General features: G+C 36.0%; 113 protein-coding genes, 23 tRNA genes, 2 rRNA genes, 9 pseudogenes and 2 riboswitches (1 of these 149 running past the window's edge). Of the genes and pseudogenes, 96 read left to right on the forward strand and 51 right to left on the reverse strand.

The genetic code is table 11. The annotated features are described in order from the left end of the window. From RCJ96_RS00005 to RCJ96_RS00130, 26 genes are all read left to right on the forward strand, one after another. Positions 1–119 (forward strand): 23S ribosomal RNA (locus tag RCJ96_RS00005); the annotation flags it as partial. A 102-nt stretch (positions 120–221) separates the two neighbouring features. Further along, positions 222–337 (forward strand): 5S ribosomal RNA (rrf, locus tag RCJ96_RS00010). Positions 338–342: 5 nt separating this feature from the next. Next, positions 343–418, forward strand: a tRNA-Val gene (locus tag RCJ96_RS00015). An 8-nt stretch (positions 419–426) separates the two neighbouring features. Further along, positions 427–510, forward strand: a tRNA-Tyr gene (locus RCJ96_RS00020). Between the two features lie 11 nt (positions 511–521). Further along, positions 522–596, forward strand: a tRNA-Gln gene (locus RCJ96_RS00025). A 4-nt stretch (positions 597–600) separates the two neighbouring features. After that, a tRNA-Lys gene (locus RCJ96_RS00030) sits at positions 601–676 on the forward strand. A 14-nt stretch (positions 677–690) separates the two neighbouring features. After that, a tRNA-Leu gene (locus RCJ96_RS00035) sits at positions 691–771 on the forward strand. A 29-nt stretch (positions 772–800) separates the two neighbouring features. Next, positions 801–875 (forward strand) — tRNA-Gly (locus tag RCJ96_RS00040). 16 nt (positions 876–891) lie between these two features. After that, positions 892–980, forward strand: a tRNA-Leu gene (locus tag RCJ96_RS00045). A gap of 3 nt (positions 981–983) precedes the next feature. After that, positions 984–1,057, forward strand: a tRNA-Arg gene (locus RCJ96_RS00050). 10 nt (positions 1,058–1,067) lie between these two features. Then, positions 1,068–1,141, forward strand: a tRNA-Pro gene (locus RCJ96_RS00055). Positions 1,142–1,157: 16 nt separating this feature from the next. After that, positions 1,158–1,230 (forward strand) — tRNA-Ala (locus tag RCJ96_RS00060). A 20-nt stretch (positions 1,231–1,250) separates the two neighbouring features. After that, positions 1,251–1,327, forward strand: a tRNA-Met gene (locus tag RCJ96_RS00065). A 4-nt stretch (positions 1,328–1,331) separates the two neighbouring features. Beyond that, positions 1,332–1,408 (forward strand) — tRNA-Ile (locus tag RCJ96_RS00070). 17 nt (positions 1,409–1,425) lie between these two features. Beyond that, positions 1,426–1,518, forward strand: a tRNA-Ser gene (locus RCJ96_RS00075). 27 nt (positions 1,519–1,545) lie between these two features. Further along, positions 1,546–1,622 (forward strand) — tRNA-Met (locus RCJ96_RS00080). 1 nt (position 1,623) lies between these two features. Continuing rightward, positions 1,624–1,699, forward strand: a tRNA-Asp gene (locus RCJ96_RS00085). 12 nt (positions 1,700–1,711) lie between these two features. Next, positions 1,712–1,787 (forward strand) — tRNA-Phe (locus RCJ96_RS00090). 14 nt (positions 1,788–1,801) lie between these two features. After that, positions 1,802–1,877: transfer RNA gene (locus RCJ96_RS00095), tRNA-Thr, on the forward strand. 10 nt (positions 1,878–1,887) lie between these two features. Beyond that, positions 1,888–1,963, forward strand: a tRNA-Lys gene (locus RCJ96_RS00100). A gap of 13 nt (positions 1,964–1,976) precedes the next feature. Next, positions 1,977–2,047 (forward strand) — tRNA-Gly (locus RCJ96_RS00105). Positions 2,048–2,057: 10 nt separating this feature from the next. Then, a tRNA-Ile gene (locus RCJ96_RS00110) sits at positions 2,058–2,134 on the forward strand. Positions 2,135–2,141: 7 nt separating this feature from the next. Next, positions 2,142–2,216: transfer RNA gene (locus RCJ96_RS00115), tRNA-Asn, on the forward strand. A 7-nt stretch (positions 2,217–2,223) separates the two neighbouring features. Further along, a tRNA-Ser gene (locus RCJ96_RS00120) sits at positions 2,224–2,314 on the forward strand. Between the two features lie 6 nt (positions 2,315–2,320). Further along, positions 2,321–2,392, forward strand: a tRNA-Glu gene (locus tag RCJ96_RS00125). A 462-nt stretch (positions 2,393–2,854) separates the two neighbouring features. Next, the gene (locus RCJ96_RS00130; protein WP_071736687.1) at positions 2,855–3,799 is read left to right on the forward strand and encodes an L-lactate dehydrogenase; all 945 of its coding nucleotides are present in this window, start codon (positions 2,855–2,857) and stop codon (positions 3,797–3,799) included. A 171-nt stretch (positions 3,800–3,970) separates the two neighbouring features. On the opposite strand, the gene RCJ96_RS00135 is transcribed toward RCJ96_RS00130, so the two are convergent. Together RCJ96_RS00135 and RCJ96_RS00140 are read right to left on the reverse strand one after the other, a co-directional pair. Further along, entirely contained in the window at positions 3,971–8,194 is a 4,224-nt protein-coding gene (locus RCJ96_RS00135) for a S8 family serine peptidase (RefSeq protein ID WP_416504499.1), read from the reverse strand. A gap of 32 nt (positions 8,195–8,226) precedes the next feature. Next, positions 8,227–8,832, reverse strand: coding sequence for a CalY family protein (locus RCJ96_RS00140; RefSeq protein WP_071736684.1), 606 nt, complete (start codon positions 8,830–8,832; stop codon positions 8,227–8,229). Between the two features lie 468 nt (positions 8,833–9,300). Between RCJ96_RS00140 and glgB the strand changes: the two genes are divergently transcribed. The 5 genes from glgB (at position 9,301) to glgP (ending at position 17,339) form a co-directional block, all read left to right on the forward strand. After that, entirely contained in the window at positions 9,301–11,238 is a 1,938-nt protein-coding gene (gene glgB / locus RCJ96_RS00145) for a 1,4-alpha-glucan branching protein GlgB (RefSeq protein WP_270796461.1), read from the forward strand. Next, positions 11,186–12,316 carry a glucose-1-phosphate adenylyltransferase gene (glgC, locus tag RCJ96_RS00150; RefSeq protein ID WP_416504498.1) on the forward strand — a complete coding sequence of 377 codons (1,131 nt, stop codon included), beginning with the start codon at positions 11,186–11,188 and terminating at the stop codon, positions 12,314–12,316. The genes glgB and glgC overlap by 53 nt, the downstream gene beginning before the upstream one ends. A gap of 18 nt (positions 12,317–12,334) precedes the next feature. After that, on the forward strand, positions 12,335–13,369 hold the full coding sequence (gene glgD / locus RCJ96_RS00155) for a glucose-1-phosphate adenylyltransferase subunit GlgD (RefSeq protein ID WP_074606154.1): 1,035 nt from the start codon (positions 12,335–12,337) through the stop codon (positions 13,367–13,369). Positions 13,370–13,481: 112 nt separating this feature from the next. Continuing rightward, on the forward strand, positions 13,482–14,912 hold the full coding sequence (glgA, locus tag RCJ96_RS00160) for a glycogen synthase GlgA (protein WP_074606163.1): 1,431 nt from the start codon (positions 13,482–13,484) through the stop codon (positions 14,910–14,912). An 18-nt stretch (positions 14,913–14,930) separates the two neighbouring features. Then, positions 14,931–17,339 (forward strand): glycogen phosphorylase, encoded by a 2,409-nt coding sequence (gene glgP / locus RCJ96_RS00165; protein WP_416504496.1) that lies wholly within the window; start codon positions 14,931–14,933, stop codon positions 17,337–17,339. 134 nt (positions 17,340–17,473) lie between these two features. Here glgP and RCJ96_RS00170 read toward each other — a convergent pair whose 3' ends face one another. From RCJ96_RS00170 to RCJ96_RS00180, 3 genes are all read right to left on the reverse strand, one after another. Further along, complete coding sequence (locus tag RCJ96_RS00170; protein ID WP_033694819.1) at positions 17,474–17,608, reverse strand: hypothetical protein; 135 nt, start codon at positions 17,606–17,608, stop codon at positions 17,474–17,476. Positions 17,609–17,684: 76 nt separating this feature from the next. Then, positions 17,685–18,407, reverse strand: coding sequence for a lipase family protein (locus RCJ96_RS00175; protein WP_001260123.1), 723 nt, complete (start codon positions 18,405–18,407; stop codon positions 17,685–17,687). A gap of 164 nt (positions 18,408–18,571) precedes the next feature. After that, entirely contained in the window at positions 18,572–19,354 is a 783-nt protein-coding gene (locus RCJ96_RS00180; protein WP_001147838.1) for a TIGR00266 family protein, read from the reverse strand. 326 nt (positions 19,355–19,680) lie between these two features. On the opposite strand from RCJ96_RS00180, the gene cspD reads away from it, so the two are divergent. After that, the gene (gene cspD / locus RCJ96_RS00185; protein ID WP_001193054.1) at positions 19,681–19,881 is read left to right on the forward strand and encodes a cold-shock protein CspD; all 201 of its coding nucleotides are present in this window, start codon (positions 19,681–19,683) and stop codon (positions 19,879–19,881) included. 44 nt (positions 19,882–19,925) lie between these two features. Here cspD and RCJ96_RS00190 read toward each other — a convergent pair whose 3' ends face one another. Beyond that, a complete protein-coding gene (locus RCJ96_RS00190) occupies positions 19,926–20,657 on the reverse strand; it encodes a yteA family sporulation protein (protein WP_000957376.1) in 732 nt (243 codons plus the stop codon). A gap of 109 nt (positions 20,658–20,766) precedes the next feature. After that, positions 20,767–21,720, reverse strand: coding sequence for a 1,4-dihydroxy-2-naphthoate polyprenyltransferase (locus RCJ96_RS00195; RefSeq protein ID WP_270796465.1), 954 nt, complete (start codon positions 21,718–21,720; stop codon positions 20,767–20,769). Between the two features lie 194 nt (positions 21,721–21,914). Here RCJ96_RS00195 and RCJ96_RS00200 point away from each other — a divergent pair, with 194 nt between their 5' ends. The 16 genes from RCJ96_RS00200 (at position 21,915) to RCJ96_RS00275 (ending at position 39,185) form a co-directional block, all read left to right on the forward strand. Beyond that, positions 21,915–23,309, forward strand: coding sequence for an isochorismate synthase (locus RCJ96_RS00200; RefSeq protein ID WP_416504495.1), 1,395 nt, complete (start codon positions 21,915–21,917; stop codon positions 23,307–23,309). Then, complete coding sequence (gene menD / locus RCJ96_RS00205) at positions 23,306–25,060, forward strand: 2-succinyl-5-enolpyruvyl-6-hydroxy-3-cyclohexene-1-carboxylic-acid synthase (protein WP_416504494.1); 1,755 nt, start codon at positions 23,306–23,308, stop codon at positions 25,058–25,060. Before RCJ96_RS00200 ends, menD begins: the two co-directional genes overlap by 4 nt. Next, positions 25,057–25,869: a 2-succinyl-6-hydroxy-2,4-cyclohexadiene-1-carboxylate synthase gene (gene menH, locus RCJ96_RS00210; RefSeq protein WP_074606150.1), complete on the forward strand. Its 813-nt coding sequence runs from the start codon at positions 25,057–25,059 to the stop codon at positions 25,867–25,869. Before menD ends, menH begins: the two co-directional genes overlap by 4 nt. 69 nt (positions 25,870–25,938) lie before the next feature. Continuing rightward, positions 25,939–26,757 carry a 1,4-dihydroxy-2-naphthoyl-CoA synthase gene (gene menB, locus RCJ96_RS00215; protein WP_074541422.1) on the forward strand — a complete coding sequence of 273 codons (819 nt, stop codon included), beginning with the start codon at positions 25,939–25,941 and terminating at the stop codon, positions 26,755–26,757. A 202-nt stretch (positions 26,758–26,959) separates the two neighbouring features. Continuing rightward, the gene (locus RCJ96_RS00220; protein ID WP_139302687.1) at positions 26,960–28,405 is read left to right on the forward strand and encodes an o-succinylbenzoate--CoA ligase; all 1,446 of its coding nucleotides are present in this window, start codon (positions 26,960–26,962) and stop codon (positions 28,403–28,405) included. Then, entirely contained in the window at positions 28,406–29,512 is a 1,107-nt protein-coding gene (gene menC, locus RCJ96_RS00225; protein ID WP_270796476.1) for an o-succinylbenzoate synthase, read from the forward strand. It begins immediately after the preceding gene. Positions 29,513–29,746: 234 nt separating this feature from the next. Continuing rightward, positions 29,747–30,445 carry a response regulator transcription factor gene (locus RCJ96_RS00230; RefSeq protein WP_416504493.1) on the forward strand — a complete coding sequence of 233 codons (699 nt, stop codon included), beginning with the start codon at positions 29,747–29,749 and terminating at the stop codon, positions 30,443–30,445. After that, complete coding sequence (locus RCJ96_RS00235; RefSeq protein WP_242304800.1) at positions 30,438–31,544, forward strand: HAMP domain-containing sensor histidine kinase; 1,107 nt, start codon at positions 30,438–30,440, stop codon at positions 31,542–31,544. Before RCJ96_RS00230 ends, RCJ96_RS00235 begins: the two co-directional genes overlap by 8 nt. 82 nt (positions 31,545–31,626) lie before the next feature. Next, the gene (locus tag RCJ96_RS00240; RefSeq protein ID WP_416504492.1) at positions 31,627–32,487 is read left to right on the forward strand and encodes a M15 family metallopeptidase; all 861 of its coding nucleotides are present in this window, start codon (positions 31,627–31,629) and stop codon (positions 32,485–32,487) included. A 291-nt stretch (positions 32,488–32,778) separates the two neighbouring features. Then, the gene (locus RCJ96_RS00245; protein WP_074606141.1) at positions 32,779–33,879 is read left to right on the forward strand and encodes an amidohydrolase/deacetylase family metallohydrolase; all 1,101 of its coding nucleotides are present in this window, start codon (positions 32,779–32,781) and stop codon (positions 33,877–33,879) included. Beyond that, a complete protein-coding gene (locus RCJ96_RS00250; protein WP_074606139.1) occupies positions 33,857–34,960 on the forward strand; it encodes a DgaE family pyridoxal phosphate-dependent ammonia lyase in 1,104 nt (367 codons plus the stop codon). Before RCJ96_RS00245 ends, RCJ96_RS00250 begins: the two co-directional genes overlap by 23 nt. Before the next feature lies 1 nt (position 34,961). Beyond that, on the forward strand, positions 34,962–35,717 hold the full coding sequence (dagF, locus tag RCJ96_RS00255) for a 2-dehydro-3-deoxy-phosphogluconate aldolase (RefSeq protein ID WP_000181920.1): 756 nt from the start codon (positions 34,962–34,964) through the stop codon (positions 35,715–35,717). Then, a complete protein-coding gene (locus tag RCJ96_RS00260) occupies positions 35,710–36,726 on the forward strand; it encodes a sugar kinase (protein ID WP_074606137.1) in 1,017 nt (338 codons plus the stop codon). Before dagF ends, RCJ96_RS00260 begins: the two co-directional genes overlap by 8 nt. Then, positions 36,726–37,451, forward strand: a complete 726-nt coding sequence (locus tag RCJ96_RS00265) for a GntR family transcriptional regulator (RefSeq protein WP_074606135.1) — start codon at positions 36,726–36,728, stop codon at positions 37,449–37,451. Before RCJ96_RS00260 ends, RCJ96_RS00265 begins: the two co-directional genes overlap by 1 nt. Positions 37,452–37,498: 47 nt before the next feature. Further along, positions 37,499–38,824, forward strand: coding sequence for a gluconate permease GntP (gntP, locus tag RCJ96_RS00270; RefSeq protein WP_074606133.1), 1,326 nt, complete (start codon positions 37,499–37,501; stop codon positions 38,822–38,824). A gap of 169 nt (positions 38,825–38,993) precedes the next feature. Then, positions 38,994–39,185 carry a YjcZ family sporulation protein gene (locus RCJ96_RS00275; RefSeq protein WP_001290393.1) on the forward strand — a complete coding sequence of 64 codons (192 nt, stop codon included), beginning with the start codon at positions 38,994–38,996 and terminating at the stop codon, positions 39,183–39,185. 50 nt (positions 39,186–39,235) lie between these two features. Here the strand turns inward: RCJ96_RS00275 and RCJ96_RS00280 are convergent, their stop codons facing one another. The 6 genes and pseudogenes from RCJ96_RS00280 to RCJ96_RS00305 form a co-directional block, all read right to left on the reverse strand. Further along, positions 39,236–41,215, reverse strand: a complete 1,980-nt coding sequence (locus tag RCJ96_RS00280; protein WP_242304803.1) for an FtsX-like permease family protein — start codon at positions 41,213–41,215, stop codon at positions 39,236–39,238. Next, entirely contained in the window at positions 41,212–41,964 is a 753-nt protein-coding gene (locus RCJ96_RS00285; RefSeq protein ID WP_000393244.1) for an ABC transporter ATP-binding protein, read from the reverse strand. The genes RCJ96_RS00280 and RCJ96_RS00285 overlap by 4 nt, the downstream gene beginning before the upstream one ends. 20 nt (positions 41,965–41,984) lie before the next feature. Then, positions 41,985–43,940, reverse strand: a complete 1,956-nt coding sequence (locus tag RCJ96_RS00290) for an FtsX-like permease family protein (protein WP_074606129.1) — start codon at positions 43,938–43,940, stop codon at positions 41,985–41,987. Between the two features lie 74 nt (positions 43,941–44,014). After that, positions 44,015–45,990: pseudogene (locus RCJ96_RS00295) on the reverse strand (FtsX-like permease family protein). 94 nt (positions 45,991–46,084) lie between these two features. Continuing rightward, positions 46,085–47,107 (reverse strand): sensor histidine kinase, encoded by a 1,023-nt coding sequence (locus RCJ96_RS00300; protein ID WP_074606125.1) that lies wholly within the window; start codon positions 47,105–47,107, stop codon positions 46,085–46,087. 2 nt (positions 47,108–47,109) lie between these two features. Continuing rightward, positions 47,110–47,805: a response regulator transcription factor gene (locus tag RCJ96_RS00305; RefSeq protein WP_000276737.1), complete on the reverse strand. Its 696-nt coding sequence runs from the start codon at positions 47,803–47,805 to the stop codon at positions 47,110–47,112. Between the two features lie 207 nt (positions 47,806–48,012). Between RCJ96_RS00305 and RCJ96_RS00310 the strand changes: the two genes are divergently transcribed. The 3 genes from RCJ96_RS00310 to RCJ96_RS00320 are packed head-to-tail and all read left to right on the forward strand — an operon-like array spanning position 48,013 to position 49,572. Continuing rightward, complete coding sequence (locus RCJ96_RS00310; RefSeq protein WP_074606124.1) at positions 48,013–48,285, forward strand: autorepressor SdpR family transcription factor; 273 nt, start codon at positions 48,013–48,015, stop codon at positions 48,283–48,285. Further along, positions 48,282–48,920 carry an SdpI family protein gene (locus tag RCJ96_RS00315; protein WP_074606121.1) on the forward strand — a complete coding sequence of 213 codons (639 nt, stop codon included), beginning with the start codon at positions 48,282–48,284 and terminating at the stop codon, positions 48,918–48,920. The genes RCJ96_RS00310 and RCJ96_RS00315 overlap by 4 nt, the downstream gene beginning before the upstream one ends. A gap of 22 nt (positions 48,921–48,942) precedes the next feature. After that, entirely contained in the window at positions 48,943–49,572 is a 630-nt protein-coding gene (locus RCJ96_RS00320) for an SdpI family protein (RefSeq protein WP_074606120.1), read from the forward strand. A gap of 44 nt (positions 49,573–49,616) precedes the next feature. Here RCJ96_RS00320 and RCJ96_RS00325 read toward each other — a convergent pair whose 3' ends face one another. Then, positions 49,617–50,489: an AraC family transcriptional regulator gene (locus tag RCJ96_RS00325; protein WP_242304806.1), complete on the reverse strand. Its 873-nt coding sequence runs from the start codon at positions 50,487–50,489 to the stop codon at positions 49,617–49,619. A 306-nt stretch (positions 50,490–50,795) separates the two neighbouring features. Between RCJ96_RS00325 and RCJ96_RS00330 the strand changes: the two genes are divergently transcribed. Next, positions 50,796–51,566, forward strand: coding sequence for an ABC transporter ATP-binding protein (locus RCJ96_RS00330; RefSeq protein ID WP_000859653.1), 771 nt, complete (start codon positions 50,796–50,798; stop codon positions 51,564–51,566). Next, a complete protein-coding gene (locus tag RCJ96_RS00335) occupies positions 51,553–53,502 on the forward strand; it encodes an ABC transporter permease (RefSeq protein WP_270796488.1) in 1,950 nt (649 codons plus the stop codon). Before RCJ96_RS00330 ends, RCJ96_RS00335 begins: the two co-directional genes overlap by 14 nt. A 76-nt stretch (positions 53,503–53,578) precedes the next feature. Here RCJ96_RS00335 and RCJ96_RS00340 read toward each other — a convergent pair whose 3' ends face one another. Continuing rightward, positions 53,579–53,878 carry a YolD-like family protein gene (locus RCJ96_RS00340; protein WP_416504491.1) on the reverse strand — a complete coding sequence of 100 codons (300 nt, stop codon included), beginning with the start codon at positions 53,876–53,878 and terminating at the stop codon, positions 53,579–53,581. 296 nt (positions 53,879–54,174) lie between these two features. Continuing rightward, entirely contained in the window at positions 54,175–55,404 is a 1,230-nt protein-coding gene (locus RCJ96_RS00345) for a helix-turn-helix domain-containing protein (RefSeq protein WP_416504490.1), read from the reverse strand. A 351-nt stretch (positions 55,405–55,755) separates the two neighbouring features. Here RCJ96_RS00345 and RCJ96_RS00350 point away from each other — a divergent pair, with 351 nt between their 5' ends. The 3 genes from RCJ96_RS00350 to RCJ96_RS00360 all read left to right on the forward strand — a co-directional run bounded on the left by RCJ96_RS00350 (position 55,756) and on the right by RCJ96_RS00360 (position 57,527). Beyond that, positions 55,756–56,334 carry a class I SAM-dependent methyltransferase gene (locus RCJ96_RS00350; protein WP_001176082.1) on the forward strand — a complete coding sequence of 193 codons (579 nt, stop codon included), beginning with the start codon at positions 55,756–55,758 and terminating at the stop codon, positions 56,332–56,334. Further along, positions 56,334–56,924 carry a DedA family protein gene (locus tag RCJ96_RS00355; protein WP_416504489.1) on the forward strand — a complete coding sequence of 197 codons (591 nt, stop codon included), beginning with the start codon at positions 56,334–56,336 and terminating at the stop codon, positions 56,922–56,924. Before RCJ96_RS00350 ends, RCJ96_RS00355 begins: the two co-directional genes overlap by 1 nt. A 255-nt stretch (positions 56,925–57,179) precedes the next feature. Continuing rightward, a complete protein-coding gene (locus RCJ96_RS00360) occupies positions 57,180–57,527 on the forward strand; it encodes a YxeA family protein (RefSeq protein WP_074606109.1) in 348 nt (115 codons plus the stop codon). A 117-nt stretch (positions 57,528–57,644) separates the two neighbouring features. Here RCJ96_RS00360 and RCJ96_RS00365 read toward each other — a convergent pair. Beyond that, positions 57,645–58,055 (reverse strand): annotated as a pseudogene (locus RCJ96_RS00365) (Rpn family recombination-promoting nuclease/putative transposase); the annotation flags it as partial. A gap of 181 nt (positions 58,056–58,236) precedes the next feature. Here RCJ96_RS00365 and RCJ96_RS00370 point away from each other — a divergent pair. Continuing rightward, on the forward strand, positions 58,237–58,917 hold the full coding sequence (locus RCJ96_RS00370; protein WP_270796494.1) for a DUF7003 family protein: 681 nt from the start codon (positions 58,237–58,239) through the stop codon (positions 58,915–58,917). A gap of 60 nt (positions 58,918–58,977) precedes the next feature. Here RCJ96_RS00370 and RCJ96_RS00375 read toward each other — a convergent pair whose 3' ends face one another. After that, entirely contained in the window at positions 58,978–59,880 is a 903-nt protein-coding gene (locus RCJ96_RS00375; RefSeq protein WP_071728724.1) for a diacylglycerol/lipid kinase family protein, read from the reverse strand. Positions 59,881–60,055: 175 nt separating this feature from the next. Continuing rightward, positions 60,056–60,583: a hypoxanthine phosphoribosyltransferase gene (gene hpt, locus RCJ96_RS00380; protein WP_001019299.1), complete on the reverse strand. Its 528-nt coding sequence runs from the start codon at positions 60,581–60,583 to the stop codon at positions 60,056–60,058. A gap of 161 nt (positions 60,584–60,744) precedes the next feature. On the opposite strand from hpt, the gene RCJ96_RS00385 reads away from it, so the two are divergent. The 6 genes from RCJ96_RS00385 to RCJ96_RS00410 all read left to right on the forward strand — a co-directional run bounded on the left by RCJ96_RS00385 (position 60,745) and on the right by RCJ96_RS00410 (position 65,392). Next, positions 60,745–60,960 carry a hypothetical protein gene (locus tag RCJ96_RS00385; RefSeq protein ID WP_002156638.1) on the forward strand — a complete coding sequence of 72 codons (216 nt, stop codon included), beginning with the start codon at positions 60,745–60,747 and terminating at the stop codon, positions 60,958–60,960. A gap of 185 nt (positions 60,961–61,145) precedes the next feature. Beyond that, a complete protein-coding gene (locus RCJ96_RS00390; protein ID WP_000415605.1) occupies positions 61,146–61,478 on the forward strand; it encodes a hypothetical protein in 333 nt (110 codons plus the stop codon). A 178-nt stretch (positions 61,479–61,656) separates the two neighbouring features. Further along, a complete protein-coding gene (locus tag RCJ96_RS00395; RefSeq protein WP_000728006.1) occupies positions 61,657–62,103 on the forward strand; it encodes an LPXTG cell wall anchor domain-containing protein in 447 nt (148 codons plus the stop codon). 89 nt (positions 62,104–62,192) lie between these two features. Then, entirely contained in the window at positions 62,193–62,813 is a 621-nt protein-coding gene (locus RCJ96_RS00400) for a class D sortase (protein ID WP_074606105.1), read from the forward strand. Between the two features lie 39 nt (positions 62,814–62,852). Then, complete coding sequence (locus RCJ96_RS00405; RefSeq protein WP_074606103.1) at positions 62,853–63,542, forward strand: response regulator transcription factor; 690 nt, start codon at positions 62,853–62,855, stop codon at positions 63,540–63,542. Continuing rightward, on the forward strand, positions 63,539–65,392 hold the full coding sequence (locus RCJ96_RS00410) for a sensor histidine kinase (RefSeq protein WP_074606101.1): 1,854 nt from the start codon (positions 63,539–63,541) through the stop codon (positions 65,390–65,392). The genes RCJ96_RS00405 and RCJ96_RS00410 overlap by 4 nt, the downstream gene beginning before the upstream one ends. A 209-nt stretch (positions 65,393–65,601) precedes the next feature. On the opposite strand, the gene thiT is transcribed toward RCJ96_RS00410, so the two are convergent. Next, on the reverse strand, positions 65,602–66,270 hold the full coding sequence (gene thiT / locus RCJ96_RS00415) for an energy-coupled thiamine transporter ThiT (protein WP_074606100.1): 669 nt from the start codon (positions 66,268–66,270) through the stop codon (positions 65,602–65,604). Positions 66,271–66,354: 84 nt separating this feature from the next. Further along, a riboswitch (TPP riboswitch) is annotated at positions 66,355–66,456 on the reverse strand. Between the two features lie 194 nt (positions 66,457–66,650). On the opposite strand from thiT, the gene RCJ96_RS00420 reads away from it, so the two are divergent. The 3 genes from RCJ96_RS00420 to RCJ96_RS00430 are packed head-to-tail and all read left to right on the forward strand — an operon-like array spanning position 66,651 to position 69,047. After that, positions 66,651–66,878, forward strand: a complete 228-nt coding sequence (locus RCJ96_RS00420) for a FeoA family protein (RefSeq protein WP_000060519.1) — start codon at positions 66,651–66,653, stop codon at positions 66,876–66,878. Next, positions 66,875–68,863, forward strand: coding sequence for a ferrous iron transport protein B (gene feoB, locus RCJ96_RS00425; protein WP_446699711.1), 1,989 nt, complete (start codon positions 66,875–66,877; stop codon positions 68,861–68,863). The genes RCJ96_RS00420 and feoB overlap by 4 nt, the downstream gene beginning before the upstream one ends. 16 nt (positions 68,864–68,879) lie before the next feature. Beyond that, entirely contained in the window at positions 68,880–69,047 is a 168-nt protein-coding gene (locus RCJ96_RS00430) for a FeoB-associated Cys-rich membrane protein (protein WP_000989595.1), read from the forward strand. Positions 69,048–69,126: 79 nt separating this feature from the next. On the opposite strand, the pseudogene RCJ96_RS00435 reads toward RCJ96_RS00430, so the two are convergent. The 7 genes and pseudogenes from RCJ96_RS00435 to RCJ96_RS00465 form a co-directional block, all read right to left on the reverse strand. After that, positions 69,127–69,219: pseudogene (locus RCJ96_RS00435) on the reverse strand (IS3 family transposase); the annotation flags it as partial. Positions 69,220–69,328: 109 nt separating this feature from the next. Next, positions 69,329–69,717, reverse strand: a pseudogene (locus RCJ96_RS00440) (EndoU domain-containing protein). Then, entirely contained in the window at positions 69,714–69,923 is a 210-nt protein-coding gene (locus tag RCJ96_RS00445) for a hypothetical protein (protein WP_370648076.1), read from the reverse strand. Before RCJ96_RS00445 ends, RCJ96_RS00440 begins: the two are co-directional and overlap by 4 nt. Further along, a pseudogene (locus tag RCJ96_RS00450) lies at positions 69,897–70,218 on the reverse strand (WXG100 family type VII secretion target); the annotation flags it as partial. The pseudogene RCJ96_RS00450 and the gene RCJ96_RS00445, both read right to left, overlap by 27 nt. A 144-nt stretch (positions 70,219–70,362) precedes the next feature. Continuing rightward, complete coding sequence (locus tag RCJ96_RS00455) at positions 70,363–71,505, reverse strand: S8 family peptidase (protein ID WP_416504486.1); 1,143 nt, start codon at positions 71,503–71,505, stop codon at positions 70,363–70,365. 46 nt (positions 71,506–71,551) lie between these two features. Next, the gene (locus RCJ96_RS00460) at positions 71,552–71,983 is read right to left on the reverse strand and encodes a hypothetical protein (RefSeq protein WP_001095277.1); all 432 of its coding nucleotides are present in this window, start codon (positions 71,981–71,983) and stop codon (positions 71,552–71,554) included. 48 nt (positions 71,984–72,031) lie between these two features. Continuing rightward, positions 72,032–72,505, reverse strand: a complete 474-nt coding sequence (locus RCJ96_RS00465) for a hypothetical protein (protein WP_000933426.1) — start codon at positions 72,503–72,505, stop codon at positions 72,032–72,034. A gap of 296 nt (positions 72,506–72,801) precedes the next feature. Here RCJ96_RS00465 and RCJ96_RS00470 point away from each other — a divergent pair. After that, a pseudogene (locus RCJ96_RS00470) lies at positions 72,802–72,921 on the forward strand (DUF3967 domain-containing protein); the annotation flags it as partial. 118 nt (positions 72,922–73,039) lie between these two features. Here RCJ96_RS00470 and RCJ96_RS00475 read toward each other — a convergent pair. From RCJ96_RS00475 to RCJ96_RS00485, 3 genes and pseudogenes are all read right to left on the reverse strand, one after another. Continuing rightward, a protein-coding gene (locus RCJ96_RS00475) for an IS3 family transposase (RefSeq protein WP_416504485.1) occupies positions 73,040–74,385 on the reverse strand; the annotation gives its coding sequence in 2 pieces (ribosomal slippage) (positions 73,040–73,944 and positions 73,944–74,385; 1,347 coding nt in all). 56 nt (positions 74,386–74,441) lie between these two features. Further along, positions 74,442–74,534, reverse strand: a pseudogene (locus tag RCJ96_RS00480) (YolD-like family protein); the annotation flags it as partial. Between the two features lie 144 nt (positions 74,535–74,678). Further along, positions 74,679–75,257, reverse strand: a complete 579-nt coding sequence (locus tag RCJ96_RS00485) for a lipoprotein BA_5634 family protein (protein WP_074606857.1) — start codon at positions 75,255–75,257, stop codon at positions 74,679–74,681. 402 nt (positions 75,258–75,659) lie between these two features. On the opposite strand from RCJ96_RS00485, the gene RCJ96_RS00490 reads away from it, so the two are divergent. The 5 genes from RCJ96_RS00490 (at position 75,660) to RCJ96_RS00510 (ending at position 78,631) form a co-directional block, all read left to right on the forward strand. After that, complete coding sequence (locus RCJ96_RS00490; RefSeq protein WP_000110284.1) at positions 75,660–76,325, forward strand: PspA/IM30 family protein; 666 nt, start codon at positions 75,660–75,662, stop codon at positions 76,323–76,325. Between the two features lie 228 nt (positions 76,326–76,553). Continuing rightward, positions 76,554–76,958, forward strand: coding sequence for a DUF350 domain-containing protein (locus tag RCJ96_RS00495; RefSeq protein WP_000220322.1), 405 nt, complete (start codon positions 76,554–76,556; stop codon positions 76,956–76,958). A gap of 22 nt (positions 76,959–76,980) precedes the next feature. Then, complete coding sequence (locus RCJ96_RS00500) at positions 76,981–77,487, forward strand: DUF4178 domain-containing protein (protein WP_416504484.1); 507 nt, start codon at positions 76,981–76,983, stop codon at positions 77,485–77,487. Between the two features lie 12 nt (positions 77,488–77,499). Then, a complete protein-coding gene (locus RCJ96_RS00505) occupies positions 77,500–78,315 on the forward strand; it encodes a DUF4247 domain-containing protein (RefSeq protein ID WP_074606855.1) in 816 nt (271 codons plus the stop codon). A 97-nt stretch (positions 78,316–78,412) separates the two neighbouring features. Continuing rightward, complete coding sequence (locus RCJ96_RS00510; RefSeq protein WP_074606853.1) at positions 78,413–78,631, forward strand: hypothetical protein; 219 nt, start codon at positions 78,413–78,415, stop codon at positions 78,629–78,631. A gap of 96 nt (positions 78,632–78,727) precedes the next feature. On the opposite strand, the gene RCJ96_RS00515 is transcribed toward RCJ96_RS00510, so the two are convergent. Together RCJ96_RS00515 and RCJ96_RS00520 are read right to left on the reverse strand one after the other, a co-directional pair. Next, a complete protein-coding gene (locus RCJ96_RS00515) occupies positions 78,728–79,600 on the reverse strand; it encodes a YitT family protein (protein WP_000411239.1) in 873 nt (290 codons plus the stop codon). Between the two features lie 186 nt (positions 79,601–79,786). After that, complete coding sequence (locus RCJ96_RS00520) at positions 79,787–80,821, reverse strand: YdcF family protein (RefSeq protein WP_074606851.1); 1,035 nt, start codon at positions 80,819–80,821, stop codon at positions 79,787–79,789. A 706-nt stretch (positions 80,822–81,527) separates the two neighbouring features. On the opposite strand from RCJ96_RS00520, the pseudogene RCJ96_RS00525 reads away from it, so the two are divergent. The 3 genes and pseudogenes from RCJ96_RS00525 to RCJ96_RS00535 all read left to right on the forward strand — a co-directional run. Next, a pseudogene (locus RCJ96_RS00525) lies at positions 81,528–81,728 on the forward strand (S-layer homology domain-containing protein); the annotation flags it as partial. A gap of 43 nt (positions 81,729–81,771) precedes the next feature. Beyond that, positions 81,772–81,858 (forward strand): excalibur calcium-binding domain-containing protein, encoded by an 87-nt coding sequence (locus tag RCJ96_RS00530; protein WP_446699740.1) that lies wholly within the window; start codon positions 81,772–81,774, stop codon positions 81,856–81,858. Positions 81,859–81,942: 84 nt separating this feature from the next. Next, a complete protein-coding gene (locus RCJ96_RS00535; RefSeq protein ID WP_139302725.1) occupies positions 81,943–82,176 on the forward strand; it encodes a spore germination protein in 234 nt (77 codons plus the stop codon). 164 nt (positions 82,177–82,340) lie between these two features. Here RCJ96_RS00535 and cydB read toward each other — a convergent pair whose 3' ends face one another. Together cydB and cydA are read right to left on the reverse strand one after the other, a co-directional pair. Continuing rightward, positions 82,341–83,369: a cytochrome d ubiquinol oxidase subunit II gene (cydB, locus tag RCJ96_RS00540; protein ID WP_074606847.1), complete on the reverse strand. Its 1,029-nt coding sequence runs from the start codon at positions 83,367–83,369 to the stop codon at positions 82,341–82,343. Continuing rightward, positions 83,359–84,708 (reverse strand): cytochrome ubiquinol oxidase subunit I, encoded by a 1,350-nt coding sequence (gene cydA / locus RCJ96_RS00545; protein WP_001286162.1) that lies wholly within the window; start codon positions 84,706–84,708, stop codon positions 83,359–83,361. The genes cydB and cydA overlap by 11 nt, the downstream gene beginning before the upstream one ends. A 224-nt stretch (positions 84,709–84,932) precedes the next feature. On the opposite strand from cydA, the gene RCJ96_RS00550 reads away from it, so the two are divergent. Then, a complete protein-coding gene (locus tag RCJ96_RS00550; protein WP_000838159.1) occupies positions 84,933–85,496 on the forward strand; it encodes a beta-class carbonic anhydrase in 564 nt (187 codons plus the stop codon). Here RCJ96_RS00550 and yidD read toward each other — a convergent pair. Continuing rightward, positions 85,493–85,729 (reverse strand): membrane protein insertion efficiency factor YidD, encoded by a 237-nt coding sequence (yidD, locus tag RCJ96_RS00555; RefSeq protein ID WP_000809329.1) that lies wholly within the window; start codon positions 85,727–85,729, stop codon positions 85,493–85,495. The two genes, RCJ96_RS00550 and yidD, sit on opposite strands and share 4 nt — an antisense overlap. Positions 85,730–85,857: 128 nt before the next feature. On the opposite strand from yidD, the gene luxS reads away from it, so the two are divergent. Further along, a complete protein-coding gene (luxS, locus tag RCJ96_RS00560) occupies positions 85,858–86,331 on the forward strand; it encodes an S-ribosylhomocysteine lyase LuxS (RefSeq protein WP_416504482.1) in 474 nt (157 codons plus the stop codon). Positions 86,332–86,805: 474 nt separating this feature from the next. Here the strand turns inward: luxS and RCJ96_RS00565 are convergent, their stop codons facing one another. After that, on the reverse strand, positions 86,806–87,036 hold the full coding sequence (locus RCJ96_RS00565; protein WP_000911967.1) for a YczI family protein: 231 nt from the start codon (positions 87,034–87,036) through the stop codon (positions 86,806–86,808). Between the two features lie 202 nt (positions 87,037–87,238). Continuing rightward, positions 87,239–87,388 (reverse strand): YtzI protein, encoded by a 150-nt coding sequence (gene ytzI / locus RCJ96_RS00570; protein WP_139302724.1) that lies wholly within the window; start codon positions 87,386–87,388, stop codon positions 87,239–87,241. An 83-nt stretch (positions 87,389–87,471) separates the two neighbouring features. Between ytzI and RCJ96_RS00575 the strand changes: the two genes are divergently transcribed. From RCJ96_RS00575 to RCJ96_RS00585, 3 genes are all read left to right on the forward strand, one after another. Beyond that, positions 87,472–87,789, forward strand: coding sequence for a hydrolase (locus tag RCJ96_RS00575; protein ID WP_074606838.1), 318 nt, complete (start codon positions 87,472–87,474; stop codon positions 87,787–87,789). 84 nt (positions 87,790–87,873) lie between these two features. Next, positions 87,874–88,353, forward strand: coding sequence for an antimutator 8-oxo-(dGTP/GTP)ase (mutTA, locus tag RCJ96_RS00580; RefSeq protein WP_000276389.1), 480 nt, complete (start codon positions 87,874–87,876; stop codon positions 88,351–88,353). Between the two features lie 108 nt (positions 88,354–88,461). Further along, on the forward strand, positions 88,462–89,001 hold the full coding sequence (locus RCJ96_RS00585; protein ID WP_416504481.1) for a DUF3267 domain-containing protein: 540 nt from the start codon (positions 88,462–88,464) through the stop codon (positions 88,999–89,001). A 38-nt stretch (positions 89,002–89,039) separates the two neighbouring features. Here RCJ96_RS00585 and RCJ96_RS00590 read toward each other — a convergent pair whose 3' ends face one another. Further along, positions 89,040–89,714, reverse strand: coding sequence for an HAD family hydrolase (locus tag RCJ96_RS00590; RefSeq protein WP_074610618.1), 675 nt, complete (start codon positions 89,712–89,714; stop codon positions 89,040–89,042). Positions 89,715–89,807: 93 nt separating this feature from the next. Here RCJ96_RS00590 and RCJ96_RS00595 point away from each other — a divergent pair, with 93 nt between their 5' ends. Both RCJ96_RS00595 and RCJ96_RS00600 read left to right on the forward strand, forming a co-directional pair. Beyond that, positions 89,808–90,929, forward strand: coding sequence for a recombinase family protein (locus RCJ96_RS00595; RefSeq protein WP_416504480.1), 1,122 nt, complete (start codon positions 89,808–89,810; stop codon positions 90,927–90,929). A 215-nt stretch (positions 90,930–91,144) separates the two neighbouring features. Then, positions 91,145–91,372, forward strand: a complete 228-nt coding sequence (locus tag RCJ96_RS00600; protein ID WP_000849109.1) for a hypothetical protein — start codon at positions 91,145–91,147, stop codon at positions 91,370–91,372. A 34-nt stretch (positions 91,373–91,406) separates the two neighbouring features. Here RCJ96_RS00600 and RCJ96_RS00605 read toward each other — a convergent pair whose 3' ends face one another. From RCJ96_RS00605 to RCJ96_RS00615, 3 genes are read right to left on the reverse strand one after another with little or no spacing between them, the layout of a single operon-like run. Next, positions 91,407–92,213, reverse strand: coding sequence for an ABC transporter permease (locus tag RCJ96_RS00605; RefSeq protein WP_074610622.1), 807 nt, complete (start codon positions 92,211–92,213; stop codon positions 91,407–91,409). Beyond that, positions 92,206–92,970, reverse strand: coding sequence for an ABC transporter ATP-binding protein (locus RCJ96_RS00610; RefSeq protein WP_000009044.1), 765 nt, complete (start codon positions 92,968–92,970; stop codon positions 92,206–92,208). Before RCJ96_RS00610 ends, RCJ96_RS00605 begins: the two co-directional genes overlap by 8 nt. Positions 92,971–92,981: 11 nt before the next feature. Next, the gene (locus RCJ96_RS00615) at positions 92,982–93,989 is read right to left on the reverse strand and encodes an ABC transporter substrate-binding protein (protein WP_139302914.1); all 1,008 of its coding nucleotides are present in this window, start codon (positions 93,987–93,989) and stop codon (positions 92,982–92,984) included. 120 nt (positions 93,990–94,109) lie between these two features. Between RCJ96_RS00615 and RCJ96_RS00620 the strand changes: the two genes are divergently transcribed. The 3 genes and pseudogenes from RCJ96_RS00620 to RCJ96_RS00630 all read left to right on the forward strand — a co-directional run. Further along, positions 94,110–94,406: a DUF3986 family protein gene (locus tag RCJ96_RS00620; protein ID WP_074610625.1), complete on the forward strand. Its 297-nt coding sequence runs from the start codon at positions 94,110–94,112 to the stop codon at positions 94,404–94,406. A gap of 11 nt (positions 94,407–94,417) precedes the next feature. Beyond that, a complete protein-coding gene (locus RCJ96_RS00625) occupies positions 94,418–94,648 on the forward strand; it encodes a hypothetical protein (protein ID WP_416504479.1) in 231 nt (76 codons plus the stop codon). A gap of 106 nt (positions 94,649–94,754) precedes the next feature. Further along, a pseudogene (locus tag RCJ96_RS00630) lies at positions 94,755–94,829 on the forward strand (DUF2196 domain-containing protein); the annotation flags it as partial. A gap of 82 nt (positions 94,830–94,911) precedes the next feature. Here RCJ96_RS00630 and RCJ96_RS00635 read toward each other — a convergent pair. After that, positions 94,912–96,165 (reverse strand): glycosyltransferase family 39 protein, encoded by a 1,254-nt coding sequence (locus tag RCJ96_RS00635; RefSeq protein WP_000956217.1) that lies wholly within the window; start codon positions 96,163–96,165, stop codon positions 94,912–94,914. 290 nt (positions 96,166–96,455) lie between these two features. Between RCJ96_RS00635 and RCJ96_RS00640 the strand changes: the two genes are divergently transcribed. From RCJ96_RS00640 to RCJ96_RS00660, 5 genes are all read left to right on the forward strand, one after another. Further along, positions 96,456–98,525, forward strand: a complete 2,070-nt coding sequence (locus RCJ96_RS00640) for an LTA synthase family protein (RefSeq protein WP_242304770.1) — start codon at positions 96,456–96,458, stop codon at positions 98,523–98,525. A 722-nt stretch (positions 98,526–99,247) separates the two neighbouring features. After that, on the forward strand, positions 99,248–100,501 hold the full coding sequence (locus RCJ96_RS00645; protein WP_270796666.1) for an ATP-binding protein: 1,254 nt from the start codon (positions 99,248–99,250) through the stop codon (positions 100,499–100,501). After that, entirely contained in the window at positions 100,498–101,718 is a 1,221-nt protein-coding gene (locus RCJ96_RS00650) for an ATP-binding protein (protein ID WP_446699712.1), read from the forward strand. The genes RCJ96_RS00645 and RCJ96_RS00650 overlap by 4 nt, the downstream gene beginning before the upstream one ends. Before the next feature lie 327 nt (positions 101,719–102,045). After that, positions 102,046–102,369, forward strand: a complete 324-nt coding sequence (locus RCJ96_RS00655) for an iron-sulfur cluster biosynthesis family protein (RefSeq protein ID WP_074610503.1) — start codon at positions 102,046–102,048, stop codon at positions 102,367–102,369. Between the two features lie 218 nt (positions 102,370–102,587). Next, positions 102,588–103,493 carry a DMT family transporter gene (locus RCJ96_RS00660; protein WP_416504478.1) on the forward strand — a complete coding sequence of 302 codons (906 nt, stop codon included), beginning with the start codon at positions 102,588–102,590 and terminating at the stop codon, positions 103,491–103,493. A gap of 28 nt (positions 103,494–103,521) precedes the next feature. Here the strand turns inward: RCJ96_RS00660 and RCJ96_RS00665 are convergent, their stop codons facing one another. Then, positions 103,522–103,743 (reverse strand): hypothetical protein, encoded by a 222-nt coding sequence (locus RCJ96_RS00665; RefSeq protein WP_000639043.1) that lies wholly within the window; start codon positions 103,741–103,743, stop codon positions 103,522–103,524. Positions 103,744–104,022: 279 nt separating this feature from the next. Between RCJ96_RS00665 and RCJ96_RS00670 the strand changes: the two genes are divergently transcribed. Continuing rightward, positions 104,023–104,406: an ATP synthase subunit I gene (locus RCJ96_RS00670; protein ID WP_000624931.1), complete on the forward strand. Its 384-nt coding sequence runs from the start codon at positions 104,023–104,025 to the stop codon at positions 104,404–104,406. A gap of 256 nt (positions 104,407–104,662) precedes the next feature. Here the strand turns inward: RCJ96_RS00670 and RCJ96_RS00675 are convergent, their stop codons facing one another. Continuing rightward, positions 104,663–104,860, reverse strand: coding sequence for a hypothetical protein (locus RCJ96_RS00675; protein WP_270796651.1), 198 nt, complete (start codon positions 104,858–104,860; stop codon positions 104,663–104,665). 291 nt (positions 104,861–105,151) lie between these two features. Next, positions 105,152–106,738, reverse strand: a complete 1,587-nt coding sequence (gene pckA / locus RCJ96_RS00680; protein ID WP_000108804.1) for a phosphoenolpyruvate carboxykinase (ATP) — start codon at positions 106,736–106,738, stop codon at positions 105,152–105,154. 228 nt (positions 106,739–106,966) lie between these two features. Continuing rightward, a riboswitch (SAM riboswitch) is annotated at positions 106,967–107,088 on the forward strand. 169 nt (positions 107,089–107,257) lie between these two features. Here pckA and metK point away from each other — a divergent pair. Continuing rightward, positions 107,258–108,457 carry a methionine adenosyltransferase gene (metK, locus tag RCJ96_RS00685; protein ID WP_000163125.1) on the forward strand — a complete coding sequence of 400 codons (1,200 nt, stop codon included), beginning with the start codon at positions 107,258–107,260 and terminating at the stop codon, positions 108,455–108,457. A 41-nt stretch (positions 108,458–108,498) separates the two neighbouring features. Here the strand turns inward: metK and RCJ96_RS00690 are convergent, their stop codons facing one another. From RCJ96_RS00690 to RCJ96_RS00700, 3 genes are read right to left on the reverse strand one after another with little or no spacing between them, the layout of a single operon-like run. Then, the gene (locus tag RCJ96_RS00690; protein ID WP_000464124.1) at positions 108,499–109,023 is read right to left on the reverse strand and encodes a GNAT family N-acetyltransferase; all 525 of its coding nucleotides are present in this window, start codon (positions 109,021–109,023) and stop codon (positions 108,499–108,501) included. Positions 109,024–109,046: 23 nt separating this feature from the next. Further along, positions 109,047–109,223, reverse strand: a complete 177-nt coding sequence (locus RCJ96_RS00695; protein ID WP_000486783.1) for a hypothetical protein — start codon at positions 109,221–109,223, stop codon at positions 109,047–109,049. Between the two features lie 6 nt (positions 109,224–109,229). Next, complete coding sequence (locus tag RCJ96_RS00700) at positions 109,230–109,409, reverse strand: hypothetical protein (RefSeq protein ID WP_000424797.1); 180 nt, start codon at positions 109,407–109,409, stop codon at positions 109,230–109,232. 238 nt (positions 109,410–109,647) lie between these two features. Here RCJ96_RS00700 and RCJ96_RS00705 point away from each other — a divergent pair, with 238 nt between their 5' ends. Together RCJ96_RS00705 and RCJ96_RS00710 are read left to right on the forward strand one after the other, a co-directional pair. Continuing rightward, complete coding sequence (locus RCJ96_RS00705; protein ID WP_000117134.1) at positions 109,648–110,157, forward strand: MogA/MoaB family molybdenum cofactor biosynthesis protein; 510 nt, start codon at positions 109,648–109,650, stop codon at positions 110,155–110,157. Further along, positions 110,154–110,756, forward strand: a complete 603-nt coding sequence (locus tag RCJ96_RS00710; RefSeq protein WP_074610499.1) for a molybdenum cofactor guanylyltransferase — start codon at positions 110,154–110,156, stop codon at positions 110,754–110,756. The genes RCJ96_RS00705 and RCJ96_RS00710 overlap by 4 nt, the downstream gene beginning before the upstream one ends. A 281-nt stretch (positions 110,757–111,037) precedes the next feature. On the opposite strand, the gene RCJ96_RS00715 is transcribed toward RCJ96_RS00710, so the two are convergent. The 3 genes from RCJ96_RS00715 to RCJ96_RS00725 all read right to left on the reverse strand — a co-directional run bounded on the left by RCJ96_RS00715 (position 111,038) and on the right by RCJ96_RS00725 (position 113,382). Further along, entirely contained in the window at positions 111,038–112,180 is a 1,143-nt protein-coding gene (locus RCJ96_RS00715) for a glycosyltransferase family 4 protein (protein ID WP_074610497.1), read from the reverse strand. Between the two features lie 12 nt (positions 112,181–112,192). Then, a complete protein-coding gene (locus RCJ96_RS00720) occupies positions 112,193–112,726 on the reverse strand; it encodes a phosphatase PAP2 family protein (protein ID WP_074610495.1) in 534 nt (177 codons plus the stop codon). Positions 112,727–112,869: 143 nt separating this feature from the next. Then, positions 112,870–113,382: a gamma carbonic anhydrase gene (locus tag RCJ96_RS00725; RefSeq protein WP_270796647.1), complete on the reverse strand. Its 513-nt coding sequence runs from the start codon at positions 113,380–113,382 to the stop codon at positions 112,870–112,872. Positions 113,383–113,456: 74 nt separating this feature from the next. Between RCJ96_RS00725 and RCJ96_RS00730 the strand changes: the two genes are divergently transcribed. Beyond that, positions 113,457–114,260, forward strand: coding sequence for an alpha/beta hydrolase (locus tag RCJ96_RS00730; protein WP_000267412.1), 804 nt, complete (start codon positions 113,457–113,459; stop codon positions 114,258–114,260). 37 nt (positions 114,261–114,297) lie between these two features. Then, positions 114,298–115,343 carry the 5' portion of a tetraprenyl-beta-curcumene synthase family protein gene (locus RCJ96_RS00735; protein WP_001102453.1) on the forward strand. The gene runs 19 nt beyond the window's last position, so only the first 1,046 of its 1,065 coding nucleotides appear in the window; it begins with the start codon at positions 114,298–114,300; its stop codon lies off the right edge, out of view.

The following is a 115,343-nucleotide window of genomic DNA, read 5'->3' on the forward strand; positions in this document are numbered from 1 at the left end:
AGATTTCCCATAGCGTAAGCTAGTAAGATCCCTGAAAGATGATCAGGTTGATAGGTTCGAGGTGGAAGCATGGTGACATGTGGAGCTGACGAATACTAATAGATCGAGGACTTAACCATATAATATGTAGCAATGTTATCTAGTTTTGAAAGAATATAAAAAAACTTGTTGACTTTTAAAGTTAAATAAGTTATAATGATTCTTGTCTTAAATGAATACAGTCTGGTAATGATGGCAGAGAGGTCACACCCGTTCCCATACCGAACACGGAAGTTAAGCTCTCTAGCGCCGATGGTAGTTGGGACCTTGTCCCTGTGAGAGTAGGACGTTGCCAGGCAAAATGGAGGATTAGCTCAGCTGGGAGAGCACCTGCCTTACAAGCAGGGGGTCGGCGGTTCGATCCCGTCATCCTCCACCATATATGTCGGAGGGGTAGCGAAGTGGCTAAACGCGGCGGACTGTAAATCCGCTCCTTCGGGTTCGGCAGTTCGAATCTGCCCCCCTCCACCATTCTTAATTAATGGGCTATAGCCAAGCGGTAAGGCAACGGACTTTGACTCCGTCATGCGCTGGTTCGAATCCAGCTAGCCCAGCCATTAAGAGCCATTAGCTCAGTTGGTAGAGCATCTGACTTTTAATCAGAGGGTCGAAGGTTCGAGTCCTTCATGGCTCACCATTTCAACAAAATATGCGGGTGTGGCGGAATTGGCAGACGCACTAGACTTAGGATCTAGCGCCTTTGGCGTGGGGGTTCGACTCCCTTCACCCGCACTTTTAATAAAATAACTCATACATGTCTTGCGGAAGTAGTTCAGTGGTAGAATACAACCTTGCCAAGGTTGGGGTCGCGGGTTCGAATCCCGTCTTCCGCTCCAATTTTCAATATGACATGCCGGGGTGGCGGAACAGGCAGACGCACAGGACTTAAAATCCTGCGGTGGGTGACCACCGTGCGGGTTCGACCCCCGCCCTCGGCACCATATGCGCCCGTAGCTCAATTGGATAGAGCGTTTGACTACGGATCAAGAGGTTAGGGGTTCGACTCCTCTCGGGCGCGCTTTTATTAACGGGAAGTGGCTCAGCTTGGTAGAGCACCTGGTTTGGGACCAGGGGGTCGCAGGTTCAAATCCTGTCTTCCCGATATTCCCAAAAAACATGGGGCCTTAGCTCAGCTGGGAGAGCGCCTGCCTTGCACGCAGGAGGTCAGCGGTTCGATCCCGCTAGGCTCCACTTATCTTAATATCATTTATGGCGGTGTAGCTCAGCTGGCTAGAGCGTACGGTTCATACCCGTGAGGTCGGGGGTTCGATCCCCTCCGCCGCTACCATAAAGGACCTTTAGCTCAGCTGGTTAGAGCAGACGGCTCATAACCGTCCGGTCGTAGGTTCGAGTCCTACAAGGTCCACCATTAGAAGTTTATATCTCGGAGGTATACCCAAGTTCGGCTGAAGGGATCGGTCTTGAAAACCGACAGGCGGCGAGAGTCGCGCGGGGGTTCGAATCCCTCTACCTCCTCCATTTTTTCTTAATTAAATATTTTATCGTCGCGGGGTGGAGCAGTCTGGTAGCTCGTCGGGCTCATAACCCGAAGGTCGCAGGTTCAAATCCTGTCCCCGCAACCAAGGTCCCGTGGTGTAGTGGTTAACATGCCTGCCTGTCACGCAGGAGATCGCCGGTTCGACCCCGGTCGGGACCGCCATTTTTACATAAAGGCTCGGTAGCTCAGTCGGTAGAGCAGAGGACTGAAAATCCTCGTGTCGGCGGTTCGATTCCGTCCCGAGCCACCATTTTGAAGTCGCAAGCCGGCTTAGCTCAATTGGTAGAGCAACTGACTTGTAATCAGTAGGTTGGGGGTTCAAGTCCTCTAGCCGGCACCACTTTCAAAATGAGCCATTAGCTCAGTTGGTAGAGCATCTGACTTTTAATCAGAGGGTCGAAGGTTCGAGTCCTTCATGGCTCACCATTTACAATTTAATGCGGGTGTAGTTTAGTGGTAAAACAAGAGCCTTCCAAGCTCTGGTCGAGAGTTCGATTCTCTTCACCCGCTTTTCAATTATGGGCCTATAGCTCAGCTGGTTAGAGCGCACGCCTGATAAGCGTGAGGTCGATGGTTCGAGTCCATTTAGGCCCACCATAATTGTTCCGCAGTAGCTCAGTGGTAGAGCTATCGGCTGTTAACCGATCGGTCGTAGGTTCGAGTCCTACCTGCGGAGCCATATTTATAGAGAAGTACCCAAGTGGCTCAAGGGGCTCCCCTGCTAAGGGAGTAGATCGCGAACGCGGTGCGAGGGTTCGAATCCCTTCTTCTCTGCCAGTAATTGGCCCGTTGGTCAAGTGGTTAAGACACCGCCCTTTCACGGCGGTAACACGGGTTCGAATCCCGTACGGGTCATACTAAAAGAGATAGCATAATCTGCTATCTCTTTTTTGTTGTGTAAAAGTGGACTTTGGATAGTCTGCTTTTTTATGTTGTCATTATTGTCGAGTCTTGTCGATAAGTCGATATTCCTTGTCGAATCGCCGATATAATTTGATTTACGGTCGATATATTATAAAAATCGTTGATATATTTAAATAATCGTCGATATAATTTCACTTACCAATAAAAATGGAACTATTTCACGTTCACAATCTAAAGAAAACGCCTCCATTGAAATGGATTCCATACCTGATCCAATAACTTTACACTCTATGTGAAAAAGTTCACAAATAGGTCATAATTTGTGAATTAATTCACAATAATACGTGCTACAATATGAGTGTAAAGAAGTTAAACAACATTAAATTAGTATTTTAATTAATTACTTAAACAATCATAAAAAATATATGTGAACAATAGAGAGGGGAAATTACCATGAAAAAAGGTATCAATCGTGTAGTATTAGTAGGAACAGGAGCTGTAGGTTGTAGTTATGCTTACTCAATGATCAACCAAGGTGTAGCTGAAGAATTCGTATTAGTAGATGTTAATGAAGCAAAAGCAGAAGGGGAAGCAATGGACTTAAGCCATGCGGTACCATTCTCTCCATCACCAACAAAAGTTTGGAGCGGTAGCTATGCAGATTGTAAAGATGCAGATTTAGTAGTTATCACTGCTGGATTACCACAAAAGCCAGGTGAGACTCGCTTAGACTTAGTTGAGAAAAATACAAAGATCTTTAAACAAATCGTTCGCGGTATTATGGATAGCGGATTTGATGGAATCTTCTTAATTGCAACTAACCCAGTTGATATTTTAACTTACGTAACTTGGAAAGAATCTGGTCTACCAAAAGAGCGTGTAATCGGTTCTGGTACTACTTTAGACTCTGCTCGTTTCCGTTACATGTTAGGTGACTACTTAAATGTAGATCCACGTAACGTTCATGCTTACATCGTTGGTGAACACGGTGACACTGAACTTCCAGTATGGAGCCACGCTACTATCGGTGTACAAAAACTAGAAACAATCTTAGCTAACAACGAACAGTACAAACAAGAAGACTTAGACAAAATCTTCGAAAACGTACGTGATGCAGCTTACCATATTATCGAGCGTAAAGGTGCAACTTACTACGGAATCGGTATGTCACTACTTCGTGTAACTAAAGCAATCTTAAGCAATGAGAACAGCGTATTAACTGTATCTGCATACCTTGAAGGACAATACGGTGAGAAAGATGCTTTCGTAGGTGTTCCAGCTGTTATTAACCGCGATGGTGTACGTGAAATCGTAGAACTTGAGCTAAATGAAGATGAAAAAGCGAAATTCGCTCATTCTGTAAAAGTATTAAAAGAAACAATGGCACCAGTACTATAATAATTGCTAAATAGTTCAGAGGCGGGAAACTGCTTCCTACCTCTGAATTTATATAATTTCATATAAATTCCTTTTCCGGTTTCCCTTGTATATCCCCAATATACCCCTTTTGCTGGATCAGGGTCGTTTATAGAAAAGAGCACTCTACTTTATATAGAGTGCTCTTTATTATTATTTTTTAGGCGTTAATCCCAATTTCTTTAAAATATCTGCCAGTGTACCGCTTTTTGATTTTTCAGCAGCTGTTTGTGATTTAGATGCATCGGGACCTTTTTTCAAGAAGTTCTTTTCAACGAAGCGAATATCTTTTTCGTCAACAATACCATCTTTGTTTAGGTCACCGTCTTTCACAGATACTCCTTTTTTACCATAGTTGCTAGCGATAATTTCAGCATCTTTTATATCAATTACTTTATCTCCATTTACATCACCGGCAAGGTTTTCATCAAGGCGTGCATAATAATATTGGCCAAGCAGCTTACCATCTTTTTCAGTACCTAATTTTGTTGTTAGGCGACTTGTTAAATGCCCTGGTACTTCTACAAATAAGTTATAGTCACGTTTATTAACAGGAAGTCCATTTAGTTTGAAGTATCCGTATTTGTCTAGTGAGCCTTCAAACTTATGACGGTAAGAATCAGTTGCATATACTTTTACGCCAAGCTTTGTATAATCGAATTTCTCATCTAAATAGCCACGTTCATTTAAGAATGCACCAGGTTTAATATTTCCTTCTACTAGTGAGTTTAAAGACATAACTGAGAATGTTTGGTCTTGAAGGACACGCATTCTATTTGGCTCTGTTTCTCCTGGTTTCCAGTATACAAACACTGGTGACTCTAATTGAGCATTTGCCTCATAAAACTCATCATTTTCTACTTTGAACGTTACATCAATGAACGGGAAGTCACCATCTAATCCAGCGAAGTTTTTATCATCAATAGCCCCGCCTACTGTAACAGAACCTTCTTCTAGTTTCAGTTCATTTACTTTTGCTGTTACCCCTTTTTCAGAAAGGAGTTTTTCAAAAGCAGGATTCAATTTCGCATTTGCAAATTTGAAGTTCTTCTCTAGGAATTTTACGTTAAATTCCCCAGCAACGAATTGTTTTACGTGTTTCGCGTTTAGGGTTACTGTGAACTCGTCCCCTTTATATAATTCTTTTTTATCATAATTAGCCTTTGCATATTGAGCTCCTTGCTGGATAAACCAATAATTATTTACACCGCTTGGATAGTCAGGACCTGCAGTTGCATAATCGAAAATATACACGCCTGTGTTCATTGGACCTTCCACTTTAAAGGATTCAGGAGTAATGCCAACTTTAAAGTCCCCATTTGCATCAATAGGTAAAAACTTATGCAAGTATGGAGAATAGTCATAATACATAACTCCGTTTGCTTCTTGCGTAATGTTTAACCCTTTTCCTTTTAAGTAGTCAATGTTTGAATCATACACATTTCCTTTAATCCAGAGTGCTTTTTTACCATCTTCTACTGTATAATTTTCTTCATTTAACTCGTAAATACCAGGTTTTAATCCAGTTAATTTCACTTCTGGCGGTGTGTTATCGATGATGACATAATCACCTTTCACACGTGCTTTCCCATCTTTATCATAGCCAACAAATTCAATTGTGTAATCGCCTTCTGGTAAATCAATTTTCTCATCACCGATTGGTTTTGCAGGATCATTTGTAAAAGGATATACTTTTCCGCTAAAGAATGCATCTAAGTAGTAATAAACATCCGTTTGCAGTCCACTCGTGTTTAACGTCCCAAGGAAGCCAAGCGCTTTATTTGTTTTTGAATCTTTCACGATAAGGTCTAACGTTTCCAGATTGCTGTTTAATTGGAATGCCCCGTGCACGTATGATTCGCGGTAAGGATTAAATTTAGTTGTATCCGTTGAAATAGATTTTCTAGATAGAACAGCGTCTTCAATACCAGGTTCTGATACACGAATAGAGAACGGAATTTGGTACGTTTCTTCTTTATTTTTCGTATTTGTAATATGAATATATCCTTCATATCGGCCTTGTTTTACACCGGCTGGAACATTAATTTTTGCTTCAATTTCACCTGATTTGCCAGCATCAAGTGTAATTGTTTCTGGAACAGAAACTTTTACACCGTTTGCGGTAGCGTCGTTAATAGAAGAAGATGCTGGTGTATAAGAAATTTCTGTTTTAAATTCTTTTTTCTCTTGTTTATTATGGTTTTCCACTTTTATATTTCGTTTTTGTTCAAGAGCTTCACCGTCTTTTTGATAGAACTTCCCGAATGCAATGGATCCAGTTTCTTCAGGGACTTCAATTACTTCATCATTTACAACTGTTTTTGTTGTATCTAGCACTTTAAAACTAGTTTCCGTATGAACGGCGTTGTACGCATCTACTCGTCCAGCTCCAACTTCATATACGGAATACTTTTCTTTTAAATCATCAGCTGTGTTCATAAGAGACGCCTTTACAGCGAATGGAGAGTATTCGGGGTGTTCTTGTAAAATAAGAGCAGCAACGCCCGCGATATGAGGAGAAGCCATAGATGTTCCTTGCATACGCTCGTAGGAAACGTCATAGTTTTCGCCCTCTTGTGGGTCGTTAATATATTCAGGTACTGTTGAAAGTACAGCAACACCAGGAGCTGTAATATCAGGTTTAATATCATCATTTGATGTAACAGGGCCGCGTGAGCTAAAGTCTGCAAGATGATCGCCTTCTGTTTGAATATAAGTAAGTTCGTCAAAAGTAAAGGATGTATTACCTTGTTCGATTTGAGCTTTTAGTTTTTCACCGTCTTCTTTCGTTAGGCGGAATGCTAGAATGTATTTTGTACTTTCGCCAACATAGAAAGGAATCTCTCCATCCACATTGTTATAAATAATAACGGCTTTTGCACCAGCTTGTTTTGCATTTGCGATTTTTTCATCAAATGAGAGTGTACCGCGTGCAACGAGAGCGATTTTTCCTTTTACATCTTTTTTACTAAATTCATCAGGCGTACCGATTCCTACCGATTCGATAGATAACGTTTGTCCCTTGAAATCTTCTATTTTATCAGTGAAGTTTTTGCCAAATAAAATCAAGTTAGGGAATTGTACTTGTCCAGCATGACTTGATAGTTTCGGTAAGGAAATAGAGCTATCACTAGCTCCAACCGTAATCGCAAAGGGAGAAGCACCTGGTGATCCGAGTGTCGCTGGATTTGGTCCAGAGTTACCAGCGGCAACGACTGTAACGACACCAGAAAGCATTGCGTTGTTAACAGCGATAGACGTTGGATCAAGCGGATTGTTGCTCTCATCACCTAACGATAAGTTAATGACGTTCATACCGTCAGAAATAGATTTATCGATTGCAGCAATAATACCTGAACTAGCTCCACTTCCGTATGGACCGAGTACACGATAGTTATATAGTTCAATGTCAGGTGCAACACCTTTTACTGCGGAATCTGATGTGTTTTTCTTTTGCGCAGAAACGATACCTGCTACGTGAGTACCATGCGCGGTGTAGAAGGAAGAGCCACGATCATCAAATTCAGGAGCGCCAGATTGTTGCCATTCTGTATAAGTTGTTTCCATCGGATCTGCGTCGTTACTAATAAAGTCCCAACCTTTTACGGAGTTTGGATCTATCTTGCTAGAATCTTCGCCAGGTTTTGCGCGATAGCCTTTATACACGTCTTTTAAGTCAGGATGATTGTAATCAATACCTGTATCTAATACACCAACTTTAATTCCTTTTCCGGTAATACCTTCGCTATGTAACTTATCGACCCCAATTTGCGGAATGCTATCTGTTAGTTTTTGAGGTGCTTTTTGCTCAGATTGTTTTGGTAAATTTAATTTCACTTCGTAATCTTTCCAAATACGTTTTACAACACCAATCCGCAACAATTCTTCTACTGTATTTGCAGGTAATGTCAGCGCAACCCCATTTATCGCATGTTTATAAGAACGTTTAATTTGTACAGACTGGAAATTCCCTGACTTTACTGATGGGCTGAAATGATAAAGACGTTTTAGTCCTTTTTGAAATTCCTCATGTTCTTGATCAATACGTGCTTTTATATTTTCAGGAGCAGCTTGTAACCCTTTTTCTTTTTGTTTTAATTCATTAATCTTTACTGGAGCTGTTTGAAATTCTACAATGATATTTACAGGCTCAGAACTACTCGTATTAATATCAGGCGAGATAGTAAAACCAGGGTTGGCATCTAACGTTTGTAATGCCTGACGCTGTTCTTTAGAAAGTTTTGATAGTAAAGACTGGGCGTTTGAAGAGTCAATTTGGTTAATAGGATTTTCAGCAAGTACATTGAACGGAAGGGCAGTTGAAAATAGAACGCCAGCCGTTACAATTCCGGTAACAAAACGATTTTTCTTTTTCATGTATAAGCCTCCGATAATTTATATTTTAAAATTTATTTCTCCGTGCCTGGTGTTTGCTTTGCATGGAATGTCCAGTTTAGCTGTAAGGAATCACCCTGGAATTTATTTTGATCTTGTTCGTTGTCTTCAAAGGAGAAGAGCACGTGTAAATAATCTGTTTCACCAGATTTAATACCGTCTATTAAGTTATGACGTTCTAGAGAAGTAGCCACATCCTCAGGTTTCATAGTTTTTAATTGTGATAGTTTTGTTTCCCACAAAATTTCATGATCATCGTTTGGATTAGATGGTTTTCCATCATTCACTAAAAATTTGACGATGATGTGATCGCCTAAATCTTCACCATCATTATTTTTCTTTGCATCTGTAACTTCATAGGATGTTTCAAGTGCTACTTTTGCAATATCCAATGTTCCTTTATTTTCAAGCGTGAAATTTTTTTCAATAAAGTCACCTGGTTTTAAATCTTTCACATCAACGATTACACTTGGATTAATAGAAAGATCTAGTGTTCCAGCTTGAAATGAGTTACTAGATGTTTCAGAATCACTGAAGTAGGCGAATACACCGCCGAATGTAAGGGATAAGCCAAGCGTTGCTGTGACAACTCCCATTCCAACCTTTTGTTTTAATGACATAAGAAAGCCCCCTAATTAAATTTTTATAGCGACTGTTCGTAACAAGGATAAATAAGTAAACATAGTAGTCCGCTATGAATTATAGTTACGAAAAGTTGCTGTTCTTTATTGAGAACAAGTATATGCTTATCAATTTTCCATTTCAATACAATTGTGACGAAAAATGTTGAGAAACATTTTTTATGGTAGATTATTTTGTTACGATTTTAAGTGGAAAATAGCGTGAAAAAGGGGATAAAGCGAATAAAATAGAGGTTGAGAAATAAATAGTAAGATGAAAGTCTAGTAAAAAATGAAGCGTTTTCAATGAATATTCGTCAAAATTCGATATTTTATATAGAAATGTGAAAAAAATTAAACATTTTTAAGAAAAAAACGTATATTTTTTATAAATTAACAAGGATATTTCAGTTTTTCGCAGAATTGGTAAAGTATAAAAAATTCTGTCATCTTAGTGAGGTGAGCATATTGAGTGTAATAAATTGTGAAGAAGTGAAACGAGATGAGTTTCATACCGAAAAGTACTATGAAAGTTATAACATCTTTGGCGCACATATTGTGACGGAAGATGAGATGCGAGGTGTACGATTTACAGTATGGGCTCCTCATGCGAAAGCAATGAGTGTTGTTGGAGATTTTAATGAATGGAATTATGAGCAACATAAGATGCTGCAAGTGACAGAAGAGGGAATTTGGTCCCTATTTATACCGCATATAGAAGAAAGAGAAATATATAAATATGCGATTGAAACGATGGCTGGTGATGTCATTCTCAAGGCAGATCCTTATGCTGTGTATGCAGAAGTAAGACCGAATACGGCATCTGTAGTTTTTGATATAAAGGGATACGAATGGAATGATAAAAACTGGAGCCGTAAGAAAAAGAAAAAATCGGTTTATAAAGAAGCGATGACAGTTTATGAATTACATTTCGGTTCTTGGAAAAAGAAAGAAGATGGAACACTGTATTCTTACAAAGAAATGGCAGAAGAACTCATTCCTTATGTGGTGGAACATCAATTTACACATATTGAAATTATGCCGCTTGTTGAGCATCCATATGATCGTTCTTGGGGATATCAAGGGACGGGATATTATGCAGCAACGAGTAGATTCGGCACGCCACATGATTTGATGCATTTTGTCGATGAATGTCATAAATATGGAATCGGTGTCATTTTAGATTGGGTGCCGGGGCATTTTTGTAAAGATGCTCACGGTTTATATTTGTTTGATGGGACACCGACTTATGAATATAAAGATAAAGATGTGCAAGAAAATCCAGTATGGGGAACTGTCAACTTTGATTTAGGAAAGAGGGAAGTACGTAATTTCTTAATTTCAAATGCGTTATTTTGGATGAGATATTTCCATATTGATGGTTTCAGGGTGGATGCAGTTGCGAACATGCTGTACTGGAATAAAGAAGGACAAGAGCAAAGTAATGAGCACGCTGTTTCATTTTTACGGGAGTTAAATGAAGCGGTATTTGCAGAGGATGAAGATTTTCTTATGACAGCAGAGGATTCAACAGCTTGGCCACTTGTAACAGCTCCAACATATGAAGGTGGGCTTGGATTCAATTACAAATGGAATATGGGCTGGATGAATGACGTGCTGAAATATATGGAATGTGCGCCAGAGTACAGAAAATATATTCATGATAAAATGACGTTCTCTTTACTATATGCTTACTCTGAAAATTTCATATTACCGCTTTCTCATGATGAAGTCGTTCATGGGAAAAAGTCGTTATTAAATAAAATGCCAGGAGACTACTGGGATAAGTTTGCTCAACTTCGTTTATTATATGGATATTTCTTTACTCACCCAGGAAAGAAATTACTTTTCATGGGTGGAGAATTCGGGCAGTTTGATGAGTGGAAAGACCTTGAAGATTTAGATTGGAATTTACATGATTTTGAAATGCATCGTTATATGCATGATTACTTTAAAGAGCTCATAGCATTGTATAAGCGCTCCAAACCACTTTGGCAGCTTGATCATTCGCCTGAAGGTTTTCAGTGGATTGATGCTAATAATAATGAGCAAAGTATTTTCTCTTTTATCCGCCAAGGGGATAAACAAGAAGATGCGTTAGTTGTCGTATGTAATTTTACGAAAGCTACATATGAAAACTATAAAGTAGGTGTACCAGATTTCGAGTATTATAACGAGATTTTAAACAGTGATGCTGAGCAATATGGCGGATCAGGGCAAGTAAATAAGAAACGTCTGAAGGCGATTCAAGAACCGTATCATAATCAAGCAGCACATGTAGAAATTACAATTCCACCATTTGGCGTATCCATATTACGACCAGTGAAGACGAGAAAGGGGAGCAAAAAACAAGATGGCTCAAAAACAAAAGTGCGTAGCAATGTTACTAGCAGGGGGAAAAGGTAGTCGATTAAGTGCATTAACAAAAAATTTAGCCAAGCCAGCTGTTCCATTTGGTGGTAAATATCGCATTATTGATTTTACGCTAAGTAACTGCGCGAATTCTGGTATTGAAACGGTTGGGATTTTAACGCAATATCAACCACTAGAACTTCATAATTATATCGGAATTGGCAATGCCTGGGATTTAGACCGAGTAAGCGGTGGAGTCACAGTATTACCTCCTTATGCGGAGTCTTCAGGTGTAAAGTGGTACACAGGTACGGCAAGTGCCATTTATCAAAACTTAAACTATTTAAGTCAATATGAGCCAGAGTATGTTCTCATTTTATCAGGTGACCATATTTATAAAATGGATTACAGTAAAATGCTAGATTACCATATTGAGAAAGAAGCGGACGTTTCGATTTCTGTTATTGAAGTGCCTTGGGATGAAGCGAGTCGCTTTGGCATTATGAATACGAACGAAGAGATGGAGATTGTTGAATTTGAGGAGAAACCGCAATTTCCAAGAAGTAATCTTGCATCAATGGGAATTTATATTTTTAACTGGGCAATTTTAAAAGAGTATTTAGAAATGGATGCAAGAAACCCTGAATCTAGTAATGATTTCGGAAAAGATGTACTTCCGCTTTTATTAGATGAAGGGAAGAAGCTAATGGCGTATCCGTTTGAAGGATATTGGAAAGATGTTGGTACAGTGAAGAGCTTATGGGAAGCCAATATGGATTTACTGCGCGATGAAACATCACTGAATTTAAACGACCGTGACTGGCGTATTTATTCTGTTAATCCAAACGAACCGCCTCAATATATTGCTGAAAAGGCAAAAGTAGAAGAATCACTTATTAACGAAGGATGCGTCATCGAAGGGGACGTGAAGCATTCTGTATTATTCCAAGGGGTGACGGTGGAAGAAGGTAGTATGGTTATTGATTCTGTCGTTATGCCAGGAGCGAAGATTGGCAAAAATGTTGTGATTGAAAGGGCAATTGTTGGATCGGAAATGGTTATTGAAGATGGAACAATTATTCGTCCGGAAAAAAGTGTTGACGATGTAGTACTCATTGCTGAAGGGAAATAGAAAAGGGGGATGAAATGAATGGGAGAAAAAATGTTAGGAATTATTAATGCAACGGGAAGTTTTCCTTCCTTAAAGAAAGTAACAGGGCATCGTTCACTAGCGGCGTTACCGTTTGGGGGCCGTTATCGACTCATTGATTTCATGCTTTCAAATATGGTGAATTCTAATATTCATAGTGTGGCAGTTTTTACAAGCCATAAAAACCGTTCACTAATGGATCACGTTGGTTCAGGCAAACAGTGGGATTTAGATAGAAAACGAGACGGACTGTTTTTATTCCCGCCAAATTGCCAATGTGATCAAGATGAATTTGGATCTTTTGCACATTTTAGAAGACATATTGATTATTTTCTAAGAAGCAGAGAAGAGTACGTCGTGATTACGAATAGCCATCTCGTAACAGCATTAAATTTTCAAGCAGTGTTAGAGCGACATATACATACGGCAGCTGATATTACGGAAGTTTGCCATGAAGGGGTTTCGCTTCAAACATACGTGTTAAAGAAACAATTATTGTTAGACTTATTTGAGGCATATAAAGATATGGAGCAATATAGCTTATTCGATGTAGTGAGAGAAAAGCGCGGGAAATCACTGCATATTGCTACGTATGAGCATACAGGATATGTAGCTATTATTGATTCGATTGAAAGTTACTATAAACATAGCTTAGAAATTTTACAGCCTGCTATTTGGAAGCAACTATTTAAGAAAGAAGCACCGATCTTTACGAAAGTAAAAGATGAACCACCAACTCGTTATGTAAAAGGTGCAGCTGTGAAAAATACAATGATTGCAAACGGCAGTATTATCGAAGGTGAAGTAGAAAATAGTGTTGTCTCCCGTTCTGTTAAAATTGGGAAAGGTTCAATTGTTCGTAATAGCATTATTATGCAAAAGAGCCAAATTGGAGATAATTGTATAATAGACGGTGTTATTATTGATAAAGACGTGAAAATTGGTGACGGTGTTGTCTTAAAAGGAAACGCCGATGAGCCATACGTTGTAGAAAAAGGAAGCGTTCAAAACAGTACGATTAATAGTTATTCTTAAGAAATCAGTGGGGGTCTTTCCTCCACTGATTAAAGTTTTAATTTAAATGAAAACTCGAAGGGAGGAAGCTGCAAGGGAAGTAGTATAAGCTTTTCGTGCAGTGGGACAACAAGTGAATATTTTATTTGCAGTATCAGAATGTGTACCATTTGTGAAATCGGGAGGATTAGCTGATGTAGCAGGTGCGCTCCCAAAAGAGCTAAAAAAATTAGGTGTGGAAGTTCGCATTATACTCCCGAATTATAGTCTTATTCCGCAAAAATTAAGGGATGGATGTACGCTACATAAAGTAATTAACGTCCCGCTTGGCTGGAGAAATCAATATTGTGGAATTTTAAAAGGTGAGCAAGACGGGATTACGTATTACTTAATAGATAATGAATATTATTTTAAGAGGGATTCTCTGTATGGTCATTATGATGATGGAGAGCGTTTTTCTTATTTCTCGAAAGCAGTATTAGAGTGTATTCCGCATCTTGATTTCGAAGTGGATGTTCTTCATAGCCACGATTGGCATACAGCCATGGTGAATTTTTTACTGCGTGAAAAGTATCAAGATAACCCGTTATATGAGCATATTAAAACGGTATATACGATTCATAACTTGCAGTTCCAAGGTGTATTTCCTCCTGAAGTGATGTACGACTTGTTAGAACTTGGTGATGAATATTTTCATAGTGAGCAGTTAGAGTTTTATGGAAATGTGAACTTTATGAAGGGCGGTATTATCGCTTCTGATCAAATTACAGCGGTTAGCCCGACATATAAAGAAGAAATTCAATATGAATTTTTCGGTGAGAAGTTAGATGGATTGTTGCGAAAATATAATGGTAAGCTTAGTGGCATTGTAAATGGAATTGATACGAGCGTGTATAATCCAGAAACGGATTCGTATATTACTGCTCAGTACGATGCAGAGTCACTATATGAAAAAAGTGAAAATAAACGCGCATTGCAGCGTTATTTTGGTTTGCCAGAAAAAGAAGATACACCAATTATTTCAATGGTAACGAGATTAACGAAGCAAAAAGGTCTTGATTTAGTACGTACTGTATTCCGAGAAATAATGGAAGAAGATGTACAATGTATTATTTTAGGATCAGGTGATTCTGAATATGAACAATTCTTCGAGTGGATGGCATATGAGTATCCTGAGAAGGTAAAAGTGTATATCGGCTTTAATGAGGAGTTAGCGCACCAAGTGTATGCGGGAAGTGATTTATTTTTAATGCCATCACTGTTTGAGCCGTGTGGCCTTGGACAACTTATCGCATTAGCGTATGGTACGATTCCAATTGTAAGGGAAACAGGCGGATTAAATGATACGGTACAATCTTATGATGAAGAAACTGGAGAAGGAAATGGTTTCAGTTTCACGAACTTTAATGCACATGATATGTTGCACACGGTTCTTCGTGCAATTGAATTTTATCATGATAAACCGGTATGGGATCAGCTTGTAAAACAAGCGATGACTGAAGATTATAGCTGGGAGAAATCAGCTCTTGCTTATAAGAAATTGTATAAAAGTCTCATGGAATAACATGTAGGTGGTGAAGAAATGTTTACTCATGTTGAAAGTTTCAAATCAGCTTTTCTAGAAAAGTTAGAGACGATGTATGGTAAAAGTTTCAAAGACTCTACAACTCGTGATCAATACAATACGCTTGGGTACATGGTACGTGAGTATATGAATAGTCAATGGATTGCAACGAACGAAAGTTATCGATCTGGAGAGCGAAAGCAAATGTATTACTTATCCATTGAGTTTTTACTTGGACGTTTGCTTGGAAGTAACATATTAAATTTAGGTATCAGGGATGTATGTGAGCAGGGACTTTCTGAGCTTGGCATTTCTTTGCAACAGTTAGAAGAGGTGGAAGCAGATGCGGGTCTTGGAAATGGTGGACTTGGACGATTAGCAGCCTGTTTCCTTGATTCACTTGCATCTTTAAACTTACCAGGTCATGGCTGTGGAATTCGTTACAAACACGGCTTATTCGATCAAAAAATTGTGGATGGTTATCAAGTTGAGTTTCCAGAACAGTGGCTTCTTCATGAAAACGTATGGGAAGTAAGAAGGCATGATCAAGCTGTAGAGGTAAGTTATTTCGGCAATGTTGAACCACTCTATATTGATGGACGTTTAGAATTCAGGCATACGAATGCAGAAGTAATTATGGCAGTACCATATGACGTTCCAGTAGTAGGTTATGAGACGAGTACTGTAAATACACTTAGACTTTGGAATGCGGAACCAGTTCCTTTCCCGCAAAATTGCAAAGATATTTTGAAATATAAGCGTGAAACAGAGGCGGTATCGGAGTTTTTATATCCAGATGATACGCATGATGAGGGGAAAATACTTCGTTTGAAACAACAGTATTTCCTCGTATCAGCAAGCTTGCAAAATATCGTTCGTATGCATAGAGAAAGATATGGTGACCTTCGTCAATTACATGAGAAAATTGCGATTCATATTAACGATACACATCCAGTTTTGGCGATTCCAGAACTAATGCGTATTTTATTAGATGAGGAAAAACTAGCATGGGAAGAAGCTTGGCACATAACGACGCAAACGATTTCTTATACGAATCATACGACGTTATCAGAAGCGCTTGAGAAGTGGCCAATTCACATTTTTAAACCGTTATTACCGAGAATTTATATGATTATTGAAGAGATTAATGAACGTTTCTGTCGTGAACTTTGGGAACGTTATCCGTATGAATGGCATCGTATTGAAGAGATGGCGATTATTGCGCATGATCTTGTGAAAATGGCTCATTTAGCAATTGTCGGCAGTCATAGCGTAAACGGTGTAGCAAAAATTCATACGGAAATTTTAAAACAACGTGAAATGCGATTGTTTTATGAGTTTTATCCAGATAAGTTTAATAATAAAACGAATGGAATCGCTCATAGACGCTGGTTAATGAAGGCGAATCCGCAGCTGACAAACCTTATTTCAGAGGCGATTGGAACAGAGTGGAAGAAAGAACCGATTAAGCTTCAAGAGTTACAATTAGTTCAATACGATGCGAGTTTCCAAGAGAAATTTGCAGAGGTAAAACAAGAGCGTAAAGAGATTTTAGCGGAGCGTATTCATAATACAATGGGGATTACAATTGATCCTAATTCTATTTTTGATGTGCAAGTAAAAAGACTACATGCTTACAAACGACAATTGTTAAACGTTCTTCATATTTTATATTTGTATAACCGTTTGAAAGAGGATGCTAGTTTTACATTTTATCCGCGTACTTTTATCTTTGGAGCGAAAGCATCACCTGGCTATTACTATGCGAAAAAGATTATTAAATTAATTAATGAACTCGCAAGAAAAGTGAATAATGATCCGTATGTAAGCCAGTATATGAAAGTTATCTTTCTAGAAAACTATCGAGTGTCTTTAGCGGAAGATATATTCCCAGCGGCCGATGTCAGTGAACAAATTTCAACAGCGAGTAAAGAAGCATCCGGAACAGGGAATATGAAATTTATGATGAATGGTGCGATTACGCTTGGCACGTTAGACGGAGCGAATATTGAAATAAAAGATAGAGTCGGTGATGATAACTGTTTCATTTTCGGTTTAACGGCCGAAGAAGTTCTTCATTACTATCAAAATGGTGGATATCGTGCAAGTGATTATTATCACCACAATGGGCACATTAAAAAGGTAGTAGATCAGTTAACGAATGGTTTCTTTGCACAGTCGGGAGCTGAATTTGAAGCAATTTACGATTCTCTCGTTATTCAAAATGATGAGTATTTCGTTCTACGAGATTTTGGTCCATATGCAGAAAGGCAAGAAGCTGTTGGTAGAGCTTATGAAAACCGAACGAAGTGGCTAGAAATGTCGATTTTAAACATTGCACAATCTGGTCATTTTGCGAGCGATCGAACGATTTTACAGTATAGTAATGAGATTTGGGGTATTGGTAATACAGTTACGCAAATTTAAAGAGATTGCTAGGCCGGAAAAGGCTATATGAAATTTATATCGGCGATTTTTAAGATATACCGATTTACCGAAAAAAATTGAAATTAATAAATAAACCGAGCTTAATCTCATTAAGCTCGGTTTTCTTTTTTTGCTTAAGAAAGAAATGGGATAGCAGTATATATGATACCTGTTCCATCATATTCTCCTGTCGCAAAGTATGAAAATGTAAAGAAACCCGTCAACGAAAAAATTACAATGAGAAAAAGTGCAAAGATAAATTTTAGCATGTAAGGTCCCCTCATCCAAAAATAACTTCATATATTATTATAGTATAAGGATATTTAATTTCCAATTGTTTACTGGTTAAAAATGAGAGGTCAGACATGTTTTGTATGTTGTCATAGCATGATTATTTGTAATAGATTTTGTGTTTTTTGTAAAAGTCATGTTGTGATGAACGTGTGCATATTCCCAGTCTTGGTCATTAAAATTTATGTTTCGAGGAGGAAGAAGTGGAACGACATCAAATAAATTGACGAAACGAAAGCTACTAGCTACTTGCAGTTTATAATAATTCCGAAAGGCGATATCTCCCACTTTTGGGGAGGCAAATGTATACAGACCGTACTGTGCAAAGGCGGTGTTGATACGCGCATCTAGTATGTGTAGGGTAGCGAGCGCGCCGCCTAAACTATGACCTGTTGCAAGAAGTTTCTTATGGGCTGGTAATGATACGAGCATATCCATAATAGAATCTCGGCAAGATTCATAAATGGAAAGAAAGCCGTTATGGACATTTCCGCTATTTAAAGCATATGGGTATGGTTTTTGGTTAACGAGTGAATCGATAATCCAGTCTGTATCTGTTTGTGTCCCGCGAAAAGCTACAATAACGGTATCCTCAGATTCTAGTATGAATCCGAACCATTCTGTCGTTTGAATGGTTTTTCCTTGAAAGCCTTGTACATATTGAAAACCATCTGGTATTTCGAAAATCCCATTTTGTTTATATTGTTCATATGTTAACTCACAACAAGAAGCTAACAGTATGGCAGTATCTTTATCAAAGGATAAAGGAGTACGCATTAAGGGAGCCTCCTTAAGAAAAGGTATAGTTCAATATATGCAGTGAGGGACTTGATTCATTCTTTTGGAGAGTTTTGAAAATGAGGCGTATACATTCAGTTACGTGATGGAAAAGAGTAAAAGTATAGTTTACCAAAATAAAAAGCGCCCCATAAGGGCACTTTTTACTCTTTTCCATCTAATAAACGACCAAGTCCACCTAAAACGCTACCTTCACCACTGCCTTGAGCAGCTGGGCTTGTCAGGCGTGCTGATAAGCGGCTAAGTGTTAAGGACTGGATCCAAACTGTTCCAGGGCCTTCTAACGTTGCGAAGAATAAACCTTCGCCGCCAAATAGAGCTGTTTTTACTTTTCCAACGAACTCGACATCGTAATTAACGTCTTTTGTCATGGCAACGAGACAACCTGTATCAATGCGAAGTTTTTCGCCAGGCTTTAATTCACGTTTGTATACAGTTCCGCCTGCGTGCATGAAAGCAAGTCCATCACCTTCAAGTTTTTGCATGATGAAACCTTCACCACCGAAGAAACCAGTTCCTATTTTTTTCGTAAACTCAATGCCGATAGAAACGCCTTTTGCGGCACAAAGAAACGCATCTTTTTGACAAACTACTTTCCCTTGATATTCTGTTAAATCTACAGGAATAATTTTACCCGGATAAGGAGCAGCAAAGGATACGTGACGCTTGCCGTGACCTGTATTTGTAAATACAGTCATAAACATGCTTTCACCTGTAACGAGACGCTTACCAGCGCCCATTAACTTTCCGAATAAACCTCCAGATGGTCCAGAACCATCCCCGAAGATTGTTTCCATTTCGATGTAATCTTCCATCATCATCATTGCGCCAGCTTCTGCGATAACGCTTTCTTCTGGGTCTAACTCAATTTCAACAAACTGCATATCATCGCCGTATAATTTATACTCGATTTCATGTGCTTGCATTTTTTTCACCTCATAAATATGTAGTAATTATATTGTACAGAAATTATTAGAATTAGAACACTATAGTTTTGTTAATTTTCCAATAAAATATGAATATGGAAATTCAACATTATATTAAAATTATAAAAAAATGATGGAATGAAAGTGTTCTCATTTGACGTTTTTGATATAGCGTGATATAGTGAAGTCACTATTGAGCTACATAATGTGGTACGGAAATAAAGCACGTTGAATTAAAGGCTGTAAGCTTGTTATACATTCATGTCCTTTATATCCACCTTTTCATGTGGATTCATAGTTTCATTTTTATTTAGGAGGTACATGACATGCAAACAGGTAAAGTTAAATGGTTCAACAGCGAAAAAGGTTTCGGTTTCATCGAAGTTGAAGGTGGAGACGATGTATTCGTTCACTTCTCAGCTATCCAAGGTGACGGATTCAAAACTTTAGAAGAAGGTCAAGAAGTTTCTTTCGAAATCGTTGAAGGTAACCGTGGACCACAAGCTGCTAACGTTACAAAAAACTAATTAGCTAGCGATAAAAAGCATTCCGATTTTCGGAATGCTTTTTTTTATTCTTTGGAACTCGACTCATTTGAAGATAATTCGCCCTTAAAAGTACGCTCTTCAAAGTCATCAAGCATTTGCTCATATTCTTCATGTTCTTCCGTAGCGAAAACTTGCGGATTTTTTCCATACATATCTGTACCGATAAAGTTTTCGAAATCCTCTACGTAGCCTACGTTTTCTTCGCTATTTACGTACATGCCATTATAGTTTTTCGAATCTTGTCTTTCTAAATCAGATGGTGTTTCAGATGTTCCGTAATTGGCAACATCTTGCCATGCATCTTCTGCATCGTATTCAACAGAACGATCTTCATCATGTTTGTGGAAAGAAGGAGACAGCACTTCTTCTTCAACTGGTCGCGTATTCATATTTAACTTATTTGTCGCGTGCTGGATGCATGTTGTAGCGGTTGGCATTGCTTCTAATCTTTCAAATGGAATTTCTTCGCCAGACACTTCGCAAATGCCGTACGTACCCGCTTCTATTTTCTGCAAGGCATGTTTCGTATCCTCTAGCTGTTTATGCCAAAGTTCAATAAGCCCGAAGTCTTTTTCACGCTCATATAGCTCTGTTGCCATATCAGCCGGATGGTTATCGTAGCTAGATAATTCTCCAACAGATTCACGTTCAGATGCACGATCTTCATTTTCGTGTGTTTGTATCGTTTGCTCTAGTTCTTGTTTTTGTTTTTCTAAAACGGATTTAAATTGATTTATTTGTTGTGGAGTTAACATAGTCGTCCACCTTCCTACAATTCAGTTTCTTTACATAGTATGAGCGTTGCGAGTAGGAATTATGAGCTGAAATTGGTATATGAAAAAGGAGCCGCATTAGCAGCTCCTTTTAAAGGAAATATCCAAGCAATAATCCGATTCCCATGAGGAGACCGAAGATTGTATTTGTTTTTGCTGTTGCTATCATTGCAGGTACCATTTCCATTGGAATGCTTTTGCCGATAAAGCCTTTCGTCGCTTTAAATGCTTTCGGTGCACTTAAAAATACGATAAGCATCCATGGTGATACGATGCTCACGATAATTAAAGCAATTGTCCAAATGTAGGAAACGATGAACATAGAAGCAAGTACACCAACCGCTCGCTCGCGTCCAACAAGAATGGCTAACGTTTTACGACCGTTTTCTTTATCACCATCTAAGTCACGGATGTTATTAGCTAGTAAAATGGCACCAATTAAAATCGAGCTTGGAATAGATAGTAAAACGACTTCTGATGTTACAGTTCCAGTTTGGATAAAGAATGAAATCCCAATAATAATGACACCCATAAATAATCCGGCTGTTAACTCTCCAAATGGTGTATAGGCAATTGGAAGTGGACCGCCTGTATAAAGATAAGCAACGGCCATACAAACAAGACCGATTGCAGCAAGCCACCAGCTAGAATTCATACAAATATAAACACCTAATAGTATTGCGATGCCGAAAAATCCAAATGCTAAGTTAAGCACTGTTTTTGGCTGAATGCCATCGCGAACGATAGCGCCGCCGATACCGACTGAACCTTCGTGATCAAGTCCTCTTTTATAATCAAAGTATTCATTAAACATGTTTGTTGCTGCCTGAATGAGAAGACAAGCAAGAAGCATTATAAGAAAAAGAGGGAGATGTATTTGATTTATACCGCCGACCTGCATTGCATAGGCTGTTCCGATGAAAACAGGAACGAAAGCTGCTGTTAATGTATGGGGACGTAGTAAACTCCACCAAATGCGCCAGCCTGTTTGCTTGCTTGGCTTTGGCGCCGTAGGAGAGGAATTCGTTTCGACGTTCATTTCCATGTTGAATCCTCCTTTGGTCACATATTGTACACAACTAAGTGTAGAAAAAGCATCATTTAGTGTCAACGTTTATTTTCTAGGAAGAGAAGGTGAATTTCTCAGAAATGCTAAACGTTGACAGGCCTTTCGTTTGAGGTGTATCTTAAAATCAAGCGTAATTATGACTATTTTTCGCCCATAGGGGGGAGACAATTGTGATTCAAACGAAACAAAAAGGCTTGCAAGAAGTTCTGAGTGCAGCCATTAAGCATGCAACTGATGAAAAAATATTGGTTAGTTTTGTAAAACAAATAGACTGGATGGATCCGCTTCTGTTTTATGCAGCAGGAAAAAGGAGTGCATTCGAAAATAGATGTTATTTTGCAGACCCAGCTCAGCATGTAATATTTGCTGGAATTGGCTCTGTTTTCACTATAGCAACTGCTTCTCACAAACGCTTTCAAACTGCCCGTGACGAGTGGGATAAAGTAAAAGAGAAAGCATTTGTACAAAGAGAAAAATACGAATTTGGAACAGGTCCTCTTTTATTTGGTGGATTTTCATTTGACCAAGAAAAAGAGAAAACAGATTTATGGAAAGAATTTGATGATACGACATTTTCACTACCAGCATTTTTATTAACGGTAAAAAATGAAAAAGCATGGTTAACAATGAATACATTCGTTTCAGCAACAGATTGTGCAGAAACTCTTTATAACGAAATTGTTTCTTTAGAAGAGAAAATTTTTGAGGAGAGTAAATGTGCACTAGAAGGATCAAAATTAACAGTTACTTCTAAAGTAGAAGTGGATCCGAAAGGCTGGATGAAGGCCATTGAGAAAGTGCAAGATGAGATGAAGCAGGGGAACGTGCAGAAGGTTGTATTAGCGAGGGAGCTAAAAGTAGAGATGGATCATCATATTGATTCTGCTCTTGTTTTAGAAGCACTTCGCATTGGGCAACCAGATTGTTACGTATTTTCTTTTGATTATAAAGGAGCATGCTTCTTAGGGGCGACGCCAGAGAGATTAATTCGCAAAGAAGATGAGAAGTTTACTTCGATGTGTCTTGCTGGTTCAACTGGTCATGGTCAATCTATAGAAGAAAGTAAGCGAAATAGTAATGCGCTTCTTCATGATGAAAAGAATTTAGCTGAACACGGTTATGTTGTGAATATGATCAGGTCGGTATTAAATGAGCACTGCGAATACGTTAATATTCCGGAGAGTCCCGGTCTATTAACAACGAAAAACTTAATTCATTTATATACGCCTGTAGAGGCAAAAGGCGAAGCGAGTCTTTTAACGATGGTAGAAGAATTACATCCAACACCAGCTCTTGGCGGAACACCTCGTTTGGAAGCGATGAAACTAATTCGTGATGTTGAATTGTTAGACAGAGGATTATATGGTGCACCGATTGGCTGGATAGATGATGAAGGAAATGGTGAATTTGCGGTTGCACTTCGCTGCGGATTATTAAATGGCGAGAAAGCATCCTTATTTGCCGGTTGCGGGATTGTAATTGATTCAGTACCGCAACTTGAATATGAAGAGACAAGTTTGAAGTTTAGACCGATGCTTGGTGCTTTGGAGGAATTAATGAAATGAACAATCATATAGAAGCATTATCATATTATTTAGGCGCGTTCGTGGATGAACTGACGCGTCTAAATGTATGTGATGTTGTCATTAGTCCAGGCTCACGGTCAACGCCGATTGCTCTACTAATGGAACAACATGAAGGAATGAACACATATTTACATGTAGATGAAAGATCTGCAGGATTTTTTGCGCTCGGTATCGCAAAAGCGAAAAAACGTCCGGTTGCATTATTATGTACGTCAGGAACGGCAGCAGCGAACTACTATCCAGCTGTATGTGAAGCTTTCCATTCACGAGTACCGCTTATCGTCTTAACGGCAGATAGACCGCATGAATTAAGAGATGTCGGTGCACCACAAGCGATGAATCAATTTAATTTATACGGCACGTTTGTGAAGCAATTTACAGAGATGGCAATTCCAGAAGCGAGTGAAGCGATGTACCACTACGCTCGCATGACAACGCAGCGCATGATAGCAAGTGCTTGTTTAGCGCCGCAAGGACCTGTTCATCTTAATTTTCCGGTTCGCGAACCGCTTATCCCGGACTTCTCATTAGAAAGTTTATGGGATAAAGGACGCGGAGAATATACAGGAGTAGTTCAGCGAGGGAACGCGGTGATGCCGAGTGAATATGTAGATTCTCTTGTAGGGCGCCTTTCACATATGGAAAAGGGGCTTATTATTTGTGGAGATGATAGTCATTCAGAAATCGCAACGTTTGCAACGCAACTAGCTGAAAAAACGGGATATCCAATATTAGCGGATCCACTTTCTAACATTCGTAGCGGACACCATGATAAAACGATGGTAATCGACTGTTACGATACATTTTTACGCAATGAATTGTTAAAAGAAACGTGGAAGCCGGACGCTTTAATTCGCTTCGGTGGTATGCCTGTTTCGAAAGCATTAACGCAATTCATTAAAAAACAGACGAAAGCTGTTCATATCGTTGTTGACGAATCTGGACAATGGAGAGATCCGGCTCTCGTTGCAACAGAAGTTGTCCAAGCGAGTGATATTGCATTTTGCAGTGCACTAATAGAAAAAATGCCAGTTATGAAAAAGAATGATTGGTCCCAAATGTGGCAACATATAAACGAAAAAACGAAGGAAACACTTCGTGAAATGGAAACATATGATACAGCATTTGAAGGAAGAGTCATTACAGATATTGTCCGCGTATTACCAGAAGGGGCAACGTTATTTGCAAGTAATAGTATGCCAATTCGTGATACAGATTCTTTCTTCTTCACATCGGATAAAGACATTCAAGTAATGGCAAATCGCGGTGTAAATGGGATTGATGGGATCATTTCGACAGCTTTAGGAGCGAGCATGATTTGCGATCCGCTCGTATTAGTAATCGGTGATTTATCATTCTATCACGATTTAAATGGACTACTAGCCGCAAAATTACATGAATTAAATATAACAATTGTCGTTGTAAATAATGACGGTGGTGGTATTTTCTCATTCTTACCGCAATATGAGAAAAAGGAGCACTTCGAATCATTATTCGGAACTCCAATTGGGCTTGATTATGAGCATGTTGTTACAATGTATGGCGGTTCATTTAGCCGTGTAAATGGTTGGGAGCAATTCCGTGAAGAAGTACAAAAGGGAGCAACGACAGAAGGTTTACACGTTGTGGAAATTTGTACGAACCGTGATGAAAACTTAACATTGCACCGTACGTTATGGGCAAAAACACAGGACGTAATTACTACATCGTTGCAAGGTGAATCAAAATGAACGTAACGCTGCAAGGTGTATCGTATGAATATGAAGTAGTCGGAAGCGGAGAACCACTTCTACTTCTTCATGGTTTTACGGGAAGCATGGAAACGTGGCGTTCATTCGTTCCTTCTTGGAGCGAGCAATTTCAAGTTATTTTAGTAGACATTGTTGGGCACGGAAAAACAGAAAGCCCTGAAGATGTGACGCATTATGATATTCGAAATGCAGCATTGCAAATGAAAGAACTACTAGATTTCCTTCATATTGAAAAAGCGCACATACTCGGCTATTCAATGGGCGGTAGACTGGCGATTACGATGGCATGTCTATATCCAGAATATGTACGTTCTCTTTTATTAGAAAATTGTACAGCTGGTCTTGAAAGTGAAGATGAGCGGGAAGAACGTCGTGAAAAAGACGAGCGACTTGCCGATAAAATCGAGCGAGAAGGCATCGAAAGTTTTGTATCGATGTGGGAAAATATTCCGCTGTTTGAAACGCAAAAAAGTTTAGCACAAAACGTACAAGAAGCAGTGCGAAAAGAACGACTTGCTAACAATTCAAAAGGACTTGCAAATAGCTTGCGCGGCATGGGAACAGGGGCTCAGCCTTCATGGTGGAATGAGCTGCAAAACTTAAAAATGCCTGTTCTTTTAATGAACGGTGAGCATGATGAAAAGTTCTTTCGCATATTAAAAAATATCGAAAAATGCGTCTCTGACGCGAAATTTGTCAAAATTGATGGTGCTGGCCATGCAATTCATGTGGAACAACCGGAAAAGTTTGATACAATAGTAAAGGGATTTCTAAAAACTATGCAGTGATGCTTTTTTCAATTAAGAATGAAGTTACACTTATAGAGGAGATCAGAAATATACAAGGAGGTAGTTGTAATGGCTATTGAATGGGTAAAAGAAGGCAATTACGAAGATATTATTTATTCAACATACAATGGTATCGCAAAGATTTCGATTAACCGCCCTGAAGTACATAACGCATTCCGTCCTAAAACGGTAATGGAGTTAATCGACGCTTTTGCACATGCTCGTGATGATGCAAATGTTGGCGTTATCATTTTAACAGGTGAAGGTGGACGTGCATTCTGTTCTGGCGGCGACCAAAAAGTTCGCGGTCATGGTGGATATGTAGGTGACGACCAAATCCCACGTCTAAACGTATTAGACTTACAACGTCTAATTCGCGCAATTCCTAAACCAGTTATCGCAATGGTAGCAGGTTATGCAATTGGTGGAGGACACGTACTTCATATCGTATGTGACTTAACAATCGCTGCAGACAACGCTGTATTCGGACAAACAGGTCCTAAAGTAGGAAGCTTTGACGGTGGATACGGAGCTGGTTACTTAGCTCGTATGGTAGGCCACAAGAAAGCTCGCGAAATTTGGTACCTATGCCGTCAATACAGTGCTCAAGAAGCGCTTGATATGGGCTTAGTAAACACAGTAGTACCATTAGAACAACTTGAAGCAGAAACAGTACAATGGGCACAAGAAATTTTAGCAAACAGCCCAATGGCACTTCGTTTCCTAAAAGCTGCATTCAACGCAGACACAGACGGTCTAGCTGGTATTCAACAACTAGCTGGAGATGCAACGTTATTGTACTACACAACTGACGAAGCAAAAGAAGGTCGCGACGCGTTCAAAGAAAAACGCCGTCCAGACTTCGGTCAATTCCCTCGTTTCCCGTGATCAAACCAAAAGCGGAGCCGACTGTTTAGCCCCGTTGGCTAAGGTTCTTTCGCACAGAAAGTGTTTTTTACTTTCTCGTGCGGAAGGTTCTTAGACGGAAGGGGCTAGGAGGCGCAGCTGGATAAGGTCAAACCGGAAACAAAACAACTAAGAGACTTGATGTCATATCAAGTCTCTTTCTTTCATGAAAGGAGAATGAGTGATGGAGACGATGCCAAATTGGTTAATGCAACGTGCATTTTTAACACCAGATCGCACTGCAATTGAAATAGAGGAAGAGAAAGTTACTTTTATGCTGCTACATGAAAAAGTAGTATCTGTTTGTGAACACCTCACACATATAGGAGTGAAGCGGGGGCAAAAGGTGGCTGTTCTGATGAAAAATGGTATGGAGATGATTACAGTTATTCACGCCCTATCTTACGTAGGTGCAGTAGCTGTGCTTTTAAATACGCGTCTTTCAAGAGAAGAGCTACTTTGGCAAATGGATGATGCTGAAGTTATTTGTTTAGTGACGGATCAAGATTTTGATGCTAAAGATGTTCCTGTATATTCATTCGTAGAGGTGATGAATGGACCGAAGGCGGAGGCCTCTATACAAGAAGAGTTCTCTTTAGAAGAAGCGATGACGATTATTTATACGTCTGGGACGACAGGCAAACCGAAAGGCGTTATTTTAACGTACGGCAATCATTGGGCAAGCGCGGTTGGTTCTTCGCTTAATTTAGGCCTTCGTGATGATGATTGTTGGTTAGCTTGTATGCCGATGTTCCACGTTGGCGGACTATCTCTTTTAATGAAAAATATTATGTACGGCATGCGCATTTTACTCGTTCCGAAATATGATGCTGATTTTATTCATAAAGCACTTCAAACGAGAGGGGTAACAATTATCTCTGTCGTTTCTAAAATGTTAACTGATTTATTAGAGAGACTTGGGGCAGAGACATATCCACCTTCTTTAAGATGCATGTTACTTGGCGGAGGACCAGCGCCGAAACCACTGTTAGAAACGTGTGTTGATAAAGGGATTCCTGTATATCAAACGTACGGTATGACAGAAACGTCTTCGCAAATTTGTACGTTATCCGCAGATTATATGTTAACGAAAGTAGGGTCAGCTGGAAAACCACTATTCCAGTGCCAACTGCGTATTGAAAAAGATGGCGTAGTAGTGCCGGCGTTTACAGAAGGCGAGATCGTAGTAAAAGGACCGAACGTAACAGGGGGTTACTTTAACCGTGAAGATGCGACGCGCGAAACAATTCAAAACGGATGGCTTCATACTGGTGACCTCGGTTATTTAGATGAAGAAGGATTTTTATACGTATTAGATCGCCGCAGTGATTTAATTATTTCTGGCGGAGAGAATATATATCCGGCTCAAATTGAAGAAGTGTTGCTTTCTCATCCGGCGGTAGCGGAAGCTGGTGTTGTCGGTATGACTGATGATAAATGGGGACAAGTACCTGCTGCTTTTGTTGTAAAAAGTGGAGAGGTAACAGAAGAAGAAATTCTTCACTTTTGCGAAGAGAAATTAGCGAAATATAAAGTGCCGAAAAAAGCTTGTTTCTTAGAGGAATTACCACGAAATGCTTCGAAAAAATTGTTAAGACGAGAGTTAAGACAATTAGTGGAGGAGATGTAAGTGGAGATAAAAAAAGCGACACTTCATATAACGGAAATGCCACTCGTCATCCCGTTTGCTGCAAGCTACGGAACGTATGAAAAGCGTGAAAGTATCGTCATTGAATTAGAAGATGAGGACGGGTACATTGGATTTGGCGAAGTCGTTGCATTTTCTGAACCTTGGTATACGGAAGAAACAGTGAAGACGGCGCTACATGTACTGCAAGACTTTTTATTACCAGATTTATTAAAGGCTGAAATTTCTCATCCGAATGAAGTGCCGAGTTTGTTCCAGCATATAAAAAGAAACCGAATGGCAAAGGCAGGAATTGAAGGGGCTGTTTGGAATTTATATGCAAAGCGTCAAAACAAATCGCTAGCGACAGTGCTTGGCGGAATGAAGGCTGAAATTGAAGTTGGTGTTGTAATTGGGCTTAATACGATTCCAGTTATGCTAAAACAAATCGAGAAGTACGCGGAAGAAGGATACGAGCGTTTTAAAGTGAAAATAAAGCCAGAGCATGATTATGAGTTATTGAAAGAAATTCGTAAAGAGTTTCCGCATATCCCGTTAATGGCTGATGCAAATTCAGCGTATACATTAGCGGATACAGAGAGTCTGAAACGACTAGATGAATTCCAATTGATGATGATTGAGCAACCGCTAGCGGATTACGATTTTCTTGATCATGCACAGTTGCAAAAGAAAATAGAAACGCCAATTTGTTTGGACGAAAGTATCCATAGTTTAGAAGATGCGCGTGTTGCGATTACACTTGGCAGTTGCCAAATCGTTAACATTAAACCAGGGCGAGTAGGCGGATTAACAGAATCAATCCAAATCCATAATTATTGTATGGAGCATAACATACCAGTTTGGTGCGGCGGTATGGTAGAGATGGGGATTTCACGAGCACAAAATGTTGCCCTCGCCTCATTGCCGAACTTTACGATTCCAGGCGATATATCCGCTTCTAGTAGACATTGGGAGAAGGATATTATTTCGCCGGAAGTGATGCTTGAGGGAGGGAAAGTGATGGTGCCGCAAAGCGTTGATGCTGAGTATGAGGTAGATCGCGGAAGGCTGGCGGAAATCACGAAGCAGCGGATTGTTTTTGATCGGTAGGTTGAGTCTTTAAAATAGTGGGCGAATTTCGTCGTTAATTGTCGGTAAGTCGATATTCCTTGTCGAAACGTCGATATATTAAAAAAATCGTCGATATAATTCAAGTTGTGTTCGATATATTTGGAAAATCGTCGATATAATTTCATTTACTAAGGTTACTCCCGCGAGTAACCTTTTCGCATTGTACAAATTGCATAGACTAGTTTACAATCGAGCGTATAAAGGGGGAGTAAAATGAAGCGCATTTCCATTTTAATAGCGGATGATGAGGCAGAAATTGCTGATTTAATTGAGATACATTTAGAAAAAGAAGGGTACCACGTCGTAAAGGCAGCGGACGGGGAAGAGGCAGTTCATATTATTGAAACGCAGCCAATCGACTTAGTGGTTTTAGATATTATGATGCCGAAAATGGATGGGTATGAAGTGACGCGTCAAATTCGCGCGAAGCACCATATGCCAATCATTTTCTTAAGTGCGAAAACTTCGGACTTTGATAAGGTGACAGGTCTTGTATTAGGTGCAGATGATTATATGACGAAACCTTTTACACCGATTGAATTAGTTGCGCGTGTAAATGCACAATTACGTAGGTTTCTTACGTTAAATCAGCCGAAAGTAGCGGAGAATAAATCTGCTTTAGCGGTAGGCGGGGTCGTGATTGATCCTGAGCGAAGAACAGTAAATGTGTACGGAGAACAAGTTGAATTAACACCGAAAGAGTTTGATATTTTATATTTATTAGCGAGTCACCCGAAGAAAGTATACAATGTGGAAAATATTTTTCAGCAAGTATGGGCAGATGATTATTATGAAGGCGGAAATACAGTTATGGTACATATTCGTACGTTGCGGAAAAAACTTGGGGAAGATAAAAGAAAAGATAAGCTAATAAAAACAGTGTGGGGAGTAGGGTATACTTTCAATGGATAACATGATGAAAAGCTTTCGATTTAAAATGATTGCCTTATTTGCGTTAAGTATGGTGCTCGCTGCAACTGTAACTTATATAATTTATAAAGGATTGCAGTTGTATTATAAAACGATGGTTCGCTATGAAGAGCCTTTAGCACAATTTAGGTCAATCGTAAGGGAATTTGGAGATATTAACTTTTTTTTAATTTTCTTTATCCCGTTGTCTATTATCTTTTTCTTCTTTTTGACAAAACCGTATTTAAAGTATTTTAGTGAGATTTCTAACGGGATTCATCATCTTGCGAACGGTAACTTTACGAATAGAGTTCAAGTTTCATCAAATGATGAATTTGGAGACATCGCACGTGAAATAAATGTTGCGAGTGAAAAGTTAAAAGAAGCGGTGGAAAGAGGAGACTTTGCGGAAAGTAGTAAAGACCAGCTTATTGTTAACTTAGCTCACGATTTAAGAACGCCGTTAACATCTGTTTTAGGTTATTTAGATTTAATTCTTAAAGATGAGAATTTAACAAAAGAACAAATTAAACATTTCTCCACAATTGCATATACGAAATCACAAAGGCTTGAAAGCTTAATTGATGAATTATTTGAAATTACACGTATGAATTATGGCATGTTACAACTAAATAAAAAGCCGATTGATATAAGTGAGCTGCTTATACAGCTAGATGAGGAATTGTATCCGTTACTAGAAAAACACCATTTAGAAGCTAGATTGAATGTTGATCCTCATTTGCCGATTAACGGTGATGGAAAATTGTTAGCTAGAGTATTTGAAAACTTGTTAACAAATGCTGTTCGATACGGATATGATGGGCAATTTGTTGATCTGAATGGGTATATCGATAATGGAGAAGTTGTCGTACAAGTTATGAATTACGGAGATAGCATTCCAGAAGAAGACCTACCGTATCTTTTTGATATGTTTTATACAGGTGATAAAGCGAGGTCAGAGAACCGTGGCGGGACGGGCCTTGGGCTATTTATTGCAAAAAATATTATCGAGCAGCATAATGGTACGATTTCTGCTGAAAGTAATGTAGTTAGAACAATGTTTGAAGTGCGATTGCCAAAAGACGAAAACGTAACAATTTAATAAAAATTTAAACTTTACCCCACTTTTTATTTTAATAGTTTTTTCTATTCTATACGTAAGTTACGTTAAGGAGGAACTAGAAATGAAAAAGTGGGTATTTATTTCTTTTTTTATAGCGTGCACAGTATGTGTAGGCGTTTATATATCACCGTTATTTCAAAAGGAAATCGACGTTAAAATTGTCGAGAAAGATGAGCTAGTAAAGGCAGCAAATACCGAGGAGAAAGAGATTACGAAGGAACAAGTTTATAAGGGCGATTTATTATTAGTTAACAGGGATTATCCAGTTAAAAAAGATAGTATTAGGTCTGATATTATAAATGTAAATCATAATAGTGAATTAGTGAGAGGCTACGTAATATTTAATAGAAACCTTCGTTTATCAAAAAATGTTGTAAAAAAGTTTTTGAACGTTGTCGATGCAGCTGGAAAAGATGGCGTACAACATTTCTTAATGAATAGCGGCTATCGAGATTTCCAAGAGCAAAGACAGCTATATGAAAAAATGGGATCTGATTATGCACTCCCAGCAGGATATAGTGAACATAATTTAGGGTTATCACTGGACGTTGGTTCAACGCAAAAGAAAATGGAAAAAGCGCCTGAAGGAAAATGGATTGAAGAGAACGTATGGAAGCACGGCTTTGTTTTACGCTATCCGAAAAATAAAAGTAACATTACAGGCATTCAATATGAGCCGTGGCACATCCGTTATGTCGGCCTACCTCATAGTGCAATTATGCAAAAAAAGAAAATTACATTAGAGGAATACTTAGATTTCTTAAAAGAGCAAAAAGAAATCACAACCGATGTGGAAGGTAAGCAATATACGGTTTCTTATTATAAAGTTTCCGGAAACATGAAAGTGAATGTTCCGGTGAATAAGCAGTATGAAATTTCGGGAAACAATATGGATGGGGTTATTGTGACGGTTCAGGAATAGAAAAAGAGGTTGTTCCGCTTTGGAGCGACCTTTTCGTATATAAGAAAGGGATCGATATTTCTTGTAGAATCGTTGATATATTGTGAGTTACGATAGATATATTCGAAAAATCGTTGATATAATTTCCTGTACTATCAGCCTTTTGGGGAGTATTTTACTCTTAAACATTATAACGTTATATTTACTTCTGCCTTTTTTTGTGTTACGCTAAACGTGTGAAAGAGATATAAAAAATGAAATTTTAATGTAAGCGTATTCTTATGGCTTCTTATAGAAAAGGGTGGAAGTACAATGACAGAACGATTCGTACTACGTAATGTGAAACGTGTGAACGGGGAAGAGATTGACATTGTAATTGAAAATAATAAAATCGCACAGGTGACGAAAGCTGGTGCTGGCGAGGGTGGAAAGATTCTTGATTACTCAGGTACTTACGTATCGAGTGGTTGGATTGATTTACATGTTCATGCTTTTCCAGAGTTTGATCCGTATGGCGATGAGGTGGATGAAATTGGCGTTAAGCAAGGGGTAACGACAATTGTTGATGCGGGTAGCTGCGGAGCTGATCGTATTGCAGATTTAGTAAAAAGTAGAGAGCAGGCGAAAACGAATTTATTTGCCTTTTTAAATATTTCTCGCATCGGTTTGAAACGAATTGATGAATTATCCAATATGGAATGGATCGATAAAGAGAAAGTAATAGAAGCAGTAGAAAAGTATAAAGATGTAATCGTTGGGTTAAAGGCGAGAATGAGTAAAAGCGTCGTTTGTGATAGTGGAATTGAACCGCTGCATGTAGCGCGCTCTTTATCCCGTGAAACATCATTACCGATTATGGTACATATCGGTTCAGCTCCTCCTCGAATTGAGGAAGTTGTACCTCTTTTAGAAAAAGATGATGTTATTACACATTACTTAAACGGGAAAGAAAATAATTTATTTGATGAAGAAGGCAAACCGTTACCTGTGTTACTAGATGCAGTGAATCGCGGTGTTCATTTAGATGTTGGGCATGGTAATGCTAGTTTTTCTTTTAAAGTAGCAGAGGCAGCAAAGCGTCACGATATTGCCTTTAATACAATTAGTACAGATATTTACCGGAAGAATCGTGTGCACGGTCCCGTGTATAGTATGGCTCACGTTCTTTCGAAATTCCTTTACTTAGGTTATCCGCTAGAAGAAGTGATTGATGCGGTGACGAAACATGCGGCAGAATGGCTTAAGAAACCTGAACTTGGCCGCATTCAAGAAGGAGATATTGCAAATTTAACTTTATTTACGGTGAAAGATGAGAAGATTACGTTAATTGATTCAGAAGGGGATCAGCGCGTTGCTGAAAGAAGGATTGATACGAAAGGGGTTGTAATCAATGGGTCATTCATTGAATGCTAAGTACGGATTAAAAAGAGTGATTAATGCGAGCGGTAGAATGAGTATTTTAGGTGTATCCGCTCCGACAGATACAGTTATGGATGCAATGAAACATGGGGGACAAAATTATGTGGAAATTGCTGATTTAGTAGATAAAGCAGGAGACCATATTGCGAGAATTCTAGATTCAGAGGCAGCGGTTGTTGTGAATTCAGCATCGAGCGGAATTGCGCTTTCTATCGCAGCAATTGTGACAGAAGGAAATCGTCGTAAAAGTGAAAGACTTCATCAAGAGGTCATCGCGAAAAACGAAGTAATTATGTTAAAAGGTCATAACGTTCAGTATGGTGCTCCTGTTGAAACGATGATTTACTTAGGCGGAGGAAAACTTGTAGAAGTTGGCTACGCAAATGAAGGGAAAGCAGAGCATATTGAAGATGCAATTGGTGAAAATACAGCGGCCATTCTTTATGTAAAATCACATCATGCCGTGCAAAAAAATATGATTTCTGTTGAAGAAGCATGGGAAGTTGCGCAGCGAAATAATGTACCACTTATCGTCGATGCGGCAGCTGAAGAAGATATTCAAAAATATGTGAAGTATTCAGACCTTGCCATTTATAGCGGTTCAAAAGCAATTGAAGGACCTACTTCTGGTATTGTTGGCGGGAAACGAAAATATATTGAGTGGCTGAAAGTGCAATTACATTGCATCGGAAGAAGTATGAAAGTTGGGAAAGAAACAACATTTGGTTTACTTCAAGCGCTTGATGAGTACGGAGTAAAAGAAGATAAGAGCGAGCAAGAAAAAGAGTTGTTACAAGTACTTATGCCGCTAAAAGAATTAAACGGTGTAAATGTAACGATCGTTCAAGATGAAGCGGGAAGAGCAATCTTTAGAGCACGTATTCATATTAACGAAAAAGAGTTAAATAAATCGGCAAAAGACGTTGTGGCGGCATTACGCGACGGGGAAATCGCGATTTATACACGTGATTACGGAGTAAGACAAGGATTCTTTGATATTGATCCACGTCCACTTCAAGGTGATGACATACATGTGATCGAAGAAAAATTGAGAGAAATTGTAGGGGGAAACTAAAATGACAAACATTCAAAAGCGTTTTTATAAAGGCCGCGTAGCATTAAATGTATTAGCGAACAATATCGAAAATGCAAAAGATATTTTTGAAGCAGCAGAAGGTTATGTAGTAGTAGGCGTATTATCAAAAGATTATCCAACAGTAGAAGAAGCAGTTACAGCGATGAAAGCATACGGAAAAGAAATTGATGACGCTGTATCGATCGGACTAGGAGCAGGAGATAATCGCCAAGCAGCAGTTGTAGCTGAAATTGCGAAACATTATTCTGGTAGCCATATTAACCAAGTGTTCCCTTCAGTTGGAGCGACACGTGCAAATCTTGGCGGAAAAGATAGCTGGATTAATAGTTTAGTATCGCCAACAGGAAAAGTAGGGTACGTAAATATTTCTACTGGTCCAATTAGTGCAGCTGGAGAAGAAAAAGCAATCGTTCCAATTAAAACAGCGATCGCACTTGTACGTGATATGGGCGGAAATTCATTGAAATACTTCCCAATGAAAGGGCTAGCCCATGAAGAAGAATATCGTGCAGTTGCGAAAGCTTGTGCAGAAGAAGGATTCGCATTAGAACCAACGGGCGGAATCGATAAAGAAAACTTTGAAACAATTTTACGTATTGCGCTTGAAGCTAACGTGGAGCAAGTGATCCCGCACGTGTACTCTTCTATTATTGATAAAGAAACTGGTAACACGAAAGTAGAAGATGTGCGTGAATTATTAGCAGTCGTGAAGAAGTTAGTTGATCAATATGCGTAAGAAAATTGCAGCATTCGGCGAAGTAATGATGCGCCTGCAAGTACCAGGATATGAATTGTTATCGCAAGCTAATACATTAAAATACTCATTTTCTGGTACAGGTGTGAACGTTGCTGCAGCACTTTCTCATCTCGGGCATGAAGGGCTTCTTATTTCAACTTTACCGGAAAATTCGGTTGGAGATGCTGCATTATCTTACATTCAAAAATTAGGCGTGCAAACCTCGCTTGTTTCAAGAGGCGGTAAATATGTCGGCATGTACTTTTTAGAAAATGGATTTGGCGCACGTGCAAGCCGCGTTACATATTCGAATCGATTAGAAAGTAGCTTTAATACGGCATGTGAAGAAATGTATCAATTTGAAGAAATCGCGAAGGAAATTGATATTGTTCATTTTTGTGGGATTACACTTGCGATGAATGACACGGTGCGCCATCATATGAAATCTTTAGCGAAAGCTGTTAAAGAAAACGGAGGCACTGTCGTTTTTGATTGTAACTATCGTCCATCTCTTTGGGGAGAAGACGGATATGAACAGGCGAAACCGCATTATGAAGAAATGCTGGCTCTTGCTGATATCGTTATGATGAACGAAAAAGATGCGATGTTCGTTCTTGGGATGAAAACAGAAGAGACAGAGCGAGAGGAGCAACTTGTGGACCTTATTCCACAAGTTGCTGAAACGTATCATATCGCTACAATTGCTGGTACACATCGCTCTATTAATAGCGATAATACACACTCGCTTCGCGGATTTATATGTAAAGATGGTACGTTCACTTTTGCAAAAACACTTACGTTTTCTGTATATGATAGAATAGGTGCTGGAGATGCTTATACGAGCGGGATTATTCATGGCGAGATAGAAGAGTTTGCACCAGAGAAAGCTGTTTCATTTGCGTCAGCAGCTGGAATGCTTGCACATACAATCGTCGGTGATACGCCAATGTCATCAGAGAAGGATATACTTCGGGCAATGACGGCATCAGTAGGTGATGTAGAAAGGTAGTGGGTGTAACGGTGAACGTAACGAGGAAAAAAGGACCATTATATTTACAAATAAAAAACATTATTCGTGATCGAATATTGCATGGTGTATATGCAATTCATACAAATATTCCTTCCGAACCACAGTTAGAAGAAGAGTTCAAAGTGAGCAAAATTACAGTACGAAATGCGATTAAAGAACTCGCTCAAGAAGGATATTTGGAAAAGAAAAGCGGTAAAGGAACGAAAGTTATCCGTAACACTTCTGCGACAAAACTGTCAAAGGGTAAGAAATTTACTGAAGTGTTAGTGGAAGAAGGATATAAAGTACAAAAGAAATTGCTAACAGCAGAAATCGTTCAGAATGAAGAAGGAACAGTGCCATTTCGATTATTCGGTAAAGAGAGTTTTCGTATTGAACGTTTATATACGTTAAATGATGCACCGTACATTCATTATACGCACTATTTCTCAGCACACATGGCAAGTACAGATTTATCGGATTTTGATTTGCAATCGCTTTACGATTTAGTCGAGGACCGGGGCATTCATTTAGAAAACTTCAGAGATGAATTTGCTGTTGGCCTTGCGCCTAGTTTCGTTGCCGAAGCGTTAGGTGAAAAAGAGGGGAGAGCGCTATTAAAACGTATGCGCTATTCTTACGATGAAGTTGGCGAAGTAATTGAATATAGCGAGGGCTACTACAATACAGAAATGCAGCATTATGTAGTGAATTATGACGTATAAAAAGAGGGTATTCGCCCTCTTTTTTTATAAAGTAAGGGGAATGAAAAATGGATATATACTTATTAATCGTCACGTTACTTGCAATTGCGATTGTTATTTTAGGGGTATCATGGTGGAAATGGCATGCATTTATTAGTTTAACAGTTGCGAGTTTATTTTTAGCTATTATGTCTGGACTGAACTTAACGAAGATAGTAACTGCCTATGAAACTGGTGTTGGTAGTGTACTAGGGCATTTAGTTGGTATTTTAGCTCTCGGTACAATTTTAGGAAAAATGATGTCCGATTCAGGGGCCGGCATGCAAGTGGCAGATTTCTTTATTCGATTTTTCGGCGTAAAAAAATTACCTTGGGCTATGTTATTTGCAGGGTTTGTTATAGGAATTCCCGTCTTTTTTGAAGTAGGGATTGTCATTTTATTACCACTTGTTATTTCAATTCGAAAAACAACGAAACAAAACATATTATTAATTGCTTTACCTGTCATTGCTGGGTTATCTATTGTTCACGGGCTCGTGCCACCACATCCAGGGGCGATGACAGCAATCGGTATTTATAACGCGAACTTAGGAAAAGTACTTTTATATTCATTACTTATCGCGTTACCAACAGCTATTATCGCAGGACCGATATTTGCAAAGTGGGTACATAAAAGGGTTATACCTGAAAATGAACCAGAGCTTATTCGAGTTACGACTGTCTCAACTGATTTACCGAGTCGTAAAGTTTCATTCTTTATTATTTTATTACCAGTTGTATTGATGATTTTATCGGTCGTTGCACCATATATTTCATTACCGAAAAAGATGACTGAATTTTTTGTATTTATCGGAAGTCCAGTAATTGCTTTACTTATTTCATGTTTCGCAGCATTTTATTTACTTGGAATAAGACAAGGAATTAATAAAAAGATGATTAAAAAATTAACAGACGAAAGTTTATTACCGGTCGGTTCCATTATTTTAATTATCGGTGCAGGCGGTGGATTTAAACAAATATTAATTGAAAGCGGTGTTGGAACGGCGATCGCGCAAATGGCAGAACATATATCGTTATCACCAATCGTATTAGCTTTCATGGTAGCTGGATTAATTCGAATTGCAACAGGTTCAGCGACAGTAGCATTAACGACAGCAGCAGGAATTGTTTCACCAGTTATTCAGCACATGTCTGGTGTGAATTTAGAATTGCTCGTTATAGCAACTGGAGCAGGTTCATTAATGTTTTCTCACGTAAATGATGCAGGATTCTGGCTTGTAAAAGAGTATTTAGGTTTGACGGTGAAGGAAACGTTTAAAACGTGGACGGTACTGGAGACATTGTTATCATTTATCGCATTTGGTTTTGCGCTTTTATTGAATATGTTTCTTTAGGAGATACCTTAACTGGTATCTTTTTTTTGATCAAGCTCAATTCCTAAAACAAGCCCGTTTTTAAGTAAGCCAAGCTTCCTATTCGCCCTGAAAACATACTATAAATGGAATCCCCTCATTTAGAGCAAGGTGAACTTGTTATGAATGATACTAAAGGAGGAATAGAGTAATGAGCGAAAAGTGTGAACACAGACATGATGATTGTAACCGCAGACATGGGTGCGGAGGCGGTTTTGCGCTTCTAATCGTATTGTTTATTTTATTAATTATCATCGGTGCTAGCTGCTTCGGTGGAGGCGGCGGTTGTGGTTATGGTGGTTACGGCGGTTATGGCGGCGGCTACGGCGGATATTGCTGCTAATTAAAAACTATTGAAAATGGCCTTGTGCAATACGCACAAGGCCATTTTATTCATATTTTGATATGCTGTGATAACTTATTAATGTACAGAGAACGGATTAAGAAGAAGAAAATGATCTCGATAATCCCGAAAAAGGTGAGTACAATTAATAACTCTTTTAGTAAAGAAAAAGCGAACATGCTTTGTAAAAATTTAACCGCAAATAATGTGTGAATACCAGCAACGATGTAAGGAACGAAAAATAAAATTCCTAATTGAATCGTTGCGGAGCGAAACATTTCTGATTCTGTTAAACCAAGCTTTGTAATGGTAATGTATTTTTGTTTTTCATTTGTTAAGTCGTTATACATACGGAAGTATAAAACACTAGCTGCACCGATAAAGAAAATAAAACCGAGAAATGCCCAAATAAAGAAAGTAGCAATTGAATTTCCTTTGCTGTATTTTAGGTCATCGGCCGCTGTGTAAATATTAAATGGGGGGTGAAAATCAGCTTCCGCATCTTTGTGTGCCTCATAGAAGTTATCTGTATCATTTCTAATATGTTTTAATATATTTTTCGTAGGAGCAATCGTATTTTCCCAGTTTTCAACGAAGTAATTATACACTATGGTTGTTTCAATATGAGGAATCATATTATTGAATACATCATCTTGTACAATTATTAAATAAGGGAATACGAAGGCTGGTTCAATTGATTTATTAATAAATCCTTTAATATGAAATTCTTTTTTATTAGATCCGATTGTAATTGTATTTTGTTTTGCAAATGGATTTGATACAAGATTTAAGAGCTCTGGTGAGTAACGAGAAATAATATAAACTTGTGTAGAATCAAGATGTATTTCTGGTCTTCTTAATTGTTTCGCAAGCGTGTTATAATCACTCATTTTCATAAGAGCAATGTCTTCTTTTAAAGCGGTATCTTTTAACAATGTAGACTTATGTTTGTTGTATTGAAAATTAGCATTTGTAAGCTCCGTTTCAATTGTAGCAATATGTTTTTGTTCAAGTGAATTTTCCCCTGTAGACGTATATGTGAAGGGGAAAGGACGGCGTTCTAATATCATTGCTTTCGTATTATTATTAGTAGCAAATAATCCGATAATAATCGTAAATGCAAGTGCAGATAGCATAGAAACGATAAAGAGTACATTAATATTACTACGAGTACGGTTAGCTAAATCTGAGATCCATAACATATTTATTTGCTTCATATAAAACTTTCTCCGCTTTTTCAAAATAAAGATAAAGAGAAGAAACGTTTGTGAAAAGAATAAATATGTTCCCACCACTACGAGCGGTAAAATAGATAGCATAATTAAGAATACAGATCCATTTTGTGCATTTTTTTCTGTTATATAGCCTTGCGGATAACCAGCTATATAATAGCATAGTGCTAAACAAATTAAAGCAAATAATGAGATGAGTATAGACGGTCTTTTTTCGTTTTTTTCTTTTTTATTATTTTTAATTAATCGAGTTGTTTTCCGAGTACGAATGAACATCGGTGTAAACGTAGATACGATAAGAAATAAAATAATAAAAGTTATTGTTGTTACGATAATAGCTTCTGTTGGCCAATATAAATAGAGGCCTTTTGCGTTTGTTAATTTAGAAGTAACGAGTAAGAAAAAGTTAGAAAAAACAAGACCGCCTTGAATACCAGCAAAGATAGCAAGCATTCCAATGATCATATTTTCAGTAAACAAAAGACGTTTTAATTGTTTTTGAGATATACCGAGAACAGTTAAAACGCCAAATTGTTGCTTCCGTACATTTAAAAATGTCCCAATAGAATATAAGAGAAAGAAGAACGAGAACAAAACGATAACAAACTGTGCCATGCCGGCTAAGTTCATCAATGGATCTTGTTCCTGTAATTTATTCATAATTTGTAAGCGCGGATGATACGCGTATACAGTAAACGAAAAGAAAACCATGATAGAAAACGCGCTACTCACAAAATAAGCGAAATATGCTTTCGAATTACGCGAGACATTTTTAAATGCGAATTGCCAAAATGTCATCCACGTCTTCCTCCTAGTAATGCTAAAACATCTAATATTTCTTGATAAAATTTCTCACGGTACAATCCGCGGTGTAGTTCATTGTAAAGTTCGCCATCTTTAATGAAAATGACGCGGTTACAATAACTTGCTGCGAATGGATCGTGTGTAACCATTAAAATTGTTGCATCTTCTTCTTTGTTCAATTTCGTAAATAGTTCCATCACGTCAATTGCCGCTTTTGAATCTAAATTTCCTGTCGGTTCATCGGCAAGTAAAAGTGACGGATGATGAATAACAGCACGTGCTACTGCGGTACGCTGTGCTTGTCCTCCTGACACTTCAAAGATACGCTTGTCTAAAATATGATCAATTCCAAGTTTCTTTGAAATGTTATCAAGCTTTTCATCCATTTCTTTTAAAGGAACATTATCTAATGTTAAAGGTAGTACGATATTTTCACCGATTGTTAGTGTATCTAGTAGGTTAAAGTTTTGGAAAACAAATCCTAGCTCTTGGCGGCGGAAAATAGCTAACTTCTCTCTACGAAATGTGTGTGGTTTTTTTCCATTAATCACGACATCACCAGCAGTCGGAGAATCAATGGTAGAAATAACGTTTAAAAATGTAGATTTACCGCTACCAGATGGTCCCATAATCGCAACGAATTCACCTTTATCTACATGTAAATTTATATTTTTTAAAGCAGTATGAGGGACCTTTCCTTCATACACTTTTGAGACATTTTTAATGTGTAATACTTCTTCCATAATAATCACCTTTCTATCCTTTAAAACTTAATATGGTGTGATAATTTTTGCATATAGAAGGAACGAATTAAAAGGAAAAATAAAACTTCAACTGTTCCAAAAATCATCAGTACGACTGTAATCTCAGCGAAGAACGAGAGATGTAAAACTTCTTGCAGCATCTTTGTCGCAAACATCGTATGAATTGATGCCATAATGTACGGGACAAAGAATAGAATCGCAAGTTGAATTGTAGCAGATCGTTTCATTTCGGCTTCTGTTAAACCAATTTTTGTAATCGTTACATACTTTTCTTGTTCATTTGTTAAATCTGTATGCATCCTGAAGTAAAGAACACTGCCAGCACCAATAAAGAAAATAACACCTAAGAAAGTACCAATTAAGAAGAACGAAGCGACATTTTGTTTTGTTGTGTATAGAGAATCGCTCGCTTCACTTGCATGGAAAGGAGGGTGCTCTGCTTGAATGTTGTTCCCGTCGGTATTAATTTTGTCTATGAATACCGCGCCGATGTTATTAGCTTTTTCCCAGTTCTTAACTTTAAAGCTATATACACTCATCTGTTTTGAAACAGTGGATAATGCTTCTACATTTTCATCAGATAGTATGAGTAATTGGTATATTAAGCGATTTGGGAATGGATTATAACTTTTATATTCTTTCACTTGTAGTTGTAAATTGTTTTGCGTAAGTGTAAGAGTATTTTTCTTGTCTTTATTGTGAAGCGTTCCAATAACTTGATCATCTAAGTCTTTCATAAGAATATAAGATTCATTCTTATTTACCGTGAGTGTCTCCCAATTTAAAGCCTTAGCAAGTACATTATAGTCACTTTGTTTAATGGCATAATAGAGCTGCGTATTATTTTCAGCTGAAGATACTTCATATATATCCGTTTTAAATTTTGTATAAGTAAAGTGCTCTTCATTAAATTTTTGTTCTAACCAGTTTAAATGTTTATCCGCCAACGTATTTTCAGTATGTGATAAATATGTAAAAGGAAAAGGATTTTCTCTTACTGTATCGAACTTCATAAATTTACCAAATCCATATAAGAATGTAATCATAGTAAAAGCAAGTGTTGATAGCATCGCTACAATAAAGAGCATGTTAATGTTTGTCCGAATGCGCGCTGCTAAATCAGAAATCCAAAGCATATTAATTCGCTTCATATAAAATGTTCTTCGCGTTTTTAATATACGAATGAGTAAAAAACTAATTTGTGAAAAGAAAAAGTATGTTCCAGCTGTAACAAGTGACGGAATGAGAAATATACTGGTGGCGGCGTACAAAAGCCCAACTACGTCGCCGAGCGACATGAAATATAGCGGATTGGCTGCTAGTACGTATCCAGATATTAAACATATCGCACCAAATAGAGAGATGAGCACAGATGCTTTTCTTTCTTTTTGTTTTGTTCCTTCTTTTAAAAGACGTACAGCCTTTCTCGTCCGAATGAGCATCGGCGTAAACGATGAGACGAGAATGAAGAGTCCTAGAAAAATGATCATAGTTAAAATAATGGCAGCTGTTGGCCAATATAAATATAAACCAGGAACATGTGTAATCTTGGCGGTAACTAATAAAAAGAACTGCGAGAAAACAAGTCCAAGTTGAATGCCGAAAAAGATGGAAAGAACACCAATTAGCATGTTTTCTAGAAATACGAGTCTCTTTAATTGTTTTTGGGATATGCCAAGTACTGTTAAAATCCCAAATTGCTTTTTTCGTACTTTTAAGAAAGTACCGATTGAATATAGTAAAAAGAAAAACGAAAAGAATACGATGACAATTTCTGAAATTGTCATTAATATGTTCAGAGCAACATTTACATCTGTCATATGCAATTTAGGATGAAATAAGTAAACTGCAAACGAGAAAAAAATTGCAATAGAAAACGCGCTGCTTACAAAATAGGCGAAATAAGCTCTGGCGTTCCGTGTGACGTTTTTAAATGCAAACTGCCAAAATGTCATTCACCTAAACCTCCTAATATAATGGGCATGAAAAAGGAGGGAAGAGATCCCACCTTTTTCATGTAATAACCTTTTTAATGTGTATTAGTATATTGTGATAGCTTTTGCATATAAAGTGAACGAATGAATAAGAAAAATACGATTTCAACGAATCCAAAAATAATAAGAACGGCTGAAACTTCTTTGAACAAAGATAAGCCAATTACATCTTGTAACATTTTCGTTGCGAACATTGTATGAATGGATGCCATAATGTACGGAACGAAAAATAAAATACTAAGTTGAATGGTTGCAGATCGTTTCATCTCTGCACCTGTTACACCGATTTTAGAAATCGTTATATATTTCTCTTGTTCGTTCGTCAAATCGGTATACATTCTAAAGTAAAGAACGCTACCGGCTCCAATGAAGAAAATAACTCCTAAAAATGTTCCAATTAGGAAGTATGCGCAGCACTACCAGATGTTATTCTGTATAATGATCCTGCTGATTCAAAGGAGCGAATAAGAGGTTCTTCATACTGAGATTTATTTCGATTTTTTTGCACTTTTTCTATAAAAGTATTAGCAATTTCATATGTCTGTTCCCAGTTCTGGATTTTGTAATTATATGCCGATATATGCTTTACCGTGTTAGGTAAGTTGTTCACGATAATATCAGGCAAAACTATCGTTTGATATGAAAAATTAGATGGAATTGCATGGATCTGTTCATAGCCTTTTACTTTTAATTTCGTATTTGTACTAGAGAGTGTAATGTAATCTCTTTTGTAGCTTTGCTCAAATTCATTAAATATAGTGATATAAGACGTCCCCGTTAAAACATATGCCTCGTTATCATTCATAAATAGTTGTTTCATTCGTAAAGAATCCGCAAGTTTGTTATAGTCACTTTGCTTAATTGCGTATACGTCATTATAAATAGCTATACCTTTATCTTCTTCTAGCGGTGTTTCATATATATCAGCTGTTATTTTCTCATAAGGAAAATGCTCTTTTTGTAATTGTTGCTCAAGCCAATTTAAATGCTCTGTAACAAAAGGATTCGCATCATAAGAAAAATAAGAAATTGGGAAAGGTGAAGTTCGATTAACGTCTAGCTTAATAAATTTTCCGAACCCATATAGGAACGTAATCATTGTGAAAGCGATAGTAGATAGCATTGCTACAATAAAAAGCATATTAATATTCGTTCGAATACGGTTTGCTAAATCAGAAATCCAAAGCATATTAATCTGTTTCATATAAAACTTTCTTCTTTTCTTTAAAATATAAATAAGTAAGAAACTAATTTGTGAAAAGAAGAAATATGTACCGATTGTAACAAGCGCTGGAATGACGAAAATACTTGAAACCATATATATAACACCAATTTGTGGGCTTACTGATACGAAATATTTAGGATTTCCAGCTAACGCATAGCCACCAAATAAACAAATCGCACCAAATAAAGAAATAAGTATGGACGGTTTTCTTTCTTTTCGTTTTTTACTATTTGTTTTTAAAAGGTGTACCGCTTTTTTTGTACGAATGAGCATCGGTGTCAATGTAGATACAACGATAAAAAGACTAAGGAAGACGATTGTCGTTAAAATAAATGCGTTAATAGGTAAGTATAAATATATGCCCGGTACGTGCGTAATTTTTGCTGTCACTAATAAGAAAAATTGCGAGAAGACAAGTCCAAACTGCATACCGAAAAAGATAGATAAAATACCGATTAACATATTCTCCATAAAAACAAGACGATGTAATTGTTTTCTAGATATTCCTAAAACGGTCAAAACGCCGAATTGTTTTTTTCTAACTTTTAAAAAAGTGCCAATGGAATATAGTAAAAAGAAGAAAGAGAAAAATACAATTACTACTTCTGAAAATATCATTAATCCTGAAATTTCAGAGACCATGCCAAATTTTTGTAATTTCGGATGGAATAAGTAAACAGCAAATGAAAAGAAAACGGCAATCGAAAAAGAACTACTTACAAAGTAAGCAAAATAAGCTCTGGAATTACGTGTTACATTTTTAAAGGCAAACTGCCAAAAGGTCATAAATTATACCCCCGGTTAGAAGATATAGAAGTAGTTTTATTGCAAAAAATGTATGAGAGTGAGTTCTCATACATTTTGCTTGCATATGTCACGATCATGCTTCGGTCACCTTCTCCGTTTGTTCTGATTGATTATTTGCAGCGTTGTGGAAGATGATTTTAATCGTCGTTCCTTTACCAACTTCAGAATCTAGTTTGACAGAGTGACCTAAATAATCACAAATTTTACTTACGATATAAAGTCCCATACCAGTTGATTCTCCGAATGTACGACCATTTTTCCCAGTGTAAAACGGTTCGAATACTCGTCGAACATCTTCTTGCGGAATACCAACACCTTCATCACGAACTTCTAAAATAATATCTTTTCCGTTTCGATAAGCGGATAAGAATACTTTCTTTCCGCGCTCACCAGAGTAACGAACGGCATTTGTCATTAACTGATAGATGATAAATTTTAGCCATTTCGCATCAGAAGCAACCTTTAAATCAGAATGAACTTCTAAAACAGGGAAGACTCCGTTTCGGATAAATAGTTCTTTTAATCCATTAATATTTTTCGTTACCGTATCTTTTAATGAAATCGTCTCAACATGGAAGTCTTCATGGAAGTTATTTAACCTTGCCATGTATAAAGCCATATCAAGCCCTTGGTTTAGACGTTCTAATTCTTTTTTGAATTTCGGAATTAAATGTTCATCTTCCATTTCAAGCACCATAAGTTGCATAACAGAAACGGGCGTTTTCATTTGATGCACCCAGTGGTTAATGAATAATTGATGTTCTTGTTGTTTTACTTCATACGATTGTAGTTCTTTTTGGAAGAGACGATACTGCGTGCGCACGAGTTCATTTACACCGTGAGGCATCGGAGCAGTTGCTCTTTCAATAAACGCATCTTCCATTTTTTCTGGTTGTTCACTTAATCTATGGTACATTCTACGATTGCGAACGTAACGATAAGCGAGGAAACAAATAAATAAGTATAAACTTAAAACGACGAAGTAAAATTTATTATTTTGGAATCCATCTACTGCATCATAAAGAACGAAGATGATACCGAAGTTTAATATGTACAGTAGAAAAAATGCAAAATGATCACGTAAAAATAGCTTCATGCTTATTCACTCCAAGTTGCGTTAAAACGATACCCAAGTCCGCGCACTGTTTCAATAGCATTTTCAATACCAAGCTCATTGAACTTTTTACGAAGACGCGTAATGTTTACGTTTAATGTGTTTTCTTCAACGAAGCTCTCGTCATCCCAAAGAGCAGCTAATAAATCTTCACGGCTCGCTGTACGAGGGAATTTAGATAATAACATTTCTGCTAAAATAGCCTCTTTCTTCGTTAAAAGAACTTGTTCAGATCCAAAATGAATTTCTGGACGTTCTGGGAATAGTTTTAAACCTTCTACTTCAACGATACGTTCAGAAATATTTGGCGCATAATCACCGTAAATACGGCGTAATTGACCTTTAATTTTTGCCATTACAACGTCATAGTGGAACGGTTTTGTAATATAATCATCCGCACCGCTTTCAATCGCCATAATTTGCTCCATCTCACCAGCACGAGCTGAAATGAAAATAATAGGGCAAGTAGATTCATGACGAATTTGGCGGCACCAGTAGAACCCATCGAATTTCGGTAAGTTTACATCAAGTAAAACAAGATGTGGTTTCACAGCGTTAAACGATTCCATAATATCATCGAAATTCTCTGCAACAACAGCTTCATAGCCATATTTTTGAATGTGAGATTGTAGTAATGATGAAATATTTGGATCGTCTTCAACGATTAAAATTTTATACATATGTATATTCCTCCTAAAAAACAATTGTAGATATAGTGTATCATGTGTTTCAAGTCTTTTCATTATGTTGAAAGATAAGCTAATAAACAGTATAGGGCAAAAGCGTAAAAAGTAAAAAGGGTGCTGGATATAATTGACAAATGATAGTAATTGTTTTAACATTTAGATAAATATCTAAATGTCTAATTAGTGAAAGGAAGAAAGACATTGAATCAAGCATTCAAAGCATTAGCAGATCCAACAAGGAGAAAAATTTTGGACTTATTAAAAGAAGGTGATCTAACCGCTGGTGAGATCGCTGAACATTTCAATATGACAAAACCAAGTATTTCACATCACTTAAACGCACTTAAAAATGCTGAACTTATTCAAGATGAAAAGAAAGGGCAATTCGTTTTGTACTCTTTAAACACAACGGTCTTTCAAGATTTGTTGACTTGGGTGTTTACATTTACGAATAAGGGGGAAGAGGGGAAATGAGAAAGCATGTATTTCCGTTATTATTAATTGCTTTAACGATTATTGCATGGTGCGCTGCATGGCCGTATTTACCGGGAGAGGTTCCGAGTCATTGGAACATTGATGGTGAAGTAAATGGACATATGTCAAAAATGGGAATGTTGATTTTTGATGTAGCAATTATGATTTTTATATATGTATTAGTAACTGTATTGCCTAAGATAGATCCAAAGTATGAGAACTATAAAAAATTTCCTAAAGCACTTGGAAGGATTAATGGAGCAATTTTATTTTTCTTATTTACTATTAATATGATGACACTAGCAAATGCTTTAGGGTATAACGTTCCAATTGGAATTTTTGTGAACGTAATGGTCGGTATCCTTTTTGTTGTACTCGGCAATTATATGCAACAATGTAAACCAAATTTCTTCATAGGTATTAAAACGCCGTGGACGTTAAGTAATGAGGAAGTGTGGAGAAAAACACATCGGTTAGGATCAAAGATTATGATGATTGGTGGTATTGTAATTATGATTTCGGCGTTTCTACCGGGAATGTGGAAAGTGATTAGTTTGTTAAGTGTTGTTGCTGTATTGGTTGTTGGTACGATGGTGTATTCCTATGTTACTTATAAGAAAGAGATAGGGACTTAATAAAAAATATGGGGGAGAGAGGATGAGAAGACACGTATTACCATGGAGTTTAATAATTGGAGTTGCAATTGGGTGGTATATTGTATGGCCGTATTTACCAGAACAAATTCCACGCCATTATAATGCAGCAGGAGTAGTAGATGGATATTTTTCTAAAATAGAAGCAAGTTCATTCTCGATAGGTAGTATGGTAGTGCTCTATATAATATGGCTAGTTTTTGGATTCATAAAAGATAAGTCTATACAGCAATCCAAAGTTCTTTCAGCGATTAATTATGCTATTCTCTTTATCGGATTTGGATGTAACATATTTGCACTATTAGCAGTATCTAATTATATTGCATCGGGCTCCATTGCATTTAATTTTGGACTTGGAACATTGTTTCTTGTATTAGGTAATTACATGCAACAAACGAAGCCGAACGGGTTAGTAGGTATTCGAATGGACTGGACATTAGAAAATCCTATAGTTTGGAGAAAAACACACCGATTTGCTTCGAGGGTATTTGTAATAGGTTCACTTTGTATATATGCCGGGGCTTTGCTTCCAGATCCGTTTAATATTTTTATGGGGATTGGAATGATATTAATATGCATTATCGTATCAACAATAAAGTCATATAGCATTTATAAAGAAGAGTTGAAAATGTAAATAAAGCAGCTTTTCCTTTTAAGGAAGAGCTGCTTTATTTTGTATCATTTCTTCAAAACCGGTATCCAAATTTCACTTTTAAAGTTTGGAGAAGATATATCTTTCTGTTCATTCCATAATATTTCTGGTCCTTCCGCTAGTTCATAGTTTGAGGAAGGAAACCATTCGGAATAAATGCGTCCCCATACATTTTGTAATGTTTCAGGAAATGGACCGACAGCTTCAAATACAGCCCACGTTGAAGTTGCAACTTCAAGCTGTTTAAACTGCTCTGGACAATCCTTTGTTGTGGCTACGCCAATATAGTGATCCAGTTCTCCTTTTTCCTCCATTCTTCCTTCAGAAAAGTTAGTAGAAGCACTAATGATTCCAGTAGGTTCCATGTTTGAAAGGGACTTTAATGTTTGAATAGCCTCTGGATTTAAACTTTTCCACATAGAAGCAATTTCTTCATTTACACCGCTAAATACAATCGGTACGCGTTTTGTAATACCTATAATTCGAAATGGCTCTTTTTCTTCAATTCGATAATTCATTTCATTTCCTCCTTGGATGGATAATTGGAAGGTCATGGGTGAATAGGCTTTTAAAGAATGGCTACTATTTCGGGCCTCTGAAGGTGTTATGCCGTGCAAGTTTTGAAAGGCACGAGAGAATGAATCGGGTGAATTGTAGCCATATTTTATAGCGACATCAATAACTTTTGCATCGCTATTTTTTAGTTCAAAAGCAGCGAGAGTAAGACGTCTACAGCGAATATATTCTGATAGTGATATGCCAGCTAGGAAAGAAAACATTCTTTTGAAATGATACTCGGAGCAGTAAGCTATTTTTGCGACTTCCTTAAAATCAATTTCATGTGTAAGGTTTTCTTCAATATACTGCATTGCTTCATTCATGTTTTTAAGTGAATCCATAACCATAACCTCCTTGTTAAATAGAATAGCAGGAAAAAAATAGCTCCATCCGACATTTCATGCACAACTTTGTAGGGTATATTTTTAACCTTACAAAATTGTAATGTTCCTGTAAGGAGAATGAATGGATGGCATGATATCCCAATGTTATAGTAACAAAGTACTTTGATTCATTAGGTTGAATTTTGATTTCTTTGCTTACCGGCCTTACATAACTGTCATGTTTGTGTAAGAAACATCGATAGTGGAAAAAGTAGAGAATGTATATAGTGAAAATAGAGAATAGATGAAATGAGGGATGTCGAGATGAAAACAGTATTAGAAGCAAAAAATATTGAAAAAGTGTATGACACGGGTGGTAATAAATTTGCAGCGTTAAAAGGTATTAACTTACAAGTAAAAGAAGGTGAGTTCGTTGGAATTATGGGACCTTCTGGTTCGGGTAAGACGACTTTACTAAACGTTCTTTCTACAATTGATAATGCGACGAACGGTGAGATTTTAATTGATGGAAAAGATATCGTAAAAATGAATGATGATAAGTTAGCGTTATTCCGCCGCGATCATTTAGGTTTCATTTTCCAAGATTATAACTTATTAGATACGTTAACGGTAAAAGAGAACATTGCGTTACCTCTTGCGTTATCGAAAGTAAAGGCAAATGAAATTGATCGCCGCGTTCTTGAAATCTCGAAAAAGTTCGGTATTGATCATATTTTAAGTCAGTTCCCATATCAAGTATCTGGTGGACAGAAGCAAAGATGTGCGGCATCACGTGCAATCGTTACAAATCCAAGTATGATTTTCGGGGACGAGCCAACGGGAGCACTTGATTCTAAATCAGCGACAGATTTACTTGAAAGTATGAAGTCGCTAAATGAGTATGATAACTCAACAATCTTAATGGTAACGCACGATGCATTTGCAGCAAGTTACTGTAAGCGAGTTATTTTCATTAAAGATGGTGAGTTATATAAAGAATTGCACCGCGGCGAGTTAACGCGTAAACAGTTCTTCCAACAAGTCGTTGATGTAATGTCTTCTATTTCCGGAGGTATGGCTGATGACCTTATCTAGCATTGCCCTCCGCAACATACAGCGGAACTTTAAAGACTACTTTGTATATTTTGCATCTATGATTTTTAGTATCGTTATTTACTTTACATTTAAAGCACTGCAATATAATTCACAAATGGAAAAAGCAGCGGAAGCTTCTAAAAAAATTAGTGGGGCATTCCAAGTTTCCAGTGTGATGCTTATTATTTTCGTAGCGGTGTTTATTATATATTCGAACGGTTTCTTTACAAGAAAACGTAAAAAAGAAGTTGGGTTATATTCTTTATTAGGTATTCGTAAAAGACAGATTGGTAAAATGCTCTTTTATGAAAATATGTTAATGGGATTAATGTCATTAGTAATCGGGATTGCGATTGGTAGTGTCCTTTCAAAATTATTCCTTGAGTTATTAGTAAATATGATGGGATTAAATTTAAATGTTCATTTTGAAGTACCGATGGCTGCCATTATTGATACAGCAATTATTTTCTTTGTGATTATTTTATATACATCACTTCAAGGATATCGTCTAATTTATCGATTCAAGCTAATTGAACTTTTCCGTGCAGAACGTGAAGGAGAAGCAATGCCGAAGGGCTCTGTTATTATGGCATTAATTTCAGTTTTCTTAATCGGTTCAGGTTATTTCTTAGCGTTAATGTACATGAAAGCAGTTATGTATGCAGACTTTATGGTCGTTGCATTATACATTTTATTAGCGACAGTAGCAGGAACTTATTTATTGTTCATGTTCTTCACAGTATTTATATTGAAACGTGCGAGAAATAATAAATCAGCGTTTTATAACGGTATGAATATGGTAACGACATCGCAGTTACTATATCGTATTAAAGGAAATGCGAAATCACTTGCGACAATTGCGATTTTAAGTGCAGTAACATTAACGGCGGTTGGTACGTCAGTTACGATGTATTACAATACATTTAAGCAATCAAAAGTTGCTGCGCCGTATAGTTATTCATATGAGAAAAAAGACGAAGCATTAGATAAAAAAGTAAATGAAATACTTGCTGGAGAAAAGAATAATCATCCAGTGACATATGAATCAGAATTTGAAATGATTCCTGTGAAAGGAACATTTAAAGGTGAAAGAGCGGATCAAGTTCTGAACACACACTATAATGTGACGAAGCAGTACCAGCTTATTTCTCAATCAAATTTTAATACAATCGCGAAACATTTAGATATAGAACCTGTAAATTTAAATGCGAATGAAGCTTTTGTATATGATAGCCTATATATTGAAACACTTGATTTTGGTCCTCTTTACACAGGAAATACAGCTGTATTCCCTGTTGGAAATGAATCGAAAGAGTTAAAGATTAAAGGTGTAAATAGTAGAAGTGTTACAAACTTAAATGAACTATTTGTAATCGTTCCAGATCAAACATATGAGCAGGCGAAACAAGTAAACGAAACGCGCATTGTAAAAAATATTGATGTAAAAGGTGAGCGAAATAGTAAAGAGTTAACAGCGAAATTAGCAAGCGTTATGCCAGCTGGTGAATCAGAAATTTTAAAACCATTTCATGATTTCTATACAGGATTCCAAACGGGACTTGAAACGACAGGTTTAATGATGTTCATCGGACTATTTTTAGGATTAGTATTCCTATTAGCGACAGGTTCAATCATTTACTTCAAGCAGCTTACAGAAGCAAGTGCTGACCGTGATCGTTACGTCGTTCTTCATAAAGTCGGTGTAACGAAGCAAGAGATGAAGAAAGCTATCGCAAAACAAGTAAGCTTTATCTTTGCGATCCCGTTAGTAATCGGAATCTTGCACAGCTTGTTTGCACTAAAAGGTTTAGGGAACATATTACCGTATGAAATCATGATCCCACTCCTAATTAGTATTGGAGTATACGGCGCTATTTATATCGGATATTACTTCTTAACAGTTCGCTCTTATTATAAGATTGTGAGTGCGAAATAATAAGTGAAGCTGTGAGGAAGGAAAAAGCCATTTACCTAATTTTTATGAGGTGAGTGGCTTTTTTGTATAGCAATAATTAACGTGCATCAATTATGTCGATGAAACTAAAAGTATGTTTCCGATCAAAGGTATCTATACATATTAAAGAACGTTTCAAAGGGTTTAATTCAATTACAGTCATATAACTTGTAGGGAAATAACTATCTTTATAATAAGTGATTAATATTTCTTTTTCTGAAATGAATGAGCGTAATAAATTGTCTTCAATTCTTTCTCTGTCATCGTATGATGATACTCTTCGCGATTCTTTTATGCCATGAGATTGTTTAGACATAATAGTTATTTGAACCGATTTTGATATATTTGTACTACTCATACTTTCTATTCTCCTAACAATATATTTTCTATATAGGAAGGTTAATCACTATGGAAGTAACTACTGCTGATCATTCCGAAGTACCTTGTGTTAGTTTTATTCTGTCTGATTTGGAGCTGAATTTGCTTAGTACTAAAAAATTATCAAATTCATTCACTTATTTATAGTAATTTATTTGTCATTCTTGTACTTTTTTGAAGAGGATTAAAACTTTATTTTGGATGAAGGAGAGGAAATCAAATCGAGGAAGGTGAGCAAGTATGGCAACTATCTCACCCTCTATTAAGAAAGCGTTTTTATATAACAGTATGATTTTCACGATATTGTCTAGGAGTCATGTTAGTGATTTTTTTGAAAACTCTTGTGAAATAACTTTGGTCATTAAAGTTGAGCCAGGCACAAATATCTGATAGTGGATAAGTCGTTAATGTTAATAATTTTTTTGCTTCTTCTACTCGTTCCCTCTGGATATATTCACTTAAAGGAATTCCCACTTCTTTTTTAAATAATTTTGATAAATAAGTAGGGGAAATATGTAAAAGGTTAGCAAGGTCATTAAGAGTTATTTCATCGTAAATATGTTTGTGAATATGATTTAAGCATGTAGTAATGGCATTAGAATATGCTTGATTATTATATTCTTTTACACGTTCTGCAAAAGTACATAATGCATCTTCAATTAATCTATTTACGGAATACATGTTGTCTAGCTTTTCAATGGTTTGGATATATAAAGTGCCGAGTGAAAAAGCAATATGTGATGGGAGATTACCATCTATCGCATATCGAGTAGCTAGTGTAATGGCGATAATACCGTTATTTTTTTGGTTTCTCAGTTGATCTCCTTTAGATGAAATTGCTGCGTCTTCTTGTGGGAAGGAATAGGCATATTGTATGACCTTTTCTTTATTACCTTCTTTAATGGCTGAAAAAAATTTACGTTCCAATGATATGTCATAATTTTGCGGGTCATGCCGGCGACGTTTTGAAATGTATAAATCAGGATTTACGATTTTATAAGAAACATCTTCGAGCAATTTATTTTTTTTCCAAACAATATCGCGATCTAATTTTTCATTGAAAATGACGTAATGTAACCAAATACTTATATCAATTAGCGTACTTTTTTTAATCTCTGGTAGAAATTGATAGTAGTCTATTCCTTGCTGCATTTTATGATTACAGTTGAAATACTTCATAAGTTTAATAGCCATTTCATCTGATACTTTTGGATAAGTAGTAGGCCCGAGTATAATTGTTCCTTTTATATGTTCATGATCAGTTATATGAATGCTAATGAAATTCTCAAGGTACTTATTCCCTTTGAAAATTGGAAAATTACAAGGAGCATTTTCTTGATAAAGTTCATTCAGATGTTCTTCTTTAGAAGTATAAAAAGGACTACCAATCGTATGAGAAGTAGATTCATATACAATTTTTTTATTAGTAGCTAAGAATTGAACGGGTACATGAAAAGTGCTATGTACAAGGTCGCATAAGTGCTGTATGTCGATATAATTATTCATGATCTTCTCCTTTTAAATCGTTTTGAAATATATTTAAATGTACATTCGTTTCTACAAAATATAAATTTCTTATTATTGGGATTTCTTTGCTCATACAAAATAATTACATATGTTGGATAATAATGAAAGGTAATTGACAGATTTATTTCTGCAGATGTGATGGTACCTTTCATAAAATTTATTTTTATATCCATTATACCGAATTAATAAATATAAAAGGGATATTTATATATAAGAGCAAATGATACATTCTTCATAAAATCTTAAGAAATCTCCTCAATTTTTGTTAAGAAACGATAGTTATACTTAGAAACAAGTAAAAAACTATTGAACGAATGGGGAGAAGTTTACATGCAGCTCATAACATTCTTACATGAATTTATTAAACATCCGAAACATACTGGTGCAGTTGCGCCAAGTTCAAAAATATTAGCAAAGAAAATGGTAGATGTAATTGATTTTAATAAAGCAAAATGCATTGTAGAGTTAGGGCCTGGTACAGGAGTCTTTACGAAAGAAATTATGAAGAGAAAGAAACAGGAAACAATATTTCTTCTTATTGAAATAAATGAAGTGTTTTGCAAAGAGCTAAAGAGAAAGTTTAAAGATGAGCAGAACGTCATTGTTGTGCACGGTTCAGCTGAAAATATAAAGAAGTATATGGAAGAGTTCCATATAGAATGCGTGGATTATGTCTTATCGGGATTACCTTTTACCTCTTTACCAGAAGAAGTTTCAAAACGCATTTTAAATAATGCAATGGAAGCAATACATGAGAATGGGGAATTCATAACATTTCAATATTCACTTGTGAAAAAAGGATTTATACAGCATTTCTTTCCTCAAATTACATTAGAAAAAGTGTGGCTCAATTTCCCGCCAGCGTACGTCTTTAGTTGTAAAAAAGAGCTAAGGAGAGTATATGCATAATGGAATTGCATGAATTATTATCTTATATTGAACAATACGGTTATTGGGCGTTATTTTTCTGTTTATGGTTAGGTATTATCGGTATGCCAATTCCAGACGAAATGATTGTAATGAGTGGCGGATTTGTCTCTTCACTAGGGATATTAAGTATCATTCCTGCATTTTTATTAACGTATTTAGGAGTTGTATCCGGACTTTCTTTAGGTTATATACTAGGGAAAATATTTGGTACAAAAGTACTTCATAAACTAATGAAAAAGAAAAAGGCAAAATATCTTTTGAAATCTCAACAAATGGTAGAGAAATATGGTCATTATGCGTTAGTTACAAGTTACTTCATACCGGTTGTAAGACATATCGTACCATATGTAGTTGGGATGAATAACATGTCATTTCGGATATATGCTTTGTATTCCTATACGACAGGATTTGTTTGGACGCTCATTTATTTTGTGCTCGGTTCTTTATTCGGACAACATATTGAAAGAATTGTAGCAGTTGCGATAGAGTATGGCGTATATTTTGGCGTAATTGTCGTTTTAATTGGTAGTTTGTTTTATGTAAAAAGAAGTGCAGTAATGAGTAAGTAGCGGAGGCTGTTCCAAAATCCATTTTGGACAGCCTTTTTTGTTGTTTCTACTGTCAGTTTTTGTCGGTAAGTCGATATTCCTTGTCGAAACGTCGATATATTCGAAAAATCGTCGATATAATTTCATGTACCTAGATGTAACGCCACATTTCTTCTACATTAAGAAAAAGTTAAGAAACTGTACGAGTTTTTATTAAGAAATGCGCTCTATACTTAGAAATGTTCTCAAGAAAACATAATGAAAGGCGGAATATAGATGAAAAGATTTATTTTTGGAGCAATGATTGTTATCGTCGCAGGAGCGACATATTTATTAAGTGGGAGTAAGCTATTAGATCAGATGAACCCATTTCTTGATATAGAGAATCATTACGCAATTATTGATAATGATGGAAAAGAATTAGGCGGAAATAAAGGCCGTGAATATACGGTGAAAGCTTATGATAAGGATGGAAAAGAAAAAGAAGTAACGATTGATGGAGTAGGTGAATTACAAAAAGGTTCGTATTGGCATGTGCTGACAAGAGGAAAGGTTTTACATGACAAAGTGCAAGTAACGATAGATAAAATTCCTGACGGTGCAAAGGAAAAGTTAGGATTGTAAATATAAACCCGATTCTCGATGAGAGAATCGGGTTTGTTATTTTATGGTAAAATTTAAAGGGGAGGAGTGAGAGGTATGCTACTCGTTGTTAGTCTTATATTAATTGGGATTATGTGTAGTATGAAATTCTTTGTGATCTAAAAACATGATGAAGTTCAATAAATTAATGGTGATGGTTTTACGAAGTGCACTGTAGGGCATCCCTTTTTGTAACTGAGATGTGTATAATTTTCCCCAATAATATAAACTGCGTTTCATCATATTGTGATTATTATTAAGCTGTATTTCTACATTTACTTTTGTCCCTGTGTCTAATGTTGCTGAAATATCTAGAATTGATAATTTATCATTTGCGTGTTCTCGGTGTAAATGTGGATCTTCTAATTGTAGAGAAGCAATAGGTGACTCTAAAGACTCTTGTAACATCGCGTTTAAAAAGGCAATGAGAATATCTTCACTACCATTCGTACCAAACAATTGTTTAAATGCAAAATCAATGCGTAAATTCACTAATTGTTGGTTGAACAAAGTATGCCCTCTCCCTTATATGAAGGTGCTTCTTTTCTTAATTGTATCTAAAAATAACTAGAGGATGCAAATAGACCATTCTGCTATTTTTAAGTAGGATTATTATAATGTCAGAGGTAAGTATAGTTATGTTATACTCTAGTAAATTTGAAAAGTTTATATAGAGGTGAAGACGCTACAGATGCAAACAGATATTTTGAAACTATTAGATAAAAAGCAAAGTAAGTATGAATTTCCTGCTTTTGATAATGATTATATGGATATTTCACAAGTGAAATTCTCTCTTTTCTTTAAAGAGAATAAGGATTGGTTAATGGTGTTTCAAGTGGTCGGTGTAGGTTCATTAGGTGTATGTAATGATATTCAAGTATATGGAGATAGAATAAACCATTCAATTGGTGATGATGGAATTTTACAATTAAATGATGGAGAGTATGAGTTGTTTGATGATGAAGGTGAATTTATGCCAAATATTTATAATGACAGTGTGAAAATTCGCGAGCATCATTTTGAATATCAATTTACAGAAGAAGATTATGTGAATCATGGAATAGAAGTACAAACGATAGAGTCTTATCCAACATATTTCATGCGTATGCTTGCTACTAATAATGAAGCACGAAATTTATTATGGTGGAGTAAAGAAGAGATTTTAGAAGAGTTTGATTTAGAAGGCGACTGGGAAGTAGCGTATGAAACGGAAGAATGGAAACATGTTGAAGATGAAAAAGTAAGTGAAAATGAATTCTTCCAATCAGTAGCCGCTGCAATAGAGAAGAAAGATCCAAGTATTATTGTGAAGAAGGATGCTAATACGCACTGGAAAAATTGGGTGGAGTTTGATTACGAAAATTCATATTAAAATATCTTTGTAATAAAAAAGACGAGCTAAAATGTTAAAACTTTAGCTCGTTTTTTTGTATTACACAACCGCAGGATTATAAATCATCGTAAAGTGTCCTGGTAATAATTCAATGTTACAAGGTGTATGAAGCGAACTTTCTCCATCTGTATCTACTTCTTTTTCTTCTTCTGTTTCAATATGAATGGATTTCGCTTTTACGTGGAAGATGTCATTTTCATTTGAGTCTTCAAATAGTTTCTTTCCGATATAATCTTTAAATGCTTGAATACCTGTTGATTTGACTACGAAAATATCAAGTGTTCCGTCGTCACATTTTACGTTCGGAATAAAGGACGGGATGCCGCCAAGATATTCACCGTTTCCAACCATGACAAGAACAGCTTCGTCTTCATATACTTGTCCGTCATAAGTGATTTTAACTGGGAATGTTTCAGCATTTTTGACAGTTCGAATTGTGCTTAAGTAGTAGCCTATTTTTCCGAGCTTTGCTTTTTCTTCTGCATCAATATTGTTTGATACTTCAGATACGAGTCCAATGCCCCAGAAGTTTAGGAAATGTTGTCCGTTTGCTTTTGCAACGTCAACTGGTTTTACGTGTTCCTTAGTGATAAGTTTTGCTGCTTCTGCAATGTTTTGCGGAACGCCGAGTGTGCGAGAGAAGTCATTGCAAGTTCCACCTGGAATGATTGCAAGTGTAGGTCTAGTTTCAAGAGGTGCTAAGCCGTTTGTGCATTCAAATACTGTTCCGTCACCACCAAAGACGATAATTAAATCTACTTTACTAGCAAACTCTTGGCAATATTTTGTTGCATCACCTTGTTTTTTCGTATGAAGAATATGTAAGTCAGGAAAAGCTGCGGCAAGAGGCGGTACGATTTTCGTTAAATTTGTATGTAAGTCGCCTTGTCCAGCTTTTGGATTTACGATGAGGAGTACTTTTTCAAATTTTGTTTTTGTCATTTTCATCTCTCCCTGTTTTTTTGTAATGGAAAGAAAGGAGCTGTTCCGATGTATTGCAGAACAGCTTTTTCCTATTAATAAGGCGCTAAGATTGTCAGTTATTGTCGGTAAGTCGATATATTTAAAAAATCGCCGATATAAATTTTATGTACTATCGACTTTTTAAGTTATACGATTATTCCGTTACAACTGAAGCAATAAATGGTAAGTTACGATATTTTTCTGCGCAGTCGATGCCGTAGCCAACGATAAATTCGTCTGGAATTTGGAAGCCAACATATTCAGCTGTTAAATCCACTTTGCGGCGCTCAGGTTTATCAAGTAACGTACAGAATTTGAGTGCCTTTGGTTTATGCATAAAGAAGTGATCTTTTAAGAAGTGAAGTGTTAAACCAGAATCAATAATGTCTTCTACGACAATTACGTTTTTTCCAGTAATGTTTACATCGATATCTTTTAATAGTTTCACTTTTCCAGTTGTTTCTGTTTGATTTCCGTAGCTAGATGCAGAAATAAAGTCGATTGTTACATCGTTTTTAATGTGACGAATTAAATCAGCAGCAAATACGAAAGATCCTTTTAGTACAGCGATGACTACGATTTCTTCTCCTTCAAAATCACGTTCGATTTGAAGTGCTAGTTCTTTTACTTTGTCTTGTAATTGTTCTTCAGAAATTAAAGTGTCTTTTATTTCAATATTCATTGGAGTCCTCCTACAGTGTAAAACTTGTGAACATTTCGACTGTAAAGGATAGAAAGGAAAAAGTCAAAGAAGATAGTAATTTTTTACAAAGACAATAACAAAATCATCTGATGATATGATATACTAATTATATAAAGAAAACGCTTCCATAAAGGGTGATGATAATGAAGAAGAAACAGTACACAACTGTAACATTTATAAAAGCATTACTATTAACAATTGTTCTTGGATTGTTGGCTTATATAATTGATGTACCAGCGATTCGTATTTCACTAATTGGAATGACTTTAGTATTAGGCGCAATTTCCCATGGTATGATGTCACAGCTGCAAGAAGCTGGACTTGATGATATGAAAGACCATATAGATAAGAAATAAGAGACCTTCACATAGGCATAGTGAAGGTTTTTTTTGTTTCTTACAAAAATGTAAGGTAGTTGTAAGGGAAATCGATAGTTGCATAGTAGTGTTTTGGATAAACTATGGGTGTAAGGTAAAAGGCAAGCATATTTTAGGTAAATTAAGTTTTAGGCACTCTATATGTGAAAAAGGAGTAGGAGGGCATGGAGAAACGTTGGACGACCTTTTCTTTTTTAGCAACTAGCAACACCGTAATGCTAGCTGGCGAAATGGATTTTTTGCACTTGTTTGATCGAGAAGACGATCATTCTTCTTCTAAATTTACAATGAAATGGAGTAAGTGGAGCGAGAGTTGTAGGTTTGAAGAAGAGACCCCTAACGAAGAGCAAAAGGTTATTTTGACAAACCCTATTAAAGCGTGGGTTGTTCAACGTCGTAAGTGTAACGTCAAAAATCACTTAAAGAAAACTGAGCCGAGACAATTAGTTATCGCTCCGGCCCGTTCTACTTCTAAATCACGCGAAAGTAACATGTAAATAATTGAGACACACACCCGAAAAAACATCGTATATATTGCGATGTTTTTTTATTTTTTTACAATGAAATCTTTAAATGAAATATATTTCATCTGCATCTCATATTTATATCTCTTGTTTATTCTAGTGATACATCCGATGCGAAGTGATGTAAAACGTATAAAAGGAGAGAAATAAAATGAAAAAGAAACTATTACCGATCTGTGCAATAGCACTTTTAACAGTGGGATATTCTTCAGTAGCAAGTGCGGATACTGGAACAGTAACGAAGGAAGAAGCAACGCAACTGCAACAAGATAAGGCGAAAAAAGAAGCAGCGATTAAGGAACAGCAAAAAAATGAAGAAGAGAAAAAGAGAATAGCACAAGAACAGCTGAAAAATGATATGGCAAAAAAAGAAGAAGCAATAAAGGCTCAGCAAAAGAGTGAGGAAGGGAAAAAGGAAGCTGCACAAGTACAACAAAAAAATGCTGCAACTAAAAAAGAAGTAGCAAAGCCAGCTGTACAAGGTGAAAAGTTACCAAACACTGCATCAAATAATGTAGTAATGATGGGATTAAGTGCATGTCTTGTAGCAATCGGTACATTATTTGGTTTGAAACGTCGCAATAAAGTTAAGGCGTAATTACAATATTGCCCTATAAAGAATGGGATAATTTCATATATTAAAAATGGTAGGTTATTCCTACCATTTTTGGCATGGAGGGATGAAGAATGAAGTTACTCAATTATATCGGTATCATATTGATGGCTATAGGACTATTTATGGGATCATATTATGCTGTGGAATGGTATAAAGGAAAAAGCTCTGCCGGGCAACTAACGAAGGAAGAAATAAAGAGCCTTACCAATATACAACATAATCAACTTTCACATGAAACTCCCGTAACTTCTCAAGTCCCTTCTTCTCAAACAGAGCATAAAGAAGGAGAAAAGGTAGCGATGTTACATATACCGAAAATAAAGAAGAAGTTTTCTGTATATTGGGGAGCGGATGATGCAACGCTGAAAAAAGGAGTTGGAATGTTCGTTAGTGATGTAACGACAACGCCATCTGGAGGGGGCCATACTGTACTAAGTGGGCACCGGGATACGGTCTTTACAGATTTAGGAGAGTTAAAAGAAAAAGATACTCTTGTTTTAGAGTATGATAATAAAACGTACACATATGAAATTCAAAAGAAGTGGATTACCCATGCGGATGATCGTACTGTTATTATAAAAAAAGAAGAACAGATATTAACACTGACGACTTGCTATCCATTTAATTATATAGGGGATGCACCGGATAGATATATTATCGAGGCGAAGTTAACTGCTAGTTATTCAAAGTGAAATTGTAGTTTCTCAAAGTGGGAGGGGGATACATAAGTTATGTCAAAAAATATTTTAATTGTTGAAGATGAAGACATATTACGCGAAATATTAAAAGATTATTTTTTAAGTGAGCAATATGTAGTGTTTGAAGCAAGGGACGGGAAAGAAGCTTTAGTTGTATTTGAGGAAGAAGAGGTTGATTTAGTTATTTTAGATATTATGTTGCCGGAACTTGATGGATGGTCCGTTTGCCGAAGAATCCGTAAAACATCCGAGGTTCCTATTATTATGCTAACGGCACGTGTTGATGAAGACGATACGTTACTTGGATTTGAACTTGGAGCAGATGACTATGTGACGAAGCCGTATAGTCCGCCAATTTTATTAGCAAGAGCGAAACGGTTGTTAGAAAGTAGAAAAGTAACAAAGAAACTTTTAGAGAATGAAGATGATACATTATCAATTCATGGCATCCACGTCCACTTTCCATCGCGTACTGTTACGGTAGATAGAACAGACATTAATTTAACACATACAGAATTTGAAATATTAGCGTATTTTATGAGAAATCAAGGGATTGTTTTAACAAGAGAGCAACTTATATCAAGAATTTGGGGATATGAATTTGCTGGTGACGACCGAACGGTTAACAGCCATATTCGTAATTTAAGAAATAAATTAGGAGAGAAAGCAAAGTACATTACAACTGTAGTACGAACGGGTTATAAATTTGAGGGGAATGTATGAGAAAAGGGATTGTACTAAAATTATTTACTCTCACAACAGCATTATGTATGTTAATTTTAGCGACAATATTTATTGGACAAACGATATTTTTTAAACAATATTATGCGAATCGAAAAGTGGAAGATATTAAAGTGAATTTAAATTCCTTTGAGAAAAATTATTTAAACTATGCAGGAAATACAGAAGAAATTAAGCGACTGGAGCAAGACTTTTTAAGAGAAAATAATACGTGGATTACGACATTAGATCAGAACGGGAATTTAAAGCATGCGGATGATTTTTATTTTGAGGTAACGATAGATCGTAAGCAACAGAAGAGTTTTGGACAACAAATATTCAAAATTCCTTTATACAATCTCATCAATATAGAAGAGATTGATAATAAGTCATCAACTCCGTTTTTAGGCCAAGAAATTTATTTTTCAGGAGTGAAAAAAGAAGAAAGTTTTATTCCATTCTCTTTTTCGCTAGGTAAGCAAAATTTGAATGGATTTAATAAACAGTTAGAAAAAGCATTTAATGAGAAAATGAGTAAATTAGATCAGGAGAAAAAGAAAGCAGCTGAGGAACAATTTGGTAAGGAAAAGAAGCCGGCAGTTCAGGAGCAAGCTGCCCAAGAACCAGATATTCACATAAGAGGGCGTGTTACGAAAGTTCAGCTTCCGGATGTAACAGGTCCTATAAATCCAATTTATAAAAATAGCATCTTTTTAGATAACATAAAAGAATTTCAAACGGATTTATTATTGAAAGAGAGCAAGCCCATACAATATGCAACACAAACAATGGACTATGAAAAAAATGATATTAAATATAAATTATTAATCAAACCAATAAAAGAAAAAGACGGATCCGTCACATATATATATGCAATGGCTTCTTTACAGCCTGTAGATGAAGCTGTACAAATGGTGCAAGATTACTACATTTACATCATTGCATTTGTAGTTGTTCTTATTTTTCTAGCTTCGTTCTATTACTCTAAGCAAATCGCAAAGCCGTTATTAAAAATAAATGATACGACGAAGAAAATAGCGCATTTAGATTTCACAGAACAAATACCGATTACTTCAAAAGATGAAATTGGTGATTTATCGAAAAATATTAATGTATTATCCAATAAACTCCATTCCCATATTGGACAGCTAGAACAAGATATTGAAAAGGAAAGAAAGTTAGAAAAGACGCGGAAAGAATTCATTTCTGGTGTTTCGCATGAACTAAAAACACCACTGAGTATTATGAAAAGCTGTATTTCTATTTTAAAAGATGGAGTAGCTGAGCATAAAAAAGAGTACTATTTTCAAGCGATGGAACGGGAAGTAGACAAAATGGATACTTTAATTTTGGATATGCTGGAGTTAGCTAAATTTGAGTCAGGCACATATAAAATGAAAAAGGATTCATTTTATATTGATACAGTAATGGAAGATATATGTGAAAACCTTTCTGTAGAAATAGAGAAAAAAGGACTTCGTGTTCATAAACATATAGGCCCATTTGAAGTAGTCGCAAATCAAGGCCGGATTGAACAAGTCATCGTGAACTTCATTACGAATGCGATACGTTATACACCAAATAAAGAAGATATTATTATTTCTACAATAGATGAGAAGGATCGTATAAAAGTATGTATTGAAAATAAAGGTACTCATATTGAAGAAGAGCAATTAGATAAAATTTGGGATCGTTTTTATCGCGTAGATGCAGCTCGCCAGCGTTCGCAAGGAGGAACAGGTCTTGGACTTGCCATTTCAAAGAATATTTTAGAACTACATGATGCTGAATATGGGGCAGAAAATACAGAAGATGGTGTGTTATTTTATTTCTATTTATCGAAAGAAGCGTAGACAATATGATCTACGCTTTTTTTTATTTATTTTCATATTATCTTTACCTAATCTTTATTTTTAATCAGTATAATTTGTTTAGAAAATGAGGTTATGTAAGGAGTCGATGAACCGTGCATAGCAATTGGCTAAGTATAATGGTATTTATTTTCTTTTGCGTATTTATTGTATTTTTAATTGATATTACGATATGAAAAAAAGAGCGCTCATTAAGCGCCCTTTTTGTTTGCATTTATTTGATAAGCATTGATGCTCTTGAATAAGCGTGGTGAAGTAAGAAATAAAAATATAAGTAAAACGGTACATAGAATATAGGAACCAATCATTGTACTACCATTTACGATTAATGAATATAGCACAGCTGATTGACCTTTCGGTGCATATTGTCCCCAGAAAATGATACCAGCAATAAAGTGACAGAAATAGCGAGCAAAGCTACCGATAAATGTAGCAAGGATAATATAACCAAGAACTTTCTTACCTTCGTTTTGTTTTGAAGAAGGTTTGTCTTTACGGCTACCTAAATTTGATTGTTCTAAGTTATTTTCATTAGACGTTAAAAGTGCTTTTTGAATTGGACGATAGAATAAGCCAGCAAATCCAATAAAAGCAAAGGCAATGAAGTACTCAATGAATGCTTGAACAGGTGTTAAAATGTAAGCATCTCCCACGACAATTTGTAATAGTCCCCAAACTAAACCACCTAAGAAAGCTGATTTAAAGCCCCAGCGGTAAGCAATAATAAAAATAGGAATCATAGCAAATGAAATGGAACCGCCTGTTGGAAGTTTAAGTGATAATGGTAAAATATCGATGATCATAGCGAAGGCTGCAAGAATAGCAGATTCGATCATCGCTTGTAAATTGGTGTTACGCATGTTGTCTCCCCCTAAATCCAAGTTGTACAAAAAAGAATAGATATCATAGGAGGATACGAAATACGTAAATAAAAGAGGTATGTATTTCGGACGTTTGCACAATCCCTGCGTTAGAATTAACTAACAGGTTCGAAGGGTCGGAACGAAGTGTTCCCTCTCAGCGGCATAGCTCCCCCTGTGATAACGAAATTCTTTATTTGCTACTGTTTATTGTAAGCGAAATGGATGAGAATGGCAAACGAATACAGTATGACAATGATTGAAATAGAATTGTAGCGAAATGTTAATAAATATGAAGCAAAAGGGTATAGTACAAGAGAAATAGAGTGTGCTATAATTTGTCTGAAAATAATTATCATTCTCTTCTGAGGGGGAAGGTTATGAGCTTAGTAGATATTAAAATCGGTGAGAAAGTGTTAGTAAAAAGCGTTCAGTCGTTAGATCAATTATTAAAGAGAAGACTGGCTGCTTTTGGTCTTTCGGAAGGAAGCGAACTTCGTATGAAGCAAAAAGCGATGTTCAAAGGTCCTTGTACATTGGAGTGTCGTGGACAGTTAATTAGCATTCGTCATTGTGACGCGAAAATGATAAAGGTGGAATTAGCGTGAATAAGGTAGCTTTGCTAGGGAATCCGAATACAGGGAAAACATCATTATTTAATGCACTTACTGGTTCTTATGAATATATAGGAAACTGGAGCGGTGTAACAGTAGAAAAGAAGGTTGGTAAATTAAAAGATAAGCAAGGAACATTGATTGATTTACCGGGTGTGTATGATTTGAATCCAGTTTCACGTGATGAAGGTGTTGTAACAAACTTTCTACTAACAGAAGAATTTCAGCATATGTTAAATATTGTGGATTCTTCGCAATTTGAACGAAATATGCATTTAACGTTGCAATTACTTGAATTTGGTAAGCCCGTTTCAATTGGTTTAAATATGATTGATGTGGCGAAGCAAAGAGGAATTGTAATTGATGTAAAACGATTATCAGAACTATTAGGTGTAACAGTCGTTCCTGTCGTTGCAAGAAGTGGCAAAGGTTGTGAAGAACTACTTGCGACTCTTAAAGAAAATGACAAAAACGAGAAAAAGCCATTCCTTATTTCATATGGTGTACAAATGGATGAAGGAATTGGAGAAGTAATTGCTCTTTTAGAGACAGTGAATTACGAGCATCCGAGATGGTTAGCGCTTCAATTTTTAAGCAATAACGAAGTAGTAGAAAAAGAAATGAAGGTATTACCAATCTATAAGGAACTCAAAGCCATTCGATCTCGCTTAGAAGAAAAACTTGATTGTACGTTGGAAGAGCATATTTATAAAACTCGTGAAGCGTATATTGAAAAGTTAAAAACAAATGTTATGAAGCATGAGAAAGAAGGAAAAATTCCTTTTTCAGAAAAAATTGATAGATTAATTACACATAAAATTTTAGGACTTCCAATCTTTTTAGCAGTTATGTTTTTTATTTTTCAGGTTACGTTTACGTGGATTGGGACACCGCTGTCAGATATGTTAGATGAGTTTTTTGCTGGACAGCTTACGGATTGGGTGACAGCTGGACTTACAAGTATCGGAGCTTCTGATTTTATTCAAGCACTCGTTACAGAAGGTATTATTGCCGGTGTTGGTGCTGTATTAGTATTCGTTCCACAAATCTTTGCACTATTCTTTTTTATTTCATTATTAGAAGATTCAGGGTATATGGCGCGAATTGCAGTTGTTATGGATAGAATTATGGAGTTCTTCGGTTTAAACGGAAAAGCGTTCATTCCGATGATTATCGGTTTTGGCTGTAATGTTCCAGGTATTATGGCAGCGAGAACGATTGAACAAGAAAAAGAACGTTTACTTACAGTTCTTGTAACACCATTTATGTCTTGTTCAGCACGTTTACCTGTATATGCACTGTTTGCGGGAGTATTCTTCCCAAAAAGTCAGGCAACTGTTGTATTTTCTTTATATGTTGCAGGTATTGCTCTAGCGTTACTCGTTACAAAAATTATGTCTCTTACCATTTTAAAAGCGGAAAAATCTATTTTCGTTATTGAGCTACCTCCTTACCGCGTACCACAAGCGAAAACGTTATGGTTAAGTACGTGGGAGAAAGGAAAAGGATTTGTTCGTAAAGCAGGTACATTTATCTTCGGTGGTTCGGTTGTCATTTGGTTATTAAACTATGCAGGTCCATCAGGATTTGGTGTTGATATGGGAGACAGTTACTTAGCAATGATTGGTGGATTTATCGCACCACTATTTGCACCACTTGGCTTTGGAACGTGGCAAGCTGCAGCTTCCCTTTTAACAGGATTTTTAGCGAAGGAAGTTGTCGTTTCTACAATGGCCATTATTTATGCGGTGAAAGAAGATGTGCTTGGAAATGTAATGGGAGCACATTATACAGCATTGTCAGCTTATGCATTTATGTTCTTTATTTTATTATATGTTCCGTGTTTAGCGACGGTAGCTGTTATTAAACGTGAAACAGGATCAGCGAAATGGACGATTTTCTCAGTCGTGTATCCACTCGTAGTTGCTTATGTATTAACGCTCATTATATACCAAGTTGGATCCCTACTCGGATTCTAGAAGGAGATGTATTGTGATAATGGTCAATATTATAATTGGAGCTATCATTTTTGGTTATGCAGCATACACGTTAGTTAATTTTGTAAAGAGAAGTAAAAAAGGAAAATGCGCGGCATGTTCTTTAAATAAGTCATGTCAGTCGAATACTTGTAGTCCGGATATGGAGCAAATTGCTCATAAATAGAAGAAAGCTTTGCGAATTTGAATTGAACCCAAAAAGTTAGACAAATATATTAAGCAGCTAATAAGGATTGAACTCTGTATTACACAGGGGGCAATCCTTTTAGTTTTGTTTTAATTCTTTTGTGATTGTAGTAATCAATATAAGTTTCTAGTTCTTGCTTAAATTGTTCCATTTACTGCTTGTATTTTATCTTTTGAAGAAAATTTAGCCATAAAAAATGCACCTCCAATTGTTAATTATGTGTCTAACAATTGGAGTGCACTTCATTACAGGCAGTCTTTTTAATTTACTTCAATATCTCGTCCTTCTGTCATCATTTTATTTCTCCAAAGCAAAAGGAATCTCCTAAATTCTGAAGTTTCTAATTTACATTGATATTTGGTGGACTAATGTAATAATTAATCGCGCTCGTATATTTTGGATAAGCAGTGGTAATTTCTCCATTTTCAATAATCATCTCAACCTTAAATCCAGAGGAAGTTTGCTCTACGTATTTATTTGGAGCGATTTGAACAAGATTGGTATATGCTTCTTTAATAGAATCAACTACCTGGACTCTATTCCAATCCTTAGGGAAAAATGAAGATTTAGCTTGTTTTACAATACCATCAACCTTTAGCTCTGCAACATATACTCCTGCAGGATTTGGTGGCCTAGTAACGCGAATTATCTCTCCCCCATCATATTCTCGTGAATAGTGTCTTTTATTTTATTCACATCTTTATACGCTGCATCGATACCATGTTTAAATTTATCATATAAAGACTCATCGGAATTTTTTACTTTACTAAGATCCTCATAAGTTTCCTTGAGACCATGCCAAACCTTGTCACGTAAAAATCCATCATTTTTCTCACTATTTAACTTACCACACATTGCTCCTTCTTCAAGATTTCCATCATATGAAGCATCTGCGGTACGGAATTTTTTCGGCAATTCTTTTCAAATTCTCTTCCACTTTTATAATCGAATTGATAGATGTAAAAGCTTTTGGTCTTGCATCATTGAACATTTGAATGAACTGTTGGTTAGAGGCACCAATCCATTGAAAACACAAATGATCTATTTCATTACATAAATTATTATGTATAGTTTCTCATGCGATGCTGGTATTATTTGCACAATTAGCAACTTCTTCTAGCATTTCAGTTGTTACTTTGATTTGAACCATTTCTTTCCTCCCTTTCCCCAAATTAAAATTATGAGATAAAAAGAAAAAATGTAAATACGGAAACTTTAGATTAGCATAATAATATTTGTGTTAAATAATGTTAAAAGGTGCACTCATATTTAAGTGCACCTTTTAACATTATGTTTAATCCGCCATATTTAGAGCGTAGTCTACATTTATCTTACCATTACCATATTCAAAAGCATTACCAAGAGAAATAGCCGCTTTATTCATAATCTCTCTAACTTGTTTATTTGATAAATAAGGGTTCTTTTCAAATATTAATGAAGCAACGCCCGCGACGTGGGCTGCTGCCATAGATGTTCCGCTATCTAATCTGTAATTTCCATCTTTCCATGTACTTAAAATATCAACACCAGGTGCCATTAATTCAAGTTCATTACCTTTACTTGAAAGAAAACCGCGTGCATCATTTTTATCTAAAGCTCCGACAGCAACTACTGATTGGAATTTTGCAGGATAAGAAATTGTATTTCCGTCCTTATACCCCTCATTACCAGCTGAGGCAATTAATAAGATACCCTTTTGATAAGCCTTGTCCATAGCTTCTTTAAAAAATGCTGACTCTTTCTTTCCTCCTAAGCTCATTAAAACAATATTTACATTATGTTCAATGGCCCAGTCTATTCCCTTTACAACTGTACTGTATTTTCCATTTGTATATTTATCTAATACTTTTACGGCATATAAATCTACATTAGGTGCTATACCTGTCATTCCTAATTCATTATCTTGTGCTGCGACAATTCCTGCTAAATGTGTCCCGTGACCGTTATCATCATCAAAACTTGGGTGATTCTCTACAAATGAAATACCGTCTTTTATTTTTAAATCTGTATGTTCTGTATCAATTCCCGAATCCAATATAGCAACAGATACCCCTTTTCCAGTGAAAGGAATAGTGTTGATGGATTTTGATTGTGTCATTGAGGGATTAGTTTGAGTATTACTATCCCCAAGGGCTTTAATAGTTTGATCTACTTCCACTTCACTAACATTACTATTATGTTTTAAAACTTTTTCAGGATTATAGGAGAATTCAGCTTTAATAATAGGTAAATTTTCAAAGGTTTCCTTAATAACACCACCATGTTTAATGATAAGTTGTTCGTCAACTGTGTTATTAAACATAATTAAGTAGTCTTTTTTTATATCATGTTCAGCAGCAAATACGTTTTTTTCATTTAATCCACCAATAAAAAAGATTAATAAAGAAAAAATAGTAAAAGCAAATAAAGGTAAATTATGAATAGTTATTTTTTTCATCGAATGTTAGTCCTTTCAAACGTAAAAATAAGACGCATATTGCGCCTTATTTTTGTGATTCTGAAATTAAATACTCACAAATGTCTGTATGTATACCTTGTCGATTCGTACGCTTTAATAAAATTAAAGGTTTTACATCTTCAGGTAAAAATGGAGTAATAAGAGATGAAAATGCTTCAAAAGTTGGAGCATTTTCTATAGATAGTCCATTAAAACCTGTAGTATCTAAATGAGAGTATTTAGATAACATGGCTTCTTTATGAGATTCAAAATATTTAATTCCATCTTTTTCTAATTGCTCTGATTGACGTCTTAATTGAAGAGAAAAAGCACTTAGAATATCTACAAAAATATTATGTTGTTCTCTAGAAAAATTATAGTCAATCATATAATCATAGAGAGGGTTGTCATCAATATTAACCATTTTTTTCAATAGTTCAATTTGATATTTTAATAATTCGAATTCATTCGTGTTCATGTATATCATCTCCATACTTCTATAAGGTATCAATACTATTATTACACATTATAGAATAACAAATAAAATTCCTTCCGCTACTACATCTGCTGTAGAAGGTGTTATGCCGCAATCATCAATTAAAAAGTTTTTTAATCCTCGTTTAGCTACATTTTCTGTGTACTCTAAATAGTGGGCAATTGATAAACGATTTTCTTTTACAGCGTTCTTATATTTTGCTTTACCTAAGTATCCAAGAAGGCTTTCTAACGCTTCACCGCCCCATTTTAAACCGTAAATTAATCCTTGCTTTTTCCAACCTTGAGCAGATACCTCGCCGTCTTCATCTATATCAATTGTTGGATTTTGATTTAAATCAGTCACATTGTAGTTTGTTTGTGGGAAATTCACAACATTATTTTTCACAGGTGCATCTGTTTCAGCAGCAAAAGAAGAAAGTGGTGCAACTGTTAAAAGTGCAGCGAATGCCATTGAAGCTGGGATGATTTTCTTGAATTTTGATTTTAAGTTTAGGTTTAACATAAGTGTATAATTCCTCCAAAAATGTTTTTTTAAAATAACGATTCCAATTGTTGCATATTTTATTTAGGGCGTCCATGCGATATGCAATATTGCATTTATAAATGTATATATATTATTTATTGGGTAAAATATTATTTTTTATGTCTGTTCTTTATTAGAGGGGATTAAAATAAAAATGGTGTCATTTATTTAAGTGAAGTGAAGTTACATCCAAAAATCATTTTCTTTAACTGTTTTAAACCCTCTTCCGATTTGAAATAGTTATCTTCTTAATTAATCAAATCCGTTGTAACGTTATGACGGACGAAATTGTTTATTCTGCTAGTGAAGTATCCAAACGACTAGGAATAAGTGATAGCACTCTTAGAAAGTACATGGAAGTATTGCAGTGCGAAGTAATAAAGGGATATAAAGATGGTATGTATAACATTAATGGTAATTAGTGGATTTCAGGTGAGTGTGTAAGGTTCGAAAAATAAAACAAGAGCCGTCCTTAATTTGAAGTGACCCCCGAAAGTTAGACAGGTCGTTTCATTAGGCAGCCTCTAGGGTATGAGCCCGGTATTGTACTGGGCTCATACCCTTTAATTTTGCCTTAATTCTTTTATGATTATAGTATTCTATATACTTTGCTAATTCTTGTTTGAAATGTGTTATACTTTCAAATTCTTTTCGATACAGAAATTCCGATTTCATGATACCGAAGAAATTTTCAATAACGGCATTGTCATAACAGTTTCCTTTGCGAGACATACTTTGAGTTATGCCACGATTCTTAAGAGAATGACGGTATTGTTTCATTTGATAGTGCCAACCTTGATCAGAGTGAATGAGGAGTTTATCTGGATCGGTTACACAATAAAGGGCTTGGTCCAACATCGTTGAAACAAGGGAATAGGTCGGTCTGGAACCAATTGTATACGTGATAATTTCACCATTAAATAAATCCAACATTGGTGATAGGTATAACTTCTCCCCAAATAACTTAAACTCCGTAATATCTGTAGCCCACTTTTCATTTGGTTTTTCAGCTTGGAAGTTGCGATTTAAAATATTTGGCGCAATTTTCCCAACTGTCCCTTTGTAAGAGCGATATTTTTTCATACGAACCAGACATTTTAACCCTAATTCTTTCATAAGGCGATATACTTTTTTATGATTTACTTTGTGTCCACGATTCATAAGTTCATCACGAATACGACGATAACCATAACACCCATCGTGTTCATTATAAATAGCTTGAATCAGTTCTTTTACCTCCTCATTTGGATCAGGACAATTAAAACGTTTCATCCAGTAATAGTACGTACTACGTGGAATGTTTGCGAGTTGAAGTAACTCCTTGATAGGAAATTCATGCCTTAACTCGTAGATTACTTGCGCTTTGTCTTGTTTGGTGATTTTTCTTTGTTTTGAACTAAGGCATTCAACTTTTTTAAATATGCATTTTCCATACGTAAACGCTCATTTTCCGCTTGTAAAGCTTCGATTGATCCTTCATCTACTGGTTTTATTTTTTTATCTTTCATGGTTGGACGCCCCTTTTTCTTTGATTGTAGGGCATCCAATCCTCCTGTTTCATAAGCTATTTTCCATTTCCGAAGTGTTTCATAAGACGGTATATTGAAAAGTGCCGCTGTTTCTCTGATAGATGTCCCGTGTTCATTCATATAATAAAGTACATCTAGTTTATACTCGGCTGGGTAGAATGTATAGCACTTTTCAAAGGCCTTTTCACCTGAAGATTCATATCGTCTAATCCACTCAAGAAGTACGCTAGGAGTAACTCCTATAGATTTAGCAATTGTTTTTCCACTTTCTGTACCATCTAAATATCGTTTCACTGCTTGAATTTTTTCTGTTGAAGAAAATTTAGCCATAAAAAATGCACCTCCAATTGAGGGGTGGCTCTTGTTTTATTTTGCATCAATAATATTAACGTCATATTATTGTAAAATGCATCCGTACAAATTATAGATTTATTCAGCGGATCAATGTCAACGACAGTCATATAGTTAGTAAGTAAAAAAAACACCTTCAGTACCTTCTAGATATCGTTTTATTGCTTGTATTTTATCTTTTGAAGAAAATTTAGCCATAAAAAATGCACCTCCAATTGTTAATTATGTGTCTAACAATTGGGGTGTACTTCAATGTCGCAAAGCTTTTTTTATTACTTCTTAATTTTTACAAGTTGTGATGATTCTACACCATTCTTTCCAGGGAATTCTTTACTTGGATCCTTATCGAATTTTAATACACCTACAGATTTTTCTTCACCTTTTACATTTCCGTAAGTTGCATCATCAACAATTGCGAACATGTCGGCATATGCACGGCTACTTCCGATAATTGTGTTGCCTTCATATTTTAATTTTGCTCCATCAAGTGTAGCATTTTGTACTTTTTCTTTAGCAAATAATACACCTTGCTCTGTTGTTACAGCTGGTAATTTATCAAGTGGTTTCGTATCGTCTTTTTCATCCACTTTGTTAAGCAACTCTTTTTTTACAAGTTCTTCACCAGTTTTCTTATCCATGACAAGAACTTTTTTACCTTCTAATGTTGTCATTTTCATTTTATAGAAGTCTTTTTCTTTCACTTCTTTTTTGTTTTTATCTGTAATTTGCTGAACTTGTTCTTCTGATCCGTAAATTACAAAGCCGTTCGCTTTCTCTCCTAATAAAGAACAACCTGATAATGCTCCAAGTGAAATTGCTGCTGCTAATCCGATTCCTACTAATTTTTTCATGATGATTTCTCCTTTTATCTGTTTTATAGTAAATACAATTTTTGTATTAGTTCCGAAATGATGAGAAGCTTGTTTGTTGCTTCTAGTATTAGTGTATAAGAAATAGGGAGACGCAACTATCGAGTTAGCTTACAGTAACATTACAATAATGTAATTTAGTGAAAGTGCATAAAAATAAGGCAATTTTGAAGAGGATTAATGAGAATATATTAGGAATACAATGTTTTATCTGGAATGTCATATTATATTGGCTGTATTTTGGAAATAACATGTAAGGACATATTAGTTTTGTTATAATAAACATATAGCTGTAAAAATGAATATTCTTTACTGTTAAGGGAGATTTTTCAGTTTTCCAAGTAGTGAATTTGAAATATGAGGTAAGTCATAGGAGGAATTAGAATGTCTGTATTTAAACGATTAAGAGATTTAACAATGTCGAATGTGTATTCATTAATTGAAAAAGCAGAAGACCCAGTTAAGATGACGGATCAATATTTACGCGATATGCAAGCGGATGTACAAGAAGCTGAGAAAAGTGTAGCAGCTCAAATCGCGCTTGAGAAGAAATTCAAAATCTTATTTGAAGAGCAAGAAGCACTTGTGAAAAAACGTGAAGAGCAAGCTCATATGGCTGTTCAAGCTAATAACTTAGATCTTGCGCGTCGTGCTCTTGAAGAAAAACAAAGCGCAGAGCAAAAGATGAATGAGTATAAAGCAAGCTATGAGCAAAATAAAGTTGCTGCTGATAATCTTCGCCTGAAGCTAGAAGAAATGCGTAAGCAATTAACAGAGCTGAAAAATAAACGTGAGACACTTGTAGCACGTGTAAATGCGGCGAAAGCACAAAAGAATATTAATCAGGCGATGTCTGGATTTGATTCAAACTCAGCGAAAGCTGGTTTAAGCCGTATGGAAGAGAAAGCTCTTCAATTAGAGGCTGAAGCAGAAGCAAGCGGTGAAGTGTACAAGAAAGAAAAATCATTAGATGATGAATTCGCAAGCTTAAACAAAAATTCTGCTGTTGACGATGAATTAGCTCGTATTATGAAGCAGTATGAGAAATAATATAGAATAGAGACAAATGAACCGACATGTCTAAACAAATTCATGTCGGTTTTCTATTACCCCGCATTAACGGGCAGTAAGATTCCCACCTTTACTTTTTGTGAAAGCAGAGAGGTGGGGGGAGATCTACTGCCCGTAAATGCCCGATTGGTTCAACTAATAATCAGCGGGGAATGAACACCTCCCCACTGATTAAAGTTTCACTTTATATTTAGAGGAGGTTTTGCAATGACATGGACAAATGTATTAGCCATGCTTGTATGGACTGGAGCGAGTGCAGTACTTTTATTTGCAATTATGTGGGTTGATTCGATTTTTACAAAATACAATGATTTAAAAGAAATAAAAAATGGGAATACAGCTGTAACAACTCGTTTCGTCATGAAATTATTCGCGCAAGGGTACATTTTATCTCAATCGATAACGAAAGCAAATGACTTATGGCAAGCGCTACTTGCATCAGCAGTTTCTTTCGTTATTTTATTAGTGGTAGAAATGTTTATCGAATTTGTGTTAAAGAAAATGGCTGGTTTAGATTTAGAAGAAGGTACGAAAGAAGGCAGTGTTGCGCACGCGATGTTGGCCGGATCATTACATATTGTGGGTGCACTTATTTTAGGTGCTTGTTTATAAAGAGAGAAGGAGGGGGTAGATCATGAGTTTATTTAAACGAATTAAAAATATAATGAAGAGCCCAGAGCCGCCGAAACCAGAGAAAAGCTTGTTAACGTTAGCTCCTGGCGATATGGTTGAAGTTTCATTAGTCATGTACGAATTAACTGGGAAAACGAGTATGCATTCTCGTAAAGAAATTGTTTTAACACTGCAAGACGGGAAAGATATTCGTTATTTAAAAATTGAAGATCGTGAAAATACGTATTACAAATTGTATACACCAATTGATGGTCGTTTAGATTCAATTGATGAAATTCCGACGACAATAGAAATGGATGAAACAGAGTACCATATGGAAGAGCAATATAACGGACGTGTTGTTGTAATGGGGAAAACACCATTCTCTGCTTCAGAAGAACAGTATGTATGGGAATTCCAATCAGATAATCGAAAATTATTACGTATTGAATGGCAAAATGGTCGCACAATGATGTATGAGGGAGAAGCAATTATTCCTGCTGATGTACAAATTATAAGAGCAACGTAAGGGGGCGTAATCATGTCAAACCGATTGTTTACCATGATTAAATCGTTCGTGATCCCTATACTTGCTATCGTTACATTACTTGTTGTTGCTGGATATGCCTTATCAGGTTGTCAGGGCGGGCAGACAAAGTCGATTCAAGACCGTTATCCGCTTGAATCTGTCGCAAAGGAAGGTAAACAAGAATCTTACGTGTATAGGGCCGCCAATCGGTCAGTTCCTGAAGTCGCGAAGGAACTCATGAATGAAAGAGAACCGAAGCAAGCATCTAAAGAAGACGAAAATCAAATGTTCCTCGTTTATTCTGATAAGATTTATAATCTGCAAAAGGATAAAGAGAAGCCATCTGATACGTTAATTGAAATAAGTAATAAAGAATTTGTCCGTCAAAATTATCAACCGTCCTTCCTACAAGGGTATATTATGGGAAGTATTTTAAACGATATATTCGGTTCACGAAAATCATCGTACGGTGATTATCGCGGATATAATGACAGACAAAGTCATAAACCAGTTATTCCAGAGAGACCACCTACGAAAGAAGAAAAGAAAACTCCGCCTCCAATTACGAAGGAAGGGAAAGGGTCTATCATTAAGCGTGGCGATAATGTAGATTCGAAATCTTCTGTAGGAGATACAGGAAGTATTACGAAAAAAGGAAACAGCACGCCCCCGCCTTCTACTGGAAGCAAAGGGAAAATTACGAAAAATCCAGGTGGTTCAAGCGGATCAGATGTGAAGCCGAAATCATCTATTAAAACGCCGCCAAGGAATACATCTCCTCCGAAAACGAGGGTCGGTGGTTCAGGAAAGATTACGAAGAGAAGATAGTGTAGAGACCGAAAAGTGAAATTTGCTTTTTGGTCTTTTTTTTATGGAAATTAATTCCTTATAGCTGGTGCAATGAAGTTATAAGGAGGAGATTATTATGACTATGTATAAAAGATTTAGTGTAATTATGTTCCTCGTCTTATTCTTAAGTTTGTTTATTAGCACAACGATGAAATTTCACTTTGTAGTAGGTATTCTATGGATATTATGTACATGTACTCTCTTTCTATATGTTCCACTTCGTTTTCAACAAGAAGTGCCCGCCTTTCAAAAATATGTAGCATGGATGAAAAACGGAGGAAGATGGGGCGAGTAAAAATATATCAACGATTATTGGAATATATCGACTTACTGACAAATAATAAGAAGAGGGTGTGCCAACATATTGGCACACCCTCTTCTTTCATAACGATTAATGAATATCACGTTTCTTAAAGTTACCGCCTTTTACTTCTGCTACGTCATAAACTGTAATAAAGGCGTGTGGATCGATTTCATTAATAAGTTCTTTCATTTTACTTTCTTCTAAACGGTTAATTACACAAGAAATTTCTTTGAATTTCTCTCTAGAATAACCGCCGTATACTTCGTTATATGTTGCACTTCGGCCTAAACGATCACGAATTGTTTCTACCATCAATTCAGGCTCTTTCGTAATGATTTTAAATGCTTTCGAACCACTTAAACCAACTTCAACGATATGAATCACTTTCGAAGCAATAAAGTAAGCAATTGCCGAGAGGATAGCTCCTTGAAGACCGAATACTGTGGATACGAAAATAAATACGAACATGTTTAAGAATAAAATAAGGTCACTCGTTCCAAATGGTAACTTACGAGAAAGCAATACAGCTAGCATATCGATTCCATCTAATGCTCCGCCGTTACGTAATGCTAGTCCCATACCAAAACCGATAATGATACCACCAACAACTGTAACTAATAATGTATCGCCTTCAATAATAGCTGGTATTCCGTGCATGACAACGGTACCTATTGCTAATGAAGCAATCCCGATAATGGAATAAATAGCGAAGCTTTTACCGATTTGCTTATATCCTAACCAAACGAAAGGAATGTTAATAATTGCAATTAGAGCTCCTAATGGCAATCCAAATAATCTTGAACTAACGATACTTAAACCAGTTACACCACCGTCTGATACGTTATTTGGAATTAATACCGCTTCTAATCCGTACGCTGTGATAAATGCCCCAATAATAATCATCAAAGCTTTTGAAGCGATTTTAAGCTTATTGGGCTTGTTTTTGATAATTTTCTCCATATGATTTCCTCGTTTCAAACTAGTTTCTTATTTGTTACGTAATTCACACCTAATTTCCATTTTAACATTTAATTTGAAAAAATTCTCTTTAAAGGGTATATGCAGGGAATATTATCACCATATTATCTTTAAAATATTTTTGAAATAAGTATAAGAAATCCCATCCTTTGAAAGGATGGGATGCTATTAAGAAAATATAAAACTAAGTACTGATACAAATAAAGCGAATCCTAAAATAACTCCGCAAAACTTCATATGACGTTTACGCCCCATTACGACAATTGCGACGTATTCACGAATCATTGCATTAGGCCAATAATAAAAGGCAGTTTTTGATCCAATTCCTTGGCTATTAAGACCAGCTTGTCTTGCGTATATACCAGCGCGGAAAAGGTGGAAGTTGTTTGTTGTAAAGATACTTCTATACTTACCTTCAGGTTTTAAAGAATCCATAATTTCTTTAGAGAACGACATATTTTGATATGTGTTGACAGAACGATTTTCCTGTACTGTATGTTCAATTGGAATACCTTTTTCAACAGCGTACTTTTGCATCGCTTCTGCTTCAGGAAGTCCTTCATCCGGACCTTGGCCACCAGAGAATATAATTGTTGGTGGTGTATTCACCGCTGCTTGTTTCCAATAAAAGTCGATTGCTTTATGAATACGACTTGCAAGTAAAGGTGGTACTTTATCATTAATTAAGCCACTTCCAAGAACGATGATGAAATCTTGATTACGTCTTGGTCTGTTGAATTGATATAGAAAATAAGCGCTTAAGAAGTTAGATAAGTGTATAAAGAAATATACGGTTATAAGAGAAATACCAGCGAAAATAGGCTGGAAATGTGATGAGAAGAAACTTGCTGGACTTATGAAAAGGAATAATATAGAGAATAAAATACCTAAAGCAGCAATAAGTGTTAAACAGTTAGTAAAACGTCTGCCTTCTCGTTTCATTAAAATTCTCGCATTCAGAAATAGCCCAAACATTAAAGCAATAACACCGAAAGGAATCATAATGATAAGTGCTAAAATAGGTAAGACTATAATATAGCGTAGGACATCACTACTTGAATTCACAGATATAATTACACAAAAAAGAAGGAAAAAACAGATAAAGGTATTAAATAAAAAGCCGTTTATTATTTTTCGTGGATCTTTTAAATAGGAGATAAGAAAAATAATAAACAGTATAAGAGGGATAATTCCAAAAGACATAAATATAGTACACCTCAACTTGTATAAGAATTTGACATACCTTTTATATTACATGATTTTATAATTGAAAATGAAAGAAAAAGGATTTCGAATTTTCTCAATAAAATATATGGATACGTATGCTACAATATATTCAAAGCGATATATTAAAAGTAAAATGGTTGAAGAGACACTCTATGGAGTGTCTTTTCTTTTTCGTATGTAATTATGCATATTATATTTATTTTCAAGTGAAGAGGATTAAAATATAAGTGGTAGACATACTTTATAAAACAGAATGTAATACAAACATTTCCCTCTACTTTTTGTATCTAACAATCGTATAACAATAAATAATTCTGTTTTATAGTGTCTGTTTATGAAAGGTGTCTTCTTTGAAGGCACTTTTTTTGTTTAGTATAGATAGTTTTTACTGTTAGCATAGTGGAAACTATCTATACTAAACATTAGCAATCTTCCGTATAAATATTATCAATTTACTATATATTCCAGTGGTGTTAACCTACATATGAAAGGCTTTCTTTTTCAAAATATTACCCCTAATAAATTTTTGAAGAAGTCAACTGTCTCCAAAATTGCCATTCATGCTTAGCAAAAAAGAATCCTGCAGGATTCTTTTTTGTGTTCGACAGAATATGGCAAAATACATTTGAATAATTTGTTATATTGTTAAATGGTTATTATGGAAAGAGAAGGAGACTTAAGTATGAGATTTAAAAAATTAATTTTAACAGGTGCACTTGTTGCAACTACAGCATTTACTTTAATTGGAACAGCGGAGGCAAGCGCAGGTTTTAAAGATGTTCCAAACAATCATTGGTCTTATAAAGCAATTATGGATTTAGCAAATAAAAACGTTGTTGCTGGATACGGAAATGGGATTTTTGGATTTGGTGATGATGTAACGTTTTGCTAACTGTAAAGAAGCAAACGATGCGGGATATTATGATATTACAAGAGATAGTCCATATTATGGTAAGCATTTAGACCGTGATGGCGATGGAACTGCTTGTGAGAAAAAGAAAAAAGGTAAATAAGAAAAAAGCACTCAGTTTGAGTGCTTTTTTCTTATGGAAACATGCTATTTTGTTAGGCGCTTTTCATAAAATGAAAGTAAGGAAATGAAAGTGGGTGACAAAATGCCGTCAGTTGTGGAAGGTGTTATTATTGAAAACTGTAACGGAACGATTAATTTAGGAGATAAATATAACGTGCAGCCGATTGAAAAAACGAAAGCTTATAATGGATCGGGATCATCGAATACAGGGATTAAAGTACAAACATTTAGCGGGGTTAGTACAGCGGATGTAGGAGATAGCGATGTGAATGATCAGGGAATACAGTTTACTTTATAGAGAAATATGCAAAATTGCATCAAATGATGAACTTACCCTATGCTACAATCTAGCTGTGAGCTGTTAATGATTCTTCTGTATTATAGTTGTTAGATTAGAAATATAACATCCTATCGAAAATCATACGTAAAAAAAGACACTTCAACCGAAGTGTCTTTTTCATTTTAGTGATACCCTTTAGCAGAGTCTTTATGAATTTTATTTTTAAAGATACTGTAGCTCCAAAGTTGATATCCAATAACAATTGGTACCATAACCATTGCAACGAAGAACATAATTTTTAAGTTTAATTGACTACCAGCTGCGTTGTATAACGTTGTACTATAAGCATCATTAATACGAGATGGTAGCATTCTTGGGAACATACCCGCAAAGCCAGTTGTCATAAACATTGCGATTGTTAAGCAAACGAATGTGAATGCAAGACCGATTTTATGTTTGTACACCATAATAAGCGCGAGTACACTCATTAACATTGCAAGTACTGGAAGAATGAATAGTACCGGGTACTCTGTGAAGTTTTGGAATAAATTTGTACGATTTGCAGTTGCTACATAGAAAATAGCTAAAATGATAGCAGTTGCCATTGAAAATGGTCTTGCGATTTTATAAGCACGGTCGGATACTTCACCAGTCGTTTTAATCATAACCCAAAGGGCACCGGATACGACGAATATAGCAGTGAAGAACAACCCTCCTAAAATACCGTAATGATTTAGTAAGCTAAGTAAATTTCCTTCATAGCCATTTTTTCCGATTTGTAGTCCGTAATAAAGATTAGCAAATGTAACACCGAATAGGAAAGCAATTAAGAAACTACCAATTGCAAATGCCCATTTACAAGCTTTTTGCCAAATTGGTGAATCATCTTTATGCATGAATTCCAGTCCAGCAGCACGAGCAAATAGTGCAAGTAATACTAAGAATAACGGTGTATATAAATAACTAAACATATTTGCATAAGTGACTGGGAAGGCAGCAAATGTTGCACCACCAGCTGTAATTAGCCACACTTCATTACCGCCCCAGAACGGGCCAATTGCTTCTTGTAATTGATTTCGTTCTTGTCGATCTTTCGTAACGAAAGGAAAAATCATTCCGTTACCAAGTGCATACCCATCAAGAATGAAGTAAACTGTCCAAATCACGCCCCATAGACCAAACCAGATGATTGCAAGCATATCATGAGACATGGGCCACGCCTCCCTTAGTAGCAGGTTCTTCTAATGCTGCTGGTCCTTTTTTTGCGAACTTCAGCATTAAATATACGTCTGCGATTAAAAGTAAAGTGTAGAACAAGATTAAACTAATTAAAGAGAACCAAATTTGCGGGACAGATATAGGTGATACAGATTCTGCTGTACGCATTAGTTTATAAACTGTCCATGGTTGACGACCTACTTCGGCAACAATCCAACCAGCGTTAATTGCGATATATGGTAGTAAAACAGACCATATTGTAATTTTTAAGTAACGTTTTGAGTTTTCCAGTTTTCCTTTTCGGTTTAAGTAGAAACCGTACCAAGTTAATGCCATAAAGAACATACCAAGTGCAACCATTAAGCGGAAGCTATAGTACACAAGGTTAACATTTGGACGATCTTCTTTCGGAATATCTTTTAAACCAACAATTTCGCCATCAAATGAATTTGTATAGAAGAAACTTCCTAACTTTGGAATCGTAAGGAATTCAAAGTTCTTTTCATTTTTTACATCAGGAATTTGAACAATCGAGAAGCCTTGTCCTTTCCCGGTTTCCCAAACAGCTTCCATCGCAGCACCTTTAGCTGGTTGATATTTAGCTGCTGATACACCAGATTGATGTCCTATAAACGGTGTAATTGTTGCGGCGAATAAGCCTAACATTAAACCAAATTTAAATGATTTTTTGAAGAATTCAACTTCATTTTTACGTAATAAGTGATAGGCACTAATTGCCATAACGAAGAAAGCACCAACAATATAACAACCAATTACAGTATGGAAGAACATATTCCAAGCGTATGGATTCGTAACGAGTGCCCAGAAATCATTTAATTCAGCGCGGCCGTTACGCACGACGTAGCCAACTGGGTTTTGCATAAAGCCGTTTGCTGTAATAATCCAAAGGGCGGAAATATTTGTTCCAAGTGCAACCATCCACATACAGAAGGCACGGAACTTTGGTGAAATTTTGTCTTTACCGAATAACCATATTCCCATGAAAGTAGATTCTAAGAAGAAGGCAACGAGTGCTTCGATTGCGAGAGGGGATCCGAAAATATCTCCCATATATTTGGAGTACTCAGACCAGTTTGTTCCAAATTGGAATTCCATCGTAATCCCGGTTATAATCCCCATTACGAAGTTAATTGTAAATAATTTACCCCAGAAATTTGCCATTTTGCGGTATGTTGGATTCAATGTGCGGGCGTATTGAGTTTCCATACATGCTACTAAAATGACAAGTCCGATTGTCAAAGGTACAAATAAAAAGTGATAAAAAATAGTAATTGCAAATTGAAAACGACTCAGTAACAGAACGTCGGACATAATAAATATTCACTCCTTTTTTACATTATCTACAATTAGTTTATAGTGAAAATAGGATTATAGTATGTGAGACTTGTTACAAAGCTGTGTGTATATTTTGAAAGAATTATGTCGATTATCTGAAAATATCTTATTTTTACTATAAAGCGATATCCTTTTTGAGTTTTTCATATTTTGGTACACTATTCATGTAGTGTAAACGAGAGAAAAGAGGGCCTTTTACTATGAAGTCATTAGAAGAGATTTTGCAATACAATGAGAAATTTGTGGAAGAGAAAAAGTATGAAGAGTTTGTAGCGGGGAAATTTCCAAACAAAAAGATGGTAATTATTTCTTGTATGGATACAAGACTTGTTGAACTATTGCCGAAAGCGATGAATATGCGTAACGGCGATGTGAAAATTATTAAAGTAGCAGGTGCTGTTATTTCACATCCTTTTGGAAGTATTATGCGTAGTATTTTAGTCGCTGTATATGAACTTGGCGCTGATGAAGTATGTGTAGTTGGTCACCATGATTGTGGTATGGCAAAAATTCAAGCAAGCAGTACAATTGAGAAAATGAAAGAACGCGGTATAACAGAAGAGAAATTAGATATGCTTCGTTATTCTGGAATCGATTTAGAACAATTCTTGCGCGGCTTCTCTAGTGTGGAAGAAAGTGTAGAACATAGCGTATCAGTACTTCGCAACCACCCATTACTTCCGGAAGAAGTACCTGTTCACGGTCTTGTTATCGATCCTGATACAGGAAAATTAGATTTAGTTGTGAATGGTTACGACAATTAAGAATGTACTTTGTCATCCTTTTTATCTGGGACAGGATCAAATCCTCCTGGGTGGAAAGGGTGACATTTTAATATACGCTTACAAGTAAGCCAAAAGCCTTTGAATGCGCCATGCTTTTGAAACGCCTCTAATCCGTAATGAGAACAAGTTGGATAGAAACGGCAAGTTGGCGGTGTCATCGGAGAAATGAACTTTTGATAAAAGCGTATAATCCCAATAAAAATCTGTTTCATAATGGTCTCCTTTTCGGCATATTCTTAAAGTATTATAGCACGACTGTACATAATACTTTACTAATGTGCATTTCCGTTATATCATATTGGATATAACGGAATTAAATTAAAAGCGGGAGAGATGTTGTATGCCATCAGTAGAAAGCTTTGAATTAGATCATACGATTGTAAAGGCACCTTATGTAAGACATTGCGGAGTTCACAATGTAGGTAGTGACGGTATTGTAAATAAATTTGATATTCGTTTTTGCCAACCGAATAAACAAGCGATGAAACCAGATGTTATTCATACGTTAGAACATTTATTAGCATTTAATTTACGTAAATATATTGATCGTTATCCGCATTTCGATATTATCGATATTTCACCAATGGGCTGCCAAACAGGATACTACCTTGTAGTAAGCGGAACACCAACAATTCGAGAAATTATTGATTTATTAGAATTAACATTAAAAGATGCGGTTCAAATTACAGAAATTCCAGCTGCAAATGAAACACAATGTGGTCAAGCGAAGCTTCACGATTTAGAAGGAGCAAAACGCTTAATGAACTTCTGGTTAAGCCAAGATAAAGATGAACTTGAGAAAGTATTTGGATAAGAAGAAAAACTGCCTGTAAAAGGGCAGTTTTTTTTGTGGCATGATAATAAATGAAATTATATCGACGATTTTCCAAATATATCGAACACAACTTGAATTATATCAACGATTTTTTTAATATATCGACTTATCGACAAAAACTGACAAAAAATAATCCCTATTTTATTACTTGCTTGTAAATACGAAATTGCTCAAGATTTCATTCTATACGTAGCGAAGGTAGTTTGATATGAGAGCGAAGAGTGTAAGAATAGAGACGAAAAAAAACGGAATGCTTATGGATTTTCGTCCGGATATAATTTCGTTAATTCCGACAAGAATAAAGAAACAACTGAGAATAAATTGTACGTATGGGAGAAGTGAGAAATGATCGGTAATCTGGATATAAGTGCAAAGAAAGAGTATGAGAAGCGTGAAAAGTCCTAAAACAATCCGTAATCCAGTTAGCATGTAATTCCTCCTTAAATAGATTATTTACCGGAAGAGTTCTGACAAACTAAGAAATAAAGCACCAGATCCAGCGAGAAAAGCAAGTATGCCACTAGATTTTCTGTCTTGTTTTATTTCTCCTAGTCCTATAGTGAAAGCCATTAATCCTAAGAAAATGAACATATAAGGCATCATTTCTCTATTACCAGTAAAATATCCGTATATTGTTATACATAATGCAATGAGTGCAAAAGTAATCTGTAATCCTTTTAGCATATATATTCCCCCTGTTATTTTATATAGCTAATAATGAGGAAAATCCAAATAAATCCGGTTCCTAAATCTTTTTCTTTATTTGTTTAAAAGGAGTAAAGTTCCTAATAGAAATTGTGAAAGTGATAGGAAGTTATGTTGACCTGCTAGTAAACGAATACTGGATATGATGTGGCCTAAAATAAGTAGTAGTATACGAAGCGTATTATGAATTCTTCTTGCTCTTTTTTGTATACGGGTTATCTTCTGGTTTATCGACGGAATGTTTATAAGCGTAGCCTTTATTAATCGTCATGACGGAGAGTACTAATATGACTAGGACGATTATAATACCGATAATTAATATTTTGAGCATAAAATCCCTCCTTTTCTTTATTTTACATAATTTTGTAATTAATGAAAACAATAGAAATTAAAAGGATGAAAGAAGGGTGTTACATGGAGCAGAAAAAAACATATTATATATCAATAGCCAACGGTCAAATTTCACAAGCGAAGACAGCGGATACGTATAATTTTGAGATTTCCGCAAATGATGAGGAAATTACGGAATTAAGAGAGTACTTCGATCAAGCATATGTAGAGGATTTAGGTTCATTTGTACGCTCCCACGTTCCATTTGTTGAGTATCATCACGATTCAAATAATGACCGATATGATGAACAACTACAAAAAGCATATAAAATGATTTACGATTTAGGAAATCATGAGACGAAAGAATTAGTCGCGCAAATGGGAATAATCAATGGATTATAATTGGATAATATTATGCAGAAAAGCGAGAATATGCTACAATTTGTGGTAGGAAAAACTTGTAACCATCAATAGGGGAGTAATGGCATGTACAAATTTAAAGATTATTACCACAACACTGTACAATTATCGTTTGAACGTTATCCATTTTCTCCTGAGCCAAAGCATGTTTGGGTTGTATGCCGGTACGGGGATCAATGGTTATTAACGCATCATTTACGTCGCGGTCTTGAATTTCCGGGTGGAAAAGTAGAACTAGGGGAAACACCGGAAGAAGCGGCAGTTCGAGAGGTTCATGAAGAAACCGGCGGCATAGTTTCTGATTTAACTTACTTAGGACAATATAAAGTATCTGGAAAAGACAAAATAATCATTAAAAACATTTATTTTGCAACAATTAGTGCGGTAGAACAACATACGCATTACGAAGAAACGAAAGGATCTGTTTTATTAACAGACATTCCTGACAACATTAAAACGGATAGAAAATTTAGCTTTATAATGCGCGACGATGTATTGGCGCGTACGATGAAACATATAGAAGAAATCGGCTGCTTTACGAAGTAAAGTGGCCGATTTCTTTTTTTATAAGATAAAATGTAAATATATCTTTACGTTATTTTGGGTATATTATACAATTTTGTAAAGATATATTTACATTTTAGGAGGGGGAAGATGGATAAAAGAGCAGAAACGACTGTTACTATTTCGATGGTTAAATTAAATATCTATGCATTTCTTATAATATTTGTTTTGGCATTTGGAATTAGTTTTTTGCATGCATTTCTTTCAGGCGGGGTTCAATTGGAATTTACGCTACCAACTATGTTTCTTTTTATTATCGCAATGCTTGTTCTCGTTTGTATTCATGAAGCGATACATTTAATAGGATTTCGCTATATCGGAGGCGTACCATGGAGTGAATTAAAATGGGGCGTTAATTGGAAATTAGGTGTTGCATATGCGCATTCTAAACAGGCGATTACAGTAAAGCAAATGAAGAAGGTGTTAATGCTTCCGTTTTTACCGACTGGAATTTTGCCAATTGTAATTGGGTTAGCTACGAATATGCCATCAATCTCATTTTTAGGAATTCTACTAACAGCAGGTTGCATGGGTGACATTGCCTTATATCAAAAAGTTTCAAAGTTTCCAGATGATGCGCTAGTTCAAGATCATCCGAGTAAACCGCAGTTTACAGTATATGAATCATAAAGGAAGCGGAGGCGTTCGGGAAACGAAGCCTCCTTTTACTATTGTCTTGTTTGTATGGCTACATCTAAAAACGAAAGCACCTCCAACAAATCGTTCACTATACGTGGATGCTCAAAGTCACCCCAAAATGAATCTCTCTTCCACACACCAATAATCCCTACTTGTTCAGAACCAAGCACATCGTTTTCTGGATGATCTCCAACATAAAGGCATTCTGTGGCCTTAACATCTAGCTTTTTTAAAGCTCGTTCGAAAATTTCAGGATGCGGTTTTTTAATTCCTTCCGCTTCTGAAACGAGAATTGTATTTGTATACGTATGTATGTTTAGTGCGCGAAGATTATTCATTTGAAAGTCAGTAAAGCCGTTTGTGATAATGGCAATTTCAATATTTTGTTGTGTTAAACGTTGAAGTAATTCATGCATGTTTTTGAAAGGGATACAATGATTTTGAAAATTTGTAATGTAGTCGTGCAACAGTTGCTCTGACGTTAAAGTAGTAATGTTGTATTCGGAAAGGAGAGTAGCATATACTTTGTCTTTCCACGTATAGCCATTATTATCGAGTGCAAGAAATCGAGAACAATACTCGGATTTTTCTATGTTCATTAAATGAGAGGTAAAGCGATTATATTGATCATGAATAAATTGTTCTAAAGATTGACGACGATCTAATAGTGTTCCATCTAAGTCGAATAGGACTGCCCGAATCATAGGAAACCTCCTTACAATTTTTATAATTTATTATCGCATATTCGTTAAAAAATGATTATGATATTTTTGTAGAATGTATTGATGGAGGAATGTATGAAGAGACTGTATGGCAAGTTAGTAGGGGTTATCGTTGCAATCGGCTTACTAGCAGGATGCGAAAGTTCTATGAAGAGTGTGAAAGAAAAAGAAGTGTGTAAAACAGACGAAGAATGTGTGGAAATAGGAGATAAGAAACTTCAAAAAGTATATGAAAAAATAGATGGATTATCTGAGCTTGAAGCAGTAGAAGATTATGAAATAGAAGAGCATGAAAGTGCAGATATGAAAGAGGCAGAGCAGAAAAAAGAAGAAGAAGATGATGATGAAAATTATTTCTTTTTAGCTTCTTATTATATTGATGGTGATGAAATTGTAGATCCTTATTTTGAAAAAATAGAACGGAAACGTTTAAATAAAATATTTGCTGAAGATAAAGAAGCGAAAGAAGAAGTACTGCAACAACGTCAAGATAGAGGGTATCATGAAGACTTGTGGGATATGTATCGCACGCTCATTCCAGCTAAATATCGCGAGAATATAACAGAATTTGATTTAATAACGGATGGTTATGACGGTGTTGTTGCTCACGTTATGCCTAGTATAGAGAATCCGAAAGACTGGACTCTTAGCTTAGATACGCTTGATTCCGCGGTAAATATTGATGAAGTGATGAAAACATTAATTCATGAGACGGCTCACGTGTTGACGCTCGGGCATAAGCAAATACCAGTAGATGAAAACTATATAAAGGATTTTGAAGAGGATAAAGATATTTCAACGTACAGAAATAAATGTGGAAATCTTTTCTTACAAGAGGGATGTGCGAAGGAAAACTCTTATATTAATCAATTTTATAATTCTTTCTGGAAGTCTATTGAGCAGGAGTGGACAGAAAAGAAAGTAGAAGAAAGTGAAGAAACGCAAATTGAATTTTTTAAAGAAAAGCATGATGAGTTTGTCTCACAGTATGGAACGTCAAATGTAGCGGAAGATATTGCAGATACGTTTACAGCGTTTATTTTACAAGATTCAAAAAAGGTGAAAGAAGGGTCGGAGTTAAAATATAAAAAAATTGCCTTTTTCTATCAATTCCCTGAGCTTGTAAAAATGAGAGCGGAAGTGTTGGCAGGATTATATGATGTTTCGAAAACGATAGAACAACAAAGTGTTAACTAATGCGAGTTATATATGTTAGCTAAGAAAACGTAAAGAATTGTAGTTCTTTACGTTTTTTCATGTTGATAAAATTGAAAATTCTGTCTTTTTATCAAAAAGAAGAAGGAACTATCACTATAAAATAGAATTAGTATAAAAATGTCACAATTTAGACACAATTATAATGCGCGTGTTATAGGGACTATAAGTTTACTCTCGAGGAGGTAATGAAACGTATGAAAACGATTCTTGCTGTCGCTGGTCTCATTTGGGTAATGTCTCACGGTTTTCCGATTTTTGAAGGGGAGCAAATTCGTAGTGCATTGGATAAAAAGTTTAATGATTATCATGTGATAGATCGAAAAGATAACGTCGTTACAGTACGTGTGAAAGATTGTTTCCATACAGTTACGGTTGCGGATGGAAATGTTAAAAATGAAACAAAGATGTGTGATAAAAAGTAAAAGAAAGAAGCTGACTATAGTCTATCGCTCTAAGTCAGCTTCTTTTTCGTTTCCCAATTAGAAGTTTTTCAAATGCCTCAACAAACACATACATAAGTGTTGCGAGGACGCATGTGAGTAGTACGCTCAGTAAGACAAGTGTGAAATTAAATACTTGGAATCCGTAGCTAATTAAGTAGCCAAGGCCTTGTTTAGAGACGAGAAGTTCACCGAATATAACACCGACCCACGATAATCCAACGTTCACTTTTAACGTTGAAATAATGGCTGGGAAAGATGCAGGGAGAACGACTTGTTTATAACATTGCCATTTATTTGCGCCAAATGTGTCCATCACTTTTATATAGTTAGAATCGACTTCTTGAAATGCGCTGTAAATAACGAGAATGGTAATGATGATAGAAATGATTACTCCCATTGCAATTGACGAAGAAATATTTGGGCCGAAGATTACAATGATAATCGGACCAAGTGCTACTTTTGGCATGGCGTTTAGGACGACGAGATATGGATCGAGTACGCGGGCGAGAAGTGGTAGCCACCAAAGGAAAGTAGCGATAATAGCTCCGAGCACTGTTCCAAGAATGAAGCCTAATCCCGTTTCAAGTAATGTCGTCCATATGTGAACCAAAAGCGAACCGTCCATCCATTTATTAAGGAAGAGCTCCCAAATGCTTGAAGGAGAGCTAAAGAGTAAAGGATCAATCCATTCTTTTTTGCTAGCGATTTCCCATAGTGCAAAGAAAAGAATGAGCAGTAAAAGCTGCAAAGAGCGTGCTAACCATGCGCGCCTGCGTTCTTTTTTCCGAAACTGTTCATGTAGTTGCTTTATATTATCCAAGACGCTCCAGCTCCTTCCATATATTTTGGAAGAGGGATGGGAAGTCATGGTGATGGCGTGATTCTAACGGTGATAAGGAACGGATGCTTTCTGGGACGATAAATGTTTTTGCAATTTTTCCGGGATTCGCTTGTAGTAAATAAATACGATCACTCATCGCAATTGCTTCTTCAATATCATGCGTCACGAGTAGTGAAGTTTTCTTATATTTGTGTAGTAAGCTGAAAACGAGATCTTCTAGTTTCAATTTCGTTTGATAATCGAGCGCCGAAAAAGGTTCATCTAGCAATAAAATTTTTGGATCGGTCGCTAATGTTCGAACGAGGGCGGCACGTTGACGCATACCACCGGATAGTTCACGAGGGTATTGCTGCTCTACATCATGTAGACCGACTTGCTTTAAAAGCTGTAAAGTATGTTCTTTCGTCTGTTCATCGTAAATTTTTCGGATATGAAGCCCAAGCATAATATTTTCTTCAATTGTTTTCCATGGAAACAAGTAGTCTTGCTGCAACATATACCCCATAGATGAAGTTTTCGTTGTAATGGGCTCACCATCTAAAAAGACGATACCTTCAATTGGATCAAGCAGCCCAGCAATAATGGAGAGAAGTGTCGTTTTGCCACAACCACTTGGACCGAGTATCGAAATGAATTCGCCTTCTTCCACTTGTAAACTCATATCTTCAAGAATCAATTTGGCATTCTCTTTTGCGAAAAAACAGTGAGAAACGTTACGTATTTGTAAAAAGCTCATACACTTCGCCTCTATTTCTTAATAACGCTCTCGGCAATTTTTGTATTGACGAGCGCTTCATGTGGAACTTCTTTTTGTAATTCGCCAGCGTCTTTCATAATCGTTTGGAGCTGTTTCCATTCTTCAGCATCTAATAGCGGATTTGTCGCATAAGAATGTTGCTTTTTATACCGTTCAATTACTTTTACTGTAATGTCTTTTGAAGTGTCTTTAAATAACGGAGAAACGGCATCAGCAATTTCTTCTGGGCTATGAGTATCAACCCATTGTTGTGCTTTATACAGCGCCCGTGTGAATTTTTCAGCAGCAGCTTTATCTTTCTTCAAGAAACTTTCTTTTGCCATGAACGATGTATACGGAACAGTACCAGATTCATTTCCGAACGAAGCGACGATATAACCTTTTCCTTCTTTTTCAAATATACTTGCAGTCGGTTCAAAGAGCTGGACAAATTCCCCCGTACCAGATGCGTAGGCATTTGCAATATTAGCAAATTCAATGTTTTGAATTAAGTTTGTATCTTTGTGAGGATCAATGCCATTTTTCTTTAAAACGTATTCTCCAACCATTTGCGGCATACCGCCTTTACGCTGTCCTAAAAACGTAACACCTTTTACGTCATTCCAATTAAAAGAATCTAATTTTTTACGCGAAACTAAAAATGTTCCATCTGTTTGTGTAAGTTGTGCGAAGTTAATGATAGGATCTTTTGCTCCTTGTTGATGAACGTAAATGGACGTTTCAGAACCGACGAGAGCAATATCAATCCCGCCAGATAATAAGGCAGTCATCGTTTTATCTCCTCCAGCTGTTGTTTGGAGGTCAACATGTAATCCCTCATCTTTAAAAAATCCTTTTTCAATCCCGACATATAACGGGGCATAGAAGAGAGAATGGGTAACTTCGCCGACGCGAACATTTTGAGTTTGTTCTTTCGTATCTTCTTTTTTACTACTGCAAGCAGCAAGTGTGAAGACAGCTAGTAACATGATACAAAAAACAGCTATTAATTTTTTCACTATATAACACCTCCTAGAAGTCACTCTACAAGCATGATATGTAGGTAAGTGCCCACATGTGAGTGTAGATAGCAGGAATTTTTTTGGGGATAAAGAAGTACAAATATAAGGGGTGATAAAATGGAGTACGAATATGATGATAGCGTACATTTACATCTTGACTATTTCGGAACAGAATGCGATATGGAATCGATTGCTTATAAACGGAAGAATGAAGACGTGTGGGATGTATATTTTAATTTTGGAGCATATGGTCTTCAGAAAGATGGGATCGAGACGGGTAAATTTATGGACGAATATGCTGGCTATTACGTTTTTTCGGTACATGCTCGCGATCTTAGCTGGGAATTTGGAAGTGCTCAATTTGAAGAGTGGGTTTTGAGAAATCATATCGTAGAAAAATCGCTGCAAAAATAAGGAGGAATTTTGTGGTCGATTTTCTCATTTTCTTATTCATTTTTGTAGTGGGATTTTTTATTATGCAAGTGTTCATCTACCGATTTGCAAAGAAAAACATTCAAAAATATACAAAGATAAAATGGGTTCATATGTGGCTAGAGATGAATATGAAAAAGGGTCCGAGATTAGATTTTTTTGATTTTGTAGTTATTGTACTCGTATGTATCGTATGGAAAATATGGCTGTTTCCTTTTATATAATATACATGCTAATGATTTTTTCTTTTATCATAAAATAACGAAAAGAACCTGTCTTGTGGCGGGTTCTTTTCGTTGTGGTAATATTTGTGAAAAACTTGCATTTATAAGTAAAATAGTGAGTAGTATTGTGAAAGATATTTTGACAAATATAGAAACACATACATACGGAATTAAAGTGTGATTACAGAATGGACAAATTGGCTGTGTGCAAAGTGTGGGGTAATAAGAAAGAGGTCGTCCACCGTTGGACGACCTCTTTCTTATTATGCTTGGTTCGTGCGGAAGAATGGAAGCTTCTGCACAATGTGAATTAATCCGTATGCAAGAATTAAGCACATAAGGGGATTAATGAAAAATCCATAGCGATTAATTGCTAAGAATAAGTTTGAGAAGATAATGTAAATAATAGAACTTGCTACTAGCATCATAACGCGTTTATGTTTAAATGAATTTAGCATGAAGCAGAAGCTGCTCAAGAATGTACCGATGATAAACACTCTATGACATAGTTGCATAAAGTTGTGAATACGGTATTGGTCTACAGCAGGAGCTGTTTTGAATAATTCAATTGTTTTACCGACAGTGAACCAAGAGAACCAATAAGTGAAGTCCGTCTTAAAGCCGTTCTTGATTAATTCTTTTGCGTATGCCCCTTTGTCATCTAAGCCTTTGGCTCTCATTTCATTTACTATATTTTCATATCCAATTTTATTAAATGGATCAGCACCCGCAATTAATGGATCAGCACCTTGGGTTGAGAATAAAATAAATTGGTTGAGTGCTAAATAGTTACGAACAACCCATGCACCAATAATAAAGAAAGGCCCGATAAACCATAACAATCCGATTCGAATGGAGTCTTTAAATCCATATGTAAATAACACAACAAGAACAGGAATGAGCATCATTGGAGCTGGATTTGGACGGAACATAAGTAAAATTGAAACGACAATTCCAAACCATATATGGAATTTCACTTTATTGTATTTCCATGCGAGAACAAATACATATACACATAACGCTAATAAGAATATGGATGGAACTTCTGTTAGCAATGTACGGAAGTATGTATAGTTACTTGGATAAATAGCATATAAAATACTTGCAACAATTCCATAAATGTTTTTTTCGAACAATTCTTTTCCTATTAAGAATACTAATAGCACTGTGCATAGGTTCATAATCATGTTAATAACAGTTGCTACGTAATAGTAAGGAATTGATGTAATATCAGAAATAATCATAGCGCCAGCTAATAGTAATGGCTGACCTGGTGTGATATATGCATTTTTCCCTGGAACTTCACTAGGTTCTAAATACACATAACCAAATACACCATGTTTTAATAGTTGTTCAGCTGTTAACGAATAGTTAAAGGCATCATTTGCACCATATGTTACTTTGACTAACTCTCCATCTAATCCTGGCTGTTTTACTAAACAAAAAACGTGCAACAGGAAAGAAAGCGCCAAAATTGCATATACCGCTTTAGGCAAACTCTTAAACTTAGTAAGCAAAAATGAGCAACTCCTTTTTTATTAATTCTTTCGTATTTTCATGTAAAATCTTTAATAGTATTAAGGATTTCCAAAACATAGTTATTATATCATAAAGTGGAATGCTGAAATTAAGTTTTTCAAGAATGAGTAATTTGTATGCCATAATTTAACTGTTTACTAAGGGAATATTAAGACAATACATTTATGATAGAATCAAGTATGCAGACGAAATATGTCATATATGTTATTTTAATAGAAATAGTTCTTTCGATGCGGGGGAAATTAAGACATAGAAACGAGGGAATGAATTGAAGTATGGTTCTACACTTTTTGATCTTCCAAAAAGAAATATATTAATTTCTAGCATTATAAGTAGTATGGTGACTTTATTAGTAATAACTATGCTGTTTATGCTTTTAAAGGTTTTTAATTTAGACATAATGAAAGCTCATTTAAATCAAAATCTTGTTTTAATTGTTATGATGATTTTCATATGGGGCATAACATTTTATATTTCACATTTTAATAAAAAAGAGATGTCTACACTTAGGGCATCCCTACGAGTGCATTTTATATTATTTTTACTAGCTCATACAGTAGCATTATTTTATATTGTCATGCAAGTTAATATGAGTTTTATAGAGGCAATGAATTGGATTTACTTGTATAACATGCAGTTTATATTAAGTTTTGTAGCAATTTATGCAATATACATTCTTGTTTATAATTTAATAGGCAAGGTTTTTCTAAGTATGATTTTAACGAGCTGTGCGTTAGTCATTTTAGGTATTGTGAATTATTTAAAGCTTATTTTTAGAGGTGATCCGCTGTATCCTTCTGATTTCACACAAATTATGCACATGCAATCTGTTATACCGATGGTGATGGACTATTTTAGCTGGAGTTATATTTTTGTCATTATCTTAAGTATCGTGGCTTGTATTGTAGCAGGGATATATATGAGAAGGTATATTCAAAATGTAAAGACTCATCTAGGAATAAGAGCTTTATTAGTAGTAGGGTCTATTTTTGTTCTATATGCGTACGGTAATTTTGCGAACACATTTATGAATAAAGTATTTCAAAAATCAGGTGTAGATTTTGTTTTGTGGGATCAAAATGAGAACTATGCTTCAAATGGTTTTGTACTTGGGTTTATTAGCAATTTAGATACAACAGTTATGGAAAAACCAAAAAATTATTCTAAAGAAAATATGCTTCAAATAGCAAACGATATAAAAAAACAATATAGTGGAAATATAGGGAGCCAAAAGAAAAAAGAGAAACCGAATATTGTTTTTGTAATGAGTGAATCGTTTTGGGATCCGACGAAAGCAACTAACCTTTCTTTTAGTGAAGATCCTGTACCAAATTTACATCATTATATAGAAAACTTTCCTGGTGGACAAACTATTTCTCCTACATTTGGGGGAAATACGGCGAACGTTGAATTTGAGGCGTTAACGAGTTATTCAATGAGTTTGTTAAAGCCAGGTTCTATACCATATCAGCAGGTTATTACAAATAAGAAAGAAATTCCATCAATCCCTACGGCGTTGAAAAAAGAAGGGTATTACACAAGTGCAATTCATTCATTTGGTCGCACATTCTTTAAACGTGATGATGTATATAAGGTGTTAGGATTTGATAAGTTTAATGCAGCTGATACGATGGAAAATGTAGATATTGATGGAGATTATATTAGTGATTTAGCGATGAGTAAAGAGATAATTGCTGAGTTAGAGAAGCAAAAACAACCTACATTTATTCATGCAGTTACGATGCAAAATCATTTTCCATTTACAGAGGGCCGATTTGGTGAAAACCTAATAGAAATTAGCGGGCTAGAAAATGAAGAATCAAAGGGAGAATTAGAGACGTATACAGAAGGGTTAAGACGTTCAGATGAGGCCCTTCAATATTTAATAGAGCAACTAGATAATTTAGATAGACCTACATTATTAGTGTTCTTTGGAGATCATCTTCCATCATTAGGAACAAATAAATCTTTTTATAAAGAAAATGGGTATATAACGAATGAAAAAACACCGAGTGAACGTTTAGCGATGGCGCAAACGCCGCTATTAATGTACGCAAACTTTGATATGCCAAATGATAATTTAGGTGTAGTAAGTCCAATTTATTTTTCTAATCTTATTTTTGATTATGCGGGATTAAATAAATCTTTATTTTATCAATTTTTATCGGGATTTTACAAGGAAATACCGGTGATTAGAGATGAATTAAAAGTTGATAAAAATGGAGAAGTAATCAATGATTTAACAAAGAAACAAAAAGAAATGTTAGAGCAATATAAAATGCTCCAATATGACTTACTCGTCGGAAATCAATATAGTAAAGATATCCTCTTTAAATAAAGTGAAACTTTAATCAGTGGGGGTTTTCTTCATCCCCCACTGATTATCAGCCCTCACCAATCGGACTTTTATGGGCAGCCCGACCCCCACCTAACTTCTTTGCTTTGCTGAATTTTGAGGTGGGGATCTTACTGCCCGTTAAAGCGGGATAAAAGAAACAAAAAGAACTTGTATAACGATACAAGTTCTTTTTTATAGTATTTAACGGGGTAACCAGACAAGCTAGGTTTAGGGAGTATTACCTGTACATTTAGTATAAATGAAAATATAATCGTTTTATCAGTTGATTTGTGAGAAATGTGTGAATTTTAACGTTTTTGAAAACTACGTTCCTATCGATACGATTTGGCATAGGTTTTTATGAATGCAAAAACTTTATAAGTTCTTCGTTTAATTCATCCGCTAGGAGTGTAGGATTTCGTTCTATTAAGACACCAAACTTTCCTTCATTCTTACGTGTGAAAGATTGTAGTTACTTATTTCTCATCAATTCCCCGTAAAAGCCCGATTAGTGAGGGATAGTTAATTTACCACTTATATAAAATCTCTCCCACATAATATACGTATTATTGTTTATAATTTTTATGATTGCATATCCTCTGAAAACATCACGATTTTGGGATGATTTTCCTCAAATGTTCGATTTATCTTTGTTTGTATAAGAAAATCATTTATTATAATAAATGGTATTCTTAGAGATATTATGTTGAAGGGGTGTTGAAGTGAAAGAAAGTTTTCTATCATATAAAGAAGAAGAAAGGAATGCCAAAATCTTTTTGTGGGTGCTATACGTCATTGTTGTTTCATACCAAATTTTCTATGCAATCGTATTAGAAAATAAATCACTAACGGATAAGGGACATAGCATACTATGGCAAGTTATTTGCGGAACTGCAATACTCGGTGTAAATGTATATTTAATAAAAAAAGAGAAAGTGAATTTTGTGAAATATGCATGTGTATTTGCATACATAGGAATAGAAATTGCTAACATATTTTCGTATATGCTTTATAATGAGGCGGCATTTGATGGGGGAAATATAATAGAAATTATTTTCATCTTCTTTGTACCTATATTTTTAAATAAAAAATATTTTGTGTTTGTACTTTCAACTATTGTAGGGAAATATGTAATTTACTTATTTGTATTAAAAGAAGTAAAAGGATTTATGTTCCTCATTATGTATACACTCGTATTAATAGCAGCATACATCATTTTAAATCGATTTATACAATACCTTTCAGCGGTAAAGGAAAGTATTAAGATTGCGAGTGAATCACAAAAATTAGCAGTAATCGGAAAGATGGCAGCGACAGTGGGACATGAAATTAAAAATCCACTTGCTTCATTGAAAGGGTTTACGCAATTACAACGAGAGAAGCATGAAGAGGACCCTATTTATAAACAGATGATTTTTGAAATAGAAAATATGAATAATATGATAAGTGAATTGATGGAAGTTGCTACATGTAAACCTTCTATTTATAAGAAACATAATATAGGTGAAATTGTATTACAAGCAGTAGCAATTCTTCGAGAAAAAATGAATGAATCTACTGTCCAGCTTATTTCTAATATCGAAGAAAAGATGATAGAAATTGAATGTGATGAGCGGAAAATGCGAGGAGTTTTTCTATATGTCATAAAAAATGCTCTGGAGGCAATGGAGCAAGGTGGCACATTAGAGTTACGGTTAGAAAATAAAGGACAAGATTATGTAATGCTAAGTGTAATCGATAATGGTTACGGTATTAAGAAAGAGAATGTGGCTCGTGTTACAGAAGCTTTTTATACAACAAAACAAGATAAAATTGGTTTGGGACTTACGGTAGCAGATCGAATTGTCAACGAACACCTTGGTATGTTACATATTTCAAGTGAAAGAGATAAGGGAACGAGAATAGATATTATTCTTCCAAAAAAGTGTGGAAATAATGAAATCCAATTGAGAGAAAAGCTAGGAGTTACCATATGAATAAAGACGGTATATTTAAAAATGAAGAAATGAAGGCGCTGAAAATATATTTAAGTTTATTTTTCATTATATTTTTTGTATACGATCTTGCCTACGAATTTATTGTACCTTTAATAGGAGGAGAGCAAGAAGGAGTAGGACAATTTGAAGATGGTTTAGGTTTATGGCTTTATTTTCTGATGGTGGTTTTATTTTGCATTGGAATATACTTTATGAAATGGAAAAATCCATTTGCAGTAAAGTATATTATTCTAATTGGGTATAATCTATTAGATTTTATCCATAATATTATGATTTACTACGGTAGTGATGCTGAGTTTGATGGTGGGAATATAGTAGAAGGATTTTTTATTTTATTTGCCCCACTTTTTGTGAATAAAAGATATTTTTGGTTAGTTCCGAGCATACTTGTTGGAAAATACGCTCTTATAGGAATCATTATTCAATCGTCACTCGTTTTAATCCCGATGGCATTATATAGTGTATTTACTATCATATGTTGGATTATGTTTTTAAGGTTTCGATCTTACGTTCGTACGCTTGAGATGATGGATAAAGAAATACAACAAACAGAAAAGTTAGCAACTGTTGGGAAAATGGCTACAGTTATTGGTTCCAAAATTAAAAGACCTTTAGCTAATTTAGATAAATTCGTAAATAAGCAAGCGGTTAAATATCCAGAGGATAAAATATATAGTGATATTATGAAACAAGAAGTAGAACGAATTCATACAATCGCTACAGAACTTAGTGGATTTGAGAAATCTAAATCAATAGAATCAGAAGTTCATAATATAGAAGAAATTATCGCTTATGTTATTCGAGTTATGGGGAAGCCTGCTTTAAATCAAGGTGTGCACATACAAGGTATTTATAGTAAAGACATACCATCGATTACATGCGATGAAAAACGATTAAAACAAGTGTTTTTTAATTTAATTAAAAATGCGATTGAAGCAATGTCAGTTGGCGGAACGATTACGATTAAAGTGACTGTAGAAGATGCAATCATTGTTCAAGTTAAGGATGAAGGTTGCGGCATTCCAAAAGACAAAATCCCGAAGCTAAATGAAGCCTTTTACACAACAAAAGAAACGGGAACAGGTTTAGGCTTAGTAGTTACAGAAAAAATTATTAAAGATCACAACGGTAAAATAATTTTTGAAAGTGAAGTTGGGGTTGGAACGACGGTGAAGGTTATATTGCCGATACAATAAAAAATATATTTTAAAAAGGGAAATCATTTATTTGAGAGTGATTTCCCTTTTTTGTGAAGAAGAAGCGGTTAGGAAACAAATAAAACCTAAAATCCAACCAATAGAAGGAGAATAAGGAAGTATATGTTGTAATATCATACCGCTAGAAATAAAAAAGCTACCGAGTAGACCTAGGAAGATGGGGTATCGCAGTAATTTGAGCATGAGTGATACAACCTCCTTTACTACATACATTGTATATTGTTCATAATTTTCTGTATATATTTTTAAAGAAAAATGGTGGTACAATATATGAAGGATACGAGAAGAGAGGATGAAGTTTAGAATATGTACGTTACTGTAACAGAAGCAGCATATAAAAAAATTATGGATACGATTCCAGATGAGGCGAAATATATAAAGTTATTTTACGATAATGAAGGTTGCGGTTGTGTAATGAGCGGAATTATCGATTTAGTAGCTGTAGCAGAAAAAGATGAGCGCGATGTGGATATCGAATCTAGCGCAATGAATTTTATCGCAGATCGCACAAAACTTGTATTTATGGATGATAAATTAACAGTTGATTGGCATGAAGGTGGAGGGACGTTTCAGCTGAAGAGCCCGAGCCAATTTTATAATCCAAATATGAAGTTACACGTTCGAGTGTAGTAAAGAAAAGGTGGTTCCAAAACGTATTTTGGAGCCACCTTTTTTATTGTATAAGTCGCTATTATTGTCGTTTTTTGTTGATAAGTCGATATATTTTGAAAATCGCCGATATAATTTCATGTACCAAAACGTTTCATACAATAAAAAGATTTTTTCACATAATGAAATGTACATATGATTGAATTTTCTGTATAATTTTATTTGCGGAGGGGATACGCATGAGAAAATGGGGAATTGAGTTATTAATTTTAGCAGTCGTTATCATTTGGGGGATTAATTTTACGATTGCGAAATATGGACTTTTAGAATTTACAGCAATTGAGTTTACTGCACTTCGGATGATATCAGCGGCACCGCTTATGTTACTCCTTACATTTTTTATTGAAAAGTCGGTTTATATGGAGAGAAAAGATATACCTAGATTAATTATTGTTAGCGTTGTAGGTATTGTACTGTATCAAACGTTATTTATGGAAACTGTCAAATATACATCCGCTACAAATGCCTCTTTACTCATTTCTATTTCACCTATTTTTACAACTGTATTTGCGATTTTCTTAAAACAAGAAAAGTTTTCTTCTCGAAAGCTCATCGGTTCTACCATTGCTTTTGGTGGGGCAGCTTTAGTTTTAGTAGCAGGGCATTCACTGGCTAGTTCTTTTTACGGGAATGGGATTGGACTCATTACATCAATATGCTGGGGGCTTTATCCTGTTTTAGCTGGTCCATTAATTAAAAAATATTCAGCATTACGTGTTACCGCATGGTCAGCATTAGTTGGCGCGATTCCGCTCTTATTATTAAGTGGACCACATGTATTTACAATGCCATTTCACATTACACATGGAATGACCCTATTTGCTTTACTATATTCTATTTTCTTTGTAACAGTATTTGGTTTAGTAATGTGGTATGTAGGCGTTCAAAAAATTGGGGCATCACATACGATGGTATATATGTATATAACGCCGCTTGTTGCCGTTTTATTTGCAGCTGTATGGGCAGATGAATATGTATCGTTTCAACAAATAATCGGTGGAATTATTATTTTCTTCGGTCTATGGTTTGTGAAATCGGAGAAAGTAAACATTCATTCTACTGCAGGAGAACCTATATCAAAATAGGAAAACAGATCACCTATGATCTGCTTTCCTATTTTTTTATTTTTGGTAAGAAGACGAGAAATAAGATCGCAGTAATAAGTGGAATTAAGTTTAAAAATGGAATACGGAAGAGAGTAATCAGAATAATACCAGGAAGAAGGACACCGAGGACAGCGTAGAAAATACTATGGTTCTTCGTGTACCAATACAATGAAAGTCCAATAAGTGCAGGGATAATGAGGTGAATGAGAGCCATTAAAAAATAAATCATTAGACGCCCCCTTTATTTGTGTACTTATTACATCATATCCGTATGTTCATAGATTGATATCAATTTTTTCATAAATGGACGAAAAATGTTTGAAAAAACGTCACAAATTATGGGGGGGATGATCTTTGAAATCTTGTATAATATTATTTTCTAAAAATATTTAAACAACATAAACATACCGTTTATGTTGTTTTTAATTTGAGTGAAATGAATGTAAGCAGTATAAACTTGAAAAAATTTATTGTTGGATAGATAAAAATTACGGAAGAGGAGAACATCATGATTAGTATGTCATTAAGGTCGTTTAAAATTCAATCGTATTATATACTAGGTATTCTTTTACTAGGCTGGATGGTAACGCCGTTTTCAGCACATTTTTTAGGTGCAGGAATTGGACTTATCGTAAGTATGTATTGCGTTTGGCTTTTAGGGAGACGAATTGAGAAGCTTGGAGATAGTATCGTAAAGAAAACGAAAGCGCCGACGCTCGGTATGTTTAATCGTTTTGCCGCTGCTATTTTAGGCGCTATTATTATGTACGAAATTGAGCACCATATGGTGATGTGGGCATTTGCAGTAGGGATTATGGGCGGTTATTTCTTAATTGTTGTGAATTTAGGATACTATAGTATGAAAGATGAGAAAGAATTAACAAAGAGCTAAAAAGATAAAAAGCTTCTTTTTAGATGGGATAGATGATCCAGCCATGGCTAGAAGCGGTCAGAGCCTGTTTTACCCCATGCGATGTGAAACCAGAGATATGTAGCGAGTAGGGATATAATTTATATATTCGAAGCCGTGATTTGTCTGTGTGAAAATGGATTTACTCTGGAATAAGGGATACGATAATGGATAGTATAACAGGAAGCGAAACATTGCATAAAATACAGGTTTTTGCTTCCAATAAGTTAACGTGAAATCACTTCGTGGTATGATTCTTAGGTTCTTTAAAAAAGTTGGATATAATACAAAAAACGATTCCGGTAATTAGAATAATATATTTTATCGTTTCACTTGTATGCTCAAATAAACTAACGTTAAGCATCACAAGTCCCCAAAACATTTGGATCGCTCCATAACTGAATAAAATCTTTCCTGTACGAGAAAAATTTTTCATAAGTTTCTCTCCTTCCTATATATGTAAATTATATCATAGGAAACTAAAAATAAATAACTATAAAGTGAAAATTATGTAAATTAATAAACTAAGTCACAGATGAAGAAATCAACGTTTTACTTTATATAAGATTATAGAAAGAAGCTTACGTAAAAAACGTAAGCTTCTTTTTTATGTAAGTGTGTGTAACCGTTAAGCCGCATTGGGTTTTGTCGGTGAGTACGCGAAACTTTACGGTTACACGACACTTATTCATATGAGTAAAGGGTTATTCCAACAGAAAGTTTGCGCTTAAGCGATTGGACCGCCTAAGTTAATAATGTCTTCAGATACGCTGTCGAACTTTTTGAAGTTAGCTTTGAATTCATTTGCAAGTTCGATTGCTTTAGCTTTATATGCAGCTTTATCAGCCCAAGTTTGTTCAGGCATTAACACTTCGTCAGGTACACCTGGTACGTGAAGTGGAACTTCAAGACCGAAGATGTCATGTTTAGCTGTTTCAGTTTTCGCAAGTTCACCGCTTAATGCTGCTTGAATCATTGCACGAGTGTAACCTAAGTTCATACGTTTACCAACGCCGTATTCGCCACCAGTCCAGCCAGTGTTTACTAAGAATACTTTCGCATCGTGTTTCTCGATTTTCTCACCAAGCATTTCAGCATAGCGAGATGCATCAAGTGGTAAGAATGGTGAACCGAAGCAAGTTGAGAATGTTGCTTGCGGAGATGTAACACCGCGCTCTGTTCCTGCTAGTTTACTAGTGTAACCACTTAAGAAGTGATACATAGCTTGTTCTTTTGATAACTTACTGATTGGAGGCAATACGCCAGATGCATCAGCAGTTAAGAAGATAATTGTATTTGGGTGTCCTGCAACACTTGGCAGTACGATATTGTCGATCGCATGCATAGGGTATGCAGCACGAGTATTTTCTGTTAAAGTAGTATCGTTATAGTCTGCGATACGCGTTTGGTCATTAATGATAACGTTTTCTAAAACAGATCCAAATGTGATTGCATCGAAAATTTGTGGTTCTTTCTCGTGAGAAAGGTTTACACATTTCGCGTAGCAACCGCCTTCAATATTGAATACACCGTTATCAGACCAACCGTGCTCATCATCACCGATTAATTTACGGTTTGGATCAGCAGATAATGTTGTTTTACCTGTTCCAGATAAACCGAAGAATAATGCTACATCGCCTTCTTCACCTACGTTTGCAGAGCAATGCATAGAAAGAATATCTTGTTCAGGTAATAAGAAGTTCATAATAGAGAAGATTGATTTTTTCATTTCTCCAGCGTATTCTGTACCACCAATTAGTACGATACGTTTTTCGAATGAAACCATAATGAATGCTTCAGAGTTTGTACCGTCAACAGCTGGATCAGCTTTGAAATTCGGTGCAGAAACAATTGTGAACTCTGATTCATGAGTTGTTAATTCTTCTTCAGTTGGACGAATGAATAGTTGATGTACAAATAAATTGTGCCATGCATATTCATTAATAACTTGAATTGGTAGGCGGTAATTGCGGTCAGCGCCTGCAAATCCTTTGAAGACGAATAACTCTTCTTTCTCTTTTAAGTATTCTAAAACTTTCGTATATAATTTATTAAAATGTTCTTCAGAAATCGGTTGGTTTACTGCTCCCCAAGCAATTTTGTCAGCAACCGATGCTTCTTTCACAATAAATTTATCTTTAGGAGAACGTCCTGTATATTTTCCAGTTGAAGCAGAAACGGCACCAGTCGAAGTTAATTTCCCTTCATTTCGCATTAATACTTTTTCCACTAATTGCGGAACACTTAGTTGAATCTGTGCATTGCTTCCGTTCAATAATTCGTGTAAACCAATTTGGACATTCACAGTACTCATATTTATATACCATCCTTTTCATTTAATGAAATATTTCTCGTAATCCCCAACAAGAGTATAACACAATTATATAAATAATGTATACTATTTATTTCTTTTTGTTTGTGTGAATACATTATTTCCTTATTAATATTTCATTTTAGGCGCATTGAGAAAAACTTTCACGAAAATGTGAATATTAATTGACAAATGAATATCATTTCTTTAGTATAGGTTGGGACGGATACTCTCTTATCCCGAGCTGGCGGAGGGACAGGCCCGATGAAGCCCAGCAACCTCACTTGTAGTGGTAAATACAGGTGAATAGGTGCTAAAACCTGTGCGAGGCTACAGGTCTCGAACGATAAGAGCGAAGGGCAAAAAGCAGTATGCAAGTAGCAAATTAAACCTTTCCTCTCTATTATGTAGGAAAGGTTTTTCTGTATGCTTGTGTGGGAGAATAAATGTATGTCGCAATCTGTGGCAAATTAAGGATGAGTTCCGTACAATATATACAATTACTGTAGGGAGGTTTACCACATGACAAAAAAACGTCATCTGTTCACATCTGAGTCTGTAACTGAAGGACATCCAGATAAAATTTGTGACCAAATTTCTGATTCAATTTTAGATGCGATCTTATCAAAAGACGCAAATGCACGTGTAGCTTGTGAAACAACTGTAACAACTGGTTTAGTATTGGTAGCGGGGGAAATTACGACTTCTACTTACGTAGATATTCCAAAAATCGTTCGTGAAACAATTCAAGGCATTGGTTACACACGCGCAAAATACGGATTCGATGCAGAAACTTGTGCAGTTTTAACATCTATCGATGAGCAATCTGCTGACATCGCTATGGGTGTTGACCAAGCGCTAGAAGCACGCGAAGGTCAAATGACTGACGCTGAGATTGAGGCAATTGGTGCAGGAGACCAAGGTTTAATGTTTGGTTTCGCATGTAATGAAACACAAGAGTTAATGCCACTTCCAATCTCGCTTGCTCACAAATTAGCTCGCCGTTTAACTGAAGTACGTAAAAATGATACATTATCATACCTACGTCCGGATGGAAAAACGCAAGTTACAGTTGAGTATGATGAAAATGGTAAACCAGTACGTGTTGATACTATCGTAATTTCTACACAACATCACCCAGATGTTACATGGGAAGAAATCGATCGCGACTTAAAAGAGCACGTAATTAAAGCTGTAGTACCAGCAGAATTAATCGATGGAGAAACGAAATTCTTCATTAACCCAACTGGCCGCTTCGTAATTGGTGGACCACAAGGTGATGCTGGTTTAACAGGACGTAAAATCATCGTTGATACTTACGGTGGATACGCTCGCCACGGTGGCGGTGCATTCTCTGGTAAAGATGCAACGAAAGTTGACCGTTCTGCAGCATATGCAGCTCGTTATGTTGCGAAAAACATCGTAGCAGCTGGTCTTGCTGAAAAAGCAGAAGTACAACTTGCATACGCAATCGGTGTAGCGCAACCAGTATCAATTTCAGTTGATACATTCGGCACTGGTAAAGTATCTGAAGACGTACTAGTAGAACTAGTTCGTAACAACTTCGATCTTCGCCCAGCTGGTATTATTAAAATGCTAGACTTACGTCGCCCAATTTACAAACAAACAGCAGCTTACGGCCACTTCGGACGTACTGATGTAGATCTATCATGGGAACGTACAGACAAAGCTGCAGCTTTAAAAGAGCAAGCTGGTCTATAATATATGAAAAAAAGCTTTGCGCAGTGAGCGCAAAGCTTTTTTTATATATAATTACGTTGGAATAAAGCGAAGAGTTCAATGTCATGCCAAGTGCCATTGCGGAATATAGCTTCTTTACAAGTTCCTTCATGTTGAAAACCGAGCGATTTATATAATTTAATTGCTCTATCGTTAAAAGAAAATACTCGTAAAGAAAGGCGATGTAAATTTAATTCTAAAAATGCATAATCCAATAATAAGGTGAAAGCTTCCTTCCCATAACCTTGCCCCCAGTAATCCTTGTTACCAATATCAATAATACATTCAGCGTTTCGATTATACGAATCAATATGAATTAAAGAAGTAATACCAATTGAAAGATGCGTAGCTTTTTCTTCAATGATATAGCTTTTAGAGTCCGAAGAATGAATAAATTGTTGGCAAAGTTTTTCTGTGTCTTGAAGGGAATATTTATCAAGAGTGAGAGTAGTTGAACTCATAACGTCTATATCATTATGCCATTTATAATATGTTAGAATATCATCTTCGGAAAATTTTCGTAACTGGATACGGTTTGATTCAAACAATGTAAGTCCCCCTTTTGTATTTACTATTTTTTGTTCATTATTTCAACACACGAGCTACAATAAATCTCTCCTTCTAGTTCAATATACTTTCTCATATTCGTCATGCCACTTGCTGGAAATGGCATATGAATCCAAGCCTTTTCATACGTTTGTATTTCCTTTTCACATGATTTACAAAGGATTGGTTTCTTCTGGAACATATGTAATCAACCTTTCATTTGACGTGCTTTGCCCGCGCAAAAAGCACTGCTTAGTAAAAATAGTGTCGCAAATATAATGCTCACCAATGTCGCGTATGGGATTGCTCCTTTTAGAGAAAAGCCGACAGTGATGGAAGCGATAAATAAGAGGATGAATGTTGTTGTTAATTTTTTATAAAGTTCCATAATATGTAGACCTCCGATTTATTTTTTAGTACAAGTTTTAAAATTGAATTCCATTAGAAAGAAAATATAAAGGGTAGCTTAAGATGTGTAGTCTAGGAGTAGAAGAAAATGCATTTTCCTTTTTGTGGGTTAGTATACTTATATTGTATCATGGTGTATTATCGGCTTCATACATAATTGTGTAAAGGTATGTATGATAAAATGAAGAAAAGCCTTTAGGAAAGGAAAGATAAAAAAAATGAGCGTAACCGAACATAAAAAACAAGCGCCAAAAGAAGTGCGCTGCAAGATCGTAACAATTTCCGATACACGTACAGAAGAGACAGATAAGAGCGGTCAACTATTACATGAATTGTTAAAAGAAGCAGGCCATACAGTGACTTCTTATGAAATTGTGAAAGATGATAAAGAAAGTATTCAGCAAGCAGTGTTAGCTGGTTATCATAGGGAAGATGTAGATGTTGTGTTAACAAATGGCGGTACTGGTATTACGAAGCGTGATGTCACAATTGAAGCAGTATCAGCGTTATTACATAAAGAAATTGTTGGATTTGGTGAGTTGTTCCGCATGATTAGTTATTTGGAGGATATTGGAAGTAGTGCCATGTTAAGTAGAGCGATCGGCGGCACAATTGGGCGTAAAGTAGTCTTTTCGATGCCAGGGTCTAGCGGAGCGGTTCGCCTTGCGATGAATAAATTAATTTTACCAGAACTAGGTCATATTACATTTGAGCTGCATCGCCAATGAGTAAGTATGCTGGAATTGTATTAGCAGGTGGTATGTCGAGTAGATTCGGTGAGCCGAAAGCGCTAGCGAGTTGGCAAGGTAGTACGTTTATTGAGCATATTTTGAAAGTGATGACAAGCACGCTCCAAGAAGTTGTAGTCATTAGTCATTCTGATATAAAAGAGCGAGTAGAGAAACTCGTACAAGTGCCTGTTATAGAAGACATTCCGCACTATAAAGGGAACGGGCCACTTGCTGGAATTGTATCAGGTATGGAATATATAGAAGCAGATTGGTACGCTATTATGCCATGTGATGCGCCAAATGTTTCGCATGAGTGGTTCACCATTTTATTAGGGCAAACGAGTAATGAATATGATGCAGTTGTACCTATCATTAATGGAAGAAAACAGCCGTTACTTGCAGCGTACCATAACCGCGTGAAAGAAAAGATTTATGCTTTGCTTCAAGAAGAAAAAAGAAGTATGGTTCAGCTTTTATCACAATGTAATGTGAAATATATTGCTGGTGAAGATGTACAAGCAAATGCGGATTGGTTTATCAATGTAAATACGAAAGAAGAATATGTGCAGGCTCAAAAAGACCTTTCAAATGAATGAAAGGTTTTTTGGTATACAGAAATTGGGGAACAATTACTGTATAAAGGTATGTGAGTAAGTTGATTTTAAGGGGAATTCTTAAAATCACTATACAGAGTAAAATACTGTATAACCATATATTAATTTTTATGGGTTTTTATTACAAGCCTATTTGTTTATGTTTGTTTTTGTTATAATGAATATAGAAATAATATGATATTTCACCTTGTGTATCATTTGTTTAGGTAAATTTTACAATTGTATAATAAACTCCCTTCGTTTTTTGAAGGGAGTTTTTCTATTTAAGCAAGTAACTCTGATGCGTTATGCTGAAGCACTTCCTCATATTGGTTAAGCAAGCCACGAAAGATCTCATCCCAGCTTTTTGATTTCGCATAAGATAAAGCTGCTATTCCCATCTGCTTAAGTTTTTCTTCATTTTGCAATAAAAAATAAATGGATGATAGAAATGCGTCCTCATTTTTGGGGGGACAAAGAACTCCCGTTTTTCCATCTGTAATAATATTTTTAACCCCGCCACTATTTGCACCAATGACAGGTGTACCGCATGCAAGCGATTCAAGTACAACATTTCCAAATGTTTCAGTAGCTGATGGAAATACCATCATGTTAGAACAAGCATATGCTTCAGCTAAATCCCCGCCTTGTAAATAGCCAGTAAACGTGACATTTGTTTTCGGAACAGCTTCACGAAGACTTGTTGATAGAGGACCGTCTCCTGCTATAAGCCAATGAATATCGTTTCGAGTATGCGCTGATTTAACGATAAGATTTTGCAACGTATCAATATCTTTTTCAGGGGCAATCCGTCCAACATAGGAAAGGACATACTTCGCTGTAATATTATATTTTTTCCGGAATAGGTCTGTATTGTAAGCTGGATGAAAAAGATTGCAATCTACACCCCGTCCCCAAATAGAGAGAGCCTGAAAGCCTTTATGTTTTAATTGATGTAATGTTTCAGGAGAGGGGACAAAATTTTTTTGCATATGACTATGAAACCACTTTAAATAATTCCAAAGCATATTAGAGAGGAATTCGATTTTGTAATAACGTAAATAAGCATCGAAATCAGTATGATAAGAACCGACAACTGGGATGTTTAACTTTTTCGCATAATACAATCCACAAAGTCCCATGTTGAAAGGTGTAGCAATGTGAATCATGTCAGGTTTAAAGGAAAGAAGTTCTCGTCTAATGCGCGGAGTAGGAAAAGAAAAGCGACATTCTGGATATAATATTGTTAACGGGATACTTCTCATCTTGTTCACATTCGCTACGAAATTATCTTCAGCTGTATGCTGAGGCGCGAAAACAGAATAGGCGATTTTTTCTTTCTGAAAATATCGTGTTAACCGCTCTAACGTTTTCGCAACCCCGTTCACTTGTGGCGTAAAAGTATCGGTAAAAATGGCGACTCTCATCATATCACTCCTTTATGTGAAAAGTGGGATGAATTGATAAAAAGAGATGATGCCAGAGCAAGTACCGAGGCACATACCGACGAATACATCAGACGGATAGTGAAGCCCTAAATAAATGCGCGAAATACCGACGCATAATGCTAACGGTAATAGGAAAATAAGTAAGCTTGGATTATAGCAAATAAATGGAATAAAGACAGAGAAAACGGCTGTTGTGTGACCAGACGGGAAAGAGTGGTCTTGTAATGGATGGACTGGATATTTTGCATCCTGAATTGTTAAATAAGGACGTTTTCGTGGATACCATCTTTTTAATATTTGCACAGGAATATGGCTAATTGCTAGCGAAATAGCAGTTGCAATTGCAGCTTGATGCAAAGTTCCATCTGCGAAAATTAAAAAGAACAGTGTGAGTGCGATAGAGAAAGTCGCGCCACCGATATGAGTAATATTGCTGAAAAAGATATTTAACGTTTTTTGATCAAAGTAGCGGTTAATTCCTTTGAAAATGTAACATTCTATTTTATACAGTCCACTGACCTTCATGAAAATTCTCCTCCCTCGTTTACATATATATGGAGATATTAGCTTCTATTTTAATAAGATTTTGTTGAGCGAGTAATAATGTTTTGTAAAGAAAAAGTTAGATTTTATATAAAAAAGCTGCCAGTATTATGGCAGCAGTAAAATCATTTTTGTAGTGATTTATAATATTGGCCTTTTTCAACGTATTGCGTGCGAATTCGCTCCATGTCTTTACGGTCTTCTTCTGTTAACTCACGAACGACTTTCGCTGGACGACCGAAAGCTAATGTATTCGGCGGGATTTTCTTTCCTTGTGAAACGAAGCTTCCAGCACCGATAAAGGCTCCTTCGCCAATTTCAGCACCATCTAATATAATAGATCCCATTCCAATTAAAGCATCTTTCTTAATATGGCAGCTATGTAAAATGACTTGATGCCCAATTGTTACATCATCTTCTAAAATAAGAGGATACTGTGGGCTTTGGTGGAGTGTACATTGATCTTGTACATTTACGCGGTCTCCAATAATTGTTGGTGACACATCACCGCGGATGACTGTATTAAACCAAATACTTGATTCCTCGCCAATTGAGACATCGCCTGTAATGGTAACATAGTCAGCGATAAAAGCACTACTCGCAATTTTCGGATTTTTTTCTTTGTAAGGATATATCATGTAAAGCCTTCCTTTCCTAGAGACTAGTTTCAGTGTACCAAATTATGAAAAAGAGTGAAATGGAGGAGAGCCGTATGTGGAATTATGAAGCTGAAGAAGCAAAGGCTGTAATCGTTATCGTGCACGGCGCAATGGAATATCACGGACGCTATGAAGCCGTTGCGGAAATGTGGAATCATATCGGCTATCATGTCGTGATGGGGGACCTTCCGTCACATGGAACGACTTCAAGAAATAGAGGACATATTGATTCGTTTGATGAATACATAGAGGAAGTTAAATTATGGGTGAAAGAGGCAAGAAAGTATCGGTTACCTATTTTTCTATTTGGTCATAGTATGGGTGGTCTTATTGTCATTCGTATGATGCAAGAAACGAAGAGAGAAGATGTAGACGGCATTATTTTAAGTTCGCCATGTTTAGGTGTATTAGCTGGACCTTCTGCACCGCTTCAAGCTGCCTCAAAAATATTAAATATTATCGCTCCGAAGTTACAATTTGCAACGAATCTTACAGTGGAAATGTCAACGCGTAATCATGAAGTGAGAGATGCGATGGAGAACGATTCATTGTTCTTGCGCAAAGTATCAGTACGTTGGTATAGTGAATTGATTAAGTCTATTGAAATCGCTCATAAAAAAATAGATGATTTTCCAGATGTTCCGCTCTTGCTAATGCAAGCATGTGAGGATAAACTTGTAGATAAAACACGTGTCCGCACTTGGTTTGATAATGTTAAAATAAGTGATAAGGCTTTTAAAGAATGGCCGAATTGTTATCATGAGTTATTAAATGAGTATGAGCGTGATGAAATTTTGAATTATATTCAGTCATTTACTGAAATACGCATCAATAACATAATAGAAACAAATAAGTAAATTATTTGTACATTGAATAGAGGAGATGAAGGAAGAAGTGAACGTACCGAGTAATCCCATAACGCTCATGGCGAAAGTATACCGTGATGTGTTTCCGGTTGTACACCATGAGCTAGCGATGTGGAAAGAGCGTGCCTACCATATTCCGAATGATGAGCTTCATAGTCAGGCAATCGCAAGTATTGAGCATAAAACGTTTCATTGCGAAGGCGGTGGCATTTTAGCACTATTAGCAAATGAACACCGTGAGGAATGTATTCGTTTTATCGTCGCATATCAAACGATTAGTGACTACTTAGATAATTTATGTGATCGCAGTACATCACTTGATCCGAATGATTTTGCCGCACTGCATGAATCTATGTTAATGGCATTATCACCTGAAGTAGAAGGTGGCGGTAATTATTATCGCTATCGTGATGATCAAGATGATGGTGGTTATTTAGATGAACTTGTTGAAACATGCCAAGATGTTTTAAAGAAAACGAAGCACTATGACAAAATTGCTCCTATTCTTCATGAACTTGCTTGTTATTATTGTGATCTGCAAATTCATAAACATGTGAAATTAGAAGAAAGAGAACCACGATTACAAACATGGTTTGAAGCACATAAAGAAAACTTACCGGAGATGAGTTGGTTTGAATTTTCAGCATGTGCCGGTTCTACGCTTGGAATCTTCTGTCTTGTCGCATATGCCTTTCATGATGAATTACATGATGAAGATATTGCGAAAATTAGACAAGGATATTTCCCTTACGTACAAGGGCTTCATATTTTACTTGATTATTTCATCGATCAAGAAGAAGACCGCGCTGGCGGGGATTTGAATTTCTGTAGTTATTACGAAAATGAGCAAGCTATATTAGATCGTATGAAACATTTTGTAGAAGAAGCAGAGAAAAGCATTGGTGATTTGCCTCATGCGAAGTTTCATCGTCTCATAAGCCGAGGATTACTTGGTATTTATTTATCAGACCAAAAAGTATCAGCACAAAAGAATATGCACAAAATGGCACGGCGCATTGTAAAATACGGTGGTCTCACTTCACGATTCTTCTATTGGAACGGGAAGATGTACCG

Source organism: Bacillus sp. BSL6 (genome assembly GCF_052928345.1).

Excerpts from the sequence above, each read along its gene's own strand:
- RCJ96_RS00465 (WP_000933426.1), bottom strand. The coding sequence starts at position 72,505 with ATGTTAAACCTAAACTTAAAATCAAAATTCAAGAAAATCATCCCAGCT.
- gntP (WP_074606133.1), top strand. The coding sequence starts at position 37,499 with ATGGATATATACTTATTAATCGTCACGTTACTTGCAATTGCGATTGTT.
- RCJ96_RS00340 (WP_416504491.1), bottom strand. The coding sequence starts at position 53,878 with ATGAGTAGTACAAATATATCAAAATCGGTTCAAATAACTATTATGTCT.
- RCJ96_RS00195 (WP_270796465.1), bottom strand. The coding sequence starts at position 21,720 with ATGGAAATGAACGTCGAAACGAATTCCTCTCCTACGGCGCCAAAGCCA.
- menD (WP_416504494.1), top strand. The coding sequence starts at position 23,306 with ATGAACAATCATATAGAAGCATTATCATATTATTTAGGCGCGTTCGTG.
- RCJ96_RS00515 (WP_000411239.1), bottom strand. The coding sequence starts at position 79,600 with ATGGAGAAAATTATCAAAAACAAGCCCAATAAGCTTAAAATCGCTTCA.
- RCJ96_RS00535 (WP_139302725.1), top strand. The coding sequence starts at position 81,943 with ATGAAAGTGGGTGACAAAATGCCGTCAGTTGTGGAAGGTGTTATTATT.
- RCJ96_RS00600 (WP_000849109.1), top strand. The coding sequence starts at position 91,145 with ATGAAAACGATTCTTGCTGTCGCTGGTCTCATTTGGGTAATGTCTCAC.
- RCJ96_RS00670 (WP_000624931.1), top strand. The coding sequence starts at position 104,023 with ATGATTAGTATGTCATTAAGGTCGTTTAAAATTCAATCGTATTATATA.
- RCJ96_RS00495 (WP_000220322.1), top strand. The coding sequence starts at position 76,554 with ATGACATGGACAAATGTATTAGCCATGCTTGTATGGACTGGAGCGAGT.
- RCJ96_RS00130 (WP_071736687.1), top strand. The coding sequence starts at position 2,855 with ATGAAAAAAGGTATCAATCGTGTAGTATTAGTAGGAACAGGAGCTGTA.
- RCJ96_RS00730 (WP_000267412.1), top strand. The coding sequence starts at position 113,457 with ATGTGGAATTATGAAGCTGAAGAAGCAAAGGCTGTAATCGTTATCGTG.
- RCJ96_RS00190 (WP_000957376.1), bottom strand. The coding sequence starts at position 20,657 with ATGTTAACTCCACAACAAATAAATCAATTTAAATCCGTTTTAGAAAAA.
- RCJ96_RS00675 (WP_270796651.1), bottom strand. The coding sequence starts at position 104,860 with ATGAAAAATTTTTCTCGTACAGGAAAGATTTTATTCAGTTATGGAGCG.
- hpt (WP_001019299.1), bottom strand. The coding sequence starts at position 60,583 with ATGAATATTGAAATAAAAGACACTTTAATTTCTGAAGAACAATTACAA.
- RCJ96_RS00170 (WP_033694819.1), bottom strand. The coding sequence starts at position 17,608 with ATGCTAAAATTTATCTTTGCACTTTTTCTCATTGTAATTTTTTCGTTG.
- cspD (WP_001193054.1), top strand. The coding sequence starts at position 19,681 with ATGCAAACAGGTAAAGTTAAATGGTTCAACAGCGAAAAAGGTTTCGGT.
- RCJ96_RS00575 (WP_074606838.1), top strand. The coding sequence starts at position 87,472 with ATGGAGCAGAAAAAAACATATTATATATCAATAGCCAACGGTCAAATT.
- RCJ96_RS00395 (WP_000728006.1), top strand. The coding sequence starts at position 61,657 with ATGAAAAAGAAACTATTACCGATCTGTGCAATAGCACTTTTAACAGTG.
- RCJ96_RS00400 (WP_074606105.1), top strand. The coding sequence starts at position 62,193 with ATGAAGTTACTCAATTATATCGGTATCATATTGATGGCTATAGGACTA.
- RCJ96_RS00505 (WP_074606855.1), top strand. The coding sequence starts at position 77,500 with ATGTCAAACCGATTGTTTACCATGATTAAATCGTTCGTGATCCCTATA.
- RCJ96_RS00490 (WP_000110284.1), top strand. The coding sequence starts at position 75,660 with ATGTCTGTATTTAAACGATTAAGAGATTTAACAATGTCGAATGTGTAT.
- RCJ96_RS00445 (WP_370648076.1), bottom strand. The coding sequence starts at position 69,923 with ATGTGTGGTAAGTTAAATAGTGAGAAAAATGATGGATTTTTACGTGAC.
- RCJ96_RS00405 (WP_074606103.1), top strand. The coding sequence starts at position 62,853 with ATGTCAAAAAATATTTTAATTGTTGAAGATGAAGACATATTACGCGAA.
- RCJ96_RS00315 (WP_074606121.1), top strand. The coding sequence starts at position 48,282 with ATGAGAAAGCATGTATTTCCGTTATTATTAATTGCTTTAACGATTATT.
- RCJ96_RS00620 (WP_074610625.1), top strand. The coding sequence starts at position 94,110 with ATGGAGTACGAATATGATGATAGCGTACATTTACATCTTGACTATTTC.
- RCJ96_RS00375 (WP_071728724.1), bottom strand. The coding sequence starts at position 59,880 with ATGACAAAAACAAAATTTGAAAAAGTACTCCTCATCGTAAATCCAAAA.
- RCJ96_RS00485 (WP_074606857.1), bottom strand. The coding sequence starts at position 75,257 with ATGAAAAAATTAGTAGGAATCGGATTAGCAGCAGCAATTTCACTTGGA.
- RCJ96_RS00260 (WP_074606137.1), top strand. The coding sequence starts at position 35,710 with ATGCGTAAGAAAATTGCAGCATTCGGCGAAGTAATGATGCGCCTGCAA.
- RCJ96_RS00720 (WP_074610495.1), bottom strand. The coding sequence starts at position 112,726 with ATGAAGGTCAGTGGACTGTATAAAATAGAATGTTACATTTTCAAAGGA.
- RCJ96_RS00135 (WP_416504499.1), bottom strand. The coding sequence starts at position 8,194 with ATGAAAAAGAAAAATCGTTTTGTTACCGGAATTGTAACGGCTGGCGTT.
- pckA (WP_000108804.1), bottom strand. The coding sequence starts at position 106,738 with ATGAGTACTGTGAATGTCCAAATTGGTTTACACGAATTATTGAACGGA.
- RCJ96_RS00655 (WP_074610503.1), top strand. The coding sequence starts at position 102,046 with ATGTACGTTACTGTAACAGAAGCAGCATATAAAAAAATTATGGATACG.
- RCJ96_RS00715 (WP_074610497.1), bottom strand. The coding sequence starts at position 112,180 with ATGAGAGTCGCCATTTTTACCGATACTTTTACGCCACAAGTGAACGGG.
- RCJ96_RS00520 (WP_074606851.1), bottom strand. The coding sequence starts at position 80,821 with ATGTCTTTTGGAATTATCCCTCTTATACTGTTTATTATTTTTCTTATC.
- RCJ96_RS00330 (WP_000859653.1), top strand. The coding sequence starts at position 50,796 with ATGAAAACAGTATTAGAAGCAAAAAATATTGAAAAAGTGTATGACACG.
- RCJ96_RS00705 (WP_000117134.1), top strand. The coding sequence starts at position 109,648 with ATGAGCGTAACCGAACATAAAAAACAAGCGCCAAAAGAAGTGCGCTGC.
- RCJ96_RS00245 (WP_074606141.1), top strand. The coding sequence starts at position 32,779 with ATGACAGAACGATTCGTACTACGTAATGTGAAACGTGTGAACGGGGAA.
- glgD (WP_074606154.1), top strand. The coding sequence starts at position 12,335 with ATGGGAGAAAAAATGTTAGGAATTATTAATGCAACGGGAAGTTTTCCT.
- RCJ96_RS00595 (WP_416504480.1), top strand. The coding sequence starts at position 89,808 with ATGAAGAGACTGTATGGCAAGTTAGTAGGGGTTATCGTTGCAATCGGC.
- RCJ96_RS00590 (WP_074610618.1), bottom strand. The coding sequence starts at position 89,714 with ATGATTCGGGCAGTCCTATTCGACTTAGATGGAACACTATTAGATCGT.
- RCJ96_RS00610 (WP_000009044.1), bottom strand. The coding sequence starts at position 92,970 with ATGAGCTTTTTACAAATACGTAACGTTTCTCACTGTTTTTTCGCAAAA.
- RCJ96_RS00235 (WP_242304800.1), top strand. The coding sequence starts at position 30,438 with ATGGATAACATGATGAAAAGCTTTCGATTTAAAATGATTGCCTTATTT.
- RCJ96_RS00355 (WP_416504489.1), top strand. The coding sequence starts at position 56,334 with ATGGAATTGCATGAATTATTATCTTATATTGAACAATACGGTTATTGG.
- metK (WP_000163125.1), top strand. The coding sequence starts at position 107,258 with ATGACAAAAAAACGTCATCTGTTCACATCTGAGTCTGTAACTGAAGGA.
- RCJ96_RS00180 (WP_001147838.1), bottom strand. The coding sequence starts at position 19,354 with ATGCAAGCACATGAAATCGAGTATAAATTATACGGCGATGATATGCAG.
- RCJ96_RS00460 (WP_001095277.1), bottom strand. The coding sequence starts at position 71,983 with ATGAACACGAATGAATTCGAATTATTAAAATATCAAATTGAACTATTG.
- RCJ96_RS00510 (WP_074606853.1), top strand. The coding sequence starts at position 78,413 with ATGACTATGTATAAAAGATTTAGTGTAATTATGTTCCTCGTCTTATTC.
- menH (WP_074606150.1), top strand. The coding sequence starts at position 25,057 with ATGAACGTAACGCTGCAAGGTGTATCGTATGAATATGAAGTAGTCGGA.
- glgC (WP_416504498.1), top strand. The coding sequence starts at position 11,186 with ATGGCTCAAAAACAAAAGTGCGTAGCAATGTTACTAGCAGGGGGAAAA.
- RCJ96_RS00665 (WP_000639043.1), bottom strand. The coding sequence starts at position 103,743 with ATGATTTATTTTTTAATGGCTCTCATTCACCTCATTATCCCTGCACTT.
- RCJ96_RS00300 (WP_074606125.1), bottom strand. The coding sequence starts at position 47,107 with ATGAAGCTATTTTTACGTGATCATTTTGCATTTTTTCTACTGTACATA.
- mutTA (WP_000276389.1), top strand. The coding sequence starts at position 87,874 with ATGTACAAATTTAAAGATTATTACCACAACACTGTACAATTATCGTTT.
- cydA (WP_001286162.1), bottom strand. The coding sequence starts at position 84,708 with ATGTCCGACGTTCTGTTACTGAGTCGTTTTCAATTTGCAATTACTATT.
- RCJ96_RS00285 (WP_000393244.1), bottom strand. The coding sequence starts at position 41,964 with ATGGAAGAAGTATTACACATTAAAAATGTCTCAAAAGTGTATGAAGGA.
- RCJ96_RS00565 (WP_000911967.1), bottom strand. The coding sequence starts at position 87,036 with ATGCTAAAAGGATTACAGATTACTTTTGCACTCATTGCATTATGTATA.
- RCJ96_RS00725 (WP_270796647.1), bottom strand. The coding sequence starts at position 113,382 with ATGATATATCCTTACAAAGAAAAAAATCCGAAAATTGCGAGTAGTGCT.
- RCJ96_RS00410 (WP_074606101.1), top strand. The coding sequence starts at position 63,539 with ATGAGAAAAGGGATTGTACTAAAATTATTTACTCTCACAACAGCATTA.
- luxS (WP_416504482.1), top strand. The coding sequence starts at position 85,858 with ATGCCATCAGTAGAAAGCTTTGAATTAGATCATACGATTGTAAAGGCA.
- RCJ96_RS00305 (WP_000276737.1), bottom strand. The coding sequence starts at position 47,805 with ATGTATAAAATTTTAATCGTTGAAGACGATCCAAATATTTCATCATTA.
- RCJ96_RS00360 (WP_074606109.1), top strand. The coding sequence starts at position 57,180 with ATGAAAAGATTTATTTTTGGAGCAATGATTGTTATCGTCGCAGGAGCG.
- RCJ96_RS00585 (WP_416504481.1), top strand. The coding sequence starts at position 88,462 with ATGGATAAAAGAGCAGAAACGACTGTTACTATTTCGATGGTTAAATTA.
- RCJ96_RS00320 (WP_074606120.1), top strand. The coding sequence starts at position 48,943 with ATGAGAAGACACGTATTACCATGGAGTTTAATAATTGGAGTTGCAATT.
- yidD (WP_000809329.1), bottom strand. The coding sequence starts at position 85,729 with ATGAAACAGATTTTTATTGGGATTATACGCTTTTATCAAAAGTTCATT.
- cydB (WP_074606847.1), bottom strand. The coding sequence starts at position 83,369 with ATGTCTCATGATATGCTTGCAATCATCTGGTTTGGTCTATGGGGCGTG.
- RCJ96_RS00455 (WP_416504486.1), bottom strand. The coding sequence starts at position 71,505 with ATGAAAAAAATAACTATTCATAATTTACCTTTATTTGCTTTTACTATT.
- thiT (WP_074606100.1), bottom strand. The coding sequence starts at position 66,270 with ATGCGTAACACCAATTTACAAGCGATGATCGAATCTGCTATTCTTGCA.
- glgP (WP_416504496.1), top strand. The coding sequence starts at position 14,931 with ATGTTTACTCATGTTGAAAGTTTCAAATCAGCTTTTCTAGAAAAGTTA.
- RCJ96_RS00280 (WP_242304803.1), bottom strand. The coding sequence starts at position 41,215 with ATGACATTTTGGCAATTCGCATTTAAAAATGTCTCGCGTAATTCGAAA.
- RCJ96_RS00325 (WP_242304806.1), bottom strand. The coding sequence starts at position 50,489 with ATGGATTCACTTAAAAACATGAATGAAGCAATGCAGTATATTGAAGAA.
- RCJ96_RS00350 (WP_001176082.1), top strand. The coding sequence starts at position 55,756 with ATGCAGCTCATAACATTCTTACATGAATTTATTAAACATCCGAAACAT.
- dagF (WP_000181920.1), top strand. The coding sequence starts at position 34,962 with ATGACAAACATTCAAAAGCGTTTTTATAAAGGCCGCGTAGCATTAAAT.
- RCJ96_RS00420 (WP_000060519.1), top strand. The coding sequence starts at position 66,651 with ATGAGCTTAGTAGATATTAAAATCGGTGAGAAAGTGTTAGTAAAAAGC.
- RCJ96_RS00550 (WP_000838159.1), top strand. The coding sequence starts at position 84,933 with ATGAAGTCATTAGAAGAGATTTTGCAATACAATGAGAAATTTGTGGAA.
- RCJ96_RS00710 (WP_074610499.1), top strand. The coding sequence starts at position 110,154 with ATGAGTAAGTATGCTGGAATTGTATTAGCAGGTGGTATGTCGAGTAGA.
- RCJ96_RS00650 (WP_446699712.1), top strand. The coding sequence starts at position 100,498 with ATGAATAAAGACGGTATATTTAAAAATGAAGAAATGAAGGCGCTGAAA.
- RCJ96_RS00700 (WP_000424797.1), bottom strand. The coding sequence starts at position 109,409 with ATGGAACTTTATAAAAAATTAACAACAACATTCATCCTCTTATTTATC.
- RCJ96_RS00335 (WP_270796488.1), top strand. The coding sequence starts at position 51,553 with ATGACCTTATCTAGCATTGCCCTCCGCAACATACAGCGGAACTTTAAA.
- RCJ96_RS00240 (WP_416504492.1), top strand. The coding sequence starts at position 31,627 with ATGAAAAAGTGGGTATTTATTTCTTTTTTTATAGCGTGCACAGTATGT.
- RCJ96_RS00290 (WP_074606129.1), bottom strand. The coding sequence starts at position 43,940 with ATGACATTTTGGCAGTTTGCATTTAAAAACGTCACACGGAACGCCAGA.
- RCJ96_RS00500 (WP_416504484.1), top strand. The coding sequence starts at position 76,981 with ATGAGTTTATTTAAACGAATTAAAAATATAATGAAGAGCCCAGAGCCG.
- RCJ96_RS00345 (WP_416504490.1), bottom strand. The coding sequence starts at position 55,404 with ATGAATAATTATATCGACATACAGCACTTATGCGACCTTGTACATAGC.
- ytzI (WP_139302724.1), bottom strand. The coding sequence starts at position 87,388 with ATGCTCAAAATATTAATTATCGGTATTATAATCGTCCTAGTCATATTA.
- RCJ96_RS00695 (WP_000486783.1), bottom strand. The coding sequence starts at position 109,223 with ATGTTCCAGAAGAAACCAATCCTTTGTAAATCATGTGAAAAGGAAATA.
- RCJ96_RS00220 (WP_139302687.1), top strand. The coding sequence starts at position 26,960 with ATGGAGACGATGCCAAATTGGTTAATGCAACGTGCATTTTTAACACCA.
- RCJ96_RS00275 (WP_001290393.1), top strand. The coding sequence starts at position 38,994 with ATGAGCGAAAAGTGTGAACACAGACATGATGATTGTAACCGCAGACAT.
- RCJ96_RS00140 (WP_071736684.1), bottom strand. The coding sequence starts at position 8,832 with ATGTCATTAAAACAAAAGGTTGGAATGGGAGTTGTCACAGCAACGCTT.
- RCJ96_RS00370 (WP_270796494.1), top strand. The coding sequence starts at position 58,237 with ATGCAAACAGATATTTTGAAACTATTAGATAAAAAGCAAAGTAAGTAT.
- menB (WP_074541422.1), top strand. The coding sequence starts at position 25,939 with ATGGCTATTGAATGGGTAAAAGAAGGCAATTACGAAGATATTATTTAT.
- RCJ96_RS00660 (WP_416504478.1), top strand. The coding sequence starts at position 102,588 with ATGAGAAAATGGGGAATTGAGTTATTAATTTTAGCAGTCGTTATCATT.
- RCJ96_RS00175 (WP_001260123.1), bottom strand. The coding sequence starts at position 18,407 with ATGCGTACTCCTTTATCCTTTGATAAAGATACTGCCATACTGTTAGCT.
- RCJ96_RS00390 (WP_000415605.1), top strand. The coding sequence starts at position 61,146 with ATGGAGAAACGTTGGACGACCTTTTCTTTTTTAGCAACTAGCAACACC.
- RCJ96_RS00230 (WP_416504493.1), top strand. The coding sequence starts at position 29,747 with ATGAAGCGCATTTCCATTTTAATAGCGGATGATGAGGCAGAAATTGCT.
- RCJ96_RS00250 (WP_074606139.1), top strand. The coding sequence starts at position 33,857 with ATGGGTCATTCATTGAATGCTAAGTACGGATTAAAAAGAGTGATTAAT.